This is a genomic window from Variovorax sp. PAMC26660, from assembly GCF_014302995.1.
In the GTDB taxonomy this organism is placed as follows: Bacteria; Pseudomonadota; Gammaproteobacteria; order Burkholderiales; family Burkholderiaceae_C; genus Variovorax.
This window is the reverse complement of the sequence record NZ_CP060295.1, coordinates 6,271,707-6,384,256: the sequence shown is the minus strand read 5'-3', so window position 1 is coordinate 6,384,256 and position 112,550 is coordinate 6,271,707. Positions and strand designations below refer to the sequence as shown.

Annotated in this window: 104 protein-coding genes (2 of these 104 cut by a window edge); 52 read left to right on the top strand and 52 right to left on the bottom strand. The window is 66.3% G+C overall.

The window, feature by feature from the left end:
- Positions 1 to 12,017, top strand: the 3' portion of a protein-coding gene (locus H7F35_RS29975) for a hypothetical protein (protein WP_187110136.1). The gene continues 265 nt to the left of window position 1, outside the view; only the last 12,017 of its 12,282 coding nucleotides appear in the window; the start codon falls outside the window, past its left edge; its stop codon occupies positions 12,015 to 12,017.
- Positions 12,018 to 12,026: 9 nt separating this feature from the next.
- On the opposite strand, the gene H7F35_RS29970 is transcribed toward H7F35_RS29975, so the two are convergent.
- Positions 12,027 to 12,962 carry a LysR substrate-binding domain-containing protein gene (locus H7F35_RS29970; protein ID WP_187110135.1) on the bottom strand — a complete coding sequence of 312 codons (936 nt, stop codon included), beginning with the start codon at positions 12,960 to 12,962 and terminating at the stop codon, positions 12,027 to 12,029.
- Between the two features lie 154 nt (positions 12,963 to 13,116).
- Between H7F35_RS29970 and H7F35_RS29965 the strand changes: the two genes are divergently transcribed.
- Both H7F35_RS29965 and H7F35_RS29960 read left to right on the top strand, forming a co-directional pair.
- Positions 13,117 to 14,091 carry a Bug family tripartite tricarboxylate transporter substrate binding protein gene (locus tag H7F35_RS29965; protein ID WP_187110134.1) on the top strand — a complete coding sequence of 325 codons (975 nt, stop codon included), beginning with the start codon at positions 13,117 to 13,119 and terminating at the stop codon, positions 14,089 to 14,091.
- 20 nt (positions 14,092 to 14,111) lie between these two features.
- Positions 14,112 to 14,984 (top strand): N-formylglutamate amidohydrolase, encoded by an 873-nt coding sequence (locus tag H7F35_RS29960; protein WP_187110133.1) that lies wholly within the window; start codon positions 14,112 to 14,114, stop codon positions 14,982 to 14,984.
- 27 nt (positions 14,985 to 15,011) lie between these two features.
- Here the strand turns inward: H7F35_RS29960 and H7F35_RS29955 are convergent, their stop codons facing one another.
- Entirely contained in the window at positions 15,012 to 15,887 is an 876-nt protein-coding gene (locus tag H7F35_RS29955) for a helix-turn-helix domain-containing protein (protein ID WP_187110132.1), read from the bottom strand.
- A gap of 70 nt (positions 15,888 to 15,957) precedes the next feature.
- Complete coding sequence (locus H7F35_RS29950; RefSeq protein ID WP_187110131.1) at positions 15,958 to 16,125, bottom strand: hypothetical protein; 168 nt, start codon at positions 16,123 to 16,125, stop codon at positions 15,958 to 15,960.
- Between H7F35_RS29950 and H7F35_RS29945 the strand changes: the two genes are divergently transcribed.
- The gene (locus H7F35_RS29945; protein WP_187110130.1) at positions 16,124 to 17,080 is read left to right on the top strand and encodes a helix-turn-helix transcriptional regulator; all 957 of its coding nucleotides are present in this window, start codon (positions 16,124 to 16,126) and stop codon (positions 17,078 to 17,080) included. The genes H7F35_RS29950 and H7F35_RS29945 overlap by 2 nt on opposite strands.
- A 67-nt stretch (positions 17,081 to 17,147) precedes the next feature.
- Here H7F35_RS29945 and H7F35_RS29940 read toward each other — a convergent pair whose 3' ends face one another.
- From H7F35_RS29940 to H7F35_RS29930, 3 genes are all read right to left on the bottom strand, one after another.
- The gene (locus H7F35_RS29940; RefSeq protein ID WP_187110129.1) at positions 17,148 to 17,558 is read right to left on the bottom strand and encodes an SRPBCC family protein; all 411 of its coding nucleotides are present in this window, start codon (positions 17,556 to 17,558) and stop codon (positions 17,148 to 17,150) included.
- A 57-nt stretch (positions 17,559 to 17,615) separates the two neighbouring features.
- Positions 17,616 to 18,914 (bottom strand): MFS transporter, encoded by a 1,299-nt coding sequence (locus H7F35_RS29935; protein ID WP_187110128.1) that lies wholly within the window; start codon positions 18,912 to 18,914, stop codon positions 17,616 to 17,618.
- Between the two features lie 80 nt (positions 18,915 to 18,994).
- The gene (locus H7F35_RS29930; RefSeq protein WP_187110127.1) at positions 18,995 to 20,875 is read right to left on the bottom strand and encodes a M48 family metallopeptidase; all 1,881 of its coding nucleotides are present in this window, start codon (positions 20,873 to 20,875) and stop codon (positions 18,995 to 18,997) included.
- A gap of 224 nt (positions 20,876 to 21,099) precedes the next feature.
- On the opposite strand from H7F35_RS29930, the gene H7F35_RS29925 reads away from it, so the two are divergent.
- The 11 genes from H7F35_RS29925 to H7F35_RS29875 all read left to right on the top strand — a co-directional run bounded on the left by H7F35_RS29925 (position 21,100) and on the right by H7F35_RS29875 (position 33,798).
- Positions 21,100 to 21,897, top strand: a complete 798-nt coding sequence (locus tag H7F35_RS29925) for an SDR family NAD(P)-dependent oxidoreductase (RefSeq protein WP_187110126.1) — start codon at positions 21,100 to 21,102, stop codon at positions 21,895 to 21,897.
- 13 nt (positions 21,898 to 21,910) lie between these two features.
- A complete protein-coding gene (locus tag H7F35_RS29920) occupies positions 21,911 to 22,771 on the top strand; it encodes a CmcJ/NvfI family oxidoreductase (protein WP_187110125.1) in 861 nt (286 codons plus the stop codon).
- Positions 22,768 to 24,099, top strand: coding sequence for an LLM class flavin-dependent oxidoreductase (locus H7F35_RS29915; RefSeq protein ID WP_187110124.1), 1,332 nt, complete (start codon positions 22,768 to 22,770; stop codon positions 24,097 to 24,099). Before H7F35_RS29920 ends, H7F35_RS29915 begins: the two co-directional genes overlap by 4 nt.
- 61 nt (positions 24,100 to 24,160) lie before the next feature.
- Positions 24,161 to 25,375, top strand: coding sequence for a multidrug effflux MFS transporter (locus tag H7F35_RS29910; RefSeq protein WP_187110123.1), 1,215 nt, complete (start codon positions 24,161 to 24,163; stop codon positions 25,373 to 25,375).
- Positions 25,372 to 26,823 carry an MFS transporter gene (locus H7F35_RS29905; RefSeq protein ID WP_187110122.1) on the top strand — a complete coding sequence of 484 codons (1,452 nt, stop codon included), beginning with the start codon at positions 25,372 to 25,374 and terminating at the stop codon, positions 26,821 to 26,823. The genes H7F35_RS29910 and H7F35_RS29905 overlap by 4 nt, the downstream gene beginning before the upstream one ends.
- Positions 26,824 to 26,843: 20 nt before the next feature.
- Entirely contained in the window at positions 26,844 to 27,491 is a 648-nt protein-coding gene (locus H7F35_RS29900; protein ID WP_187110121.1) for a paraquat-inducible protein A, read from the top strand.
- Positions 27,488 to 28,246, top strand: a complete 759-nt coding sequence (locus H7F35_RS29895) for a paraquat-inducible protein A (RefSeq protein WP_187110120.1) — start codon at positions 27,488 to 27,490, stop codon at positions 28,244 to 28,246. The genes H7F35_RS29900 and H7F35_RS29895 overlap by 4 nt, the downstream gene beginning before the upstream one ends.
- Positions 28,243 to 29,910, top strand: a complete 1,668-nt coding sequence (locus H7F35_RS29890) for an intermembrane transport protein PqiB (protein ID WP_187110119.1) — start codon at positions 28,243 to 28,245, stop codon at positions 29,908 to 29,910. Before H7F35_RS29895 ends, H7F35_RS29890 begins: the two co-directional genes overlap by 4 nt.
- Positions 29,907 to 30,533, top strand: a complete 627-nt coding sequence (locus H7F35_RS29885) for a membrane integrity-associated transporter subunit PqiC (RefSeq protein ID WP_187110118.1) — start codon at positions 29,907 to 29,909, stop codon at positions 30,531 to 30,533. The genes H7F35_RS29890 and H7F35_RS29885 overlap by 4 nt, the downstream gene beginning before the upstream one ends.
- A gap of 157 nt (positions 30,534 to 30,690) precedes the next feature.
- Entirely contained in the window at positions 30,691 to 32,310 is a 1,620-nt protein-coding gene (locus H7F35_RS29880) for an MFS transporter (RefSeq protein ID WP_187110117.1), read from the top strand.
- Between the two features lie 12 nt (positions 32,311 to 32,322).
- Positions 32,323 to 33,798 (top strand): flavin-containing monooxygenase, encoded by a 1,476-nt coding sequence (locus H7F35_RS29875; RefSeq protein ID WP_187110116.1) that lies wholly within the window; start codon positions 32,323 to 32,325, stop codon positions 33,796 to 33,798.
- 316 nt (positions 33,799 to 34,114) lie between these two features.
- Here the strand turns inward: H7F35_RS29875 and H7F35_RS29870 are convergent, their stop codons facing one another.
- A complete protein-coding gene (locus H7F35_RS29870) occupies positions 34,115 to 34,624 on the bottom strand; it encodes an HD domain-containing protein (RefSeq protein ID WP_187110115.1) in 510 nt (169 codons plus the stop codon).
- Between the two features lie 170 nt (positions 34,625 to 34,794).
- Between H7F35_RS29870 and H7F35_RS29865 the strand changes: the two genes are divergently transcribed.
- The 8 genes from H7F35_RS29865 to H7F35_RS29830 all read left to right on the top strand — a co-directional run bounded on the left by H7F35_RS29865 (position 34,795) and on the right by H7F35_RS29830 (position 45,126).
- A complete protein-coding gene (locus tag H7F35_RS29865) occupies positions 34,795 to 35,829 on the top strand; it encodes a TRAP transporter substrate-binding protein (RefSeq protein ID WP_187110114.1) in 1,035 nt (344 codons plus the stop codon).
- 6 nt (positions 35,830 to 35,835) lie between these two features.
- Positions 35,836 to 37,746, top strand: a complete 1,911-nt coding sequence (locus H7F35_RS29860) for a TRAP transporter large permease subunit (RefSeq protein WP_187110113.1) — start codon at positions 35,836 to 35,838, stop codon at positions 37,744 to 37,746.
- A gap of 37 nt (positions 37,747 to 37,783) precedes the next feature.
- Complete coding sequence (locus H7F35_RS29855; protein WP_187110112.1) at positions 37,784 to 38,824, top strand: LacI family DNA-binding transcriptional regulator; 1,041 nt, start codon at positions 37,784 to 37,786, stop codon at positions 38,822 to 38,824.
- A gap of 42 nt (positions 38,825 to 38,866) precedes the next feature.
- A complete protein-coding gene (locus H7F35_RS29850) occupies positions 38,867 to 39,868 on the top strand; it encodes an NAD(P)-dependent oxidoreductase (RefSeq protein ID WP_187110111.1) in 1,002 nt (333 codons plus the stop codon).
- Positions 39,869 to 39,904: 36 nt separating this feature from the next.
- Positions 39,905 to 40,726 carry an amidohydrolase family protein gene (locus tag H7F35_RS29845; RefSeq protein WP_187110110.1) on the top strand — a complete coding sequence of 274 codons (822 nt, stop codon included), beginning with the start codon at positions 39,905 to 39,907 and terminating at the stop codon, positions 40,724 to 40,726.
- A gap of 189 nt (positions 40,727 to 40,915) precedes the next feature.
- Positions 40,916 to 41,434 carry a sigma-70 family RNA polymerase sigma factor gene (locus H7F35_RS29840; RefSeq protein ID WP_261803414.1) on the top strand — a complete coding sequence of 173 codons (519 nt, stop codon included), beginning with the start codon at positions 40,916 to 40,918 and terminating at the stop codon, positions 41,432 to 41,434.
- Between the two features lie 108 nt (positions 41,435 to 41,542).
- The gene (locus tag H7F35_RS29835; protein ID WP_187110109.1) at positions 41,543 to 42,592 is read left to right on the top strand and encodes a FecR family protein; all 1,050 of its coding nucleotides are present in this window, start codon (positions 41,543 to 41,545) and stop codon (positions 42,590 to 42,592) included.
- Between the two features lie 116 nt (positions 42,593 to 42,708).
- Entirely contained in the window at positions 42,709 to 45,126 is a 2,418-nt protein-coding gene (locus H7F35_RS29830) for a TonB-dependent siderophore receptor (protein WP_187110108.1), read from the top strand.
- Positions 45,127 to 45,142: 16 nt separating this feature from the next.
- Here the strand turns inward: H7F35_RS29830 and H7F35_RS29825 are convergent, their stop codons facing one another.
- Positions 45,143 to 46,453, bottom strand: coding sequence for a serine hydrolase domain-containing protein (locus tag H7F35_RS29825; protein ID WP_222622058.1), 1,311 nt, complete (start codon positions 46,451 to 46,453; stop codon positions 45,143 to 45,145).
- Between the two features lie 186 nt (positions 46,454 to 46,639).
- Here H7F35_RS29825 and H7F35_RS29820 point away from each other — a divergent pair, with 186 nt between their 5' ends.
- Positions 46,640 to 47,116: a VOC family protein gene (locus tag H7F35_RS29820; RefSeq protein WP_187110106.1), complete on the top strand. Its 477-nt coding sequence runs from the start codon at positions 46,640 to 46,642 to the stop codon at positions 47,114 to 47,116.
- A gap of 22 nt (positions 47,117 to 47,138) precedes the next feature.
- Here H7F35_RS29820 and H7F35_RS29815 read toward each other — a convergent pair whose 3' ends face one another.
- The 8 genes from H7F35_RS29815 to H7F35_RS29780 all read right to left on the bottom strand — a co-directional run bounded on the left by H7F35_RS29815 (position 47,139) and on the right by H7F35_RS29780 (position 52,661).
- Positions 47,139 to 48,554: an MATE family efflux transporter gene (locus tag H7F35_RS29815; protein WP_187110105.1), complete on the bottom strand. Its 1,416-nt coding sequence runs from the start codon at positions 48,552 to 48,554 to the stop codon at positions 47,139 to 47,141.
- Positions 48,551 to 49,123: a DUF2239 family protein gene (locus tag H7F35_RS29810; RefSeq protein ID WP_187110104.1), complete on the bottom strand. Its 573-nt coding sequence runs from the start codon at positions 49,121 to 49,123 to the stop codon at positions 48,551 to 48,553. The genes H7F35_RS29815 and H7F35_RS29810 overlap by 4 nt, the downstream gene beginning before the upstream one ends.
- A 62-nt stretch (positions 49,124 to 49,185) precedes the next feature.
- Positions 49,186 to 49,626, bottom strand: coding sequence for a MarR family winged helix-turn-helix transcriptional regulator (locus H7F35_RS29805; RefSeq protein ID WP_187110103.1), 441 nt, complete (start codon positions 49,624 to 49,626; stop codon positions 49,186 to 49,188).
- Positions 49,623 to 49,985 (bottom strand): GIY-YIG nuclease family protein, encoded by a 363-nt coding sequence (locus H7F35_RS29800; protein ID WP_187110102.1) that lies wholly within the window; start codon positions 49,983 to 49,985, stop codon positions 49,623 to 49,625. Before H7F35_RS29800 ends, H7F35_RS29805 begins: the two co-directional genes overlap by 4 nt.
- Before the next feature lie 60 nt (positions 49,986 to 50,045).
- The gene (locus tag H7F35_RS29795) at positions 50,046 to 50,540 is read right to left on the bottom strand and encodes a hypothetical protein (RefSeq protein WP_261803413.1); all 495 of its coding nucleotides are present in this window, start codon (positions 50,538 to 50,540) and stop codon (positions 50,046 to 50,048) included.
- A gap of 79 nt (positions 50,541 to 50,619) precedes the next feature.
- A complete protein-coding gene (locus H7F35_RS29790; RefSeq protein ID WP_187110100.1) occupies positions 50,620 to 50,949 on the bottom strand; it encodes a hypothetical protein in 330 nt (109 codons plus the stop codon).
- 16 nt (positions 50,950 to 50,965) lie between these two features.
- Positions 50,966 to 51,892: a hypothetical protein gene (locus H7F35_RS29785; RefSeq protein WP_187110099.1), complete on the bottom strand. Its 927-nt coding sequence runs from the start codon at positions 51,890 to 51,892 to the stop codon at positions 50,966 to 50,968.
- Between the two features lie 76 nt (positions 51,893 to 51,968).
- Positions 51,969 to 52,661, bottom strand: a complete 693-nt coding sequence (locus H7F35_RS29780) for a hypothetical protein (RefSeq protein WP_187110098.1) — start codon at positions 52,659 to 52,661, stop codon at positions 51,969 to 51,971.
- A 382-nt stretch (positions 52,662 to 53,043) separates the two neighbouring features.
- On the opposite strand from H7F35_RS29780, the gene H7F35_RS29775 reads away from it, so the two are divergent.
- The 5 genes from H7F35_RS29775 (at position 53,044) to H7F35_RS29755 (ending at position 59,478) form a co-directional block, all read left to right on the top strand.
- Complete coding sequence (locus tag H7F35_RS29775; protein WP_093240092.1) at positions 53,044 to 53,838, top strand: LuxR C-terminal-related transcriptional regulator; 795 nt, start codon at positions 53,044 to 53,046, stop codon at positions 53,836 to 53,838.
- Positions 53,839 to 53,846: 8 nt separating this feature from the next.
- Positions 53,847 to 54,824: a sensor histidine kinase gene (locus tag H7F35_RS29770; RefSeq protein WP_187110097.1), complete on the top strand. Its 978-nt coding sequence runs from the start codon at positions 53,847 to 53,849 to the stop codon at positions 54,822 to 54,824.
- 80 nt (positions 54,825 to 54,904) lie between these two features.
- A complete protein-coding gene (locus H7F35_RS29765; RefSeq protein WP_187110096.1) occupies positions 54,905 to 57,283 on the top strand; it encodes a Tex family protein in 2,379 nt (792 codons plus the stop codon).
- A gap of 37 nt (positions 57,284 to 57,320) precedes the next feature.
- A complete protein-coding gene (locus tag H7F35_RS29760) occupies positions 57,321 to 58,394 on the top strand; it encodes a phospholipase (protein WP_187114461.1) in 1,074 nt (357 codons plus the stop codon).
- Between the two features lie 103 nt (positions 58,395 to 58,497).
- Positions 58,498 to 59,478: a tripartite tricarboxylate transporter substrate binding protein gene (locus H7F35_RS29755; RefSeq protein ID WP_187110095.1), complete on the top strand. Its 981-nt coding sequence runs from the start codon at positions 58,498 to 58,500 to the stop codon at positions 59,476 to 59,478.
- Between the two features lie 17 nt (positions 59,479 to 59,495).
- On the opposite strand, the gene H7F35_RS29750 is transcribed toward H7F35_RS29755, so the two are convergent.
- Genes H7F35_RS29750 through H7F35_RS29730 form a run of 5 tightly spaced genes read right to left on the bottom strand, consistent with a single transcriptional unit; the run spans position 59,496 to position 66,023 of the window.
- Positions 59,496 to 59,864, bottom strand: coding sequence for a hypothetical protein (locus H7F35_RS29750; RefSeq protein WP_187110094.1), 369 nt, complete (start codon positions 59,862 to 59,864; stop codon positions 59,496 to 59,498).
- On the bottom strand, positions 59,861 to 60,232 hold the full coding sequence (locus H7F35_RS29745) for a RidA family protein (protein ID WP_187110093.1): 372 nt from the start codon (positions 60,230 to 60,232) through the stop codon (positions 59,861 to 59,863). Before H7F35_RS29745 ends, H7F35_RS29750 begins: the two co-directional genes overlap by 4 nt.
- On the bottom strand, positions 60,229 to 61,767 hold the full coding sequence (locus tag H7F35_RS29740; protein ID WP_187110092.1) for an efflux transporter outer membrane subunit: 1,539 nt from the start codon (positions 61,765 to 61,767) through the stop codon (positions 60,229 to 60,231). Before H7F35_RS29740 ends, H7F35_RS29745 begins: the two co-directional genes overlap by 4 nt.
- A 16-nt stretch (positions 61,768 to 61,783) precedes the next feature.
- Positions 61,784 to 64,879, bottom strand: a complete 3,096-nt coding sequence (locus H7F35_RS29735) for an efflux RND transporter permease subunit (protein WP_187110091.1) — start codon at positions 64,877 to 64,879, stop codon at positions 61,784 to 61,786.
- Entirely contained in the window at positions 64,872 to 66,023 is a 1,152-nt protein-coding gene (locus H7F35_RS29730) for an efflux RND transporter periplasmic adaptor subunit (protein WP_187110090.1), read from the bottom strand. The genes H7F35_RS29735 and H7F35_RS29730 overlap by 8 nt, the downstream gene beginning before the upstream one ends.
- Before the next feature lie 182 nt (positions 66,024 to 66,205).
- Between H7F35_RS29730 and H7F35_RS29725 the strand changes: the two genes are divergently transcribed.
- Genes H7F35_RS29725 through H7F35_RS29715 form a run of 3 tightly spaced genes read left to right on the top strand, consistent with a single transcriptional unit; the run spans position 66,206 to position 68,640 of the window.
- Complete coding sequence (locus H7F35_RS29725; RefSeq protein WP_187110089.1) at positions 66,206 to 66,892, top strand: response regulator transcription factor; 687 nt, start codon at positions 66,206 to 66,208, stop codon at positions 66,890 to 66,892.
- Positions 66,885 to 68,294, top strand: coding sequence for a sensor histidine kinase (locus H7F35_RS29720; RefSeq protein ID WP_187110088.1), 1,410 nt, complete (start codon positions 66,885 to 66,887; stop codon positions 68,292 to 68,294). The genes H7F35_RS29725 and H7F35_RS29720 overlap by 8 nt, the downstream gene beginning before the upstream one ends.
- A gap of 46 nt (positions 68,295 to 68,340) precedes the next feature.
- A complete protein-coding gene (locus H7F35_RS29715; protein WP_187110087.1) occupies positions 68,341 to 68,640 on the top strand; it encodes a YciI family protein in 300 nt (99 codons plus the stop codon).
- Between the two features lie 14 nt (positions 68,641 to 68,654).
- On the opposite strand, the gene H7F35_RS29710 is transcribed toward H7F35_RS29715, so the two are convergent.
- Complete coding sequence (locus H7F35_RS29710) at positions 68,655 to 69,659, bottom strand: S1C family serine protease (RefSeq protein WP_187110086.1); 1,005 nt, start codon at positions 69,657 to 69,659, stop codon at positions 68,655 to 68,657.
- 34 nt (positions 69,660 to 69,693) lie between these two features.
- Positions 69,694 to 70,386 (bottom strand): CC0125/CC1285 family lipoprotein, encoded by a 693-nt coding sequence (locus H7F35_RS29705; RefSeq protein ID WP_410010740.1) that lies wholly within the window; start codon positions 70,384 to 70,386, stop codon positions 69,694 to 69,696.
- A gap of 251 nt (positions 70,387 to 70,637) precedes the next feature.
- Between H7F35_RS29705 and H7F35_RS29700 the strand changes: the two genes are divergently transcribed.
- Positions 70,638 to 72,056 (top strand): lysozyme inhibitor LprI family protein, encoded by a 1,419-nt coding sequence (locus H7F35_RS29700; RefSeq protein ID WP_261803412.1) that lies wholly within the window; start codon positions 70,638 to 70,640, stop codon positions 72,054 to 72,056.
- A gap of 78 nt (positions 72,057 to 72,134) precedes the next feature.
- Here the strand turns inward: H7F35_RS29700 and H7F35_RS29695 are convergent, their stop codons facing one another.
- The 3 genes from H7F35_RS29695 to H7F35_RS29685 form a co-directional block, all read right to left on the bottom strand.
- Positions 72,135 to 72,491, bottom strand: coding sequence for a hypothetical protein (locus H7F35_RS29695; RefSeq protein ID WP_410010805.1), 357 nt, complete (start codon positions 72,489 to 72,491; stop codon positions 72,135 to 72,137).
- Between the two features lie 69 nt (positions 72,492 to 72,560).
- On the bottom strand, positions 72,561 to 74,318 hold the full coding sequence (locus tag H7F35_RS29690; RefSeq protein WP_410010739.1) for a S10 family serine carboxypeptidase-like protein: 1,758 nt from the start codon (positions 74,316 to 74,318) through the stop codon (positions 72,561 to 72,563).
- A gap of 632 nt (positions 74,319 to 74,950) precedes the next feature.
- Positions 74,951 to 76,087, bottom strand: a complete 1,137-nt coding sequence (locus tag H7F35_RS29685) for an iron-containing alcohol dehydrogenase (RefSeq protein ID WP_187110083.1) — start codon at positions 76,085 to 76,087, stop codon at positions 74,951 to 74,953.
- Between the two features lie 143 nt (positions 76,088 to 76,230).
- Here H7F35_RS29685 and H7F35_RS29680 point away from each other — a divergent pair, with 143 nt between their 5' ends.
- Positions 76,231 to 77,196: an alpha/beta hydrolase gene (locus H7F35_RS29680; RefSeq protein ID WP_187110082.1), complete on the top strand. Its 966-nt coding sequence runs from the start codon at positions 76,231 to 76,233 to the stop codon at positions 77,194 to 77,196.
- Positions 77,193 to 78,068, top strand: a complete 876-nt coding sequence (locus tag H7F35_RS29675) for a YbgC/FadM family acyl-CoA thioesterase (protein WP_187110081.1) — start codon at positions 77,193 to 77,195, stop codon at positions 78,066 to 78,068. Before H7F35_RS29680 ends, H7F35_RS29675 begins: the two co-directional genes overlap by 4 nt.
- An 18-nt stretch (positions 78,069 to 78,086) precedes the next feature.
- On the opposite strand, the gene H7F35_RS29670 is transcribed toward H7F35_RS29675, so the two are convergent.
- Both H7F35_RS29670 and H7F35_RS29665 read right to left on the bottom strand, forming a co-directional pair.
- Positions 78,087 to 78,986: a hypothetical protein gene (locus tag H7F35_RS29670; protein WP_187110080.1), complete on the bottom strand. Its 900-nt coding sequence runs from the start codon at positions 78,984 to 78,986 to the stop codon at positions 78,087 to 78,089.
- 430 nt (positions 78,987 to 79,416) lie between these two features.
- Entirely contained in the window at positions 79,417 to 80,343 is a 927-nt protein-coding gene (locus H7F35_RS29665; protein WP_187110079.1) for a YgfZ/GcvT domain-containing protein, read from the bottom strand.
- Between the two features lie 134 nt (positions 80,344 to 80,477).
- Between H7F35_RS29665 and mltG the strand changes: the two genes are divergently transcribed.
- From mltG to H7F35_RS29630, 7 genes are all read left to right on the top strand, one after another.
- Positions 80,478 to 81,500, top strand: a complete 1,023-nt coding sequence (gene mltG / locus H7F35_RS29660) for an endolytic transglycosylase MltG (protein WP_187110078.1) — start codon at positions 80,478 to 80,480, stop codon at positions 81,498 to 81,500.
- Positions 81,497 to 82,168, top strand: coding sequence for a dTMP kinase (gene tmk, locus H7F35_RS29655; RefSeq protein ID WP_187110077.1), 672 nt, complete (start codon positions 81,497 to 81,499; stop codon positions 82,166 to 82,168). Before mltG ends, tmk begins: the two co-directional genes overlap by 4 nt.
- Positions 82,165 to 83,184 (top strand): DNA polymerase III subunit delta', encoded by a 1,020-nt coding sequence (locus tag H7F35_RS29650; RefSeq protein ID WP_187110076.1) that lies wholly within the window; start codon positions 82,165 to 82,167, stop codon positions 83,182 to 83,184. The genes tmk and H7F35_RS29650 overlap by 4 nt, the downstream gene beginning before the upstream one ends.
- Positions 83,181 to 83,567: a PilZ domain-containing protein gene (locus H7F35_RS29645; RefSeq protein ID WP_187110075.1), complete on the top strand. Its 387-nt coding sequence runs from the start codon at positions 83,181 to 83,183 to the stop codon at positions 83,565 to 83,567. The genes H7F35_RS29650 and H7F35_RS29645 overlap by 4 nt, the downstream gene beginning before the upstream one ends.
- Before the next feature lie 84 nt (positions 83,568 to 83,651).
- Positions 83,652 to 84,458: a TatD family hydrolase gene (locus tag H7F35_RS29640; RefSeq protein WP_187110074.1), complete on the top strand. Its 807-nt coding sequence runs from the start codon at positions 83,652 to 83,654 to the stop codon at positions 84,456 to 84,458.
- Positions 84,455 to 85,135: an ankyrin repeat domain-containing protein gene (locus H7F35_RS29635; RefSeq protein WP_187110073.1), complete on the top strand. Its 681-nt coding sequence runs from the start codon at positions 84,455 to 84,457 to the stop codon at positions 85,133 to 85,135. The genes H7F35_RS29640 and H7F35_RS29635 overlap by 4 nt, the downstream gene beginning before the upstream one ends.
- Positions 85,136 to 85,269: 134 nt before the next feature.
- Positions 85,270 to 85,755, top strand: a complete 486-nt coding sequence (locus H7F35_RS29630; RefSeq protein ID WP_187110072.1) for a DUF2726 domain-containing protein — start codon at positions 85,270 to 85,272, stop codon at positions 85,753 to 85,755.
- Between the two features lie 36 nt (positions 85,756 to 85,791).
- Here H7F35_RS29630 and H7F35_RS29625 read toward each other — a convergent pair whose 3' ends face one another.
- From H7F35_RS29625 to H7F35_RS29615, 3 genes are read right to left on the bottom strand one after another with little or no spacing between them, the layout of a single operon-like run.
- Entirely contained in the window at positions 85,792 to 86,235 is a 444-nt protein-coding gene (locus H7F35_RS29625; RefSeq protein ID WP_187110071.1) for a universal stress protein, read from the bottom strand.
- Positions 86,178 to 86,615, bottom strand: a complete 438-nt coding sequence (locus H7F35_RS29620; protein WP_187110070.1) for a hypothetical protein — start codon at positions 86,613 to 86,615, stop codon at positions 86,178 to 86,180. Before H7F35_RS29620 ends, H7F35_RS29625 begins: the two co-directional genes overlap by 58 nt.
- Positions 86,616 to 86,627: 12 nt before the next feature.
- Positions 86,628 to 88,220, bottom strand: coding sequence for an oleate hydratase (locus H7F35_RS29615; protein WP_187110069.1), 1,593 nt, complete (start codon positions 88,218 to 88,220; stop codon positions 86,628 to 86,630).
- 199 nt (positions 88,221 to 88,419) lie between these two features.
- Here H7F35_RS29615 and H7F35_RS29610 point away from each other — a divergent pair, with 199 nt between their 5' ends.
- On the top strand, positions 88,420 to 89,244 hold the full coding sequence (locus H7F35_RS29610; protein ID WP_187110068.1) for a universal stress protein: 825 nt from the start codon (positions 88,420 to 88,422) through the stop codon (positions 89,242 to 89,244).
- Between the two features lie 100 nt (positions 89,245 to 89,344).
- Here H7F35_RS29610 and H7F35_RS29605 read toward each other — a convergent pair whose 3' ends face one another.
- Positions 89,345 to 89,998 (bottom strand): BON domain-containing protein, encoded by a 654-nt coding sequence (locus H7F35_RS29605; protein WP_187110067.1) that lies wholly within the window; start codon positions 89,996 to 89,998, stop codon positions 89,345 to 89,347.
- A gap of 139 nt (positions 89,999 to 90,137) precedes the next feature.
- Positions 90,138 to 90,641, bottom strand: coding sequence for an ornithine carbamoyltransferase (locus H7F35_RS29600; RefSeq protein WP_187110066.1), 504 nt, complete (start codon positions 90,639 to 90,641; stop codon positions 90,138 to 90,140).
- 209 nt (positions 90,642 to 90,850) lie between these two features.
- Between H7F35_RS29600 and H7F35_RS29595 the strand changes: the two genes are divergently transcribed.
- Positions 90,851 to 91,672, top strand: a complete 822-nt coding sequence (locus tag H7F35_RS29595; RefSeq protein WP_261803411.1) for a Crp/Fnr family transcriptional regulator — start codon at positions 90,851 to 90,853, stop codon at positions 91,670 to 91,672.
- A gap of 21 nt (positions 91,673 to 91,693) precedes the next feature.
- Here the strand turns inward: H7F35_RS29595 and H7F35_RS29590 are convergent, their stop codons facing one another.
- Entirely contained in the window at positions 91,694 to 93,808 is a 2,115-nt protein-coding gene (locus tag H7F35_RS29590; RefSeq protein WP_187110065.1) for a PAS domain S-box protein, read from the bottom strand.
- The gene (locus H7F35_RS29585; RefSeq protein WP_187110064.1) at positions 93,801 to 94,541 is read right to left on the bottom strand and encodes a winged helix-turn-helix domain-containing protein; all 741 of its coding nucleotides are present in this window, start codon (positions 94,539 to 94,541) and stop codon (positions 93,801 to 93,803) included. Before H7F35_RS29585 ends, H7F35_RS29590 begins: the two co-directional genes overlap by 8 nt.
- A 224-nt stretch (positions 94,542 to 94,765) precedes the next feature.
- On the opposite strand from H7F35_RS29585, the gene H7F35_RS29580 reads away from it, so the two are divergent.
- Positions 94,766 to 95,116 carry a hypothetical protein gene (locus H7F35_RS29580; protein ID WP_187110063.1) on the top strand — a complete coding sequence of 117 codons (351 nt, stop codon included), beginning with the start codon at positions 94,766 to 94,768 and terminating at the stop codon, positions 95,114 to 95,116.
- 38 nt (positions 95,117 to 95,154) lie between these two features.
- Here H7F35_RS29580 and H7F35_RS29575 read toward each other — a convergent pair whose 3' ends face one another.
- On the bottom strand, positions 95,155 to 95,586 hold the full coding sequence (locus tag H7F35_RS29575; protein WP_187110062.1) for a YeeE/YedE family protein: 432 nt from the start codon (positions 95,584 to 95,586) through the stop codon (positions 95,155 to 95,157).
- Between the two features lie 10 nt (positions 95,587 to 95,596).
- Positions 95,597 to 96,031: a YeeE/YedE family protein gene (locus H7F35_RS29570; protein WP_187110061.1), complete on the bottom strand. Its 435-nt coding sequence runs from the start codon at positions 96,029 to 96,031 to the stop codon at positions 95,597 to 95,599.
- A 255-nt stretch (positions 96,032 to 96,286) separates the two neighbouring features.
- On the opposite strand from H7F35_RS29570, the gene H7F35_RS29565 reads away from it, so the two are divergent.
- Together H7F35_RS29565 and H7F35_RS29560 are read left to right on the top strand one after the other, a co-directional pair.
- Entirely contained in the window at positions 96,287 to 97,324 is a 1,038-nt protein-coding gene (locus H7F35_RS29565) for a zinc-dependent alcohol dehydrogenase family protein (protein ID WP_187110060.1), read from the top strand.
- 59 nt (positions 97,325 to 97,383) lie between these two features.
- On the top strand, positions 97,384 to 97,764 hold the full coding sequence (locus H7F35_RS29560) for a hypothetical protein (RefSeq protein ID WP_187110059.1): 381 nt from the start codon (positions 97,384 to 97,386) through the stop codon (positions 97,762 to 97,764).
- A 145-nt stretch (positions 97,765 to 97,909) separates the two neighbouring features.
- On the opposite strand, the gene H7F35_RS29555 is transcribed toward H7F35_RS29560, so the two are convergent.
- Positions 97,910 to 98,353: a universal stress protein gene (locus H7F35_RS29555; protein WP_261803410.1), complete on the bottom strand. Its 444-nt coding sequence runs from the start codon at positions 98,351 to 98,353 to the stop codon at positions 97,910 to 97,912.
- A gap of 166 nt (positions 98,354 to 98,519) precedes the next feature.
- Between H7F35_RS29555 and H7F35_RS29550 the strand changes: the two genes are divergently transcribed.
- Positions 98,520 to 99,119, top strand: a complete 600-nt coding sequence (locus H7F35_RS29550; protein ID WP_187110058.1) for a hemerythrin domain-containing protein — start codon at positions 98,520 to 98,522, stop codon at positions 99,117 to 99,119.
- Here the strand turns inward: H7F35_RS29550 and H7F35_RS29545 are convergent.
- Complete coding sequence (locus H7F35_RS29545; RefSeq protein WP_261803409.1) at positions 99,099 to 100,649, bottom strand: trypsin-like peptidase domain-containing protein; 1,551 nt, start codon at positions 100,647 to 100,649, stop codon at positions 99,099 to 99,101. The two genes, H7F35_RS29550 and H7F35_RS29545, sit on opposite strands and share 21 nt — an antisense overlap.
- A 188-nt stretch (positions 100,650 to 100,837) precedes the next feature.
- On the opposite strand from H7F35_RS29545, the gene H7F35_RS29540 reads away from it, so the two are divergent.
- Positions 100,838 to 101,119: a PDZ domain-containing protein gene (locus tag H7F35_RS29540; protein WP_222621983.1), complete on the top strand. Its 282-nt coding sequence runs from the start codon at positions 100,838 to 100,840 to the stop codon at positions 101,117 to 101,119.
- On the opposite strand, the gene H7F35_RS29535 is transcribed toward H7F35_RS29540, so the two are convergent.
- The 4 genes from H7F35_RS29535 to H7F35_RS29520 form a co-directional block, all read right to left on the bottom strand.
- Entirely contained in the window at positions 101,068 to 101,880 is an 813-nt protein-coding gene (locus tag H7F35_RS29535) for a hypothetical protein (RefSeq protein WP_187110056.1), read from the bottom strand. The genes H7F35_RS29540 and H7F35_RS29535 overlap by 52 nt on opposite strands.
- Positions 101,867 to 102,730 (bottom strand): hypothetical protein, encoded by an 864-nt coding sequence (locus H7F35_RS29530; protein WP_187110055.1) that lies wholly within the window; start codon positions 102,728 to 102,730, stop codon positions 101,867 to 101,869. Before H7F35_RS29530 ends, H7F35_RS29535 begins: the two co-directional genes overlap by 14 nt.
- 334 nt (positions 102,731 to 103,064) lie before the next feature.
- Complete coding sequence (locus tag H7F35_RS29525) at positions 103,065 to 103,277, bottom strand: antitoxin VbhA family protein (RefSeq protein WP_187110054.1); 213 nt, start codon at positions 103,275 to 103,277, stop codon at positions 103,065 to 103,067.
- A complete protein-coding gene (locus H7F35_RS29520; RefSeq protein WP_261803720.1) occupies positions 103,274 to 103,459 on the bottom strand; it encodes a hypothetical protein in 186 nt (61 codons plus the stop codon). Before H7F35_RS29520 ends, H7F35_RS29525 begins: the two co-directional genes overlap by 4 nt.
- Positions 103,460 to 104,284: 825 nt before the next feature.
- On the opposite strand from H7F35_RS29520, the gene H7F35_RS29515 reads away from it, so the two are divergent.
- Positions 104,285 to 104,539, top strand: coding sequence for a hypothetical protein (locus H7F35_RS29515; RefSeq protein WP_187110052.1), 255 nt, complete (start codon positions 104,285 to 104,287; stop codon positions 104,537 to 104,539).
- A gap of 327 nt (positions 104,540 to 104,866) precedes the next feature.
- Here H7F35_RS29515 and H7F35_RS29510 read toward each other — a convergent pair whose 3' ends face one another.
- Positions 104,867 to 105,238 carry a hypothetical protein gene (locus tag H7F35_RS29510; protein WP_187110051.1) on the bottom strand — a complete coding sequence of 124 codons (372 nt, stop codon included), beginning with the start codon at positions 105,236 to 105,238 and terminating at the stop codon, positions 104,867 to 104,869.
- 76 nt (positions 105,239 to 105,314) lie between these two features.
- Between H7F35_RS29510 and H7F35_RS29505 the strand changes: the two genes are divergently transcribed.
- Positions 105,315 to 105,578 carry a hypothetical protein gene (locus H7F35_RS29505; RefSeq protein ID WP_261803408.1) on the top strand — a complete coding sequence of 88 codons (264 nt, stop codon included), beginning with the start codon at positions 105,315 to 105,317 and terminating at the stop codon, positions 105,576 to 105,578.
- Positions 105,579 to 105,588: 10 nt separating this feature from the next.
- On the opposite strand, the gene H7F35_RS29500 is transcribed toward H7F35_RS29505, so the two are convergent.
- Both H7F35_RS29500 and H7F35_RS29495 read right to left on the bottom strand, forming a co-directional pair.
- Positions 105,589 to 106,392 (bottom strand): hypothetical protein, encoded by an 804-nt coding sequence (locus H7F35_RS29500; protein WP_187110049.1) that lies wholly within the window; start codon positions 106,390 to 106,392, stop codon positions 105,589 to 105,591.
- A 107-nt stretch (positions 106,393 to 106,499) separates the two neighbouring features.
- Positions 106,500 to 107,546, bottom strand: a complete 1,047-nt coding sequence (locus H7F35_RS29495; protein ID WP_187110048.1) for a DNA-binding protein — start codon at positions 107,544 to 107,546, stop codon at positions 106,500 to 106,502.
- A 115-nt stretch (positions 107,547 to 107,661) separates the two neighbouring features.
- On the opposite strand from H7F35_RS29495, the gene H7F35_RS29490 reads away from it, so the two are divergent.
- The gene (locus tag H7F35_RS29490) at positions 107,662 to 108,831 is read left to right on the top strand and encodes a tyrosine-type recombinase/integrase (RefSeq protein ID WP_187110047.1); all 1,170 of its coding nucleotides are present in this window, start codon (positions 107,662 to 107,664) and stop codon (positions 108,829 to 108,831) included.
- An 83-nt stretch (positions 108,832 to 108,914) separates the two neighbouring features.
- Here the strand turns inward: H7F35_RS29490 and H7F35_RS29485 are convergent, their stop codons facing one another.
- The 6 genes from H7F35_RS29485 to H7F35_RS29460 form a co-directional block, all read right to left on the bottom strand.
- Positions 108,915 to 109,130, bottom strand: a complete 216-nt coding sequence (locus H7F35_RS29485; RefSeq protein ID WP_187110046.1) for a DUF6868 family protein — start codon at positions 109,128 to 109,130, stop codon at positions 108,915 to 108,917.
- Between the two features lie 112 nt (positions 109,131 to 109,242).
- Positions 109,243 to 109,614 (bottom strand): STAS/SEC14 domain-containing protein, encoded by a 372-nt coding sequence (locus H7F35_RS29480; protein ID WP_187110045.1) that lies wholly within the window; start codon positions 109,612 to 109,614, stop codon positions 109,243 to 109,245.
- Positions 109,615 to 109,955: 341 nt separating this feature from the next.
- On the bottom strand, positions 109,956 to 110,228 hold the full coding sequence (locus H7F35_RS29475) for a hypothetical protein (protein ID WP_187110044.1): 273 nt from the start codon (positions 110,226 to 110,228) through the stop codon (positions 109,956 to 109,958).
- Positions 110,229 to 110,524: 296 nt separating this feature from the next.
- Positions 110,525 to 110,683, bottom strand: a complete 159-nt coding sequence (locus H7F35_RS29470; RefSeq protein WP_187110043.1) for a DUF3309 family protein — start codon at positions 110,681 to 110,683, stop codon at positions 110,525 to 110,527.
- 76 nt (positions 110,684 to 110,759) lie between these two features.
- On the bottom strand, positions 110,760 to 112,049 hold the full coding sequence (locus tag H7F35_RS29465; RefSeq protein WP_187110042.1) for an NRAMP family divalent metal transporter: 1,290 nt from the start codon (positions 112,047 to 112,049) through the stop codon (positions 110,760 to 110,762).
- Positions 112,050 to 112,092: 43 nt separating this feature from the next.
- Positions 112,093 to 112,550, bottom strand: the 3' portion of a protein-coding gene (locus H7F35_RS29460; protein ID WP_261803407.1) for a Crp/Fnr family transcriptional regulator. 223 nt of this gene lie beyond the right edge of the window; the window shows 458 of its 681 coding nt (coding positions 224-681); its start codon lies off the right edge, out of view; the stop codon is at positions 112,093 to 112,095.

Below are 112,550 nucleotides of genomic sequence, written 5' to 3'. Positions count from 1 at the left end.
CCAAGTCGCAGGCCGATGCCGACGCCGCGAAGAAGGCGCAGCAGGACTACCAGCTCCAGGACGCGCGCGCCAAGCAGGCCAGCGCCGATGCGAACCTCAAGGACAAGGACGTCTCGCTGCTGCGGGCGCAGGTGACCGAGACGCGCGAACAGAAAAAGAGCCCCGACGGCCAGGCCTCGGCCGCCACGCAGCAGAAGGTCAAGGACGCGCAGGGCGATCGCGACAGTGCACAGAAGACCAGCGACCTGTCGAACCTCTATGCCGATTCACAGGAGAAGGAATCCAAAGCCCAGGATGCCCAGGCGGCCGTGCGGCAACTGGCGCCGAACCGGGCCAACCCCATCGGCGATTTCAGCCCCGAAGAAAGCAAGGCGTTGAGCGATGCGCGCAGCAACGCGGCCACCTTGCGAGCCGATGCCGATGCGGGCCACGGCAAGTTCGCCGATGCCGTCGGCGCGCAGGCCGATTCGCAGTTCTATGGTGCGCCTGCGCCCGTCGCGACCCCCGTGGTGGCACCCGGCACGCAGCCGGTGGTCTTTGCCAACGATCCGCTGCATTCGCCGCTGACGCAACTGCTGCAGGTGGCGCCGCAGTTGGCCGCCCCACCGAGCGCCAACACCGGGCTGGTCTGGCCGCCCGCGACCACCTCGGGCACGACCCCGCCGGTCGACAGCAACCCGCTGCTGTATCCGCCCACGACCACGCCCACGACCACGACACCCAACACCTTCACCACGAAATCGCCCTTCGACACCTTCCTGCCGCCGCTGAAGCCGACTGTGGTGACGCCGCAGGTCACGCAGACGCTCAACGGCATTGCCGACGGAAAGAGCGTGGAGCAGATCGCGAGCGAGCGCCACATGCGCCCCGACCAGGTGGTGGCCGAGGCCAACGCGGCCGGCGTCAAACTGACGTCGGGCCTGCCCAGCCAGGACGCGCAGACCACGACCATCCAGCGCGGCAACGCCACGCTCGCCTACACCCACGACGCACAGCACGGCACCACCACGGTGAAGGCGAGCTTCGCCGACCCGAGTGCGCCGGGCGGCCGCAAGACCATGACCGCGACCGAAGACAGCAACGGCCGCTACAGCCAGACCACGACCGACGCCAAGACCGGCGACACCACCACCCACACCATCGACACCCAGGCCGGCACGGCCACCACGAGCGTGGTGGACAAGAACGGCTTGCGTACCGACACCACCACCGACCTTGCGGGCGCGCCGGTGACGCACACGGTGGCCGACGGCGAAAGCTACCTCGACGTTGCCACGGCCGCGGGCCTGACGCCCGAACAGCTGCGCATCCTGAATCCCACCGTCGACTACGGCAAGCCGCTCCAACCCGGCCAGCAAATGGTGGTCACGGGCGTTCAGACCACCGTCAAGACCTTCAACAAGGACGGCACCACGCTCGAACAGACCACGGGCAGCGATGGCTCCCTGCAAGCCGTTGCCACCAGCGCGAGCGGCCACCGCACCGTGCTGGCGGGTATACCCGACGCCAAGGACCCCCAGGGCGAAGCCGCGCGCAAGGGCATCTTCGACGACAAGAAATCCGTCGCCGACGTGGCGGCGAGCATGGGCCTCACGCAAGACCAGGTGCTCGCGCTGTTGCCGTCCGGCACGGTGGACGACGCACCGGCCAGCACCGACACCCATGGCATCGAGCGGCGCACGCTGTACGACCCGACCACCAATCACACGGTGATCGAGACGCTCGATCCGCACCATGACCGCTACACGCGGCAGGACATCACGGACGACACCGTCTTCAAGCGCGACGCCCAGGGAAAGCCGGTGCCCGACGCGCTGACGGGTGGTGTCGCCTATGCACAGCAGCAGGCCGACGACAAGGCCGCGCTCGCGGCGGACTATGGCAAGCAGATCGCCGACCTGAACAGCACCATCCGCCTGGCCCATCGCACGGGCGACTCCGCTTCGGACCTGCTGTCGCAGCGCGACCAACTCATGGCGGCGCAAAAGAAGGCGCAAGCCGACGCCAGCGTCGAGAAGGGCAAGGCCACTGCGACGCTCATCAAATACCAGCAACAGGTGGTTGACCAGCAGGCGCCCGTGGCCTACCAGAACCTCATGTATGCGCGGCCCGGCAGCCCCGAGCAGGCGCAGGCGGGCACGACGCTGAAGTCCGTGCTCGACCTGAGCGACAAGATCGACCGCCTGGTGCCCGCGGCCGACAAGGCCGTGGCCGCACTCAAGGCCGGCGTCAACCTGCAGCAAAAGCAGGACGCCAAGACCGCCGCCGACGACAAGCTGCAAACCGAGTTCGAGAACTGGAAGGACAACGTCTGGATGTGGGCGAACGTTCCGCCGGACACGGCTGCGAAGATGAAGGCCGCCGGCGAGAAGCCCGGGACGCGCATCTTTGCCGACCCCCAGCAGGAACACGACGCGGCGTGGGAGGCGTTCGTCTCGATGCAGAAAGACATCGACCAGTACGGCACCGACGATCTGCCGGCCGACAACCGCGTCGCGCACGACGCCTGGGTACAGCGCAACCAGGCGAGCGACGCCGCGTTGCAAGCCAACGTGGGCTTCGACGACGCCTCCGTCGCCAGCCAGGCGGCCAACACGAACGTGACGCAGGGCGACCTGGACCGGCTCACGCAGGACAGGGATGCGTGGACGAAGGCGAATCCGAACGACCTGCCGCTGAACTTTCCGGGGCAGAAGGTCGACCCGAAGGCGCCCGACCAGCCATCCATCGACGGGCTCACGCAGAGCCTGATCGACGGCCAGGTCGATGCGCTCAAGTACGGCGAGGACAAGAAGCACACCCAATACCTGTTGACCGTTTCGGCGCCCGACCGCGCCGACCCTGACGAGCTCAAGTCGGCCGAGAAGAAGTACGCCGACGACAACGGCGACGCCCTGTCGCAACTGAAAACGAAGATCAGGGACATGCAGGGCGCACCGGCGCGCGAGCAGTCCAAGATGGTCACCGACTACATCAACGCGTCGTACAAGCGCAACCCCGAACTCAAGGCCCAGCTCGACAAGCTGGGCACCACCAGCGATCAAAGCAGCCTGCGCGCGGCCGAATACCGCAGCACGCAGATCGACGCGCTGCTGTCGGCCTCCGAGCAGGGCCGGCAACTGCAGTCGGCATTCGCCATGAGGGACATGCTGCATGGGAAGTTCGACGACCAGGCCGCGCAGGATCAGGCGCAGGTCCAGAGCGGCGTGGACGAGGTCAAGAAGGACATCGACAAGCACAGCTTCGTGCGCGATGCATGGGGCGCGATGTTCGGGGACTCGTCCGACGGCGCCAAGCAATACAGCCAGGACGCACTCGACCACATGAAGCAGCTGCGCAGCGATCTGGCTTCGGGAAAGATTTCGGTGTCCGACTTCGCGCAGCAGGAAAAAGCGCTGATGGACGACTACGACCTGAAGTCCGGCCAGCTCCAACGCAACATGCTCAACAGCGACGGCACCTGGAGCGTGGTCGACGAGGCGGTGCGCTCGACCGTCATGATTGCCGCCGGCATCGGGGGCACGCTGCTCACGGGCGGCAACCTGGCTGCGGGTTTCGGCGCCGCCATGCTCGCGGGCCAGTTGTGGGACACCACGGGCGATGTGGTGGCCAGCGCGCAAGGACACGACATCGCCGGCGACGGCCATGAATCGCTCCTCGGGCTCGGCTGGCGGGCGGCCAGCGGCGACGCGAGCTGGGGCGAGACCGGCAACGTGTTCAAGGGCGTGGCCGTCGATGCCGCAACCAGTGCCGTGAACATGACCGGCCTGGGCATCGGCGGCTCGATCAGTGCCCGGCTGGGTGCCCAGTTTGCCGCGCGGGAGACCCTGCAGGTCGCCGGGCGCGACGTGCTCAGCTTCGGCGCGAAGGGCACGCTGAACTGGACCGGCCGCGCCGTGGTGGGCGCGCGCGCGGGCCTGAGCCTGCAGGCGGTCGACGGCGCCGGCCGCGTGGGCGTGGAGACCCTGCACGTCGGCCTGGACGGCCAGCTCGGCACCGAGGAAGGCGACAAGCGCATCGGCTCGACCATCGTGAGTTCGGCGGTGGGCCTGGTGACGGCGCCGGTGACCGGCGCGGTGTCGGGCGCGATTCCGATGGGCGCCGCGAGCGAGGGCGTGAGGCCGTCGGTCTTCGGCGCCGGCGTGACGGCGCGGGTTGCCAATGACGCTGCGGGCGCCCTGGCCGGCGGCGAGCTGATCTCGCTGGTGAACAACGGGCGCTCGATGAACCAGGGCGAATTCATCGCGGCCTCGTTGCAGACGGTGCCGGGCGTGCTCAACCACGTCGCCACGCATCCGACGATGGCCGCATGGTTGGCGACAAGGGGGCGCAATGCAGCGGGCAGCACCGATACCCCCACGCCGGCCACGACGCCGCGTGTCGAGCCGCCCGCCGCGCCCGTGGCGAAGCCGATCGACATCAACACTGCCTCGCGCAACCTGCCGGGCCTTGCGGACCACGGTGTCGACAACCTGAAGGTGGTCGACGTGAACACGCCCGACCTGACGCAGGGCATCGACGTGCAGACCCACGCGGCTGCCGCGCTCGCACCGGGCGGGGTGGTCGAGTTTCACATTGCGCTGGACAACGAGAGGATCGCCACCGGTGGCAGCGACCCCGCCGGCATCACGACGGCGGCCTACGTGCAGGGCAAGGACGGCACTGCTGCGCCACGCCCCGGCGAGGACGCGCGGCAGGCGCGGCAGCGCCAGGAACAGCAGGACACCGCGATCCGCGTGCGGCTGCGCGGCGTGGGCCTGGACAACGTGAAGATCACGCGCAACCCGAACCCCGGCGCCAGGCACCCCGAGATCGTGGTGCAGGCGACCAAGCCCAGCTTCCCGGGCACGGTGGACCGGCCGCTCGCGCGCCCGGTGTACGACGGCTACGACCAGCGCGCCGACTACCTCACGGGCAGCGAGATGACCGCGCTCTATGGCTCGGGCACGCGCGGCCCGAAACCCACGCCGCCGGCCGATTTCCGGGTGGCGATGACGATGCGCAACCGCCTGGCCACGGGCCAGTACGAGCCCATTGCCTCGCCGACGATGCAGTCGATGTCGATCGGCATCGGTACGCGCTCCAACCTCAAGGCGATTGCCTACGGCCTCTACGACAGCGTGATCGGACGCTCGCTCACGCCGCTGCGCAACGCCTTCGGCACCGAAGCCTCGGTGGCGATCCGGCCCGACGAGTACCGGCGCACGAGCTTCATGCAATGGGGCGTCCTGCCGTTCTCGCGCGACACCATCTTCACGGTGTTCTCGAAGGACCTGATGGGCGCCGCCAGGCAGACGCTGTTCGGCAAGGGCACGCCCGGGTACGGCGTGAACATGCGCTCGGCCCAGCTGAAGGGGCCGGCCGCGAAGGGGCCGGGCCAGGTGGTCGAGGTGGAGCTGAGCGTGAAGCTCGACGGCGAGAAGCTCACGCTGCCCGCCGACGCGACCGACTTCTTCGGTGGCAGCAGCAAGACCTCGCCGGACGGCCATGTGAAAGTGCCGAGCAGCCTGCTGTTCGACCGCGTGATCGAAGACCTGCGCGTGTCGCCGCTGCTGCCGATCCTGAAGAAGGCGCTCGGCTATACCGGCCTGTTCACGCCCTCGGTCGAGCGGCGCTGGCAGATGATGCTCAAGGACGTGGTGCGCGAGGGCGACGTGGTGCCCAAGCGCTTCTTCGAGCAGTTCCAGAAGACCTTCGGCGACGCCAAGTACCGCATGCAGGTGGTGGTGCCCGACACCGACGGCGCGAAGCTCTACAACCCGGTGGAAAGGCAGATTGCCGACTTCGTGAAAACCCCGACGCCGGCCAAGCTGCAGGACATGGTGGCGCAGGGCCTGGTCGACCCCGACAAGGCGATCTTCTTCGTGCCCGAGCGCGGCGGCAACCATCACCGCACGGCGGTGCCCGGCAAGGCGCTCAGCGAGACCTTCGACGACCTGGCCGGCCAGCCGCGCCGCGTGCCGAACCGCGACACCAGCAATGTCTGGGTCATCTTCACCGACCATGCCCTGGAGCGCAATGCGCAGCGCGTGATCTACCGGACCAAGAAGGCGCTCTACGGCATGCTGCCCGAATGGGCGCAGAAGTCGCAGCCCTCGACGCACCATGTGCCGGGGCAGGGCAACCTCATCAATGCGCTGACCGGGTCGGGCCGCGAGCTGGCCAATCCGTCGGCGCGGCGCACGGCGGTGTTCGCGCTCAAGATGCCCACGGCGTTCCAGACCCCCGTGCTGGCGGGCAGCGTCGAGTTCCGCTTTCAGGCGGGCAGCGACGAGCCCGCGCTGGCCAAGGCGGTCGCGAAAGGGCGCACCGACACCTTGCAGGTCGCGCCGGACAGCAGCGACAGCGTCGACGTGCCGCAGTGGTTTCCGCGCGCGCTGGCGTCGTCGCTGAACGGCCCGACACCGGTGATTCCGAAGGGCGGCAGGGCGCAGATCGGCCGCTTCCTCGATGACCTCGAAGGCAAGCTCGGCCCCGCGCAGAAAGACGCCGTGATCGCACTGCGCGAGCGCTACATGGAAGGCCCGAACCCGCTCTTTGCCGACGGCAAGTTCCTGCGCGCACCGATCGCGAACGACATCGTGGAAGTGCTTGCCGGCCTGCAGCCGCAAAGCCTTGCGCAGGGCACGCCTCGCACGCTGATGGGCGACGCGCCCGAGGCCATCAACGCCGCCCGCGCACAGCCGGTGCGGCCCGCGGGCCTGCGCCGCGCCGACCTCAACTACCTCGACGGCCAACCGACGGTCAACGGCCGTCCGGTGTCGGCCGCGGACATCGAACTCGCGGTGCCGCCCGAGGCGGTCCTCGTGATGGCCGACCGCGCGAACCCGCCGAGCGCCGAGCGCATCGCGGCCGATCTGCGTGCGGGTGGCCATCCGGCCGGCAAGGACGTGGTGATCTATCTGTGCGACGCGGGCACCGCCACGGCGCCGCGCGCGCCCGTGCCCGACTCGCTCGCACGCGATCTGAGCAACCGCATCGGCGCACGCGCGCATGCGGTCGACGGCGCGGTCACGCTCGGTGCCCAGACCACGCTGGGCGGTCCCGCGGTGACCGCGCGGCCGAACCTGCCGCTCACCGATGTGTCGGCCACGGGGCGGGCGCATCCCGATGCCGATCACGCGGCGCAGCAGGCCTTCTGGCTCAAGCCGGGCGGGCCCGAGGCGCCCGTGGATGCGCCGTTCGCGCCGCAGGCACTCGCCAAGGGCGCGTGGATCGGGGACGAACCCATCGATCCGCTGCATCTCGGCATCGAAGACCGGGTGGCCGATCTGCGGCCGATGGATGCGGACAACGCGCGCGCCGTGTTCCCGCTGCTGGCCAAGGAGCTGGGTGTCAGCCCGGACTACAACGCGCTCGGTGCGCAGGGAATGATCGACAAGTGGCTCGGCGAGATCGCCAACGGCACGCGCCACGCGCGCGTGATCTATCCGGCGGCCGGCTCGGCACTGGCCTCCGACGTGCCGATCGGTCTGATCTCGGTGCACAAGGAGGCGCTGATCGGCGACAGTTACCGCAACACCTTGCCCGCCGCGCTCTACCGCGGCAACAAGCCGGCGGGCGAGATGAGCCGGCAGGGGCTGCAGGACCTGGGCGAGGTCTGGCAGTTCTCGACCTATCTCGGCAAGGGCAAGGACCTCTATCCGAGCGGCGTGATCAACAAGGCCGCGCGCATGCAGTTCATGAACGACGTGGTGCGGCAAGAGGCTGCCAAGGGCATGCCGGTGGCCGCGTTCTATTCGCGCGTGAACGGCGGCGCGCCCTTCATCACCGGCTCGGACGGCGTCACGACCTTGCTCAAGGGCCATGCATTCAATGTGAAGAGCGCCTTCAGCCAGCAGTCGCAGACCGTCGGCCGTGGGCCGATTGCCGTGGGCTACGAGGACAGCTCGCCGTTCAAGAGCAAGGGCTACGAGGACGGCGAGCCGGCGCGGCACATCTACATCTACGAGACCGATGCCAGCCTCTATGGACCCGAGGGCCGGGGCACGCTCAAGTGGCGCGGCAAGATCGAAGAGGCCTTCGACAGCGCGGACGGCTCGCGCAGCCTGCTCGGTGCCGTGCGGCCGGCCAACCTGAACTACCTGGAGGGCGAGGCAACGGTCAACGGCCAGCCTGTGCCGGCGCGCGACATCCAGGTCGCGGTGCCGCCCGACACCTACCTGGTGATGGCCGATGCGTCGCACCTTCCGGCGACCGCGCGGCTGGCGGCCGGCATGCGCGCCAACGGCTATAGGCCCGGGCAGGACGTGGCGCTTTACGTGTGCCGCGCCGGCGAACGCGCGGACCCGGCTGCGCCGGTGCCGGCGTCGGCCGCGCGAGATCTCGCGAACGCGCTCGGCGCGCGGGTGCAGGCGCACGAGGCCGCGATCACGCTCGGCAACCGCAACACGGTCGGCGAGGGCCAGGCCGTGACCGAGCGGCCCAGCCTGCCGCTGACCGACGTGTCGACGGCCAGCCGCGCGCATCTGGATGCGGACCACGCGGCGCAGCAGGCCTTCTGGCTCGCACCCGGCGGCCGCAGCGAAGCCGCGCCTTCGGCGTTCAGTCCCGAAGTGCTCGGCAAGGGCGCATGGGCCGGCGACAAGACCATCGACCCGCTGCAACTGGGCATCGAGGATCGGGCCGTCGAGCTGGTGCCTTTCGATGTGCAGCACGCGCGCGACGTGCTGCCGTACCTGACGCACGAATTGCGCTTCAGCCCCGAATTCACGAAGCTGGGGGCGCAGGAAATGGCGAAGAAGTGGGCCGCGGAAATCGAGGACGGCAACCGCATGGCCTATGTCATCTACCCCGCGCCGGGCTCGGCCGTGGTGCGCCGGCCGCTGGGCATCATCGCCATTCACAAGGGGCCTCTGGTCAGCGACAGCTTCATCGGCATACGGCCAGCGGACACCTATCCGGGCGCGAAGCCGGCGGGCGAGATGAGCCGGGAGGCCCTGGGCGAACTCGGTCCGGTCTGGCAGTTCTCGACCTACCTCATCAAGGCGCGGACCTCTTCCAAGTCTTCCTTCCCGGGCGGTGTGGTCAACACGGCCGCCAAGAAGCAGATCATGGCGACGGCCGTGCAGGAACTCGCGCGCAGAGGCGAGCCCATCGATGCCTTCTATGCGGCCGTGCACGCCGGCGCACCCGAGGCGGTGCCTGAAATGGGCTGGCCCAAGGACGCCAACGTGCCGAGCCTGAAGAGCCAGGAACGGATGGCCGGCGACGGACCCATCACGGTGGTGCACCAGGCAGGACCGCCCAGGACCGGAGACCAGGCCGCGCAGGCGCCGGCGACCCGGTACATCGCCATCTTCAAGACCCCGGTGAGCCGCTTCGATGAGGGCGGCACCGGCACGGCGGAATACCGCTCGCTGCTGGACAGCCGCATCGCGGGCGACCAACGTCCGCAGCGCTGGCTCGGGCCGCAGGAATGGCAGAACGAGCCGCTGGTGCATCGCCGCGCCGACCTGAACTACCTTGAAGGCAACGTCACGGTCGACGGGCGGCCGGTGCCGGCGAGCGACATCGAAGTCGCGGTGCCGTCGAAGGCCTTCCTGGTCATGGCCGACGAAGCCAACGTGCCGAGCGCCGAGCGGATCGCTGCCGACATGCGCGCGGCGGGCTACCCCGAGGGGCAGGACGTGGCGCTCTACATCTGCCGCGCCGGCAAGCTCGCGGACCCGAAGGCCGTGGTGCCCGAATCGCTGGCGCATCAGCTCGCCGACACGCTGGGCGCACGCGTGCATGCGGTGGAGGGAACGATCGAGCTGGGCGGGAAGACCCAGCTCGGAGACGGTCACTTCGTCACCGGCCTGCCGAAATTGCCGCTGCTGGATGTCTCCACCGGGCGCGCGCATCCGGGTGATAACTTCGACACCGCGCAACGCTTCTGGCTCGCTCCCAACGGCCGTGGCGAGCGGGTCGACGCACCGCTCGGCGCCGCGGTGCGCAACATGGGGGCGAAGGCGGGCGAGAACTTCATCGACCCCTACGTGCTGGGCATCGAAGACCGCGTGGTGCGGCTGGCCCCGTTCGACGCCCATCATGCGGGCCTGGTGTTGCCCACGCTGGCCGAGCAGCTCGCCGTGAGCCCCGATTTCAAGAACGGGCCCGAGGGTCTGGCGCACAAATGGCTGGGTGAAATGGACGCCGGCACGCGCATGGCGTATGTGATCTACCCGGCCGAGGGCTCGCCGCTGCCGCAGACGCCGCTGGGTCTCGTGGCGCTGCACCGCGAACCGCTGGTGGACGAGAAATATGTGAAGACGCTGTCCGCGTCGTACTACACCGCCGGCAAGTTTCCGGCGCGCGAGGTTTCGCGCGAAGACCTGGTGGCCAAGGGCGACGTGTGGCAGTTCTCGACCTACCTCAACTCCGATGGCAAGGGCGTGCCGGGCACCAACAAGGCCGGCAAGATGCTGACCATCGACGAGGTCGCGGCTGAAAGCCAGCGCCGCGGCGACGAGATCCTGGCCTTCTATGCGCGCGTGCACGGCGGCGGCCCGCTGGTGCTGCGCTTGCAGGACCCGGGCGTCAACCCCAACATATCGAGCCTGTTCGGCCAGGAGTCGATGGCGCAGAGCGGACCCATCGCCGTGGGGCTGGAGCAGGGCTCGCCGGTGACGGGCGGTGCCGACCGCTACGTGCTGATCTTCGAGACGCCGCGCTCGCTCTACCTGCCCGACGGCGCGGGCCGCGCGAAGTGGACCGGCGATCTCCAGAAGCTCATCGACAAGCACCCGGACCCGGCGTCGTGGCTCGGTGCGGAGAAGGACACGGGGTCTTCGGGGGTGATGCTGAGCCGCAAGGCCGCGCCGGCCGAAGTCGATTGGGACCGCGCGCAACCCGTCGCGCTGCGCTCCAGCGACGGGGACGATCTGTCGGCGCATCGATTGATGGTGACCGACGCCGACGGCACGCGGCGCCCGATGACCGGCACGGAAGTGCTCGACAGGATGGGCACGAAGGTGCTGGGCAGGGGGGTGTCGGCCGATGTGTACCCGTTCGGCGACGACAAGGCGATCAAGATTTTCCGCACCGAGGCCGAAGACTATTCCCGTGTGCAAGATCGTGCCGATCTGGACCTCGGACAACTGCGCGAGGCGTTGCCCGACGGGGCGACCATCGACCCGGCCATGGGGTGGGCACACCAGGAAAAGCAGACGCTGCAGGAACTGGCCGATCACGTGGGCGAGCACAACGTGGTCGACGTCTCGGGGCCCTACCTCGTCGGCAACCGGCTGGCGCTGGTCATGCCTCGGTATGTCGAGGGCAGCAAGGCGCTCACCACGGACAGTGCATCGCGCACGTTCACCGATGCGAAGGCGGGCTTTCTGAACGAGCGCACGGCGAGCAGTGCGGGAGGCATCACGGATGAAATGAATACCTCCGGCATCTACCCCTCTGATCCGCAGTTCCTGGTTCACGCGGACGGGTCCGTGGTTCTGCACGATCCCGACGGCATTTCGCGCGGCAGCCTTGCGCGAAAGGATCTGGAGCACGAGGCCACCAAGCTGGCGCGCACCGGCCGGTACAACGCGGCCGCACGCCCCGCACCCGACACGCCCGATGCCGGCACGGTCCAATTCGCGGTGGGCCCGGCGCCTGACGACATCGGCAGTGCGGGTGGATTGCGGTTTGCCGATGCCTCCACCGCGTCGCAGGCCGTCGTGCACGACACCGTGGCCGCGGCCAAATGGGCCGCGATCGAACCGTGGCCCGCGCCGCACCGCAGCGAGGCTGAAGTGCCGCAGGCGACGTATGTCTACACCGTCGACGGCGGCAGCATGCAGACCCACGCGGACGGCACGCGCACGATCCCGCTCGACGCCATCATTGCCGGGCGGCAGGTCGACGCCTTCGGCCGCTTCGTGCCCGAGCAGCCCGTGCGTTTTCGCGTCGCAGGCGACGCCGGATCACCGGGCAGGCAGGTGCCCAAGGGTGTGATGAACCTGCTCGACCCCGGCTCGGCGCAGCCGACCAACCTGTGGGGCACGCTCAACGGCGGCGACGGCGCGGCGCAGGCGTAGCGCACGGGTTCAGGAGGCGGGCGCCTGCGCCTGCAATGACCCGGCGGCATCCGTGGCCTGCGTCAGCACCCAGTCCCTGAACACGCGCATGCCGCGGGTCTCGCGCTTGCCCTTGGGCGCGCAGACGTAGTATCCGCGCGGTGTCAGCGCGATCTTGTCGATCGGGATCGCGACGCGGCCGGCGGCCAGTTCGTCCTCGATCAGGCAGCGCTGCACGACCGCCAGGCCCAGGCCCGAGATCACGCCCTGCAGCAGCATGGCGACCTGGTCGAAATCGGCCGCGGGCTTCGGGTGGGCGTCGCGCACGCCCTGCGTGTCGAACCACAGACGCCAGTTGTCGGGGTAGTTGGTGTGGAACAGCAGCGGGCGCTGCAGCAGGTCTTCGGGCGTGCGCAGGGCCAGGCGGCCATGCATGTCGCCGGGCCGGCAGATGGGCACGATCTCGCGGCCCACGAGGTAGTCGGCCTGGATGTGCGGCGGATGCCAGGGCGCATCGCCGCGCCGCACGCGAATCCAGCCGTCGATGTCGGGCGTGTCCAGCGGATCGTCGCGGCGGTAGGGTGCGAACGAAATCGCTACTTCAGGATGCAGCGCACGAAAGTCGGGCAGCCGCGGAATCAGCCATTTGGTGGCCAGCGTGGGCGGCACCGACAGGCGCAGCGTGTGCGCGCCGCTGTGCGCGCCGGCCGACTCGGCCGCGAATTCGAGCTGCTGCAGCGCCGGCGCCACGTTGTCGAGGTAGGCGCGTCCGGCATCGGTGAGCGTGCTGAGACGGCCGTAGCGGTCGAGCAGGCGCACGCTCAAGTGCTCTTCGAGCCGCGCCACCGCGCGGCTCACCGCGCCCTGCGTGACGCACAACTCGTCGGCCGCTTTCGAGAAGCTGCCCAGGCGCGCGGTGCTTGCAAAAGCGTGCAGTTCGTGCAGCGACGGTGATCGGATGCGCATGAAGGTGAAGTGGGCCTTTTTGCTATGAGCAGCGGTCATAGCGAGCGGCGCAATTGTCGTCCCAAACAAGAGGGGCGGTTCACATAATCGCCGCACTTGCGAGTCCCCCATGTGCGTTGGCCCCCACGACATTCACTCCGACGATCTCTCGACAATGAACAAACGCCGCGACCTTTTGCTGGCCATCACCGCCGTTGCCTTCGGGCTGCCGCACGGGGCGCTGGCCGCATCGACTTTTCCCGACAAGCCGATCAAGCTGATCGTGCCGTTTCCGCCCGGGGGATCGACCGACATCGTGGCGCGGCTGCTGGCCGAAAAGATGTCGGGCATCCTCGGCCAGCAGGTGATCGTGGACAACCGCGCAGGCGCAGGCGGCACCATCGGCATTGCGGCGGTGGCGCGCGCCGAGCCCGACGGCTACACCATCGGCATGGCCACGGTGAGCACGCACGGCGCGAACCCGGCCGTGTACACCAAGCTGCCCTACGACCCGGTGAAGGACTTCCAGCCGATCACCAACGTGATGTCGGTGCCCAGCGTGTTCGTGGTGAGCCCCACGCTGCCGGTGAAGACGATGCAGGAGTTCATCGCGCTGGCCAAATCGGAGCCCGGCAAACTCACCTTCGCGTCGCCGGGCAACGGATCGCTCGGGCATGTGAACGTCGAGCAGTTCATGGAGCTCGCGGGTATCCGGCTCACGCACGTGCCGTACAAGGGCTCGGGGCAGGCGGTGACCGATGCGCTGGCCGGCACGGTCGACGCCATGACCGACAACCTGCCGTCGTCGCTGCCGCACATCCGATCGGGCAAGCTGCGCGCGCTGGCGCTGCTGTCGCCCCGGCGCTCGCCGCTGCTGCCCGACGTGCCCACCTACCGCGAACTCGGCTTCGAGGCCATGACCGAAGGCGGCTGGTTCGGCCTGGTGGCGCCGGCCGGAACGCCCGCACCGGTGGTCGGCAAGCTGATGGTCAGCGCGCATCAGGCCATGCAGGACCCGGCGTTCAAGCAGCGCATGGTCGACATCTCGGGCCTGCCGATGGCCAACACGCCCGAGCAGTTCGCGCAGCAGATCCGCGAAATGATGGACAAGTACGCACGCATCGCCAAGGCGGCGAACATCAAGCTGTGAGCGGGCATTACGACATGCGCATGCGCACGGCAGACCCCGCGGTCGTCGTGGCCGAGCCGCCGCCCGGCGTGGCGCGCCTGCCGCTGGTGTGCGACTCGCCGCACAGCGGCACGCGCTACCCGGCGGACTTCGTCACCCGGCTGCCGTTCGCGCGGCTGCGCCAGGCCGAGGACACGCACATCGACACGCTTTGGTCGGCCGCGCCGCGCCACGGCGCGACCTTGCTGGCCGCGCAGTTTCCGCGCGCCTACATCGACCCCAATCGCGCGCTCGACGACCTCGACCCCGAACTGCTCGACGGCCCGTGGCCGTCGCCGCTGAACCCCGGCGAGAAGTCGCGGCTGGGCTATGGGCTGGTGTGGCGCCGCGTGAGCGCCGACGAGCCGCTGTACGACCATCCGCTGCAGGTCGCCGCGGTGCAGTCGCGCGTGGTGCGTTGCTGGAAGCCTTATCACGCAGCGCTGTCCGCCGCGGTGGCGCGCGCAGTGAAGGAGTTCGGCGCGCTGTGGCATCTGAACCTGCATTCGATGCCGGACAACGCCTATGAAAAGCTGGGCATCGCATCGCCGCATCCGCTGGCCGACTTCGTGCTGGGCGACCGCGAAGGCACGACCTGCGAGCCGGCGCTGCTGGACGTGGTCGAGGCCGCGGTGCGCGCGCACGGCTATACGGTGGCGCGCAACGACCCGTACAAGGGCGTGGCATTGATCGCCGAAATCGGCAACCCCGCGCTGGCGCGCCACAGCCTGCAGATAGAGATCCGCCGCCCGGTGTACATGAACGAGGCCACGCGCGAGCCGAACGAGGGCTTCGTTCCCCTGCAGCGCTGCATCGAGGCCACGGTCGGCGCGGTCGCGGCGCACGTGCGCATGCAGTTGCGGCGCACGGAGTAGCCGCCGATGCCGTGCCTCGAATCCCTGCTATCCGACGATGCCGTTCCTTGCCGAGGGCGGCTGCAGGGCATCGAGCACGGACAGCCTGCGGTAGTCGCCGGGCAGCACCGCATAGGTGCTCAGGAAGGTCTTGTGCAGATGACTCTGGTCGACGAAGCCGGCCGCATGGGCGGCGTAGGTGACGCGTGCGCCACCGGCGATGAGGTCGCGCGCGTACTCGATGCGGTGGCCCACCAGCACCTCGTGCGGCGAGAAACCCCAGGCGCCCTTGAAGCTGCGCTGCACATGCACCGGGTGCAGGCCGACGGCGCCGGCCAGGCCGTCGAGGGTCATGCGCTGGTGAAAGCCGCTGGCGATCAGTTCGTAGAGCAGGTTCATGCGGTCGTCGCTGCTGTCCATGGTGGGGGGCAGGGGAGCTTGCGAGGGAATCCATTGCCCCAGGCGCTGGCGCAGCAGGGCGCGGCCGACCGCGATGTCTTCCTGGCTGCCTGTGATGGTGGGTTCGTACAGCAGCCGGTGGCATTCGAGGAATTCGAGAGCAGCCGATGCATCGAGGAAGACGGTGACGCCCGAGTTGTCTTCGATGCGTGCCAGCCGAAGTCCGTCGTCCACGGGGCTGATGCAGCGTGCCACGGCGCAGCTGCAATACATCGCGTCCTCGCGCCACGGCGTGGTGCGCGCCTGTACCGAATGCCAGGCATGGGGGGCGATGCGCAGCAAGGTGCCCGGCGGCACGATGAGGGTGCGCGCGCCGGTGCGCACATGCAGCTCGGTGTCGGACACCGAGAGCGTGAAGCCGACGTGCCGGTGCGGCCTGATCTCGCGCTGCCGGAATCGGTTGGCAGTGAATTGAAGACCCATGAGCTCGGCGTCTCGCCAGTAGCGGGCAGCAAGAAGTTCCATAGAGGGCGCAGCATGCCGGCGCCATCTGTTTCTGTGAAGCAGCAATCTCGCATGGTTCAGGCGAAGGTATTCAGTTGATCCCCGGCACGGCATGCCATGGCCCGCCGTGACCACAACCGACCCCGGCGAATGCGCCGGAAGCTAAGAATTTACAAGGCGCAACCACGGCCCTTTTGGTAATTTGTTCCAAGCCCGCTGCATCGATCGATGCATGCGGCATATCGATCAGGCACTTCATGATTCTTGCTACCTTGTTGGAACGCGCCGCGGCAACTTCGCTGGCGACGGACAAGAACCGCGACGCACTGCCGGCCGTGGACGATGCCACGGACGAGCAAGCCGGCGGGCCGTTTCCGCAGCTCTATTCGGAAGAGCAGCTCTATCTGCCGCCATCGGCGGACCGGCATGCGCACGGGGTGCCGGGCATCGTGGGCGATCTGCTGGACGCGGGCAGCGCCGAGGAGCGCACTTACCTGGTCCAGTGCATGCTGAATGCCATCGGCTTCGATTGGCTCGGCTACGGCACGGTCACCTACCTGCGCGGGCACTGGTGGCCGCTGAGCTTCTTCACCGGTTACGCCAACCCGGAGTGGACTCAGCGCTACTTTTCGCACCGGCTCTACGAGGTGGATCTGCGGCAGCAGGGCGTGCCCGCCTCGGGCCTGCCGCTGGTGTGGGACATCGAGCAGATCGAAGCGACGCCTTTCTCGACGGCCACTTCGGCCACGGAAAACGCGGCGGGGCGGCGGCAACGCTTTCTCGATGACCTGCGCGCCAGCGGCGTGCGCAGCGGCCTGCTGTTCAGGCTGGCATCGCCCACGCAGGTGAACCAGCACACCATCATCAGCCTGCAGTCGAGTGAACCTGGCCGACGCTGGATCACGGACGGCGTCGTTGGCCAGGCCCTGACGCTTGGCCTCAGCCTGCACGAATACCTGTCGCGGCATTCGCGCATGCAAGGCGATGCAGGGGGCGCGCGCATCGAGATATCCACCACGCAGCAGTACATCCTGCAGCACCTGCTGCAGGGTCGCAGCGACAAGGAGATCGCCAACCGCCTGGACCTGTCGGCGCACACCGTGGACTACCACATGCGCCAGTTGCGCCGCCGTTTCGCGGCACGCAATCGCGTGCAGCTGGTGAACGCGGTGCAGCAGGGGGACAGCGACTTCGGAGTGCTCGGGGACAGTTAGGGCCTGTGCGCTTCAAGCTCCCTGGATCACCAGGGGCGTTGTCACTGTCGATGGCATGGGAAAGACGTCAGGCCGGCCCCTCGGCCTGACGCTTGAGCCCGCGCAGAACCTCGGGAAAATCCGCCGTCACCATCGGCCCGAACTGCGCCGCCGAAGGGCCGGTGACTTCGGTGCTGTAGGTGACCCTGGCCCCGCCGGAGGGCAAGGGCACGATGGCGTGGCGCACCAGCACGTGGGTGCCATCGATGACGGTCTCGTCCGTGAAGCTCTCGTTTTCGCTGACTTCCACCAGCGTGCTGATGAAAGCCTCTTCGCCGGGAGGCTTCATCGAAAAGGTGGTGCCCTTGGCGAACGGGCCGTGAAGGTCGATGTGCTCGATGCCCGCGTTCCAGGCCTTCCAGCCCGGAATGTCCTTGAAGAGCTGCCAGACACGTGCGGGCGATGCGCTGGTTTCGATGCTTTCGTCATAGGTCCACATGGATGTCTCCTTGGGTCATGTCGTCAAGGGCGAAGGCGAAATGGGGCCGCTGCGGGTTCAGGCCCGGCCCGGCTCCACGGCCTGTTCGGAGCGCGCGTCGTGCCCGATGATCAGCACCAGCGCAAAGGCCACCACCGACAGCAGCGCAAGAAAGATCACCGCATACAGGTCGTTGCCCATGCGGTCCTTCAGCGCGCCGAAGATGGTCGGGCCGATGTAGCCGCCGAGGTTGCCGATGGAGTTGATCCAGGCAATGCCCGCTGCGGCCGCGGTGCCGCTCAGCATGGCGGTCGGCAGGGTCCAGAAGGTGGGCAGTGCGCTGAAGATGCCGAAGGCAGCCAGCGTCACCGCGGCCATCTTGGGAATCGGCGCACTGATCTGCGCCGCCAGCACGAGGCCGACGAAGATGCAGGCCAGCGGAATCAGCAGGAACCACTTGCGCTCCTTGCGCGCATCCGAGGCGCGCGTCCAGAACAGCATGGCGATGGCGCCCACCAGGTATGGAAAGGCGTTGATGAAGCCGATCTGCACATTGCTCAGCCCGCCGAAGCCCTTGATGATCTGCGGCAGGAAGAAGCTCAGGCCATACAGCGGCACGGTGATGCCCATGTAGACGAAGCCCAGCCCGATCACGCGCGGGTTCAGCAGCGATTGCTTCCACGAAATCTTGTTGATCGACTCGCGGTTGCGGCGCTCGGCGTCCAGCGTCTTCTGCAGCCAGTTGCGCTCTTCATCGGTGAGCCACTTGGCATCCTTCGGGCCGTCGGGCAGGTACATCAGCACGACGAAAGTCAGGATCAGCGAGGGCAGCGCTTCGAGGATGAAGAGCCACTGCCAGCCGTGCATGCCGCCGATGCCGTCCATGTTCAGGATGTAGCCCGAGATCGGCGAGCCGATCACGGTGGAAATCGGGATCGCGAACATGAACCAGCCCACGATGCGCGCGCGGTACGCCGCCGGAAACCAGAGCGTGATGTAGAAGATCACGCCCGGAAAGAAGCCGGCCTCGGCAATGCCCAGCAGAAAGCGCACGACGTTGAAGCTGGTCGAGCCGCCCACCCAGGCCTGCGCCGCGGACAGGATGCCCCAGCTGAACATAATGCGGGCGATCCAGCGGCGCGCGCCGAAGCGCTCCAGCGCCATGTTGCTCGGCACCTCGAAGAGGAAGTAGGCCAGGAAGAAGATGCCCGCCGCGCTGCCGAACACGGCGGCGGAAAAGCCCAGGTCCTTGGACATGGACGCACCGGCAAAGCCGAGGTTCACGCGGTCCAGGTAGGCGATGAAGTAGCTGATCATCAGGAGCGGCAAGAGCCGCCAACTGATCTTCGAGATGGTTCTCTGTTCAATGGGATTCATGGTTGTCTCCGGTGTTGTGTAGATGGTTTTGTGGAGCCTGTCGGATGCGGGAGAGGGCGGCCGTTGCCGCCGCTGCGATGCTAATGGTGTGGTGATTGCTCCTGCTGCTGATGTTGTGGCTGTTGCGCTCTCATGACCTGGTGCCGTTGCCAGTAGTGGCCGACCGCGGCCTTGAAGTGTTCCTTCTGCTTGCCCAGGCCGCCCAGCTTGACCTTGGTGGTGCGCGCACCGCCGAGCTTGCGCTTGTCGGGGTGGGTAACTATCAGGGTGTCGCCGAAACTGCTGTCTTTGTAGGTCAGGCCCTTGACCTCGTCCCACGGAATCGGCGAGGCATCTTCGGCGCTGGGATGCAGGCCGCTGTAGCTGATGTCGACGCGGTTGCCGTTCTTCAGCGTGAAGCTGATCGGCGGAAAGTGGCGCAGCACCACGGCGCGTTCTTCTTCCGTTGCGGGTTCATAGCGGTAGGCGAGGCTGAGTTCATGGTTCTCCACGAAGCGCTGCTCGTACTCGCTCCACATGCGCTGTTCGATGGCGCCGGCGGTCTCGATGAAGTCGGCCCACGAGGCCTGCGGCGCGGTCGCGACGATGGCGCCGTAGTCGGCTTCGGGCACGTGGTGGCCGACGTTGCGCATGCGTTCGAGCAGCGGCGGATGGCTGTCGTAGGGGTGCGGCACGCCGGCGGTCTTCATGGTCTCGATGAAGGCGTCGGAGCCCGCATACGGCGGCAGCCCGGCCGCCACGAAGCCGGCGATGCCCAGCGCGCCATCGTGCTGGCGGTTCTGCTCGAACAGCTTCTGCTCGACGTCGTTGCGGTAGCTGGCGTAGGCGGAAATCTTGATCAGCGATTGCACGATGGCGCTGGGCGCCGTGAGGCCGGCGGCCACGCGGTCGGCCTTGTGTTCGCGCTCGCGGCTGTCGCGCGCCAGGGCGAACGCGAAGATCATGCGGTACAGGCGCAGCAGGTAGTGCGCCACGATGGTCAGGCCGGCGCTGCGCATCTTCCAGGTGTACTGGTCGAACTGCAGCAGCTTGGGGCCGAGCGCCGCGCTGCTGCGGGTGTCGCCGCCGCCCAGGTGGGCCAGCTCGTGCGCCAGCACTGCATCGGCCTCGGTCTGGTCGAGCACGCGCAGCAGCGGAATGCTGACGAACAACGTGCGGCCGTGCAGCGTTTGCCCCCGTACTTCGCAGGGCGCTTCGGTCACGAAGAAGTTGGTGTCGATGCCCGCCACGATCTGGTCGGGCGGCGCGGTCTGCACGCGGCCGGCCAACTCGCGGATGCGTTCCCACAGGCGCGGTGCGTCGGCCTCGCCGATCAGCTCACCTTCGATCTCGTTGCCCGAGGGCAGCGTCTTGAACAACGTGTAGACCGCATAGAACACGGCCGCCGCAGCCGCGATGCCCGCGATGGCGATGAGCTTGATGTAGTAGCTGTGCCAGAAATAGGCGGTGAGCCAGAACGACAGCCACACCAGCATGGCGCCCTGCAGCACGACCTCGACCGCGCTCGACACCGTCATCAGCCGCCAGCCGGCCACGAAACTCGCATAGCGCAAGCCGCGATTGGCAAAGGCCAGCGCGCCCAGCACCAGCGCCGCCGCGAGCAACGCCGCACCGAGCACGATGGTCCAGATGGCGGCGCGGTCGGCCCAGTGGAACTGCCACTGCATCGAATACGGGCTGCAGACCTTGTCGTGAAAGTCCTTGTCCTCGGGGGCGGTGGCGTCGCAGGCCTTGGAAAGCGGATGGCTCCGGTAGAACTGCGCGGTCTCGGCCTTGTCGCTGGCGGACAGCCGGGTGTCGGCGGCGATGCGCTTCTCGACCGACTGCAGGAAGGTGCTGTCCTGCGAGCGGAGCGCGTATTCGGTGAACACCAGCGTCGCCGCCGGAATGGCAAAGAGCGACACGAGTGTCAGGAGAAACACGCGCAACAGATCGGCGCGAATCGTCGGGGCTGGGGCCATGGATCACTTCTCCTGGAGAGCACCTGCTGTGCGTTGTTTGTTATTAGAGCGGTCCGGGAAGGCGATAGGGTAGCGGGCGATGGCGCGATTGCGAAGGGCATCGCGCATGGCGCGAAGCGCGGTGGGCGTCAAGCGGGGTCGCGCACCGACCTGCGGGCAAATAAGGTTATCGCCTTTCAGTCGTTCCACGCCCCGGGGCGCAGGTATAGCCTCCGTGCTCACTTATGACTGTCGCCTCCGTCACTCCCCCGGTTTCTTCTTCGTCTTCTTCCCCATCGCCCGTGGCCTGGATCGCCGGTGTCGGCGCCAGCGCCGGGCTGGGCGCCGCACTGGCACGGCGCTTCGCGGATGAAGGCTTCATCGTTGCGTTGACCGGCCGCACGCAGGCGCAGTTGCAGGCGGTGGCCGGCGAGATCGAAGCGGCCGGCGGCCGGGCCCATGCCTTTGCGGGCGACGTGGCGAGCGAGGCCGAGATCCATGGCATCGCGCAGCGGGTGAGGGCGCTCGGCCCTCTCACGGTGGCGATCTTCAATGCAGCAAGCGCGGTGCGGGCACCGACGCTCGACATCTCGGTCGACCAGTTCACGCAGGCCTGGCGCACCAGCGCGCTGGGCGGCTTCGTCTTCGGGCGCGAGGCGCTGCGCGGCCTGCTGGCCAACACCTTCGAGGCCGATGGCGCCAAGGGGCGGGGCAGCCTGCTGTTCACCGGCGCCACGGCGGCGCTGCGCGGCAAGCCGCCGTTCGCGGCCTTCGCCGCCGCGAAGGCGAGCCTGCGTTCGCTGAGCCAGAGCCTGGCGCGCGAATTCGGCCCGCAGGGCATTCATGTGGCGCACGTGGTGATCGATGGCGGCATCGACGGCGAGCGCCTGCGCAACAACGCACCGCAGCGCGTGGCGCAGGCCGGCGACGACGGCCTGCTGCAGCTCGAAGCCATCGCCGAAAGCTACTGGCAACTGCATGTGCAGCACCGCAGCGCGTGGACGCAGGAACTCGACCTGCGCCCGTTCAAGGAACCGTTTTGAGGAGGCATGCCGCATGAGCGTCGGATCGAATGGCCAGATGCTGGCCGCAACGCTGCCTTCGGTGGAAGCCGAACTCAACTACCTGAAGGCCGGCGAGGGCCGCCCCGTCAGCTACACCTTCGAGCCGCCACCCGGCGTGCCCTGGGTCACCGGCACGCTGGAGCCGCGCCGCGTGAACATTCGCGACGGCCGGCCGCTGGTGGCGCTGAACGAGCTGTCGCTCGACCGCAGCGGCTTCACGCAGATTTCGCACCGCAGCGTGGTGGCCGATTTTTCGCACGACGCGACCATCCGCGACATCTACTACCGCGAGTCCGAGGCCTTGCTGCGCGACATCACCGGCGCCGAGAAGATCGTGGTGTTCGACCACACGCTGCGCGACAGCGCGCAGGGCTCGCGCCGCACGGCCGAGCTGCGCGAGCCGGTGCGGCGCGTGCACAACGACCAGACTTTCGATTCCGCGCCGCGCCGGGTGCGCGATCACCTGCCACCCGATGAAGCCGAGGCGCGCCTGAAGCAGCGCTTTGCCATCATCAACCTGTGGCGCCCGCTGGCCACGGTGGAGCGGCTGCCGCTTGCGCTGTGCGACGCACGCTCCATCGCCTTCGAGGACATGGTGCCGAGCGACCTGGTCTACCCCGACAAGGTCGGAGAAACCTATTCGTTCACCTACAACCCGAACCACAGTTGGTACTGGTTCCCGAGGCTGCGGCCCGACGAGGCGCTGCTGCTGAAGATCTACGACTCGCGCGAAGACGGCGTTGCGCGCTTCACCGCGCACACCGCCTTCGAAGACCCGACGGGTGCGCCCGAAGCGCCTCCGCGCCGGAGCATCGAATTGCGCGCGCTGGTGTTCTGGCCCGCCGGCAAATGAGCGCCGGCAAGCAACTGCGGCTGGGCGCTTTCATGCGCCCGGTCAGCATCCATACCGGCGCGTGGCGCTACCCGGGTGCCTGGCGCGATGCCAACTTCAACTTCGAGCGCCTGAAGCAACTGGCGCAGACGCTGGAGCGTGGCCGCTTCGATGCCTTCTTCATGGCCGACCACCTGGCGGTGCTCAACATGCCGATCGAGGCCTTGCAGCGCAGCCACACGGTCACGTCGTTCGAGCCTTTCACTCTGCTGTCGGCGCTGGCGCAGCACACGAAGCACCTCGGCCTGGTGGCGACGGCATCGACCACCTTCGATGAGCCGTTCCACGTGGCGCGCCGTTTCGCCTCGCTCGACCACCTGAGCGAAGGCCGCGCGGGCTGGAACATCGTGACCACCTCCAACCCCGACGCCGCGCTGAACTTCGGCCGCGAGGACCACATGGAACACGACGAGCGCTATGCCCGCGCCCGCGAGTTCTACGACGTGGTCACCGGCCTGTGGGACAGCTGGGCCGACGATGCCTTCGAGCGCGACGCCGAGAGCGGCCGCTTCTTCGATGCGGCCAAGCTGCATGTGCTGAACCACAAGGGCAAGTACCTGTCGGTGCGCGGTCCGTTGCACATCGCGCGGCCGGTGCAGGGCTGGCCGCTGATCGTGCAGGCCGGCGCCTCGGAAGCAGGGCGGCAGCTCGCGGCCGAAACAGCCGAGGCCGTGTTCGCCGCGCCGGGCACGCTGGCCGCGGCGCGCAGCCTGTATGCCGACATCAAGGGTCGCATGCGCGTGATCGGCCGCGACCCGGACCACCTGAAGATATTGCCGGCCGCCTTCGTCGTGGTCGGCGACACGCTGGAAGAGGCACGCGCCATTCGCGCCAGGCTCGACAGCCTCGTGCACTACGACAGCGCCATCGCCTCGCTGTCCATCGCCCTCGGCCACGACGCCTCGAAGTTCGATCCCGACGGGCCGTTGCCCGAAGTGCCCGAGACCAACGCCAGCCAGAGCGGCCGTGCCCGCGTGGTCGAGCTGGCCCGCAGCGAGAAGCTCACCGTGCGCCAGTTGGCCCAGCGCCTGGGCGGCTATGGCGGGCTGGCCTTTGTCGGCACGCCGCAGAGCATCGCCGACGAGATGCAGGAGTGGCTCGACAGCGAAGGCAGCGACGGCTTCAACATCATGTTCCCGTGGCTGCCCGGCGGGCTCGACGCATTCGTCGACAAGGTGGTGCCCGAACTGCAGCGCCGCGGCATCTTCCGGCGTGAATACGAAGGTCGTACCCTGCGCGAGAACCTCGGCCTGCCACGCCCGGCCAACCGATTCTTTGCCCAGAATTAGCAACGGCTGAGGCCCGACCCCACGCCTGCACCGATTGCCGCGCTTGGCGACAATCGGGTCAATGCGTTCTTCTCCTTTCTTCAAGATGGCCCTGTTGCTGGGCCTGCTTTCGGCCATCGGGCCTTTCGCCATCGACATGTACCTGCCGGCGCTCCCTGCCATCGGGCAGAGCCTGCATGCCGACATCGGCGCGGTGCAGTTGAGCCTCACGGCCTTCTTTCTTTCGCTTGGTGCCGGCCAGTTGCTGTACGGGCCGATCTCCGACATGGTCGGCCGCAAGCCGCCGCTGTATGCGGGCCTCGTGCTGTTCGCGCTGGCCAGCGTGGGCTGTGCGCTGGCAACCGATATCCAGACATTGATCGTGCTGCGCTTCATCCAGGGCCTGGGCGCGGCGGCCGGCATGGCGATTCCGCGCGCGGTGGTGCGCGACCTGCATACCGGCACCGACGCGGCGCGGCTGATGTCGCTGCTGATGCTGGTGTTCAGCGTGTCGCCGATCCTGGCGCCGCTCGCGGGCAGCGTGGTGATCGCGTTTGCCGGATGGCGCGGCGTGTTCTGGGCCGTGACGATCGCGGCGGTGGCAGGCCTGGCGATGATGGTCAAGCTGCTCGACGAAACACGCCCCGCCTCGGAGCGCGTCGAAAGCAGCCTGGGCAGCGCGCTGTCGGCCTACTGGCTGCTGCTGCGCGACACCCATTACCTCGGGCTGGTGTTCATCGGCAGCTTCGCGATGGCGGGCTTCTTCACCTATCTGGCCAATTCGTCGTTCGTGATGATCGACCACTACGGCCTGTCGCCCGCCATGTACAGCGTGGCCTTCGGCGTGAACGCGGCGGCCTTCATCGCGGCATCGCAGTTCACGGGGTCGCTGGGCGAACGCTTCGGGCTGGTCAACCTCGTCAAGTTCGGCGTGGTGTGCTGCGGCGTGGCCATGGTCGCGATGTTCATTTACTTCGCAACGGGCGGCGACAGCATCTGGGTGCTGATCGTTCTGTACTTCATCGCTTCCGGCTTCATGGGCCTCGTGATTCCCACCACCGGCGTGCTGGCGCTCGAAATGCACGGCGCCATTGCCGGCACGGCCTCGGCGCTGCTCGGCACGCTGCAGATGCTGACCGGCGCATTGGCAATGGCGGTGGTCGGCCTCTTCACCGATGGCCGCCCGCTGCCGATGGTGGCGGGCATGGCCGCCGGTGCGCTCATCGCGCTGGTGCTGACCTGGCTCACGCTGGGCGGCGTGCGCTCCGAAGCCACGCGGGAGGCGCAGCGAGCTTGAACACCGCATCCGCAGGCGCCGCACGCCCGGTGGCCGAAGACTCTCACCGCCAGCCCATCGACGGGCTGGCTTCGCCGGAGCGCGGCTGGGCGATGCTGGTCATCATCCTCGGGCTGATCGTGGCGGTGCTCGACGGCACCATCGTCAACCTGGCGCTGCCGGGCATCGCGCGCGAGCTGCAGGCCAGCCCGTCGCAGGCGATCTGGGTGGTCAACGCGTACCAGATCGCCACGCTGGTGATGCTGCTGCCGCTGGCTTCGCTGGGCGATCTGGTGGGTTATCGGCGTGTGTACCTCGTGGGCATGGCGGTGTTCACGGTGTCTTCGCTGGCTGCGACCTTCGCCAATTCGCTGGGCACGCTGATCGCGGCGCGCGCTTTCCAGGGGCTGGGGGCGGCGGGCATCATGAGCGTGAACGCAGCGCTGGTGCGGCTGACTTATCCCTCGTCTCAGTTGGGCAAGGGCATGGCCATCAATTCGTTGGTGGTTGCCACGTCTTCGGTGGCCGGGCCGTCGGTGGCTGCTGCCATCCTGTCGGTGGCTTCGTGGCCCTGGCTCTTTGCCATCAACGTGCCGCTGGGCATCATCACCTTCGTGCTGGGCATGAAGGCGCTGCCGTTCAATCGCGTGGCGCCGGCGGCGGGGCTGCGGTTTTCTCCGATCGACGTCGCGCTGAACGTGCTGATGTTCTCGCTGGTGTTCCTGGGCGTGGACCGTCTCGGCGTGCGCGAAGGTGCGGTGGATGCGGGCGGCTCGCAGGCTTCGGCCTGGGGCATCCTTGTGGCCGGGTTGGTGGTGGGCTTCATCTATCTGCAGCGGCAGCGCAAGCAGGCGGTGCCGCTTTTCCCCATCGACCTGCTGCGCATTCCGGTGTTCGCGCTGTCGATGGGCACGTCGGTTGCCGCGTTCTGCGCGCAGATGCTGGCCTACATCGCGCTGCCTTTCCTGCTGCTCGACGTGTACGGGCGCAGCCACATCGAGGCCGGGCTGTTGATCACGGCGTGGCCGCTGGCCATCGTGGTGATGGCGCCCATCGCCGGACGGCTGATCGGCCGCTACCCCGACGGGCTGCTCGGCGGCATCGGCCTGGCGCTGCTGGCCGCAGGCCTCGCGTTGCTGGCGGCGCTGCCGGCACATCCGGGCAATGCGGACATCGCCTGGCGCATGGCGCTGTGCGGTCTGGGCTTCGGGCTGTTCCAGTCGCCCAACAACCACACCATCGTCACTTCGCCGCCGGCGCACCGCAGTGGTGCGGCCAGCGGCATGCTGGGCACGGCCCGGCTGACCGGCCAGACGCTGGGCGCGGTGGTGCTGGCGGCGGTCTTCAGCCTCTGGAGCCCGCATGGCGGCCATGGGCCGGTGGTGGCGCTGGTGCTGGCGGCAAGTTGTGCGGCGGTGGCGGCAGTCTTCAGCACTCTGCGCCTCAGGACGACAAGCCACACCGCCTGAATGAGTTAGGGTGCTCACCTATGAAGGAAGTACCTGACACAGTGGTCTGCCCGGGTTGCGATGCGGTCTATGCCCGCACGACGCTGCAGCCGCGCGACGTGGCGCATTGCCCGCGCTGCGGCACCGAACTCGAGCGGCACCCCGGATCGCAGCAGCGGCGCATTCTTCCGTTGACGGTGGCGAGCCTGATCATGTTTGCCATTGCAAACCTGTTTCCCATCGTCGAGATCGAGCTGCGGGGCCTGCGCAGCCAGACCACGCTGGCCGGCGCGGTGCTGGTGCTGAGCGCCGAGGGCATGTCGCCGGTGGCCTTGCTGGTGCTGGCCACCACCATCCTGTTTCCGCTGCTGCAGCTGTGCATCCTGGCCTACCTGCTGATTCCGCTGAGCCGCGAGCACCGGCCGCTGGGCTTTGCGATCCTGGTGCGGGCCATGCAGTCGCTGCGGCCCTGGGGAATGATCGAAGTGTTCCTGCTCGGCGTGCTGGTGGCCATCGTCAAGCTGTCGAGCATGGCGACGGTGGTGCCGGGGCCGGCGCTCTGGGCCTTCGTGGCGCTCACGGTCACGCTGACGTCGGTGCTGTCGTTCAACCCCGGTGCGTTCTGGGGAATGGCTTTCCGCCCGCCAGGAGAGACCGGCGGCCGGGACGCGCCGGAGACGCCCGCATGAAGTCGCCGCTGGCCCGCCTGTCTTACAGGGCACAGAAGACATCGAGCGCACCGGTCGAGGAAGAGGCCGACGACGAGGGCGCGCCGGTTGCCACCGCCGCTTCGCTCGGGCTGCTGGCCTGCCCGCATTGCGAAGCCGTGTGGCGCGATGCCGAAGACGGCGATGCCTGCGGGCGTTGCGGCACCCATCTGCACACGCGCAAGCCGCAGAGCCTGAACCGCACCTGGGCCTTCTTGATCGCGGCCTGCGTGATGTACATACCGGCCAACCTGCTGCCGGTGATGATCACGCGCACGCTGTTCGGCGCGCAGTACGACACCATCCTGAGCGGCGTGATCTATTTCTGGGTCTCTGGCGCCTACGGGCTGGCGGCCATCGTCTTCATTGCCAGCTTTCTGGTGCCGCTGTTCAAATTGGCGGTGCTGTTCTTGCTGGTGGTGCTGGCGCAGCGCGGCAGCACCTGGCGCCGACGCGAACGGGCCAAGCTGTATCACATCATCGAGATCATCGGCCGCTGGTCGATGCTCGATGTGTTCGTGGTTTCGCTGCTGACCGGGCTGGTGCAGATCCAGGGCTTTGCCGTCATCACGGCGGGCGTGGGCATCGCGGCTTTCGGCTCGGTCGTGGTGCTGACCATGCTGGCTTCGCTGAGCTTCGATCCGAAGCTCACCTGGGACAGCAAGGAAGCACAGGCGACGCAGGAAGAGCAGGCCATCGCGCAGGGACATGACAACAGGGATGAGAAACCAGCATGAGTGAAGAAGACGAATCGCAACCCCAGGGCAAACCGGCGCCATCTGCGCCGCCTGCTCCCCCCGCGCTGCCCAAGCCTCGCGTGGTGCGACGGCGCGAATGGCTGCCGTCGCTGATCTGGCTCATTCCCATCGTGGCGGCGCTGGTCGGCATCACGCTGGTGGCGCGCATCCTGATGGAGCGCGGCCCCGAGGTCGTGCTGACCTTCAAGACGGCCGAAGGCCTGGAGGCCGGCAAGACCGTCGTCAAGTACAAGGACGTGCAGATCGGTCTTGTCACGCACCTGCGGCTGGCGCGCGACCGCTCGCACGTGCGCGTGCTGGTGCAGTTCAACAAGGACGCCGAGGGCTTCACCGCCGAAGACTCGCGCTTCTGGGTGGTGCGGCCGCGGCTCGACACCTCGGGCATCTCGGGCCTGGGCACCTTGCTGTCGGGCGCGTACATCGGCGCCGACGCGGGTGTGTCAAAGGAAACTTCGGGCGAATTCACCGGGCTCGAAACACCGCCCATCGTCACGCGCGACGACTCGGGCCAGCAGTTTTTGCTGCGCGCCAACGATGTCGGTTCGCTCGACGTGGGCTCGCCGGTCTACTTCCGGCGCGTCAAGGTCGGGCAGGTGGCTGCGTACGAACTGGACGGCGACGGCCGCGGCGTGACGATCCGCGTCTTCATCAATGCGCCGTACGACAAGTTCGTCGGCATGAACACGCGCTTCTGGCAGGCCAGCGGCATCGACGCGCAACTGAGCGCCAGCGGCTTCACGCTGCGCACGCAGTCACTGGCGACCATCCTGCTCGGCGGCATTGCCTTCCAGGCACCCGACGACGCGATGGGGCCGCTCGCCAAGACCAACGCCTCGTTCACGCTGGCGCAGGACGAAGCCACCGCCATGAAGGAGCCCGATGGTCCTTCGCAGACGCTGCTGATGTACTTCAACCAGTCGCTGCGCGGCCTCACGCCGGGTGCACCGGTGGACTTCCGTGGCGTGGTGATCGGCGAGGTCAAATCGATCGGTGTCGAGTTCGACCGCGCCGAGCGCGAGTTCCGCATGCCGGTGCTGGTGCAGGTGTACCCCGACCGCCTGCGCCGCCGCGAGGGCAATGCCACCGGCCCTGAGTCGCGCTCGACGCAGCAGGAGCGATTGCGCTTCCTGGCCGAGAAGGGCTTGCGCGCCCAACTGCGCAACGGCAACCTGCTGACCGGCCAGGTCTATGTGGCGCTCGACTTCTTCCCGAAGGCGCCACCGGCCAAGGTCGACGTGACGAAGAACCCGATCGAGCTGCCCACGGTCGCCAACAGCCTCGACGAGATCCAGTCGCAGGTGCAGGAAATTGCGACCAAGCTCAACAAGGTGCCTTACGAGCAGATCGCGGGCGACCTGCGCACGACACTCGCCACGCTCAACAAGACGTTGACCGCCACCGAGCAGACCGTCAACCACATCAACAGCGACGTGACGCCCGAGCTGGCCGCGGCCATGAAGGACGTGCGCAAGACCGTCAACACGGCCGAACGCACGTTGGCCGACGATTCGCCGCTGCAGCAGGACATGCGCCAGACGCTGCGCGAGCTGACGCGCGCCGCCGGCTCGGTGCGCATCCTGACCGACTACCTCGAGCGCCACCCCGAGTCGCTGCTGCGCGGCAAACCGGACGACAAGAAATGAAAAAGACCTTCGCATGTGGCGCCGTGGCCGCCGCCCTGATCGCGCTCGCAGGCTGTGCGAGCAAGCCCGACAGCTACTACACGCTCGCCAGCCCGGTGGTTGCCGCCGACGCCGCGCCATCGACGCTGGCCAGCGCCACGCCGCTCTACATCGAGCTGGCGCCGGTTGCAGTGCCCGAACGGCTCGCGCGGCCGCAGATGGTGGTGCGCCAGCCCAACGGCAGCGTGCAGGTCGAGGTGCTGGAACAGCACCGCTGGGCCTCGTCTTTCGAGAACGAACTGCGCGATGCGCTTTCGGGTGGCATCGCCGGGCGGCTCGGCGCGCTCGACGTGAGCAAGGGTGGGCGCCAGACATCGCAGCCGGTGTGGCGCATTGCGGTGCAACTGCGCCAGTTCGATGCGGTGGACGGTGGGCGTGTCGATGCCGATTTCAGCTGGACGCTGCGGCGCTCCGATGAGGCGCGCACAGTGGTTTGCCAACTGCGACTTGGTGAGTCCGTGGGTGGCGGCATGGATGCGGTGGCGCAAGGCGCCCAGCGCGTGACGGCGGCGGCTGCAGCGGCCATGGCACGCAGCGTGAGCGCGGCACAGGCCAACCCGGCCGCCACGGCATGCGCGCTCTGACCAGTCTTTCTCCCTCCCCCTCTGGGGGAGGGCAGGGGTGGGGGCACGACGGCGCGCAACGATGCACGGCGCCCCATTGGAAGCAGCCCCCATCCCAACCTTCCCCCAGAGGGGGAAGGGGCCAGACCGAAACCGAATAGATCGGAGCCCGGCAACCATGGCACAGATCGGCAAGGCGCCCTGCGACGACACGCTGATCCTGCATGCTGCCGGGCCGCAAGAGAGCGCCTGCCCCGAGGCCTCGAAGCCGTGGGTTCTTGCAGCGGCCATCGTCGGGTCGAGCATGGCCTTCATCGATGGCACGGTGGTCAACGTCGCGTTGCCCGCCATCCAGTCCGATCTGCATGCCACCGCCTTCCAGGCGCAGTGGGTGGTCGAGTCCTATGCATTGCTGCTCGCCGCATTGCTGCTGGTGGGCGGCGCGCTGGGTGACCACTACGGGCGCCGGCGTATCTTCGCGATCGGCGTCGGCATCTTCGCCTTGTCGTCCGTGGCCTGCGCACTGGCAGGCACCGTGCAGCAACTCATTGCCGCGCGCGCGGTGCAGGGCATCGGCGGCGCGCTGCTGGTGCCCGGCAGCCTGGCGCTCATCAGCGCCGCCTTTCCCGAGAAACAACGGGGCAAGGCCATCGGCACATGGTCGGGCTTCAGCGGCATCACGGCGGCCGTGGGCCCGGTGCTCGGCGGCTTTCTGGTCGATCACTTCTCGTGGACCTGGGCCTTTCTCATCAACGTGCCGATGGCGCTGCTGGTGCTGTGGATCGTCTGGCGCCATGTGCCCGAGAGCCGAGGCGCCTCGGCCAGTGGCGGCCTCGATCCCTGGGGCGCGTTGCTGGCCACGGCCGGGCTGGGTGGCATCGTCTATGCCTTCATCGAGGCGCCCACACAGCATTGGAGTTCACCGGCCGTGCTCGCGGCGCTGGCCATCGGTGTCGTGGGAAGCGCGGGTTTCATCGCGGTCGAGCGCAGGGTGCGCACGCCGATGCTGCCGCTTTCGCTGCTGCGCATCGGCAACTTCGGCGGCGCAAACTTGCTGACCCTGCTGCTCTACGCCGCGCTCGGCGGTGGCCTGTATTTCTTCCCGCTCAACATGATCCAGGTGCAGGGCTACTCGGCCACCGTGGCGGGCGCGGCGCTGCTGCCGTTCATCTTCATCATGTTCGCGCTCTCGGGCTGGGCCGGGCAACTGGTCGACCGCTTCGGGCCGCGCATGCCGCTGGTGATCGGACCGGCCATCGCCGCCGTCGGCTTCGTTCTGTTTGCAGTGCCTGGCGTGGGCGCCAGCTACTGGACTGGTTTCCTGCCCGCCGTGGTGGTGCTGGGCTTCGGCATGACGGTGACCGTGGCACCGCTCACCACCACCGTCATGAATGCGGTCGGGCCGGAGATGGCGGGCGTGGCCTCGGGCGTGAACAACGCGGTGTCACGCGCGGCGGCTGTGCTGGCGATCGCGGTGTTCGGCGCGGTCATGGCGTGGGCCTTCGATGCGGCGCTGGCGCACAACCTGCGCGAGATGGGCGCGTCGGCGCAGGTGTCGGCGTTTCTGGAAGGCGAGCGCAGCAAGCTCGCCGGTGCGGCGATGCCACCGGGTGTGGATGCGGCGACTGCAGCCGCCGTCAAACGCGCTGTGGCCGAATCGTTCGTGGCGGGCTTTCGGTGGGTGATGCTGCTGAGCGCCGGGCTGGCGGTGCTGAGTGCGGTGAGTGCGTGGTGGATGATCCGGGGGCGGCCGGCCGATCCCTCCGCAAGAGAAAGCGCGACAGACAACAACAACTGAGGAGACATATCGGTGCAGGAAGAACAACAACATGTCGACGTATTGATCGTCGGTGCCGGCCTCTCGGGCATCGGCGCCGCCTACCACCTCCAGGTGAATTGCCCCGGCCGCAGCTACGCGATCCTCGAAGGGCGCGAGCGCAGCGGGGGCACCTGGGACCTGTTCCGCTACCCGGGCATCCGTTCGGATTCCGACATGTACACGCTGGGCTATTCGTTCCGGCCGTGGACGCAGGCCAGGGCGATTGCCGATGGTCCGTCGATCCTGAAGTACGTGCGCGAGACGGCGAAGGACCATGGCATCGACGCGAAGATTCGCTTCAACCATCACGTGGTGCGCGCCTCGTGGTCGACGCCCGAGGCTCGATGGTGGGTAGATGTGGAGCGCGGCCCCGAGCGCGAGCCGGTCCGCATGAGCTGCAACTTCCTCTTCATGTGCAGCGGCTACTACAACTACACGGCCGGCTACACGCCGGAGTTCGCGGGCACCGCCGACTACACCGGCCGCATCGTCCATCCGCAACACTGGCCCGAAGACCTCGACTACGCAGGCAAGCGCGTGGTCGTGATCGGCAGCGGTGCCACCGCGATGACGCTGGTGCCCGAGATGGCGAAGACCGCCGCGCATGTGACGCTGTTGCAGCGCTCGCCCACCTACGTGTTGTCGCGGCCGGCCGAAGACCCGATAGCCAACCGGCTGCGGCGCCATCTGCCGGCCAAGGTCGCCTACGGCATCACGCGCTGGAAGAACGTGCTGTTGAGCATGCTGTTCTTTCGCCTCTCGCGGCGTAAGCCGGAGCGCGCTAAGCAGATGATTCTGGGTGGCGTGCGCCAGGCCTTGGGCCCCGACTACGACATCGCCACGCACTTCACGCCGCGCTACAACCCGTGGGACCAGCGGCTGTGCCTCGTGCCCGATGGCGATCTGTTCGCGGCACTCAACGCCGGCCGCGCGTCGATGGTGACGGACCACATCGACACCTTCACGCCGAGCGGCATCCGCTTGAAGTCGGGCCAGGAACTCGATGCCGACCTGATCGTCACCGCCACCGGGCTCGATCTGCAGGTGCTGGGCGGCATCGCGCTCGACGTCGATGGTGTTCCCGTCGATCCGGCCGCGACCTTCAACTACAAGGGAATGATGTACAGCGACGTGCCGAACCTGGCGTCGTCGTTCGGCTACACGAATGCTTCGTGGACCTTGAAGTGCGACCTGACCTGCGAGTACGTCTGCCGGGTGCTGAACCACATGGACAAGCACGGCTGGCGACAGTGCATGCCGCGCAACACCGACCCGGCGCTGGTGGCTGAACCGTGGCTCGACTTTTCTTCGGGCTATGTGCAGCGCTCGATCGGCAAGTTTCCGAAGCAGGGCTCGCGTGCGCCGTGGCGGCTGTACCAGAACTACGCGCGCGACCTCATGAGCCTGCGCTTCGGGACGGTGAACGACGGGGTGATGGCGTTCTCGAATCCTTCGGCTCGATCATGAGTGCGTGAGAGGGCGTTGAGGCGCTGCTGTTGTTCTTTCAGGGCGACACTCACGCCGACACGGTGCTCTTTTTCGCGAATGTCCCCCGCTTCGCTCCTCCTTTATTTAGCTAAAAAGAGCCCCGTATCGGCGCGAGCGCTGAACAGAGCGGTCATTGATCGCCGGATCACCAGCAGCGTGTCCCTGTGCGAATGACGCCAGGTGCTCCCCGCAGCGAAATAAAGGAGGAGCGAAGCGGGGGACATTCGCGGAGGGGAGCACCTGGTGTCATTCGCACGCACCCCGGACAAACGCACAACGAACACAAACAGGCCCCCTACGCCGGCCACGTCAACAGAAGCCCGTCGAGTTCAGCCCACAACGGATCACATTGCCCCGGTCGAAACGCCGCAGCCCGAAAGGTCGCGTGCTCGCCGCGATAGGTGTCCCACAGCGCGCGATGTCCATCCGCCACGCAGGCCCGCACGTTGGCCAGCCGGTCTGCAGCCTTGACCACCAGCGCCAGCTCTTCATCGCCAGTCACCAACGCCAGCGCCGCATAGGTCTTGGCCTTGCGCTCCTTGCGGTTGGCACCGGGCGCATCGGTCAGTAGCGACACGCAACGGGCCACCAGATCGCCGAATCGCTCCTGCACCTGCGACACCGTGGCGCCGGTGTCCTCCACCACGTCGTGCAGATAGCCCACGACCTGCGCCTGCATGCCATACGGCTGCAGCAGGGCGACCACGGCATCCAGGTGATGCACGTACGGATGCACGCCGTACTTCTGGTCCCCATGCATTTCGATGGCGTAGGCGCGGGCGGCTTCAGGTGTCGATGTGGTCATGGGCGTCCATTGGTTTTTTCCATTCTGCCTTTGCACAGGGTGGTCTTTACCTTGTTTACGAAGGAAAACACCTACCGGAAACGCATTGCCCGGATTCTTGTGTATCGATACAGTAAATCGTTCCACCAAACGAGCCACAAATGGGCAATCGACCCACAGGAGACAACACAATGCACCCGATTTCACGCCGCCAATTCGTCCAGTCATCGTCCGCGCTGTCGCTCGCGATGGCGACCGCGGGCCTTTCGCAAAGCGCCGCAGCACAGGGCAAAACCGTGGTGCTGCGCCTGTCGTCGTCCCACGTGGCCGACCTCAATTCCTCGCACTTCGCCTGGTCGCAACTGATGCAGGCCAACCTGAAGAAGGCGGTGGGCGACCAGATCCGCATCGACTACTTTCCGAACAACCAGCTCGGCAAGGAAAGCGACGTGGTGCAGCAGGTGAAGGTGGGTTCCATCGACATGATGCTCACGGGCTCGTCGATCTGGGCCACGGTGACGCCGCAGCTCGGCATGCTCGACCTGGGCTACGTGTTCGACAGCTACGAGCACGCGGCCCGCGCGCTCGACGGCGGCGTGGGCGCCAAGCTCAACGACATGCTGGTCAAGAGCACGGGCTGCCAGGTCATCACCTGGGGCGCACACTACGGCGCGCGCAACGTGTACACCAAGCAGCCGGTGAAGTCGCTCGCCGACATCAAGAACGTCAAGCTGCGCGTGCTGCCCACGCCGGCCTTTATCGAGACCTTCAAGATCATGGGCGCGATCCCCACGCCCATTTCCTTCGGCGAGCTGTACATGGCGGCGCAGACGGGCGTGGTCGACGGCTTCGAGCACGACGCGGCCACGGTGCTGGCGAGCAAGCTCAACGAGGTCGTCAGGTACTGCTGGATGACCGAGCACCTGTTCAGCCCGATGGTGTGCATTGCCGGCAAGCGCGCCATGGACAAGATCCCCGCCACACTGCGCCCGGCCTTCATGAAGGCCGCCAACGATTCGACGCTGCAGCAGCGCGAGATCGGCACGCAGAAGGGCCTGCAGGCCATCGAGGAACTGAAGAAGCTGGGCATCGTGTTCACGCCCATGGCAAAGAACGAGCGCGACCAGGTCCGCAAGGAAATGGAAACGCGCCTGTGGGCCAGCTTTTCCAAGCAGTACCCGGAAACAGGGCCGCTGTTTGCCGCCATCACCGCCGCGCGGGCCTGAGCCACCATGTCGAGCCTTTCGATTTCACCGGGCGCCCCGTCGATGCAGCCGCTTGCACTGCCGCCCGCACTGGGCTTCGATGTGAGCCATGCCTCGGGCCGCTGGCTGGCCTGGCTGATGCGCGTCACCGAATACCTGGCCGGCGTGGTGCTGGCCATCGACGTGGTGGTGGTCTTCATCTCGGTGATCTTTCGCTACTTCCTGCATGACCCCTTCGACTGGGCGGAGGAGGTGGCGCGCGCGCTGATGGTCATCCAGGTGTTCTTCGGCGCGGCCACGGTGCTCGCGCGCAGCCAGCATGTGGGCGTGGACCTGTTCCGCGGCATGCTGCCGGCGAGCTGGCAGCCGGCGCTGATCCAGCTAGGGAGCTGGATCATCGTGGGCGTGTCGGCGAGCCTCTTTGCCTCGTCGTGCGAACTGCTGGTCGACTCGTACAGCATGACGACATCCATCGGCCTGCCGCAGTGGATCTACGTCTATCCCGTGACCATCGGCAGCCTGTTCATGACGCTGTTCGGGCTGGCCAATGCGGTCAACGGCCCGTCGCGCCGGGTGTGGGGCACGCTGGGCGTGGGCATTGCACTGACGGCCTTTGTCGTCGCGTGGAACACGCTCTTGAGCGACCACGCGATCCCGCCATGGGCGCTGCTCACCGCCGGCTTCCTGGGCGGCATGGCATTGGGCATGCCCATCGCCTTCGTGCTGGCGCTGTCGTCGCTGGTGTTCTTCATGGCCGATCCGTCGCTGCCCATGCTGGTCTATTCGCAGCAGGTGATGGCGGGCACCGACCACTACGTGCTGCTGGCCATTCCGTTCTTCGTGCTGGCGGGCCTGCTGATGGAAGCCAACGGCATGTCGTCGCGGCTCATCGAGCTGCTGCTGCGCATGTTCGGACGGCTGCGCGGCGGGTTGGGGCTGATCACCATCACGGCCACCGCCTTCTTCTCGGGCGTGTCGGGCTCCAAGCTGGCCGACATCGCGGCGGTGGGCGGCATCATCATGCCGGCCGTGCGCAGAACGAAGCAGGACCCGAACGAAACAGCCGGCCTGCTGGCCTGCACCGCGGTGATGGCCGAGACCATTCCGCCCTGCATCAACATGATCATCATGGGCTTCGTGGCGAACATCTCGATTGCCGGGCTGTTCATGGCCGGGCTGGTGCCGGCGGTGGTGATGGCCGTGTCGCTGGCAGCGGTGACCATCTACGTGGGCACCAAGATCAACCCCGACGATGCCTTCGAGGTGCGCACGCCGATGTTCCGCCTGCTCGGCGGCGCGCTGGTGGCGCTGGTGATGGTGGCCATGATCGGCAAGGGCGTGACCTCGGGCATTGCGACATCGACCGAGGTGTCGTCCTTCGCGGTGATCTACGCGCTGGTGGTGGGCTGGCTGGCCTTTCGCGAGCTGACGGTGAAGTCTGTGGCGCGGCTGTTCGTGCGCTCGGCGTCGATGGCCGGCGGCATTTTGTTCATCGTGGCAGCGGCGTCGAGCCTGTCTTTCGCGCTCACGATCCAGCAGATTCCGCAGTACCTGTCGGAGTTCATGATCGGCTTTGCGCATTCGTACGGCAGCACGATGTTCGTGATGCTGTCGGTGCTCATCATGATCGTGTTCGGCGCCATCCTGGAAGGCGCGCCCGCGCTCATCATCTTCGGCCCGCTGCTCACGCCCATCGCTTCACAGCTCGGGGTGAACCCTCTGCACTTCGGCACCGTGATGGTCATTGCCATGGGCTTCGGCCTGTTCGCGCCGCCGGTGGGCCTGGGCTTGTTCGCTACCTGTGCCATCACCGGCACGCAGGTGAAGGACGTGGCCCGGCCGATGCTGAAATACCTTGCCGTGTTGTTCGTTACCCTCGTGGTGCTGGTCCTGGTGCCGGCGTTCTCCACGTGGCTGCCGGCGCGCGTGGGGTTGTGATCGACCGATGAGACAAAGATAGAACAGGAAAGATTCCGTGAGCAGAATCAGTGACGTCGCCCAGCGGGCAGGTGTTTCGACCAGCACCGTGTCGAACGTGTTGAACGGGCGCGGCGACCGCATGGCCAAGGAGACGCTGGCCCGCGTGGAAGCCGCGATCCGCGAACTCAAGTACCGGCCCAACACGTCGGCGCGGCAGCTCAAGACCGGGCACACGCCGCTGATCGGCTTGCTGGTGCCGTCGATGGCCAACCCGATGTACGGCTTCATCGCCCGCGAGGTCGAGAGCCTGGCGCAGGAGCGCTACGGCTTTCGCATCATGATCGGCAACACGTATCGCGATGCCGGCAAGGAAGCGCATTTCTTCGAGGACCTGATGGCGCATGGCGTGCGCGGCGTGATCATCATCTCGTCGCTGATCGACGAGCAGCATGTGGAAGCTGCCGCCGAGCGCGGGCTGGTGGTGGTGAGCTACGACCGGCGCGCCACGCCGGGCGTGCCTTCGGTCATCGACCATGTGACGGTCGACAGCTTCGAGTCGTCGCGCATCGCCACTGCGCACCTGATCGAGCAGGGGCACCGCAGGCTGGCCTTCGTCACGCCTTCAGGCCGCACCATGAGCCGGAACGAGAAGATCAACGGTTTTCTTGCGGCGGCGAAGAGCGCGGGCCTCGAAGGCAGCGCGCAGGTCATCGAGGGCCTGCCGGTGGATGAATACGGCGACTCGATGATGAGCGAGCTGGGCCGCATGCAGGCCAGCCAGCTCGCCCGTTCGGCCGAGCGGCCCACGGGCGTGATCGGCGTCAACGACCTGCTGGCCTTCGGCCTGATGGCGGGTTTTCGGGACGCTGGGCTTTCGGTGCCGCAGGACGTGTCGGTCGTCGGTATCGACAACGTGTTTCTCTCGATGCTGATGCACCCGGCCATGACCTCGGTGCGCGTGCCCGTGCCCGAGATGGCGCAGGTGATGGTCGAGCGGGTGATGAGCCGGCTGGCCGACCCGTCGATGCCGACATCGGAGTTCGTTTTTCCGCCGACGCTGGTGGCGCGCGATTCGGTGGCGCCGCCGCGCGCCTGAACATCTTCATTTTTCTTCTCTTGTGAGCAAAGTCGTTTTTTCATGACCACGGTTTTTGTCAGCCATCCGCAGAGCAAGCTCGCTTCCTATTTCGGTGACGGAGCCATCGCCGCCTTGCAGGCCATCGCGCAAGTGCGCTTCAACCCGACGGACACGGACCTTTCGTCGCACGAACTGGCCGAGCTGGCGCGCGATTGCGATGCGATCATTTCCTACCGCCAGACGGTGGGCGACGAGGCGTTGTTCGCCGCGCTGCCGCAGCTCAAGGCCTTCGTGCGCTGCGCCATCGACATCCGCAACATCGACGTGGCTTCCGCGAGCCGGCACGGCGTGCTGGTCACGCAGGCGAGCGCGGGCTTCATCGCGTCGGTGTCCGAATGGATCGTGGGCGCGATGATCGACCTGGGGCGGCACATCAGCGCATCGACTGCGCTGTACCACGCGGGCCAGCCCGTGACGCCGGTGATGGGGCGCGAGCTGCGCGGCAGCACGCTGGGCGTGATCGGCTTCGGCCAGATCAGCCGCTACCTGTGCGACATCGCGCTGGCCCTGGGCATGCGCATCGTGGTGCATGACCCGCACACAGCGACCGGGCGCGCGGAGTTCGCGCAGATCGGGCTCGATGAATTGCTGGCGCAGTCCGATTTCGTGGTGTGCCTCGCGCCCGCCACCGAAGCGACCGAGAACCTGATGGATGTGAAGGCCTTCGCCGCGATGCAGCCGCATGCCTTCTTCATCAATGCCTCGCGTGGCAACCTCGTGGACGAAGGCGCGCTGCTCGCCGCGCTCGACGCCGGCACCATCGCCGGCTGCGCGCTGGACGTGGGCCGTGCGCCCGACCAGATGCCGTCGCCGCGCGTGGCGGCGCATCCGCGCGTGATCGCATCGCCGCACATCGGCGGGCTCACGCCGCCGGCAGTCGAGCACCAGGCAATGGAAACCGTGTCGCAACTGGCCGAGATTTTCCAGGGCAGGGCGCCCAAGGGCGCGGTCAACGCCGCCGAGGCCCGGCGCTGGCAGCAGGCCTTTGGCACCCGCAACTGATCCGATCCACACCACAACAACTCAAAGAATCACGACATGGAACCCACCCGGAATACACGTTATGCAGGCGCCTGCGACTGCCACGTCCACATCTACGAAGACCGCTTCCCGCTGATTCCGAACGTGGCCTGGGTGCCGCCGCATTCACCGGTGTCGGCCTACCGCGCGCAGGTGCAGGAGCCGCTGGGCATCGATCGCGCCGTGGTCGTGCAGCCGACCGGCTACGGCTTCGACAACAGTTGCACGCTCGATGCGCTGGCCCAGTTCGGCAACGCCGCGCGCGGCATCGCGCTGGTGGCACCCGACGTGGCCGATGCCGAGATCGAGCGCCTGCACGCCGGCGGCATGCGTGGCGCGCGCTACATGATGATCGGCGGCGTGCTGGCCTGGGAGTCGCTCGAGCCGATGGCCGCGCGCCTGGCCAACGCCGAATGGATGGTGAACCTGCAGCTCGACGGCCGCACGATGCCCGAGCACGAAGAAGTGCTCAAGCGCCTGCCGTGCCGGCTGGTGCTGGACCACAACGGCAAGTTCCTGGAGCCGGTGGCGCCGTCGCATCCGTCGTTCCAGTCGCTGCTGCGCGTGCTCGATTCGGGGCGCGTGTGGATCAAGCTTTCGGCGCCGTACGAAACCTCGAAGACCGGCGCGCCCGGTTATGACGACGTCAGCCTGCTGGCGCGCACGCTGGCCGAGAAGTTTCCCGAGCGCTGCCTGTGGGCCAGCAACTGGCCGCACCCGGGGCGCAACCCGGTGCCGGCGAACGTGCCGCTGTACGACCTGCTGTTTTCCTGGGCCACGAGCGACGACACGCGCCGCCGCATCCTCGTGGACAACCCGGCCGCGCTGTACGGGTTCTAGGCGGGCTCTGGCACGAAGGGTAGCCAGCCTCGCGCCCATTCAGGCAGGCGAAATGCCTACCCTGCGAGGGCCGGCCACCCGAACGCGGAGATAATCCGTGCCTTCCGTGTTTTGATTCTCATCAGGTAAGCCACGCCGTGTCGAAGCCAACCTGCCCCTGGACTTCGACCAGCCCTTCCCGGCTGTGGTGTGCCTGTGTTCGAACGCTATTACCGCGAACTGCTGAGCTTTCTCTCCCGAAAGGTGTCCGACCGCGCCACTGCGGCCGACCTGGCGCAGGAGAGCTACGTGCGCGTGTACGAGGCGCAGCGCACCGGCAGCGTGGTGCGCGATCCGCGTGCGCTGCTCTATCGCACGGCCCGCAACCTGGTCACGGATCACCATCGCCGCACCGGCGTGCGCGCCGGCTTCGACGGGGCCGGCCCCCAAGAGGACGCGGTTGAACTCGACGACTGCATCGGCCCCTCGACCTTCGAGCCAGACACCATCCTGTCTTCCGGGCAGGGGCTGGCGGCCATGGTTGCGACCATCGACCGGCTGCCGCCGCGATGCCGCGAAGCCTTCGTGCTCTACAAGTTCGACGGGCTTTCCTATGCCGAAGTCGCCGAGCGCATGGGCATTTCGGTCCGCACGGTCGAGATGCAACTGCGGATTGCCATGGATGCATGCTGGGCGTGCCTGGACCAGGTGAACGGCACCGGGCGATGAACGACAACTACAAGAGCGAACGCGCGAGCGACGCGGTGCACCCACGAGACCCGCTACAGGGTTTTGCATTGCTCGCGCGTCTACATCCATAGGAGAGCTCGCCGAGCCATGACCCCATCGTTGCCACCGTCGGAAGAAGCATCGCGCCTGCGTCAGGAGGTGCTGGAATGGTTCGTCCGCCGCCATCGCGAGGAATGGAGCACGCGCGACGAGCGGCTTTTCCAGGACTGGATCGGCGCTGACCCGAAACACGCCGATGCCTACCGCCAATGGGAATCGCGCTGGAAAGCCTTCGACGCAATCTCGCCGGAGACGGTTGCGACCTGGCGCGAGGGCTTCTCGGGGAACCGGAGTTCGCCCACGCGGCGCGGCTTCCTGAAGCCGGCGTTTGCGCTGGCCGCCGCGGGCGTGGTCGCCGGCGGCAGCTACCTGGGGTGGAGCCATCTGCAGGCGCAGCCGGTGTTCATGCAGGCTTTCGGCACCCAGCGCGGGCAGCAGCTCGAAGTGCCGCTGCCCGATGGCACGGTGCTTCGGCTGGACACCGCCACGCGGCTGGAGGTGCGCTATTTCCGCGAGCGCCGCGAGGTCCGGCTGATCGACGGGCAGGCTGTATTTGCGGTGCAGTCTGACGCCCAACGCCCGTTCGACGTGCTGGCCGGGCCGCTGCATGTGCGCGTGGTCGGCACGCGTTTCGCGGTGCGGCATACGCCGGGCATTGCGGGTGCGGAGGGCGCGCGGGTGTCGGTGGAAGAGGGCAAGGTGCGGGTCACTCGGAGGGAGAAGGCGCCGGACGACAGTTGGGTCGAGTCTTCCGCCGCGGCGCTGGAAAACGCTGTCTTCCTCACCGCTGGCCAGCAGGTGGAAAGCGATCCGCAGGGCGTGCTGGCCGCCGTATCGGCCGTTCCGGGCGATGGCATTGCACCCTGGCGCGAGCACCGGCTGAGCTTTGTGGACACGCCGCTGGCGCGCGCATTGGCCGAACTGGAGCGCTACGGCAGCACCGGCCTCGTGGTGTACGACCCGGCCGTCGCGGCGCTGCGCCTGAGCGGCACCTTCGACCCGAGAGACGCACGCACGCTGCGGCGCGCGCTGCCCAGCGCCTTGCCCGTGCGGCTCAAAGGCGACGGGCCGGTTGCCGAGATCGTGCCGGCGCCTTAGCCAGCGCGCCCCGAAAGCGACGGGGCCATATTTTTTTCACCAGGGTTACCGTATTTCCAGCAGTTCGTGCGTCAGCCAGATAAGAACCATTTGTATTCTCTACCTGGAAGACGTTGATGAACCGCTTGAAGATGACGCCGGCGCCGCTGGCCCTGGCCATTGCACTTGCCCTGGCGAATGCACCGCTGCGTGCCCAGACCCAGGGCACGCCGACCGGCGCGCCACTGCAGATCGGCATTGCAGCCCAGCCGCTGGCCGAGGCGCTGAACGACTGGGCACGGCAGACCCGCATCCAGCTCGTCGTGCAGCAAAGCCTGGTGGCGGGCAAGACGGCGCCAGCCATCTCCGGCAGCCTGACGCCGCGCCAGGCGCTCGACCGCCTGCTCGCCGGCAGCGGACTGGCCGCCAGCATGGAAGGCAACGCCGCCGTGATCAAGACGGTGCCTGCGGCGTCAGGCACCTCCACGCTGCCGGCAGTCACTGTGGTGGCCGATGGCGAAGAGAGCGCCACGGGCCGCGTGCAGGGCTACCTCGCCAAGCGCAGCGCCACGGGCACCAAGACCGACACGCCGATCATCGAGACGCCGCAGTCGATCTCGGTGGTCACGGCCGATCGCATCGAGGCCATGGGTGCCACCAACCTCAAGGATGCGCTGGGCTACACGCCGGGCGTCTCGACCACGACCTATGGCGCCGATTCGCGCTACGACTGGATCTCGCTGCGGGGCTTCGACGCCTATTCGCCGGGCTTCTACCTCGACGGCCTGCCTCTGCGCAACAACAGCACCTGGGGCGTCTGGCGCACCGAGAACTACGGCGCCGAGCGCATCGAACTGCTGCGCGGCCCCTCGTCGGTCTTGTACGGCATGAGCGGTCCGGGCGGGGTGGTGAACGTGGTCAGCAAGCGACCGACGGCAGAGCCGGTGCGCGAGCTGCAACTGCAGGTTGGCGATCACGCCGGCCGCCAGGTCGCGGGCGACTTCGCGGGTGCGCTGGATGCGGACGGCAAGGTGCTGTATCGCATCACCGGCTTGCTGCGCGACGCGCAACTGCCAGCCGCCAAGGAGGCGGATGACCGCACTTACATTGCGCCGTCGCTCACCTGGAAGCCATCGAGCGACACGACGCTGACGCTGCTCTCGCAGTTCAGCCGCACCCGCAGCGGGGTCTACACCCGCGCGCGTCCGAAAGTCGGCTCGCTGGAGGCGACCAGGATCGGCACCTATATTCCTTCGTCGCTGTTCACGGGCGAGCCCTGGTTCGACCATTTCAACCAGGACCAGGAAATGATCGGCTACCAGTTCGAGCATCGCATCAACGACACCTGGACCGTGCGGCAGAACGCGCGCTATGCCCACCAGAAAATGGACTACCGGGGCGTGCAGGCGTCCAACTTCCTGACCGTGAACCCCGACAGCGCGACGGACCCGGCCAACTTCCAGTTCCTGTCGAGAAGAACTTTCGGCAGTCGCGAAAACATCGGCGCCGTGGCCCTGGACAACCAGGCGCAGGCCGATTTCCGGCTGGGCGACACGCAGCACAAGGTGCTGGTGGGCCTGGACTACCAGCGCACCCGCATCGACCAGATCACCTTCAGCGGCGGCAGTGCGTCACCGCTCAATATCTACGCGCCGGCATACGGCGGCGGGGTCAAGGTGCCGGCCCCGTACTTCGACGGCATCAGCCGCCTGAGCCAGACCGGCCTGTACCTGCAGGACCAGATCAAGTGGGACGACCGCTGGGCACTGACGCTGGGCGGTCGCTACGACAGCGCCGACAGCAACGTGCACAGCCGGCTGGACGGCTCGGACACGCGCATCAAGGACCACAAGTTCACCAGCCGTGCGGGCCTGGTTTATCTGCATCCGAGCGGCTGGGCACCGTATCTGAGCTACTCGGAGTCGTTCGCGCCGACCGCGACCATCGATCCGGTCTCGGGCAATCCGTTCAAGCCCGAAAGCGGCCGGCAGTACGAGGCGGGCATCCGCTACCAGCCGCCCGGCCGCAAGGAGCTTTACAGCGCGGCCATCTTCGACCTGCGACGCAAGAACTACATCAGCTTCAACCAGGAATCGATGCCCAAGCAGACGGGTGAGATCTCGGTGCGCGGCCTGGAGCTGGAAGCCACGACCGAGCTGGTGTCGCGCATGAACCTCACGGCCTCCTACAGCTACACGCCCCGGGCCATCGTCACGGCCAGCAGCAACCCGAGCGAGATCGGCAAGCAGGCCACGGCCGTGCCTCGCCACCGGCTGTCGGTGTGGGCCGACTACCGCTTCGCCAACGGCCTGAAGGTCGGGCTGGGTGCGCGCTACACCGGCACGAACCGTGGTGATGGTGAATCGGTGGCGCCGAACAAGGTGCCCGCGTCCACGGTGCTCGACGCCATGCTCGGCTACGACATCGACCACTGGAGCCTGGCGCTGAATCTGCGCAACCTCACCAACAAGAACTACATCGCCAACTGCGGCTATGGCAACTGCTACTACGGCTACCCGCGCACCGTGACCGCCACGGCCACGTACCGCTGGTAACCGCCGACGCCGGCCTTCAGCGCGCCGCGCGACGGCCCTGCGCGAGCAGGTGCCGCCCGAGCGCCTCGAAGGCCGGCAGCGTGACCGGATCGTTGGCCGCGTTGCCGGCCACCGGGTGCGAGGCGTAGCGCACGATCACCATCTCGGCCTTCGGGTCGATGTAGATGCGCTGGCCGTGCACGCCGCGCGCCATGTAGGCACCGTGGTCGTTGTGCGTGACCCACCACATGTCGCGGTAGCTCCATCCCTTCAGCAGCGGATAGCCGCCCTTGACGAAGGCCGCCTTGTCACCGCCGCCGCGGATGTCGTCGACCGTCGCCTTGGGCACGATCTGCTGGCCGTTGAAGCGGCCGTCGTTGCGCAGCATTTCGCCGAAGCGCGCGAGGTCGCGCAGGCCGGTGTTCAGGCCGCCGCCGGCAAAGGGCGTGCCGATCGAATCGACGGTGAAGTAGGCGTCCTGCTCGGCACCGAGGCGGCGCCAGATGCGTTCGGACAGCAGTTGCGCCACGTTGCGGCCAGTGGCGCGCGCGATCACCCAACCCAGCACATCGGAATTGACGGTCTTGTAGCCGAAGCCGTCGCCGTGCTTTCCTTCGGGTTGCACGGTCTGCAGGAACTCGTAGTAGCTGCGCGGGCCGGTGTAGTCCTTGGGCTTCGGCAAGGGGCTGCCGGCCTGCGCATGCGCCCAGACCTCCGCGTTCGGATCGGCATAGTCTTCGCTGAACTTCAGGCCAGTGGTCATGTCGAGCACCTGGCGCACCGTGGCGTTGCCGAAGGCGGATTTCGCCAGCTCGGGCACGTACTCGGCCACCTGCTTGCCGGCGTCGAGCTTGCCTTCGGCCACCAGCATCGCGCCGAGCGTGCCGACCACCGACTTGGTGACGGACATGGCGCCGTGCTGGCCGTCGTCCTTCAGCACACCGAAGTAGCGCTCGTAGACGATGCGCCCACGGTGCAGCACCACGATGCCATCGGTGTAGGTGGCGGCGAGCGATTGCTCCCAGCTCATGGGCGCCGTCGCGCCGAGCGGCGTGAAGCTGAGGGCGTCGATGTCCTTGCGCAACGCAGAGGGCAGGGCGACGGGCGCACCCAGGCCGCGCGAGACGTTCACGGTCGGCATCAACTGGCGGAAGTTCGACACGCTCCAGCGCATCGCGGGAAACTGGAAATAGCTGCCATCGTCGAAGCGCAGCGTGCGGTCGGCGGGCGGGGGCGAACCGGTCATCCAGCCGAGCCTGGCGGGGTCGCTGGCATCGGCATCGGGAAAGGTCGCGGTGTCGGCCGCACCGGCCGCATGCACTGCGGATGCGACGAGGCACGCGAGCATGACGGCGTTGCGTTTGAAGCTGCTTTGGAGTGTGGCGAACATGGTGATGGCACAGGAGTGAACGGGCATTGTGGCCCCCATGCCCCATGGGAACTTCTCCCTGACAGCCGCCGCGCGGCTTGACAAGGGCCGGCCCGCGATTTGATACTGAACTCTCAGGTTCATCATTCAAGCGAAGGAGATCCCATGCAAAAGATCGTGCCCTGCCTCTGGTTCGACCGCAACGGCGAAGACGCGCTGAAGTTCTACACCGCCATCTTTCCGAACTCGCGCGTGACCGACAAACTGCTCTGGGGCGACACCAATCCCGCTCTGAAAGGCTTGCTGCTCACCGCGACCTTCGAGCTCGAAGGGCAGGAGTTCATGGTGATCAACGGAGGGCCTCAGTACAAGTTCACCCCGGCCATCTCGATGTACCTGAAGTGCGAGACGCAAGCCGAGGTCGACAACTACTGGAGCAAACTGCTCGAAGGCGGCGGGGAACCGGTGCAATGCGGCTGGCTCACCGACCGCTACGGCGTGTCCTGGCAGATCGTGCCCGACGGCCTGATCCAGATGTTCCAGGACAAGGACCCGGCCAAGGCCGCCCGCGCGATGCAGGCGATGATGACGATGGTCAAGCTCGACATCGCCGCAGTGCGCAAGGCCTACGACGGGGCGTGATCCGCCACCGCCGTCGTGGCGGCTACACCAGCCGGTGAATCGCCTTCTTGCGCCACACCAGCTGGTAATACGCGGTCTGCAGCAGCAGCATCGCGCCGAAAGTCGCGGGGTAGGCGATCCAGATGCCGTCCAGCCCGAGGCGGTGGCTCATGGCATACGCCACCGGCACTTCCACGCCGAGGATGCAGAGGATGGAGATCAGCGTCGGCACCAGCACCGAGCCGCTGGCCCGCATGATCCCCGACAGGGCAGAGGCCATGCCGAACAGCACCAGGCTCCACAGCATGATGTGCAGCAGCGTCTGCGCGATCTCGATCACTGGTGCGCTGGTGATGAAGAAGCCCATCAGGTGACGCGAGAACAGGTAGCCCAGCAACACGAGGCTACCGGTCAGCACCAGGTTCATCAGGAGCGCGGTCTTGGCGATCGCGCCCAGGCGGTTGGCGCGGCCCGCGCCGATGGCCTGCGCGCCAAGGATCGACGCGGTGATGGCAATCGAGATCGCCGGGAACTGCACGTACGCCACCACCTGGTTCACCGCGCCGTAGGCCGCCGTGGCGCTCGAGCCGTAGCTGTTGACCATCGACAGCAGCACCACTTCGGCCAGCGCCACGACGATCATCTGCACGCCCGTGGGCACGCCGATCTTGAGCACCGCCTTCAGCAGGTGCGGCTGGATGCGCAGGTTGCGCAGGAACTCGGCATCGGGCGCCAGCGGGCTCTTGCGATGGCGCAGCCGAAAGCCCAGCCACAACGTGGCCACCACGAAGGCCACCACCGTGGCCCAGGCACCGCTGGCCACGCCAAGTTGCGGCAGGCCACCCCAGCCGCGAATGAGCGCGGGCGTGACCACCAGCCCGACCAGCGTGGAGATGACCAGCGTGAACAGCGGCGTGACGGTGTCGCCCACGCCGCGCAGCATGGCGGTGGACATCAGGAACACGAAGAGGCCGGGCATCGCGATGAGCATGATGCGGGCGTAGCGCGTGGAGTCGGCCAGCACGTCGGGCGGCGTGCCCAGCATGGCCAGCATCGGCGTGGTGAAGACGCCGCCGAACACCGCGATCACCAGGCCCATCAGGATGCCCACCGTGAGCGTGGTGCCAGCCACGGCCTTGACCTTGGCGACATCGCGCGCGCCCCAGGCCTGGCCGATCAGCACCGATGCACCGGCGCCCAGGCCGATGATGAAGGCGATGAAGAAGAACATCACCGGGAAAAAACTCGACACCGCCGCCAGCGCGCCCACGCCGAGCATCTGGCCCACATAGATGTTGTTCAGCGTGCCCGACAGCGATTGCAGGATGTTGCTGAGCAGCATCGGCGCCAGGAAGAAGAGAAAGACCTTCCACAGCGGACGCGCGGCCCCGACGGGCGCCACGGGCACGCCCTGCAGCCCGCTCTTGCCGGTGCTGGGGGTTTCAGGGGTTGCTCTCATGCACGGCTCCAGACGGGGGCAGACAGTTTTTGCAGATGGGCGCGCAGGTCGATGGGCCAGGCCTCGATCAGGTTGCCGAAGCGCTGTTCGTCGCCCGCGAACAGCGCACGGGTCGCTTCCTCGAAGCCGGGCAGGTTGCCTGCGATCGCGGTCATCACGCGGTAGGTGGCTTCTTGCGCCGTGCGCACGGTGTCGCGGTCGGCGTGCACGCGGCGCGCGTCGTCGACCAGCTTGCGCAGTGCGACCGAGGCGCCGCCGGGTTGGCGACCCAGCCAGTCCCAGTGGCGCGGCAGCAGGGTGACTTCGCGCGCGACCACGCCCAGCTTGGGTCTGCCGACGCCGCGCGGTGCTTCATCGCGGTGTTCGTGGCCGGCGTGGGGCGTGTCGGCATCGGGCATCTCGCGCAGGTCGAGGTCGAGCTGCGCACCGGTCTGGTCGTCGAACACGAGGCAGGACGGGACGTCGCCGAGTTCGCGCAGTTGGGCAAGCACTTCGGCTTTGGTGCCGTGCGCGATGCGCCGGAAACCGGCGAAGGCGGTCAGGGTGATGGGCGGGTCGTCTGGTGACATGGCGGATGTTCTGTTTTCAGGGGGCCGGCGAAACGAGGTGCGTAATCTACCCGTTGGCGCGCTCAGGCGTGCGAAGCGTCTTGCCCGCAGAGCGCGAGGAGCGCGGCGTCGATTTCCGGCAGGCGTTTCGGGTCCAGCGGCCGCAGGGCTTTCGCGCAGATGGCCTCGACGGTGACGCGTGCCTCCTGCGCCAGTTGCCTGCCGCCGGAGCGGATGGCCGCGAAGCGGCGGCCGTCTTCGCCGGGTGCTGCGACGCGTTCGGCCAGCCCGATTTTTTCGAGCGTGATCATCTTGCGGATCAGGCCCGACATCGACAGGCCCAGCATGTGCGCGAGATCGGCCATGGCCATGCGGCCGTCCTTGCTTTGCACAAGCAGGTGGAGCAGGGTGAAGTCGCCGTAGTTCAGCCCGTGGAAGGCGCCGAGGTCTTCGTCGAGCTTCAGGGTCAGGCTGGCATGGGCGCGGCTGACGTGGAGGCAAAAGCCCAGTGCGTCGATGCTCATGGCGTGTTGTATCCGTTCTCACTGGTGCACTGGAGTTCTTCACGCCAGAGCAGGAGCAGCTTTTCCAGCTCGTCCTTACGGTCGAAGGCCGGATCGTCACGCTCCTTGACCCGGTCGATCACCTCGAAGCTGAAATGCGCCGCGCCGTGCGTGGTCCAGTCGCGTCCCAGCGACTTGTTGCGATGCGAGCGCTGGTTCAGTTCGAAGCGGGCGCGGTTCATGGCACCCTCGACGTCGAGGCTGCCGGCCACGTAGACGCGGCCATCCAGCGTGTTGCGGATGACGAAGACGCCCGCGGGGCGCACGGTCTCCTTGTATGTCTTGACGAGCGCGCGTCGTGTTTCTTGAGGCAGGTTCATGTCTCTAATATTACCCGGGCTAAATTGACTTGGCAATATACCCGGGTAAAAACAAGAAGCTCAACCGGCCCTCAAACGCTGCCACCCGCGGACGATGCGCCGATTGAGCGCCCGCACCACGCGCCACGGACGGCTCTGGCGAACGAGCGTGAGCACATGGTCTTTCCAGGTTTTCCAGCGCGGATACCAGCGGGCGAACCACGCAATGCGCATCAGCGGGCCTTCGACCAACTGAAAGATCCGCGCCACGATGGCCGTGCCGATCAGCTTGGCCAGCACGAGCACCGTCACGCCACTGGCGGCATGCCCGTGGCCGAAGAGGAAGAGGGCCAGCAGCTTGACCGGCAACAGCAGCAGCATCGGCACGAAGAACGCCAGCAGTGCGCCCCAGGGCGGCAGCTTGCGCAGGCGGTCTTCCAGGCGCGCCCACAAGGGCAGGCGGGACAGTCGCGCCATCAGGGCGGCCAGCGGGCCCCACCCCCATTCCTCGAAAAGCAGAAGGGGCACGAGGATCACAGTGCCGATGGCGCGGATCAGGGCACGCAGGGCACGCATGAAGGGTGTCATGCGCGAAGGGTACGGCACCGCACGGCCGGGGCGGCGTTTTGTCGCCGCCCGGCACGCGGGGACTGCGCTACTTTCCGGACGGCCGGAAGAACAGGTACTCGCCCCGTCCCAGTTCCGGTGTCAGCTCGTAGCCGTCGCAAAGCTCGCCGACGCAATGAAGGATGACGACACGCGGCCAGATGGTCGCTGCCGTCGGAAAGCCCGGCATGTACTGCGGCACGTGCCACACGCCGTAGTCGCCGACCGGCTGGGCGTTCTCGGTGCCGTTGGCGTTCTGCAGGCCGCTGCCCATGTTCACCCGTTCGACGCGCAGGTTGTAGGGGGACGGCGCCGCAGCCGCGCCCGCGGCCGTTGCCACGCAGCAAGCCGCCATCCAGAGGAGTACGGTCCTGGTCATCATGGACTCCTTGCGGTCATTGCGAGACGGCCGTTGCCTGCGGTGCCGTCGCGATGTCGCCGACCGGTTCTGAAAGCAGGCGCGTCACGCGGGCCGCTTCGAGGTCCTTCGCGTCGATGGACGTCACCGTGGCGCTGGCGACGGGCATCGTCACGGCAGCCGGTGCGTCTTCCACTGGCACGCTGGCGGCCACGGGCTGCATCACCGGTTGCGGCGCGGGCGCTGCCTGGGCGATGGGCGCGGGCGGTGGCGGCAGCGGCGCTGGCGTGGGGGCTGCAACAGGCACGGCCACGGGTGGCTGCACCATCGCGACCGGGGCAACCGGAGCGGGCGGCGGCGCAACGGCGGCAACCGGCGGTGCGGGCCGTGCAGCGACCGGCGGCGCGGCACCCGTTGCCGAAGCCTGCGGTCCGTAGGCGCTCATGCGTTCGTCCAAGGTCATCGACTGCGGGCATTTCGTGCCCGTCATCTCCAGGGCCGCCTGGGCCGCCGGATCCATGCAGTCCATCGCGAGCGAGGCCGCCTTCATGCCCTTGTTCCACAGCTCGCGGCTCATCTTCAGGCGCTTGCAGTGCTCGTCCGTCCAGGTGGTGCCGAAACTGAGACCGACACCCGGCCCATTGGCGCTGGCGCTCGTGCTGCCCATGCAGGTGTCGTTGCTGGTGGTCAGGTTGGGCCCGTTGACCGACGGCACGTTCTTGATTGTGTAGCTGCCCTGGTAATCGACGGTGCTCGTCGTGGCGCCTGTGTTGTTGACGTTCTGGTTCAACGTCGCCCGGGTGTCCGCGGGGGTGTTGGTGTTGAAGTTCACGGCCTGGCTGTTGCCTTGGGCTGACGTGGTGGCTGAGCTTTGTGACTGGTTGTTGGCACCGCCCGCCGTGGTTTGCGCCATCACGGCGCCCGCGGACAAGCCCAGCAAGGTCAGGACAATAAGTTTTTTCATGTTCTCAACTCCTTTGGATGCCGGGGAGGGGCGGGCCCCTCCCCATTTCTGAGTACAACAACCGGGGCCGTATCGCTCAGGGAGCCGATGCGGTTGCGCCAGCGCCAGCCAGGCCGCCGGTGCCGCCACCGTTGCTGAAGCCACCGGCATTGCCGAGGTGGATGTTGGTCACGCCGAAGGAGCCGCCGGTCGAGCCCGCCGTCGCCGACGTTGTGGTGCCGTTGATCGGCCCGTTGATGGCGCCGGACGATGCGTTGAAGCCCGACGTCGTCGTCGAGGTCCGCGTCACCACCGCAAGACCGCCGCCAGGACCCGAGGCTGTTGCAGCTGTGTTGTTGGTGTTGGAGCCGGCCACGCCGCCTGCACTGCCACTCACGTGGGTCGCGCCACCAGCGCTGTAGTTTGCATTGGCGGCCGCGCCCGCATTGGCCGAGGCGTTGGCCCCGCCCGCTGCGACGCCGTTGCCCGTCGTTGCGGCCACGCTGGTCACTTTGCCGGTGGTGGTCGCCGAACCGCCTGCCGTTGCACCGCCGATGGCGAAGCCCGGGACGGCGAAGGCGCCGCCTGCCGCATTGGCATTGGCCGACGAGCTGGACGTGGCCGCGTTGTAGCTCAACGCGCTGCCCGTGCCTGAACTGGCGGCCACGGAACCTGCAGAGCTGGAGGAACCGGTCGTGGTGCTGGTAGCGGCAAGGGCCGTGCTGCTGACAGTTGCCGAGGCAACGCCGGCGACCAGAACCACTGCCATCGCGATAAGAGTCTTCTTCATGATGCTTCCTCGAAAGTGTGTGAAACAAACCTGATCGCCGGGGGAGTCCGGCCATCAGCTAACGGTCAGTGAACGCGGAATGAAATGTTTCCGTGACGACCGGGATGAAGTTTCAGCGTCGAGTGGCAAACAAAAAATGCCTCAGGCTGGGTAGTGCGAGGCTATGGCGAAAGGACTGGATGAGGCGCCTCGGCGGGCCTGCAGGAACCCGCTTTTCCATGCGGCAACCGTGACAAAAACTACAACTTTCGTTGGACATAGAAAGTGAGTAGCAACAAAATGCAACCAAAGTAATCAAAAAAGCAGAAACTCGGAATTTGAGTAGAAATGAATTAACTTTTGGTCACGAACAGGGTGATTCTTTTGTCACAAAGGGGCTGAAATGGAAAGCGAACTCGACATTTCATTGACAGATATTGGAAGCGGGGCTAGGAAATTCTCCAATCCCGGGCAGTTCGGCGGGCTGCTCGCCCCCTCTGCCGACACCCTCCCATGGCCTGATTTCCTGACCGGTCAGCAGACCAAGCCAGTGCGTGTTTTGCTGGTGGACGACGACCCCTTCGTGCGTCGCGTCATTGCCCAGGAGTTGCTGAGCGATCTGCGCATCCAGCTCGAAGGGCAGGCCGGTACCCTGCGCGAAGGACGGCGTCTCCTGATGCAACACGAGTTCGACGTGCTCATGGTCGACATCCGGCTGGGCGACGGCAGCGGCTTCGAGCTGATCGAAGAGGCCAAGAAGCACCGCAGCGCGGCCGAAATCATCGTCATCTCCGCACTCGAAGACGAACCCCAGGTGCTGCACGCCTTCGAGCTGGGCGCCTCCGGCTACCTCGTCAAGAACGCGTGGTTCCAGAGCTATGCGCAGGCCGTGCTGCAGGTGGTGAACGGCGGTGCCGCCATCACCCCGCGGCTGGCGCGCCGGCTGCTGGTTCACCTGGACCACAAGCGCTCCAACGTGAACCCCGTGCGCCCGCCGGACAGCAAGGCGACGTTATCGGCACGGGAGCGCGAAGTGTTGCGACTTGTAGCGACCGGGTACGTAACCGAAGAGATCGCGCTGCAGCTCACCATCAGCGCCCAGACGGTTAACGCACACGTCAAGAACATCTACCGCAAGCTGCACGCCCACACCCGGGCACAGGCCGTGAGCTTCGCGTCGCATCGGGGTCTTCTGTAGGCCATGCCATGTTCACGCCGCAAGTCTTTCATCTGCCGCACTTCCTGGAAGACCAGTACGTGTGGTTGTCGATCGCCTCGTGGTGTGTGTTGCTGACATGGCTGTGGCCGCGCGTTTCGCGCCGGCGGGTGTTGACGTGGATCGCTCTGGCCGCCGCGCTGCACCTGACGCCGGTGGCGGCGCAGGTGATCCGGGCCACGTCGGCCATCACGGTGCTGGCGCACGACATGCCGGTGACCTTCTGGGCGCTGCAGGGCGTCAACGTGCTGGTGCTGGGCATGGTCGTGAGCATCTGGTATCTCTCCCAGCGCCGCGTCGCGCGCTACCGGCAGGTGCAGGCCATCCTGAAGGAGCGTCGCCGCATCGCCAGCGACCTGCATGACGGCGTGGGCTCCCGGCTGGTGGCGCTGCTCGCCAGCCAGGACCCGAAGAAATCCGCCGAGCCCGACGGCTTGTCGATGGCGCTGCAGGACTGCCTGCTCGAGTTGCAGATGACGGTGGACGACCTGGACGACCAGACCTCCGCCAGCGTCGTCGAAAGACTGGGCCACCTGCGTTACCGGCTGCAGCCGGCCTTCGACCGACTCGGCATTGCCCTGGAATGGCACATTCCCGGCACCGCCCACACATGCCCCTTGCCGCCCGAAACCGCCGTGCAGATCTGCAGGGTGGCGCAAGAAGCCCTGTCCAACGCGCTGCGCCACTCGCATGCCACCCGCGTCGAGCTGCACTTCGGCCCGCAAGTCCGATCGCACGGGTTGATGCTGGAGGTGCGCGACAACGGTCGGGGCCTGCAGGCCTCGGCCACCGTGCCGACGGAGCATCTGGGCAAGGGGCTGCGCAGCATGCGCGCCCGCGCGGACGCCGTGCACGGCGAGCTGGCCGTCATGGACTGCGCGCCGCACGGCCTGTGCATACGCCTGCTGATACCGTGCGACGAAGCACCGCCAGTCAGCGTGCCGCCCGAGTCCGAAAGCATGCTGTAACACGCCCGCAGGGCCACCCGGCCGGGGCCGGCTCGCGCCTATGGCAAACTCCCGCGCTTTGCCAGGGACGCGCTCAAGACATGCAGAAAATCATTCGCCAGCTTGCCGCCGAAATCAAGGTTGGCGAGCATCAGGTGAAGGCCGCCGTCGAACTGCTCGACGGGGGCGCCACGGTTCCCTTCATCGCCCGCTACCGCAAGGAGGCCACCGACGGCCTGGACGACATCCAGCTGCGCGAGCTGGAAGCCCGCCTTTCCTACCTGCGCGAACTTGAAGACCGCCGCGCCGCGGTCATCAAGAGCATCGACGAGCAGGGCAAGCTCACCGCCGAACTGCGCGCCGCGATCGAATTCGCGCCGACCAAGCAGGAGCTGGAAGACCTGTACCTGCCGTTCAAGCAGAAGCGCCGCACCAAGGGCCAGATCGCCCGCGAATTCGGCATCGAGCCGCTGGCCGACAAGCTGCTGGCCGACCCGATGCTCGACCCGGCCGTGGAAGCCAAGGCCTTCCTGCAGCCCGCCACCACGCTGGACGACGGCAAGCCGGGCCCCGATTTCTCGACCGTTCCCCTGGTGCTCGACGGCGTGCGCGACATCCTGTCCGAACGCTGGGCCGAAGACGCGGCGCTGGTGCAGCGCCTGCGCGAATGGCTCTGGGCCGAAGGCCTGCTCAAGTCCAGCCTGATGGCCGGCAAGGACGAGAACAACGCCGACATCTCCAAGTTTCGCGACTACTTCGAGTACGACGAGCCCATCGGCCGCGTGCCGTCGCACCGCGCGCTGGCCGTGTTCCGTGGCCGCGCGCTCGACATCCTCGACGCCAAGCTGGTGCTGCCGGTCGAGCCCGAACCGGGCAAGCCCAGCGTCGCCGAAGGCCGCATCGCGCTTCACCTGGGCTGGAGCCATGCGGCTCGCCCCGGCGACGACCTGATCCGCAAATGCGTGGCCTGGACCTGGCGCGTGAAGCTCGCGCTGTCGACCGAGCGCGACCTGTTCACCCGCCTGCGTGAAGACGCAGAGAAGGTGGCGATCAAGGTGTTTGCAGACAACCTGCGCGACCTGCTGCTGGCCGCACCCGCCGGCCCGCGCGTGGTGATGGGGCTCGACCCCGGCATCCGCACCGGCGTGAAGGTGGCCGTGGTCGATTCGACCGGCAAGCTGGTCGAAACCGCCACCGTGTTCCCGCACGAACCGCGCAAGGACTGGGAAGGCTCGCTGCACACCCTCGGCAAGCTGTGCGCCAAGCACGGCGTGAACCTGATCGCCATCGGCAACGGCACCGCCAGCCGCGAAACCGACAAGCTGGCCGCCGACCTCATCAAGCTACTCGCCAAGATGGCCGAGCAGGCCGGCGCACCCGCCATGAATGTCGAGAAGGTCGTGGTGAGCGAGGCCGGCGCCTCGGTCTACTCGGCCAGCGAATTCGCCTCGCAGGAAATGCCCGACGTCGACGTGAGCCTGCGCGGCGCCGCCTCCATTGCGCGCCGCCTGCAAGACCCGCTGGCCGAACTCGTGAAGATCGACCCCAAGAGCATCGGCGTGGGCCAGTACCAGCACGACGTGAACCAGAGCGAACTCACGCGCACGCTGCACACGGTGGTCGAAGACTGCGTGAACTCGGTGGGCGTGGACCTGAACACCGCGAGCGTGCCGCTGCTGTCGCGCGTCTCGGGACTGTCGGCCAGCGTGGCCAAGGCGGTGGTGCGCTGGCGCGAGTCGAACGGCGCCTTCGCCACCCGCAAGCAACTGCTCGACGTGACCGGCTTCGGCCCCAAGGCCTTCGAGCAGAGCGCCGGCTTTTTGCGCATCCGCGGCGGCACCGATCCGCTGGACGTGACCGGCGTGCACCCCGAAACCTATCCGCTGGTCGAGCAGATCATCGTCAAGACCGGCAAGCCGATTGCCGAGCTGATGGGGCGCGCGGAAATGCTCAAGACGCTCAAGCCCGAGCTGTTCGCCAACGAGAAGTTCGGCGTCATCACAGTCAAGGACATCCTGGGCGAACTCGAAAAGCCCGGCCGCGACCCGCGCCCCGACTTCAAGGTGGCGCGCTTCAACGACGGCGTGGACGACATCAAGGACCTGGTCGAGGGAATGATCCTCGAAGGCACGGTCAGCAATGTGGCCCAGTTCGGCGCCTTCATCGACCTGGGCGTGCACCAGGACGGCCTGGTGCACGTGAGCCAGCTGAGCCACAAGTTCGTCAACGACGCGCGCGAAGTGGTCAAGACCGGCGATATCGTCAAGGTCAAGGTGATGGAAGTGGACGTGGCGCGCAAGCGCATCGGCCTGTCGATGAAGCTCGACGCAGCGCCCGCGCGCCGCGACGGCCCGCGCGACAACCGTTTCGAGGGCGCAGGGCGCGGCCAGCAGCAACAGCCATCGCGCCGCGACAACTCGCCGCAGCCCGCCGGCCAGATGGCCAGCGCCTTCGCCAAGCTGCAGGGGCTGCGCAAGTAAGCCGTGATGCACGGTTCTTGCTGAGGCCACCGGCATGATGAAAGCACTGCGCATCTACGCCGGGCCCACGGCCCGCAAGCACATCGAGCAGCAGGGGCTGCGCCCGCAGGACATCCGCACCATCCCCGGTGCGGCGGGCGGCCCCAAGGGCCTGATCCTGGGGCCGCTCGACCGCTTCATCTTTGGCCGCTGGCTCACGCAATCGAGCCAGCAGGTGCATCTGGTGGGCGCGTCGATCGGCGCGTGGCGGCTGTCGACGGCCTGCCTGTCGGACCCGGAAACCGCCTTCCAGCGCTTCGAGCACGACTACGTGCGCCAGCAGTTCGAGGTGCCGCCGGGGCAGAAGCGGCTCAGTCCGCGCCAGCTCAGCGAGCGCTTTGCGCAGGGCCTCGAAGACTTCTACGGCGGGCGCATCGACGAGGTCTTGAACCACCCGCGCTACCGCCTGCATGTGGTGACCTCGCGCGGGCGCCACATCCTCGGGCGCGAGGGCAAGGCGCGCACGCCGGTCGGCTACCTGGGCGCCTTTGCCACCAACAGCCTGCACCGCAAGAGCCTGGGCGCATGGCTGGAGCGCTGCGTGTTTTCCACGCCCGGCGCGGCCTTGCCTTTCGGCACGAAGGATTTCCGCACGCGCCAGCATCCCTTGAGCCAGGCCAACTTCAACATGGTGCTGCAGGCCTCGTGTTCCATTCCGTTCCTGCTGGCGGCGGTGCACGACATTCCGGGCGCGCCGCGCGGCGCTTACTGGGACGGCGGCATCACCGACTACCACCTGCATCTTGATTACCAGCCGGCCGACGACGGCATCGTGCTGTATCCGCATTTCCAGCAGGCGGTGGTGCCGGGCTGGCTCGACAAGGGCCTGCGCTGGCGCCACAAGTCCACCGGTTTTCTCGACCGCATGGTGGTGCTGGCGCCCGATCCGGAATGGGTGAAGTCGCTGCCCAACGGCAAGCTGCCCGACCGCAAGGATTTCATCCATTTCGCCAACGATGCGCAGGCGCGCATCACCGCCTGGAGCCGGGCCACGCGCGAGGCGCAGCGGCTGTCGGACGAGTTCGAAGGCTGGCTTGCCAACGGGCGCGCGCCGGACGTTCTTCCGCTCTGAGTCACCAAGAGCGCACGCCGCCGGGGCAAACCCTGACGAGCGGCGCGGGTGGCGCTTCGAGAATGGTCCGATCCATTCAGAAGCAAGGAAGAGACAAGCCACCATGCCGCACGCCACGTTGTCACGCCGCCGATTCACCCTCGCCACCGCCGCGGCCAGCCTTGCCCTTCCGTCCTTCGCGCAAAGCGCGTGGCCCGGCAAGCCGATTCGCATCGTCGTGCCCTACACGCCGGGCGGCTTCACCGACCAGATGGCGCGGCTGGTGCAGATCGGCCTGCAGACGCGGCTGGGCCAGCCGGTGCTTGTCGACAACAAGCCCGGCGCCAACAGCCTGATCGGCGTGGACGCCATCGCCAAGGCGGCGCCCGACGGCAGCACCTTCGGCGTCGTCATCGCCGCGTATGCGGCCAACACCACGCTGTATCCCAAGCTGCCCTACGACCCGAACAAGGACCTGGCGGGCGTTTCGCTGATGGGCATTTCGCCCTTGCTGGCAGCGGTCAGCATCAATGCGCCGTTCAAGACCGCGCGCGAACTCATCGACTACGCGCGCGCGAATCCGGGCAAGGTGAGCTTCGGCTCATCGGGCAACGGCTCGGCCGCGCACCTGACCACCGAGCTGTGGAAGTCGCTGACGCAGACCTACATGATCCACATCCCGTACCGTGGCGCCATGCCCGCGCTGACGGACCTGATGGGCGGGCAGATCCAGTTGTTCTTCGATGCGCCCACCGGCCTCATCAACCAGGCCAAGGCCGGCAAGGTGCGGCTGATCGGCGTGGCGGGCGACAAGCGCCTGCCGGCCGTGCCCGATGTGCCCACCTTCATCGAGCAGGGTTTCGCGGGCTTCACCGGCAGCACCTGGGCCGGCATGCTGGCGCCGGCCGGCACGCCGCGCGACATCGTCAAGCGCATGTCGGAAGAGGTGGCACGCATCATCCGAAGCGATGAAACACGCGCCAGGCTCGATGCCATGGGCACGATTCCGGCCGGCAGCACGCCGGAAGAGTTCGACGCTTTCATCACCGCAGAGACCGCCAAGTGGGGCAAGGTCATCCGCACGGCGGGGGTGAAGGCGGAATAGGGCGCCGGCGGCTCGCGTCAGCGCGGCGGCGTGCCGGAGGCGCTTCGCTTCTGATCCGCAAGCGCCAGCGGCGCGGCGCAATCGAGGATGTTCACGTGCACCGCATCCCCGACCTTCGGCTCGGCACCCGCAGGCCAGCGCCCCGTGCCCAGCGAGCGCGTGTGCACCCCGCCGTTGCGATAGCGCACGACGGCATAAGAGGCAGTGGTGCCGCCGTCCGCGCCGCAATCGCGATCGACCGTGCTGGACAGCTCGCCGGCTGACCCCACGCTCACGACCTGCGCGGCCCGCCAGCCGGCCGAGTGATCGAAGGAGTGCGCGTCCATGGCCGTGCAACCGCCGAGTGCCAGCGCCCAGAGCATGGCAACGCGTCCCGTGGAGGTCATGGCACCGGCCCGATCGCGGCGGTGGCCTGGATCTCGACGCGGTACTCGGAGTCGATCAGCTTGGCGCCCACCGTGGCGCGCGCCGGCGTGTGGCCCACGGGCACCCATTCGTCCCACACCGAGTTCATTGCGGCGTAGTCGCCCACGGTGCGCAGGTAGATGGTCACGCTCACCAGGTCTTTCTTGGTTGCGCCCTGGGTGGCGAGCATGCCGTCGATGTGATGCAGGATCTCGCGCATCTGGCCCGTGATGTCGAGCGAGGGGTTTTCGGCCACCTGTCCTGAAAGGTAGAGCAGGCGTGCCGTGCCGAGGTCGACGACCACCATCTCGCTGAAGCGCGGTCCCATCTCGTGGCGAATGATGTTCATGGCGATGTGGACTTCGATGCAGTTGCGATGGATGAGTGTGAAGCAGAAGCGGCGGCAACGCCGTCCGCCGGCGGATTCCACCAGCCGCCACCCAGCGCCTGGAAGAGGGCGGCCGCATCGGTCAGCCGAAGCGCGCGGGCCTGCACGAGGTTGAGCAGCGCCTGCTGCTGGGCCTGCTGCGCCAGCCGCAACGACAGCGCGCTCGCGTCGCCCAACTGCACCTGCTTGCGGGTGCGCGAGAGGCTTTGCGACGCGGTGCGCTCGGCCTTGATGGCGGCTTGCAGCGCACGGGTGTCGGCGTCGATGGCTTCGAGCGTGTTGGCCACGTCCTGGAACGCGGCCAGCACCGTGGCGCGGTACTGGGCCGCCGCCTGGTCGAACGAGGCGCGGGCGGCCGCTTCGCGGTGCTTGAGCGCGCCACCGTCGAACAGCGGCTGCGTCACGCTGCCGGCAATCGTCCAGAACAGCGACGAAGACTTGAAGAGTTGCGACAGCGTGTAGGCCGACGAGCCATAGGCGTTCACGCCCAGCGTCACGTTGGGCAGGCGCGCCGCGACGGCCACACCGATGGCCGCGCTGGCCGACTGCAGTTGCGCTTCCGCCGCCCGCACATCGGGGCGGTGCTCGACCAGCGTGGACGGCAAAGTCAGCGGCAGTTCGTTTGGCAACTGGAGCGCATCCAGCTCGAAGTGCGCCGCCACGCCTTCGCTCGGATAGCGACCGGCCAGCGTGGCGAGCAGGTTGCGCTGCTGCGCGAGCTGCTTGTCGATCGGCGGCAGCGTGGCTTCGGTGGCGGCCAGCGAGGCTTCTTGCGTATCGACGTCGGCCAGTGCCACCTGCCCGAGCGATTGCTGCTTGCGGAAGGCCCACAGCATTTCTTTCTGCCCGTCGATGATCGCCAGCGTAGCGCGTTGCTGCGCGCGCAGCGAGGCTTCGGTGATGGCGGCGGCCACCACGTTGCTGCTCAGCGTGAGCCGGGCGGCCAGGCTCTGAAAGCGCTGCTGCTCGGTCTGCGCCTGCGCGCCCTCGACCTGCCGGCGCGTGGCGCCGAACACGTCAGGCGTGTACGACACCGTCACCTGCGCCGTGTGCAGCGTGTAGAGGTTCGCGTTCGACGACACCGGGCTCGCCACGGTGCTTGCCACGCGCTGGCGCGTCGGTGCGTAGTTCAGCGCCACGCTCGGCCAGAACGCGGCGTGGTCGGCCGCCTCGTTCTCGCGGGCCACGCGCAGCGCGGCATCGGCCGCCTCGATGGTCGGGTTGCCGGCCAGGCTCTGCGTGACCAGTGCGTTCAGTGGCTCCGAGCGAAAGGCCTGCCACCACTGCGCAGGCACGTCGAGGTCGGGCGAGAGGTGCGCCAGCGGCACGCCCTCGGCTTCCTGCGTGGCGGGTAGTGCGGCGGTGTATTGCGTGGGCAGGTTCAGTGGCGGCCGCACGTAGTCGGGGCCGACCGCGCAGCCGCCCAGCAGCAATGCGAGGCCGGCGGTGGTTGCGGCAGTGGCTGCAGCGCCGGACATAAGGCTTTTTGTTGTCATGGGATGGGCCTTGTCTTTAACGGTCGCGGCGCGGGCGATTGCCCCAGCCCTTGCGCTCGAAGAAACGTTCCAGCGCGAAGTAAAGCGTCGGCAGGATGAACAGCGTCAGCAGCGTCGACACCACCAGCCCGCCGACCACCACGGTCGCCAGCCCGCGCTGCACGTCGGTGCCGACACCGGTGGCCAGCGCCGCCGGCAGCATGCCGATGGAGGCGACAGTCGCCGTCATCAGCACCGGCCGCAGCCGCTCGGCCGCGCCTTCGAGCACCGAGGCCTGCAGCTCCAGCCCTTCGCCGCGCACACGCCGGAAGTTGGCGACCATGATGATGCCGTTCTGTATCGACACCCCGAACAGCGCGATGAAGCCCACCGCCGTGGCCACGTTGAGCGTTTCGCCCGCCACGTGCACCGCGATCAGCCCGCCCAGCATCGCCATCGGCACCACGCCCAGGATCAGCACCACCTGGCGCAGCTTGCCGAACTGGAAGAACAGCAGCACTGCCATGATCGCCACCACGACCGCGAGCGACACCGCCAGGCGCGCCTGCGCCCGCTGCTGGTTCTCGAACTGGCCGGCCCATTGCAGCCGGTACTTGGTGGCGTCGAACTTGATCTCCTTGCCGATGCGCTCCTGCGCTTCGACCAGGTACGAGGCCAGGTCGCGGTCGCGGTTGTCCACGCGCACGGTGATCTGGCGTTCGTTCATCTCGTGCGAGATGGTGCTTTCGCCGGTCTGCAGCCGGATGTCGGCCACCTGCGACAGCGGCACCTTGGCGCCGCTGGAGCTGTTGAGCAGCAGCGCGCCGATGGCCTCGGTGTTGCCCTTGGCGCTCTTGGGCAGCTTCACCGCCACGTTGTAGGTGCGATTGGCCGCATACACGGTGATCACCGGCGCGCCGCCGATGCCGGTCTGGATCAGGTTGGCCACGTCGTTCGCGTTGACGCCGAAACGTGCCGCCGCCTCGCGGTTGAGCTGGATCACCACCTGCGGAATCGGCGGCTCCTGGAACAGCGAGGCCGAGGCCGTGCCGCGCACCGTGCCCAGCAGCTCGACGATCTGGTTGCCGATGCGGCGGCTTTCCTTCAGGTCGTCGCCGTAGATGCGCAGCACCAGCGGGCTGTGCGCACCGCCCACTGCGTCGTTCACGCCGTCGATGATCGGCTGGCTGATGCCCACGTCGAAGCCCGGCATCTTGGCGAAGCGCTCGGTCAGCGTGCGCACGAAGGCGGCCTTGTTCACACCGGCGGGCCATTCGCTGTACGGCTTCAGGCCCACGGGCACTTCCATGTGCGAGGGCGTCCAGGGGTCGGTGCCGTCGTCGTTGCGCCCGAGCTGGGTCACCACGTACGACACCTCGGGGTATTCGAGCAGCACATGGCGCATCTCGGTCGCCATCTCGCTGGCCTTGTCGAGCGACAGGCCAGAAGGCAATTGCACCTGCAGCCACAGCGCACCTTCGTCGATGTCGGGCAAAAACTCACGCCCGGCAGTGGCGCCCAGCAGCACCACGGCCGCCAGTGCCACCGCGCTCAGGCCGTAGGCAATGGCGGGCACGTTCAGCAGATGACCCAGCACGCGCCGGTAGGCGCCCGTGAGCCACACCAGCGGCTTGTTGACGAAGGGCTTGCTCGGCTTGCGCAGCGCGATGTAGGCCAGGCTGGGAATCAGCGTCAGCGCGCACAGCAGCGCGCCCACCAGCGCATAGCCCACGGTGAAGGCCATCGGCTTGAACAGCTTGCCTTCCGCGCGCTCGAAGGCAAACAGCGGAAAGTAGGCCGTGATGATGATCAGCGTGGCAAAGAAGATCGGCCCCGACACATGGCTCACGGTTTCGAGGATGTTGCCCTCGGTGAGCGTGGCGTTGGGCTCTTCCTCGCGCCGCCGGAGGATGGCTTCCATCACCACGATGGCGCCGTCCACGATGATGCCGAAGTCGATCGCGCCCAGCGAGAACAGGTTGGCCGGCATGCGGGTGAAGTGCATCACGATGAACACCGTGACCAGCGACATCGGAATCGCCACCGCCGCCACCACCGCACTGCGCGGGCTGCCCAGGAAAAGAATGAGCACGAAGCACACCAGCGCCATGCCTTCCAGCACCGTGTGTGTGACCTTGTCGACCGTGAGCTTCACCAGGTCGTCGCGATCGATGTAGGGCACGATCTTCACGCCCATGGGCGCGAGCTGCGCCTGCAGTTCGTCGATTTTCTTGTGCACGCCTTCGAGCACGCGCGAGGGGTTTTCGTACTTGAGCATCAAGACGATGCCCTCGATGGTGTCGGGGTTCGTGTCCTTGCCCAGGATGCCGCCGCGCTCCTGGTGGCCGAACTGCAGCCGGCCCAGGTCGCGCACCATCACCGGCGAGCCGCCGCTCTGCGTGACCACCACCGTGCCCAGGTCGTCCAGCGTGTGGATCTGGCCGATGCCGCGCACCACGTAGCTCTGGTCGCCGCGCGCGATGCGCCCGCCGCCCGCGTTGGCGCTGTTGTTGTTGATGGCCGTGACCACGTCGTTCAGCACCAGCCCGTATTTCTGCATACGGGCAGGGTCCAGTTCGAGCTGGAACTCCTTGGTGAAGCCGCCGAAGTTGTTGATGTCCACGACACCCGCGACCTGCTTGAGCGCGGGAATCACCTTCCAGCGCTGGATTTCCGACAGCTCCATCAGATTCTTGGTGTCCGATTCGAGCGTGTACCGGTAGATCTCGCCCGCCGGCCCCGCGACCGGCCCGAGGCCCGGCTGCGCGCCCGAGGGCAGCGTGACCTGCCCGATGCGCTCGGTCACGCGCTGGCGTGCGAAGTAGTCGTCGGTGCCGTCCTTGAAGCTCAGGTTGATGAGCGACAGCCCGAAGGTGCTGCTCGAACGGATCGAGGCCAGCCCGGGCGTGTTGCTCAGCGCGCGCTCCAGCGGCGTGGTGATCTGCTGCTCGATCTCTTCGGCGGCCAGACCGTTGACCTGCGTCGTGACCTGCACCGTCACGTCGCCCAGGTCGGGGTAGGCCTCGACCGTCATCTGCGTCCACGACCAGGCGCCGAACAGCACCAGCGCGATCGACATCGCCCAGGCCAGGTGCCTGCGGCGAAAGAACTGGGTGATGATGAGATTAATCATTCAGCAGCACACCGCCACGCACCACCACGCGCTCGCCAGCGGCCAGGCCACTGCGGATGCGGACCCGGTCGCCGTCTTCGCGGCCCAGCTCGACCATGCGCCGCACGAAGGTCCACGGCGCGGCCTCGACGAACACGCTCACGCTGTCGTTGTTCATCAGCAGTGCCGAGGCCGGCACCTGCGGCTGCTGCGCCTGCGGCACGCCGAGCACCGCCGTCGCATACATGTTGGGCTTGAACAGGCCCTCGGGGTTGGCAAAGACGATGCGCGCGCGGGCGCGGCGGGTGTCCGCATCGAGCACCGCGCTCACGAAGCCGACCTTGCCGGTGAAGCTGCGGCCCGGGTAGGCGGCCAGCGTGACCACCGCGTTCTGCCCCGGCGCAACGGCGCCCACCACGCTCTCGGGCACGTTGACCGTGACCCAGACCGACTCGAGGTTCGACACCGTCATCAGCACCGCGTTGGGGTCGTTCAGGTTCGCGCCCACGGCCCCGTTCAGGGCGGTGATCGTGCCCGAGGTGGGAGCGATGATCTTCAGCGACTGCCCGGCCTGCGCGCCGGCGCCGTCGGCCCCGATGCTGTGCAGCCGCGTTTCGCTGCGGCGCAGTTCGGCGGTCTGTTGCGCGACGCTGCTCTGGGCCGCTTCCACGTCCTTGGCCGCGTTGGAGCCGGCCTCGTTGACGCCGCGTGCCCGCACCAGCGCGCGCTGCGCCAGGTCGAGCGCATCGCGCGCCTTCTGCGCGTCGGCCACGGCCTGCGCCAGATCGGGCGAGGTGATCGTGGCCAGCACCTGGCCGCGCCGCACCGTGTCGCCCAGGCGCACCTTCAACTCGATCAGCTTGCCCGTCAGCGGCGGCAGGATGTTGACGGTGTTGGCCGGGTTGGCCTCCACCGTGGCGGGCAGGCTGACGTCATGCGGCGAGGCTTCCGTGCCGACCGTGGCAACCAGCAGGCGGTCGCGCAGCGGCGAACCGGCGGGAATGGTGAGGCGATTGCCCTGGCGCACCACCATCGGCGCGGGTGTGGCGGCCGCGACCGTGGCCGCATGGGCGCCGTCGCTGAAGGAGTCGACGCACAGCGCCGCGCAGGTCAGCACGCCGAAGACCACGCGGGCCGGTGTCATCTGGTAGAGGGATTTTTTCATCGCGATCGGCGTCCGTTGGAGCCGGACGCGCCGCGCACGGAATGCCTTCCCATGCCCTTGACCCGCCCCGTCGCCCCGGATCGAGAATACGAAGACACGACTGAAGAACGTCCCAAGAAATCCTGAAGATTTCTTCAGGATCGCCGGCCTGCCGTCAGGAAGGCGCGGCATCATCCACCTTCATGAGAATTCTGCTGATCGAAGACGACCGCAAGGCCGCACGCCTGCTGGCCCGGGGCCTGCAGGAAGAAGGCTTTGTCGTCGACGTCGTGCACACGGCGGAGGAGGGCGACGAAGAAGCCTTCGTCATTGCCTACGACCTGATCGTGCTCGACTGGATGCTGCCCGGCAAGGACGGCCTGACGCTGTGCCGCGACCTGCGCCAGCGGGGCTGCAAGACGCCGGTGCTGATGCTCACCGCCCGCGACGCGCTGCACGACCGCGTGACCGGCCTGAACAGCGGCGCCGACGACTACCTGACCAAGCCCTTCGCCTTCGATGAGTTGCTGGCGCGCGTGCGCGCCTTGCTGCGCCGCTCTGAAATCATGCGGCCGGTGGTGCTGGCCGTGGCCGACCTGAGCCTGGACCCGCTCAGCCAGCGCGTGGTGCGCGGCGGCACGGTGCTGGAGCTGACGCACAAGGAATTCGCGATCCTGCAGATCCTGCTGCGCCAAGCCGGCGAGGTAGTGAGCCGTTCGCGGCTGGCCGAGCAGGTGTGGAAAGACGACCTCATCGCCATCGACAACCTGATCGACGTGCACATCGGCAACCTGCGCCGCAAGGTCGATGCGCCGCCGGCCGTGCCACTGATCCAGACCGTGCGCGGGCGCGGCTTCCGGCTGGCACTGGCCGACGACGGCCATGCTTAGTTTTCGCAAGCGGCTGGCGCTGGCGCACGTCAGCGTGATCGTGATCGTGATGGCGATTGCCGCCGTCGGCGCGTACCTCGTGTTCTCGCGCAACGTGCACCGCGAACTCGACGCGGCGCTGCTGGCGCTGGCCGAAACCGAGATGGGCATGCTGCTGTCTGCCGGGGACGGCGACACGGTGATCGTGCACGAGGCGCCACCCGGCCCCGGCGCGCCGTCGTTCGTGCGGCTCGACCGGCTGGTGCAGATCGTCGATGCGGACGGCCGCGTGCTGGCGCGCAGCGCCAACCTCGGCGAGGCGCAATTGCCCATTCCCGAGGTGCTGCGCAATCGGCTCGCGGCCGGTGAAACCGTGTTCGAGACCCTCAATGGCTTCGGCGAGGAGCCGACCCGTATGGTCTCAGTGCCCGTGCCGGGTCGGCCGTCGCTGCTGGCGGTGCAGGTGGCCGGTTCGCTGGACGACGTGAACCGCACCGTCGCCATGGCCAGCGTGCTCTTTCTGATCCTGGGCGGGGCGCTGCTGCTGGCCTTGGGCGCTGCGGGCGCCCTGATCACGCGGCGCGCTTTCGGCGCCATCAACGACGTGGTGCAGCAGGCGCACCGCATCGGCGACGCGAACCTGGGCGAACGCTTGCCGCATCCGGGAACGAACGACGAGATCGGGCGGCTGGTCGACACGCTCAACGACATGCTGGGCCGCATCGAGGACGGCATGGAGGCGCAGCGCCGCTTCACGTCCGATGCCTCGCACGAGCTGCGCTCGCCGTTGTCCCGGCTGCGCACCGAACTCGAACTGGCCTTGCGACGCCCGCGCGATCCGGCCGCCTACGTGGAGACGCTGCATTCCTCGCTCGAAGAGGTCGAGTCGCTCACGTTGCTGGTCGAAGAACTGCTGGTGCTGGCCCGCCTCGATGCGGGGCAGGAGCGCGATGCCGCCGAGACGGTCTCGCTCAACGTGCTGGCCGAAGAGGCGGTGCGCCGGCTGGAGCCGATGGCGCGGGAGCGGCATCTGACGCTTCTGCTGGAGCCCGCACCGCCCGTGGCCGCGCGGGTGGCGCGCGGCGCGGCCAGCCTGGCACTGGCCAACCTGCTCGACAACGCACTCAAGTTTTCACCACCCGACACCACGGTGCGTGTGAGCCTTCGCGCCGATGCGCAGGCGAACGAGGCCGTGATCAGCGTGTCCGACCGCGGGCCCGGCATTCGCGGCGACGATCTGCCGCATCTGTTCGAGCGCTTCTACCGGGGCGCCATTGCGCGCTCGGATGAGAAGACACCGGGACTCGGGTTGGGGCTGGCGCTGTCGCAGGCTGTGGTGCACGCGCACGGCGGGCGCATCGAGGCGGCGAACGAAAGCGGTGGGGGTGCGCGCTTCGACATGAGGTTGCCGTTGGCGCGGTGAACGTGCGGCGGGGGCGTGCTGGCACGGCGGTTGCATCGCAAGGCCCATGAAGCATTTCATCGTCGAAATCAACTACCTCGAGCCGCTGGCGCGCATCCAGGAATCGGTGCCCGCGCACCGCGCTTATCTTCAACTGGGCTATGACGCCGGCCTGCTGCTGTGCTCCGGCCCGAAGGTGCCGGCCACCGGCGGTTTCCTGCTGGCCCGCGCCGCCTCGCTGGAGGCGTTGCAGGCATTTTTTGCAGAAGATCCGTTCAGCACCGAGAAGCTCGCCAGCTTCACATTCAACGAGTTCCAGCCCGTGAAGCGGCAGGACTGGGCGCAAGACTGGTTCAGCGCGCCCTGAGGGATGGCCAGCCTTCAGCGGACAGTCAGTTTCGAACGGATTCCGCTGGAAGCGTTCACCAGTTGCACATCGTCGCCGTCCTTCACCAGATAGAAGCACAGACGCCCCCAGCCCGGCGAGTCCAGGTTCGCGCACAGGGTGTCGTCACGAATTTCCCATGTGCCGTCGGCGCTTGACTTGGCATTCCTCGCATGCACGCCGGCGGTCGAAAACGTCAGTTCGACATTGCCGAAGGTCGCCGCATCGCGCGGGTGCGGATAGCTCCAGGTCTTGCTGACGAGCATCGGCGCATCGAGGTGCTGTTTTCCGGCGACGGCTGTCGATGCACCGGCCGTGCTCGCAGGTTTCTTGTAAGAGGCCAGGGCGAGGCGGCCCCGTTCAGGCAGATCGAAAATCCACTGGGCCGGCCGGGCGAAGTTGAGATTCTGGGCAGGGGCCATGCCAGCGGTGGCAGACAGGCCCGAGGTCGTGATTCCCACCAACCGGCCCTGTTCGTCGAACAACCCGCCCCCGCTCGATCCGGGCGATATGGGCGCCGAGATCTGGATGTTCTCGACAGCCCCGTCGCGGCCTCGACGCAGTGCCGAAACCAGACCATCGCTCATCGTCTGTTCGAGACCGAACGGCGTGCCGATGGTGTAGATTTTTTGCCCGACTCTCACCGTGTCGAGCGGTGCAATCTGCACGGCAGGCGCGCTGAAGTTCGCCACCTTGATCGAGCACAGATCGCGCTCGATGTCGGGAAACTCCAACTCGGCCTGGAAGCTCACGTTCTCGTGTTTCACCAGGATCGCAGCTGCCTTCGCAAGCACGTGGCAGTTGGTGACGAGCCGCCCCGGCTCGATCACCACGCCACTCCCTGTCCCCAGGGACTTGCCCTGGGCGTCGAGCGGGCGTACCACCCAGACAGACGGGGAGATGCGCCGGAACAGTTCTTCGGCCGGCATCGCGCGAACGAGCACCGGCAGGATGGCCAGGACACCCAGGCCGAGCGCGGCCCGATATCGCGAGAAGTTCATGGGGCTGCTTCGCTGCATTTGCATTGCATTCGCTCTATGGATGAATCAGGCCGTCGAGGTCCTTGAGCTGGACCGGTTCTTGTCGGCGCGCTGATGCAGACCCCGCAGCTTCAGGAAGCGGCGTAGCAATGGTGCGCACGATCAACTCTTGCCTGGAGGGGGCGCCGCTGCGGCCCTGGCTGGCGACGTAAGGCTTCAGGATTTCGATGACGGCACCGGCGCGCAGCGCGTAGGTTGCGCCGGCTTCGCTCGCGTCGCGGAACATCCTGATCGTTGCACTCGCATGCCAGCTCGTGATGGTGCCGCCGCCTCCTGCATAGCTCGGGATGTACACAGAGTGGCTGCCTGCGCCGCCGCTGCCTCCCTTGAACATGTCCGCAGGCGTCGGCGAGTCGCCTTGCGCCGCATCGAGCGTCATGAGGGCCAAGCCATCTCCGGTGGGCAGCGCTGCAGTCTTGTCGGGCGCGAGCGTGAACAACTCGTACCCCCGTTGCCGGGTCAGTTCAGCGCAACGGTAGATCCAATAACGCCAGACCATGTCGCCGGACGTTTTGCCATTGCCGTGGAATGCCACGACGTAGGTGTCGTCGGCCACGCGAGTCTCCACGTACCCGCCAGCCAGGCCCCGCGGGCCATAGGGTGTGGTGGAGCAGCCCACCAGAGCGCCCAGCGCCAGGCAAGACAAGATCGCACATTGAAGCGCACGGCGCGTGATGCCTCCCCACATGGCGTGGCCTCCCTTGTTGATTGGATGCGACTCACGCGACCATCGTGACGATGGACGGCAGGCTTCTGCGCAGCCGGGTCGAGGTTTGAAAATATGACGCGCACCCTTACCGGAAGCTGACCCTCATTCCGTCCCTCGGCGTGATCGCGCCCCGAGCAGCTCGGGCAGCTGCAGCTTCTTGCATGGACGCTTCGAGCATCGCCCTGTGGTCGTTCCGCTTGAACACGGGCAAAACGCCCTACATTGCCCGGATGAAAAACTCCGCCTTCGAACACAACATGCGGCCCTGCCTGTCCTTCATTGCGCTCGCGGCCCTGAGTGTCTGCGCCGCGCCGACCTTTGCGGCGGGCCTCGACTGCAGCCGCGCCGCCACCGGCAGCGAGAAGGCCATCTGCACCAACGAGAACCTGCGCAAGCTCGACGTCCAACTGGCCACCGTCTACGGCCGACTGGCTGCCGCCCAGCCGGCGCAACGCGGCGCATTGCGGCGCGCCCAGGTGGACTGGCTCAAGACCCGCGATCGCTGCGGCGCCGATGCAGGCTGCATCGCCACGCGGCATGAAGAACGGCTCGCGGCGCTTCAAGCACAGCTGCGCTACGTCAATGCCTACAAGCCCGACGACGTGGACCGCGAGGCGCTCGAAGAGCTGCACCAGGCCGTGGAGGCGATGCGCAAGACCGATGCGGAATTTCCGCTCGAAAAGGTCATCGACGCGTTGAGCATCAAGACAGGAATGACCTCGTTCTCCAACACGCGCGATGGCAATCCATCGGGCGACGACGCGCATTTCCCCACCCTTCAGCCCAAGGGCGTGACAGCCGACGAATGGCGCGCACTTCGCGCGTCGGGAATCGAAGGGGGCGGCGAAAACGGCGTCGGGTCCTATACCTTGATGGACATCGACGGCGACGGGCAGCGTGACCTCGTGATCGACTCCTATGTGGGCGGCACCGGGTTGTTCAACGAGATCAGCGTGCTGCGCCGCAAGGGCGCGAAGTTCGGAGGCCCCGCTGCGCCTGCCCAGGCCGCGGCGGGCGAAGACAACGGCTCGTCGAGCTTGTACACGACCAACGGCCGCGGCAGCAACCAGTCTGGCCAATGGGTCCGCCTGCGTGGGCGCGTCTATGCGGCCTACAGGAACAGCCACTACGGCGTGGACGACGTCTATCTGCTGAGGCCGCTGACGGTCGTGGGCGACGTTCCCACGCTCACCGTGCGCTACAGCTATCGGCTGTCGATCCCCAAGGTCCAGAAAGACGAGGAGAAGGGGACTTCGACCACGCTGGACAACGCCTTGCATGCGGCGCTGACGCGTGCGCTCGGCCTGATCGACACGCGCCAGGCACGCGATACGGGCTCTTCGGACAAACCGCTGTGCCCGGTCCCCGAAGGCACCAGCGACGACGACCGCAGCAACTACACCAGCTATGGCCCGGGCCACTATAGCTACGAAATCGTGGGAGACGTTCCCGTCCGCATCGGGCCGCAGTGCTCCATCGGGCGGCTGGTGGACTGGTTCGGTGGCTATTCGGCAAAAGACAAGCTGTTCGCCTCGTTCTCGGTACGCAAGCCCACCGACGGCGACCGGGAGCAGGCCTACAACGTCCAGGGCGTGCGAACTGTGCTCGGAACCACGACGTCGATCTCGAAATTCGACATCGGCAATTGAGCCCGAACGGCGCGGACGGCGCGGACGGCCTCCGGTCTTGCATCGAGGCTCCGAGTGTCTCGAAGCCTCGATGTGACCTTACTTGCTGTTGGTCTGGTTGCTCGTCTTGGCCGCAGCCTTCATGCGCATGACCTGCTGGGGCGTGCGTTGCGACTGGAAGCGCAGCACGTCGTCGAGCCGGACATAGCCGCTGCCGGACGGGTCGATCTCGCTGAAATGGTCGCTCACGAAACCCCAGCCTGCCGCCTTGGCCTGCTCCCGGGACAGCATGCCGTTGACGTCGCCCCCCGTGGCAGCGGTGAAGCGCTCGCGGGTCTGGGTCTCGACGTGCTGCGACACGGAATCTTCGGTCGGCTTCGGCGGATGGACCCAGCCCTTGGGTGGTGGCGGCGGCCTGGGCATGTCGTCGTAGGCGTGTGCGGTGCTCATTCCCATCAACGGGACGATGGCGGCGATGGCGCTGGCGGTCAACCAGAAAGATGTGTTTTTCATGGCGAGCCTCATTTACTGGAGTTGAGCGGCCAAAGCGCTGGCGTTGTCCAGCGCGTCCTGGGCCGGCAAGGCGTAGTAGTCGTTGAGCGTCTGCTTGAGCGGTGCCCGCGATGCCTCGGTGTTGTAGATCATGTGGCCGCCTTCGAACCATTTGACCGGGATCCGGCTGCCCAGGTTCACGCTTTCCAGGTCGAGCTCGGTCTGGAAGCCCGGCGTCGCCACGTCTTCATAGCCGTGCAGGATCAGCAGCTTGCTGTCCGGATTGGCGGTCAGCACCGCCTGGATGTCGGTGATGCTCTGCGGGTAGAAGTCGTTGCTGCCGGCGCGCTGCCATTTCCAGTACTGGATCGTCTGGTTGTTCAGCGGCTGGTAGGCCGTCTTGTTCTTGTAATTCACGAAATCGGGGAAATAGGTCTTGAGCTGGTTCAGGAATGCGACGTTGATGTAATCGTCGGCCGCAAAGCTGTTGCCATTGGGAACCTTCATCCGCGCGTCGTAGCGGCCGAGCGTATTGCCAGGAACCAGCGCCGCCCGGAAGCTGCCGGGGCCGTAGTTGAAACTTCCCTTCCAGGTCGCCGCGGAAATTCCGGTGTAGGCCGCCATCTGGTTGAGCACCGTCTGGCCCTCCGTACTGGCGGTGAAGGCGTTCCATTGGCTCTGGCTCTTGGGAACGCTGTAGTCGCTCGGGCCGAAATACGTGGTCAGCGTGTTTCCGTACGTCGTTTTCGCGAGCGTGCGCAATTCGGCAAGGTATTGATCCTGGGTTCTGGTTCCGCGCTTGGTGGATTTCCCGAAATAGTCCGCCGTCATCGCGTACGAGGGGATGTAACCCTCGCAGGAAGACTGCTCGCTCATCATGTCGCAATTGGAGTTGTAGTCGACCAGCGGCGAATTGAGGATGAACCCGGCCAGCACCTTCGCGGGCTTGCCCGAAGGATCGGGCGCATAGCCGCTGGTGCCGGCCTGCTCGAGCAGGTTGGCGACGATGGGGGTGCGGATGCCGCCGTACGACTCGCCATACAGGTACTTGGGCGAACTCTGCCGGTTGAACTTGTTGATGTAGGCGACGATGAAGTCGGCCACCACCTGGGCATCGATGTCGGTGCCCCAGAGGTCCGCGTTCCGCAAGGGCGAGATGGCGGTCGAAAGCCCCGTGCCGGGCGGATCGACGAAGACGATGTCCGACTTGTCGAGCAGCGAGATCGCGTTGTCCTCGAACGGGAAGCTCGCGGGCTGCTTCGTGGGATCGGGCATGTTGGGCGCGTCCGACTTCAGCCGCTTCGGGCCCCATGAGCCCATGTGCAGCCAGATCGAGGCGGAGCCGGGGCCGCCGTTCCACAGGAAGGTCACGGGGCGGTTTTCCTTGGGCAGGTCGTCCCGCGTGTATGAGGTGTAGAAGATCGCCGCCTCGGCCTTCTTCGTGGCGCCGATGCCTTTGTAGGCCACCAGATGCCCCGCGCGCGCCACGTAGTTCAGGGCCTGGGTGTCGATGGTGATCGTGTGCTGCTTGAGGGAGGTGTCCTCGTTGATCGACGACAGCGCGATCGAACCGGTCCGCGTCGTGTTGTAGGTGTTGGGATCGTCCAGAACCTTGTCCACCACGGCCACGTTGGCCAGCGCATTGTTGGCGTCCGGCGCGGCGTCCTTGGACGCGGGTGCGCTTGAAACCGGCGCGAATGACGAGGCGCCGTCGCCCCCGCCGCCGCATGCCGCCAGGGCGGCCGCTGCAAAAGCCGTGACGACGGCTCGACTCAAAGTTCTGCGATGCATGAATGCGATCTCCGAGAGGTCAAAAAAGAACGGCAAGCTGGTGGGCACCGTTCGCCTTCGAGCCAGGTCGCGGGACGCCATCCGACTGTGAATGGACGCGTGACCCGGTTCGTTTCGGCGCTCGTTGTGCAAGCACCGAAATTCGATGATCTTTCAGTCTTCCCTCTGCGCTGCGAATCCAGAAAACGCTCGTCGGATCTGAATTGAATTAAAGGTTCGTTTGATTTAAAAAATCAAAATGAGTGTTTTTGAATCAGTTTCTCGAAAAAATACTATGCAAGTATTAAAAATTAATTTTTGAGAGGAGTGCGCTGCTTTTTGGTGCGGCGCCGAATGATGTGTAATAAATCCACACTACACGCGGCAGAAATGCATTCTTTTCTATATTCAGCCTTTAATTGATGAATTAATTATTTGACAGGCGGAATTTATTTTTTACCGCCTGACCGGAGGCTGACTTGAATTGATTTAAAAGAAATACAGACGCTGCGCGCGACTGCGCGGCGTCGACCGACGGGAGAAAGGGAAATCGTGGGGATTTGTGTCGGGCGATCCGCGCGGGAGCCCGATCGAGACCGAGAAGTCTCAGCTTGCGGACGCCGTTGCAGCGCCCGCCTGGCTTCGTTCAGCGCCTACATCGACGCTTCGAGCATCGCCCTGTAGTCGTCGCGCGAAGCCAGCCGCGGATTGGTCTTGTGGCAGTGGTCGGCCATGGCGCCGTCGATGATCTTCTCGAACAGCTCGGGCGTGACGCCGACTTCGGCCAGGCCCTTGGGCAGGCCCAGGCGCGCATTCATGTCGCGGATCGCGTCGCCAAGATCACCGGCCGAATCGAGGTGCATGGCCTGCGCCATGCGCTGCAGGCGCCGCTCTTTCTGCACCGACTCAGCCCCTGCGTTGAAGTGAATCACTGCAGGCAGGAAGAGGGCGTTGAGCGTGCCGTGGTGCAGGCGCGGATCGACGCCGCCTAGGCTGTGGCTCAGCGAATGCACGCAGCCCAGGCCCTTCTGGAAAGCCATGGCGCCCTGCATCGACGCGCTCATGAGGTTCAGGCGCGCCTCGCGGTCGCTGCCGTCCTTGGTCGCGCGTTCGATGTGGCCCCACGCGCGCTCGAGGCCGTCGAGGCCGATGCCGTCGGCGGGCGGGTTGAAGGCGGCCGACATGAAGGTCTCCATGCAGTGCGCGATGGCGTCCATGCCGGTGGCGGCCGTGAGCCTGGGTGGCAGGCCGAGCGTGAGTTCGGGGTCGCAGATGGCGGCCTTGGGCATCAGGAACCAGCTGTGAAAACCAAGCTTGCGGTGGTCGTCGACGATGACGATGGCGCCGCGCGCCACCTCGCTGCCGGTGCCGCTGGTGGTGGGCACCGCGATCAGCGGCACCGCGCGTTCGGTGATCTTTGGCGAACCGCCTTCGATGGTGGCGTAGGTCTTGAGCGGACCTTCGTGTGTGGCCGCGATGGCCACGCCCTTGGCGCAGTCGATGGCAGAGCCGCCGCCCACGGCGATCAGGCCGTCGCAGCGGCCGCTGCGGTACAGCTCGACGGCCGCGCGCACGGCAGCTTCGGTGGGGTTGGAGGGCGTCTGGTCGAACACCGAGACTTCGAGATCGGCGATGGCATCGAGCGCCTTTTGCAGCACGCCGGCCGCGCGCACGCCTGCGTCGGTCACGATCAGCGGGCGGTTGATGCCGATGCGCGCGCATTCGCTCGACAGGAGCTTGATGGCGCCGAATTCGAACTGGATCTGGGTGAGGTATTGGATGAGGGCCATGAGGTGGGAGTGCCTGGGGCAGTACGATTGCTGACCACCCAAATCTAACAAGCAGGGGCAGTCTTGCACATGAACAAAACCCTTGCCGCTGTCGCGCCCGGCACACCGCGGGCTGCAACGACGCAGATGCTCTTTCAGTTCTCATGACGACGAATCCTCCAACGACACCGGCACAGCCGCCGCTCACCGCGAAGATGGCCAGCGTGATCGAGCGCATGGCGCGCGCCGGCCATCCCACGCTCGACCAGCTCACGCCCGACGAGGCCAAGGCCTCGTACGAGAAAGGCGCGGGTGTGCTCGAGGTGCCCAAGCCCGAGCTGGCGCGCATCGAAGACTTCAGCATCGCGGCGCGCGATGGCTTTGCGATACCTGCGCGGCTCTACGCGCCGTCGTTGGACGTGCTGCCGGTGCTCATCTACTTTCATGGCGGCGGCTTCACGGTCGGCAACATCCGCACGCACGACACGCTGTGCCGCGTGCTGAGCCAGAAGAGCGGTTGCGCGGTGGTGTCGGTCGATTACCGGCTCGCACCCGCGCACAAGTTTCCGACCGCGTCGAACGACGCATGGGATGCCTTCCAGTTCATCGCGAAAGAAGGCGCAAGCCTCGGTCTCGATGCGAGCCGTCTGGCGGTGGGCGGCGACAGCGCCGGAGGCACGCTGGCCGCGGTGTGCGCCATCCTGGCGCGAGACGCAGGCCTGCCGCTGGCGCTGCAGATGCTGATCTACCCCGGCACCACCGCGCACCAGGACACGGCCTCGCACCTTCGCCACGCCAACGGCCCGCTGCTGACGAAGGCCATGATCGATTTCTTCTTCGCCCAGTACGTGCGCACCCCGGCCGACCGCGACGACTGGCGATTCGCGCCGCTGCTGGCCGACGATGTCGATGGCGTGGCGCCCGCCTGGATCGGCCTGGCCGAGTGCGATGCGGTGGAGGACGAAGGCATTGCCTACGCCGACAAGCTGCGCGCTGCGGGCGTGCGGGTCGACCTCGAAATCTACCGTGGCGTGATTCACGAATTCATCAAGATGGGCCGCGCGATCCCCGAAGCGCTGCAGGCGCAGAACGACGCGGCCCTGGCCCTCAAGGAAGCACTGAACCCATGACCGACACCACACCTCAACGCAAGGATTTCCGTTTCTTCCATCGCCTGCGCGTGCGCTGGGCTGAAGTCGACATGCAGAAGATCGTCTTCAACGCGCACTACCTGATGTACTTCGACACGGCCATTTCCGACTACTGGCGCGCGATGGCGCTTCCGTACGAAGAGGCGATGCACTCGCTGGGCGGCGATTTGTATGTGCGCAAGGCGACCATCGACTTTCGCGGGTCGGCGCGCATGGACGATGTGATCGACGTGGGCATGCGGTGCGCGCGCATCGGCAATTCGTCGATGACCTTCGAGGGTGGGCTGTTCCGCCAAGACCAGTTCCTGGTCGGCTGCGAGCTGGTCTATGTGTTTGCCGATCCGGCCACGCAGACTTCCAGGCCCGTGCCGGCCGCCCTGCGCGATGCACTCACGGGCTTCGAGGCCGGCGAGCCGATGCGCACCGTCGAGACGGGCGACTGGGACAGGTTGGGCGAAGGCGCGAGCGCCTTGCGGCGCGCCGTCTTCATCGAGGAGCAGAACATTCCCGAACAGATGGAGTGGGACGCGCACGATGCGGTCGTGCTGCATGCGGTGGCCCGCAACCGGCTCGGGCAGGTCATCGCCACGGGGCGGCTGCTGGCCGCCGAAGAAGGCGTCTCGCACATCGGCCGCATGGCGGTGCATCGCAACCTGCGCAGCGGCGGGCATGGCGCCGCCGTGATGAAGGTGCTGGAAGAAGCTGCCCAGGCGCGCGGCGACCGCGAGGTGGCGCTGAATGCGCAGCGCAGCGCCGAGCACTTCTATGCGCGGCTGGGTTATGCGCCGCACGGCGACGGCTTCGACGAAGCCGGCATCCCGCACGTCGAGATGCGCCGCACGTTGCGCTGAGCCTGCGTCTTCTTTTCTTCAATAGCGACGGGGTGGGTCCGGCACGTAGCCGGGGTCCGAGCCGGGGAAGGGCGACGGGCCGGAAGGGCGTGTCCAGCGCGGCGGGGGCGCGGGCGGAATCACACCGGCCACGATGAGGTTCTCGCGGCTGTCGTAGCGGATGCGAACCACGTCGTCGGGCGTCGACTGAGCGCGCTCGAAGGTGGTCTTGCCGACATACGAGTTCTCGCGGCGGCCGTGGGCCGTGCCCAGGCTTGGGCTGGGCGCCTGCTGGCGCGCCATGCTGCCTGCGGGCGCTTCGGCCGCGACCGCGCTGTCGGCGGACCTGGACTTGGCGCGCGCATCGCCCATCGATGAAGACTCGCGTTGCTCGCGGTCGTTGCCGTATTCGTCGCGGCGCGAGTAAGGCGCGATCTGCGGCGGTGGCGGCTCGGACCTGCGCTCGCGAAACATCGCGACGCCGATCACGCCAACGTCGTCCGGGCGGCCCGTGCGGCTGGCGTAGGAGTTGCCGGCCGAGGCGAACTGGAAGGCTGCAATCTGCGAGTCGCTCTTGCGCCAGCCCGTGATGTCGCTGCGCTCGAGCCCGCTGAAGACATAGCCGTTCTGCCCGATGCCCGCGGTTTCGCCGGTGACGATGTTCACGCCGTCCACCGACATCACGGCCATGACGCGTTCGCCGACTGCGTTGAAAGCCCGGATCGCGTAGCGCGCACCGGGGCGGCCGGCCACCCAGTACTCACCGCGATAAAGGTAGATCGGCAACTCGGCGCCGCTGCTGCGGTCGACCACGCTGATCTTCATCAGCATGCCGATGCTGCTGGCGGGTGTCTGCGGCATGTAGGGCCGGGCCGGGCTGTCCGCAGCCGCCGACAACGCAGTGAGTGCCAGGACGGTGGAAAAGAGTCTGCGCTTCATGGGTTCTTCCTTGCCAGGAGTTGATCGATGCAGGCTTCTACGGAGCAGCAACGTGGGCAGGGTTAAACGAAGCGAAAAAAAAGTGCCATCTTGTTGAATGGCGCCGGGGTTCCGTTTGCAGGGCGTTGTTCTTGGCGCTGTCGTTCAGGGCGACGCTCCCGCCGACACGGTGCTCTTTTTCGCGAATGTCCCCCGCTTCGCTCCTCCTTTATTTCGCGAAAAAGAGCCCCGTATCGACGTGAGCGTTGGACAGGGCGGTTGTTGATCGGCGGTACACCAGCAGCGTGCCCAGTGCGAATGACGCCAGGTGGTCCCCGCAGCGAAATAAAGGAGGAGCGAAGCGGGGGACATTCGCGGAGGGGAGTACCTGGTGTCATTCGCACGCACCCCGAACGCCCCCACCCGGCGACGTGCCGGCGTGGTGAAAACCTCAGATGTCTTCGAGCAGAGGGTAGGGCAGCGGCTCGACCGTGAGCGATGCCCCATCCGCCGCACCGGCACGCAGGCCACCGGTTTCGAGCGCCGAAATCTGCATGGAGATCAGCGCGGCCCAGCCGCCATCGGGGGCGGGCGCTGCTTGCGCGACGGTGCCCACGGGCTGCTCGGCATCATTTCCGGCAAAGACTTCCTGGCCGGCGGACAGGGGCGCATCGGCCTGGACAAGATAGGTGCGGCGCTTGAGCGTGCCGCGAAACTGGCTGCGCGCCACGATTTCCTGGCCGGGGTAGCAGCCCTTCTTGAAGTTGACGCCACCCACCGACTCGTAATTGATCATCTGGGGCACGAAGGCCTCGATGACCGGCGTGGTCAGCGTGACGATGCCGCTGCGCACCTCGCTCCATTGCCACACGGCCAGATCGAGCGCCGGGCCGACAGGCGCCGCATGGCCGGCCGGAGCGATCCAGAGCGCGCGCGGCACACCGTCTGCCGGGTACAGCGATACAGCGCTGATGTCCTCGCCGATGGCAGTGCGCTTGCCCGGTGGCGTGGAGGCTTCGAGGCCGTTGGCCGTCAGTGCGGTGCCCGCCAGGCCATGCAATGCGACCTGTTCGGTGGCGTCGGTCAGCTTGACCTTGGCGCGCAGCACATACATCGACAGGCGCTTGAGCGTCGCGGCCAGGATGTCGCGGCTGCACACCAGCAGGATCAGTTCGGGCTGCGGCCGGATGCCGATGAAGCTCGCGATGACGCGGCCCTTGGCGGTGCACAGCGCGGCCAGCCGCGCCTCGGTGGCGCCGAGCAGGGAGAAGTCCTGTGTGAGCTGGCCGTGCAGGAAACTGGCGGCGTCGGGGCCTTCGGCGCGGATCACGCCGAGGTGCGAGAGGGCGGTCACCCCATTGAGAACGACTGTGGTCATCGCTGAATTATCATGGCCGGGCCTGTTCCTTCGGGGCGGCAGGGGCTCCCTCCTTGTTGCCCGCAGGGCCGCTGTTTTTTCTGTCCCCGGGCGCTCTTTCTTTTCTCCCGTTTCCTCAACTTCCCATCGGACTCGTGCGCAGCTTTTTCCTCACGCTTTTCCTGCTCGCCGCCCTTGTCGCGCTCGCGCTTGGCGGTGGTGGCCTCTGGTGGGTTCACCAGCCCCTGAAGCTGTCGGCGCCCAGCGTCGACCTGTCGGTCGAGCCAGGTACCACGCCGCGCGGCATTGCGCAGGCGGTGGCCGATGCCGGTGTCGACGTGCAGCCGCAACTGCTCTACCTGTGGTTCCGCGTGTCGGGGCAAGACCGCCAGATGCGCGCGGGCAGCTACGAACTGGAACGCGGCGTCACGCCCAAGATGCTGCTCAACATCCTGGTGCGCGGCGAAGAAGCCACGCGCAGCCTGGTGCTGGTCGAGGGCTGGAACATCCGCCAGGTGCGCGCCGCGCTGGCCAAGGCCGACCAGCTCAAGCCCGACAGCGTGGGCCTCACCGATGAGGCGCTGATGGCCAAGCTCGGCAAACCGGGCGTGCACCCCGAAGGCCGCTTCTTCCCCGATACCTACACCTACTCCAAGGGCTCGACCGATATCGTCCTGCTGCAGCGTGCGATGCGGGCCATGGACAAGAAGCTCGAAGCCGCCTGGGCAGCCCGGGCCGCCGATTTACCGATCAAGACGGCCGAAGAGGCGCTTATTCTGGCCAGCATTGTCGAAAAGGAGACAGGCAAGGCCAACGACCGCGCGGAAATCGCTGCCGTGTTCGCCAACCGCCTGCGCATCGGCATGCCGTTGCAGACCGATCCGACGGTGATCTATGGCATGGGAACGGCCTTCGACGGCAACCTGCGCAAGAAAGACCTGCAGACCGACACCCCCTGGAACACCTACACGCGCGGCGGGCTGCCACCCACGCCGATCTCCATGCCCGGCAAGGCCGCGCTGCTGGCGGCGGTGCAGCCGGCGCAGAGCAAGTCGCTGTACTTCGTGTCGCGCGGTGACGGCACGAGCCAGTTCAGCAGCTCGCTCGACGACCACAATCGCGCGGTCAATCGCTACCAGCGCGGTGGCGGCGACCCCAAACCCAAGGCAAACCAATGAGTGACCACGGTCTGTTTCTGACGCTGGAAGGCATCGATGGCGCGGGCAAGTCGAGCCACCTCGATGCACTCGAGGCGCTGTTCAGGGCGCAGGGCCGCGACGTTGTGCGCACGCGCGAACCGGGCGGCACGCCGCTGGCTGAAACGCTGCGCGGTCTGATCCTCGAACAGCCAATGGACCCGCTGACCGAATCGCTGCTGGTGTTCGCGGCGCGGCGCGACCACATCGTGCAGGTCATCGAACCGGCACTCGCGCGTGGCGACGTGGTGCTGTGCGACCGCTTCACCGATGCCACCTTTGCCTACCAGGGCGCAGGGCGCGGCTTCAACGAAGCCGTGCTGTCGACGCTGGAGCAATGGGCCCAGGCGGGCAGGGCGTCGCTGCCCGCATCGGAATTGCTGCAGCCGCAGATCACGCTGTGGTTCGACCTTGCCCCCGAAATCGCGGCGCAGCGGCTGGCCGGCGCACGCGTGCCCGACAAGTTCGAGGCGCAGCCGGTCGAGTTCTTCCGTCGCGTGGCACAGGGCTATGCCGCCCGCGCGGCCGCCGACGCACAGCGCTTTGTGCGCATCGACGCCAGCCAGGCGCGTGACCAGGTCTGGCAGCAGGTCGAAACCGCGCTGGTGGCGCGCGGCATGCTGGCGCCGTTGGGTGGAGCGGCCCGATGAGCATTCCGGCACTTTCTCCCTGGCTGCACCAGCCGCTGGCGGAGCTCCTGCGCCAGCGCGGCCATGCCTGGCTGTTGCAAGGGCCTTCGGGCATTGGCCAATATGAACTCGCGCTGGCACTCGCCGCCGCCTGGCTGTGCGAGCAGCCAACGGAAGAGGGCGGCACCGCTTGCGGCCATTGCCCGAGCTGCCACGCCATCGAGGTCCGCACCCACGCCGACCTTTGCGTGCTGATGCCCGAAGTCGCAATGGGCGAACTCGGCTGGCCGCTCGATGAGAAGGCCCAGGCCGACATCGACGACAAGAAACGCAAGGCCAGCCGCGAGATCCGGGTCGAGGCGATGCGCGATGCGGTCGGCTTTGCCCAGCGCACCAGCGCACGCGGCCGAGGCAAGGTGGTGCTGGTGTATCCGGCCGAGCGCATGAACAACATCACTGCCAACGCACTGCTCAAGACGCTCGAAGAGCCGGTCGGTGACGTGCGCTTCGTGCTGGCCAGCGAGGCCGCGTGGCAACTGCTGCCGACCATTCGCAGCCGCTGCCTGGGCTTCACGCTGCCGTGGCCCGAGACCGCCGAGGCCGAAGCCTGGCTCGTGGCGCAGGACGTGCCTGCGGCGGACGCAACCGCATTGCTGCGCGCCGCCGGCGGCCGCCCCAGCGATGCGCTGCGGCTGGCGCGCTCCGGCCAATCGCCCAAGGCCTGGTCCTTGCTGCCGAAGGCCATGACGCGCGGCGACGTAGGTGCCCTGGCCGATCACGCGCCGGCTCAGGCCGTTGGCGCGTTGCAAAAGCTCTGCCACGACCTGATGGCCGTCGGCAACGGTGCCGACCCCCGATTTTTCGATGCCGCCGATCTGCCTGCCGCGCCGTCGCGGCTTGCGCTGGCGCGCTGGTCGAAGTCGCTCGCGAATGCCGCGAGGACCGCGGAACACCCGTTCAATGCGGGCCTCATGCTCGAAGCGCTTGTGAGCGAAGCGCGAAGCACCCTAAACTCAGCCGCTCGTCGCCCGTCATGAACCAACCTGCCGCCCCCGCTGCTGCACCTGCAGCCATCACACCCGCCCGGCCGAGCGTCATCCAGCTCGCCATCAAGGAGAAGGGCGCGCTGTACGCGGCTTACATCCCGCTGTTTGCCGAGGGCGGCATCTTCATCCCGACCTCGCGCGAGTACCGCCTGGGCGACGACGTGTACGTGCTGCTGACGCTGCCTGAAGACCCGCAGCGCTACCCGGTGGCCGGCAAGGTCGCCTGGATCACGCCGGCACGTGCCGCAGGCAACCGGGCGCCCGGCGTGGGCATCCGTTTTCCATCCGACGAAAAGTCGCGCCAGCTCAAGGCGCGCATCGAGACTGCGCTGGGTGGCTCCATGGCCTCCGACCGCCCGACCCAGACCATTTGAGTTCCCTGCCGTCCTCGTGACGCGGAACTCCGTACACGGCGCGGCCTCCCACTGGCGTGCGCGCCGCGCACCACACCATTTCCGATGTTCACAGACTCTCATTGCCACCTGACCTTTCCCGAGTTCGCGGACCAGATGCCGCAGATTCGCGCCGCCATGGCCGCCGCGCAGGTCGCCCGGGCGCTTTGCATCTGCACCAAGCTCGAAGAATTCGATGACGTGCAGGCGCTGGCTGCCAGCTACGACAACTTCTGGGCCAGCGTGGGCGTGCACCCCGACAACGAAGACATCGCCGAGCCCAGCGTCGAAGACCTGGTGCGGCTGTCGGCCCGGCCCCGCGTGGTCGCCATCGGCGAAACCGGCCTCGACTACTACCAGATGGAAGAGCGCAAGGGTGGTCGCAGCGTCGCCGACATGGAGTGGCAGCGCGACCGCTTCCGCGTTCACATCCGCGCAGCGCAGCAGACCCGCAAGCCGCTCGTGATTCACACGCGCGAGGCGTCGGCCGACACGCTGGCGATCCTCAAGGAGGAGGGCGAGGAGGGCGCAGGCAAGGCAGCAGGCGGCGTGTTCCATTGCTTCACCGAAACCGCCGAGGTCGCACGTGCGGCGCTCGACCTGGGTTTCTACATCTCGTTTTCCGGCATCCTGACCTTCAAGAAGGCTCAGGACCTGCGCGACGTGGCCGCTTTCGTGCCACTCGACCGCATGCTGATCGAAACGGACAGCCCCTACCTGGCACCTGTGCCGTACCGGGGCAAGACCAACAACCCGTCGTACGTGCCCTTCGTGGCGCGACAGATTGCCGAGTTGCGAAAAGTCCCCGTAGAGGACATCGCGAAGGCAACGAGCGACAACTTCGAAACTTTGTTCAGGGACGTCAAATCATGAAGAACTACTTCAAGAAGTCGATTTATCTTGTTGTCATGGCTGCATCTTTTGCAGCGCATGCGGGTTCTTTCGAGGACTTCTTCCGTGCCGTGCGCGGCGACAACGGCAGCGGTGTCCGCAGCCTGCTCAAGCGCGGCTTCGATCCGAATACGCGTGACGAACACGGCCAGACCGGCTTGCTCATCGCGCTGCGCGAGCCGTCGCCCAAGGCCATCCAGGCGTTGCTGGAATCGCCGCAGACCGATGTGGACCTGGCCAATGCCAAGGACGAAACCCCGCTGATGCTGGCCGCCATCAAAGGCCAGCAGGATCTGGTTGCCCAACTGCTCAAGCGCGATGCCGCGGTCAACAAGACGGGCTGGACGCCGCTGCATTACGCGGCCACCAGCGGCCAGTTGGCCATCATGAAGGTGCTGCTCGAAAACTACGCCTTCATTGACGCGCAATCGCCCAACGGCACCACGCCGCTGATGATGGCCGCGATGTACGGTTCGGGCGATGCCGTGAAGCTGCTGCTGGACGAAGGTGCGGACACCACGATGAAGAACCAGCTCGGCATGACCGCCGTCGACTTCGCGAACAAGGCGAACCGCTCGGATGCCGCGGCAATGATCACTGCAGCGGCCGCTGCAAGAGCCAATGCGCCCAAGGCCGTGCCCAAGGACGGCAAGTGGTGAGTCGGGTTGATTCGCTCGCCGCGAATTTGCCTGCGCGTTGAGCGCTGAATTCATCGCGCCAACAGGCATGGCGCGATGCAAAAAGAGGGCGCCTTCGCACTCGTGCGAGACTCTGCGCAGAAGAAGGAGCAGAGATGAATACGTTTCTATTCATGGTCTTTTTGCTGGTTGCCGGACTGCTTGTGTTCGCAGTGGTCGCCAGGAAAAGATCCGCACAAAACAGCAGCGGTGGCTTTGTCGACAGGCCCAAGGCGCGATCGCCGCTCACGACACGCGAGCAAGCCATGTACAACCGGCTCGTGCAAACGCTGCCTGATCTGGTGGTGCTGCCGCAGGTCAGCTTCGGCGCGTTGCTCACGGCCCGCACACGTGCAGCACGCAGCACGTTCAGCCGCAAGATCGCCGACTTCGTCGTGTGCGATCGGGCATTCAAGGTCGTGGCTGTGATCGAGCTTGGCGACAAGAAGAACCGGACAGGCACGTCGCAGCGGGATGCTGAACGCGATGCGATGCTGACGGAAGCTGGCTACCGCGTGCTGCGATATCAACGGGTTCCCGACATTGGCCGTGTCGAGGCCGATTTCGATCCTTCGTTGGCGTCAGTGAGCCCTCTGGGGTGACGGCGTACAAAAAGCCGGCGGCATCCTCCCGGTTGCTCACCGAATAACGAGCACAGGCAACGCCGAATTCGCCAGCACATGCTGCGTCTCGCTGCCCAGCAGCAGGCGCTTGATGCCCTTGCGGCCGTGCGATGCCATCACGATCAGGTCGCTCTTGTATTTCTTCGCCGCGGCAATGATCGATTCCGCCACCAGATCGGAGTTGGCCGTCGCCGTTCGGACTCGCACGCCACTTTGCTTGGCACGCGCGCTCACGGTGTCGAGCATCGCCTGGGCCTTGTCGGCCCATTGCTTCTCGATGCGACCGATGTCTTCGGCTGAAAACGTCACGGCGCCCTCGAAATAGCTCTTGGGATAGCGCGGAATCACATGAAGCGCCACGAGGTCGGCGTCGGTCTGGGCTGCAAGGGCGATCGCGTTCGTCACGGCCTTCTTCGAGAGCGTGGAACCGTCGGTGGCAACGAGGATGCGTTTGAACATGAAGGGTCTCCGGTGATGTGTGCAACGAGCCTGGGCAGGCCCCGGTCACGTTTGGTGCCGCTGAACCAGGCCACCAGGTGCCTGAGGTCCAGCACCATGCCCGCAGCCTTCGATCGGGAGGTCCGCGCAGGCCGGGGCATGGCGGGCAATGGCGCCTGTTCTTCTGCCGCCTTCGTACTCAGGGCGTTGCGACCACAGGGCGTGATCTCGAGCACGATGGCCGGGGGCTGGCGCAGGCAGTGATCGAAGTCCGCATGGACTGGCGGAATCAGCACCTTGATGTGGCCGGCTGCGTCGAGCACGCGCAACCTGTCGATCACCGCGGAATCGCCCTCGGTGCAGGGAAGCCGCGCGGTGGCGAGTTTTTTCAGGAGGTTCATGCACATGGCGTGTCAGCTCAGCAATGTGCGCAGGCTGGCCAGCGCGACCTTGGGGTCGGCAATCCCGTGGTAGATGGGCGGCACTTCGGTGTCCAGGCCCATGAGTCCGTAGACACCGTGCATCGCGCCGCGCACCGAGTACTCGACCGTGAAGACCACGTCTTCGGGGATCTCCACGTACTGTCCCAGCAGGGCGAAGTTCTTCGCGCCGGCCGGTATGACGGGCGGGCGGTCCGACGCGCTTCTGCATTCGAACTCGCTGGTGATGTAGGGCATCATCACCGGCACCACGGTCGTGGTTCGCCGCACTTCGTCGAGGATGTCCTCGAAGCCCAGGTGGTGCATGAGCTCCGTCAATATGTCCTGGCCGCTGGCCTGGGACATCGTCTTCTCGATGCAGTTGCCCTGGGTGTCGAGCAGCAGGCCGTAGCCCCACAACGTGAAGACGCCATCGGGCTGGTCCTCGAAATGCGGCGCATGCGGCACCACGATCGACATCAGCCAGCTTGAATCCTTGAAGGTCATGAGCCCGCCGGTGCCGGGCGCATTGCCCGAGAAGGCCTGGATGCGCTGGATCAGCAGCGGGCTGCGCATGGTGAGCGTGAACGACTCCCACTTGCTCTCGTCGACGTTGCCGCAGAAGGCCTCTGGCCGGCCGAAGCAGGGGGCCTTGCGCGCCATGTTGCGCCACAGGGTCCAGGCGCCGTCGCGCTGGTCGCGCACCAGTTCCGGTGCCTGGTGGTCGTTGCCGTTGCGCGAGTCGGCCGTCATGGAGCCGATGGTGATGAAGGCGCATTCCTGCGCGCCCAAGCGATAGCTGAGCGATCGACCCTCCTGCACGCAATGCAGGGTGTCGAGCCGCAGGCCGTCCGCGCCGGAGGTGAAGTCCACATCGACCACGCGCATGCCGTAGTCGAAGCGCACGCCGCGCTCCAGCAGCCACTTCACCATCGGACGCACGATAGTGTCGTACTGGTTGAACTCGGTGCGCCGCACGCCGCCCAGCGTGTGGATGCGCGGCAACTCCTGCAGAAAGCGCAGCATGTAGCGCTTGAGCTCGACCGCGCTGTGCCAGTTCTGGAACGCGAAGGTGGTGCGCCACATGGCCCAGAAATGCGTGTCCAGGAAGTGCGTGGAGAAGCATTCCTCGATGCGCTGGGTGCCCAGGGCGCGCTCGGGTGTGGCCAGCAGGCGCATCAGTTCGAGCCGGTCCTGGAAATTGAAGCCCAGGTCGCTGGCGTCGAGCACCCGGTGGTTCCGGTCGATCAGCCGGGCGTGCGCGTCGGAATGCCACAGCGCGTTGAAGGCGCGGATCTCGTCGCGCACCGTGCGGTTCGGCGTGCCGGGCGAGGGAATGCTCTCCAGCACATTCCACAGGCAGGTGTAGGTCTCGTCGGTGAACATGCGGCCGCCGCGCGTCACGTAGCCCTGAAGTGCGTTGCCGCCGCCGTCGAGCGCACCGCCCGGCAGCGGGGACTCTTCGATGATACGGATGCTGTCGCCGGGCATGCCGGCGTCGCGGATCAGCAGCACGGCTGCAGACAGTGCGCCGATGCCGCTGCCCACGATGCAGGCTTGTTGGAAGGGGGGCGTGGTGTGGTTCATGGGGTGATCGGGCGATTGAGCGGTCGGAGCCGGAAGAAGATGCCCAAGACTAGGCATGCATGTCCGCTGCGGCCTTGCGCCCGATCAAGCCACGGCGCTGTCGCGTGGAAGCGCGCGGACGGTTGATGCAGCGCAAGGCCGCATGGCAAGCCTGGGCCTAAGGTCTGTACATCGCCCACAGCCCGTCGAAGGAGCTTTCATGCAGACCCCCAAATCCATCCTGCTTCACCTTGACGGCTCAGCCCGCACGGTGGAGCGCATCAAGTTGGCACGCCAACTGGCCGAGACCTTCGACGCCGAGGTCACGGGCCGGCCCAGCACCCTGTCCGCGCTCATGCGCTACCCGTTCGCCATCGAGGCTGCGGCGGAAGCCGTCGCGATCATGCAGGAGATCGATAAGGCGGCGCGCGACAAGATGCACGCCACCTTCATGGCGCACAGCGCGGGCTCGCAGCGCCTGCATTGGGCCGAGCCGGAAAGCGACGGCCCCTGGGGCTTCGCCCGGCGCGCGCTCTATGCCGACCTGATGATCCTGGGCCAGCGCGACCGCCACGACCCGATGGACGGCGAGCTTCCCGGCGATTTCCTGCCCAGCGTGCTGGTGCAGAGCGGCCGGCCGGCGCTGGTGTTGCCCTATGCGGGGCCGATCGGCCCGATCGGCCGCAACGTGCTGGTGGCATGGAAGGAGACCCGCGAGGCCGCGCGTGCGGTGACGGCGGCGTTGCCATGGCTGCGCACGGCGTCGCGCGTGCATGTCGTCGCCTACGGCGAAAACGCCGAAGACTCCTTGCTGTGCCTGCAGGACTATCTGCGGACCCAGGGCGTCGTGAACGCCACCCTGCATCCTGGCGGCAACAAGGACGACGACGCGGGCAACAAGCTGCTGTCCTTCGCGGCCGACCTGAGCGCGGACCTGCTGGTCATGGGCTGCTACGGCCACAGCCGGGCGCGCGAATGGGTGCTGGGCGGGGCGACGCTGTCGATCCTTCAGTGGATGACGCTGCCGGTACTGATGTCGCATTGAGCCGGACGGCATGCACAGAGCAGTAGCCTGTGCATGTGCATGTGCATGTGCATGCACAGGCCAACACGCGCGGACGAGGTTCGCCCGCGCGCGGCCTCGATCAGGCGTCCACAAGCAGATCGTTCACCACGACCGAGACGCCGGGCGTGGCCCATGCAGCACCTTGCACCGCATCGCGTTCAGTCCAGGAATGCACCGTGCCGCGCAGCGTGACCTGCGAGCCGTTGACGGCAATGGAAAGCTGGCTGGCTTCGCGGTCGGCCTGGCGCGAGAGCGCGTCGTGGATTTTCTTTTCCACATCGGCGGGGCTCACCTTCGGCGTGATCTTCACGAGGTTGGACACGCCGGTCACGCCCATCAGCTCGCGCACCGCGCCTTCGGCAGCGCCGCGCTGGTAGCTCCACTCGACTTCGCCGTCGAGCGTGAGCCAGCCCTTTTCCACCATGGGGCGGATCTTGCCGTTCGGCACCAGCACGTTCCACTCGAGTGCGCGCTCGGCGGCCATGGCGATGTCGGCGTCGGTGCGCTCATTGCCGAAGGCCAGCTTCACCGTCATTTCGACAGCCATTGCCTTCACGCCGTGCACACGCTGCACGGCGCGTTCCACGGCGTATTTCTCTGCATGACTGGCCAGGTGGCCGGTGAGCGTCACCACACCGTCCTTGACGATCACGCCGATGTCGGCGGACTTGAATGCCGGGTCCCAGCCCAGTTCGGCCTGAACATCGTCGCGCAATTGGGTATCGGTCTTCATGGGGATTCCTTGCAATGAGCGGTTAGGGGAGATCGGCCATCGCGAAGAAATTGCAATGACCGTGCAATCCACTGTAGGAAGCAGGCGGCTTGCCCGCATTGCGCTGGATCAAGGGCGGGCGCGGAATGCGCCCGACGGCTCAACCGATGCTTTCCAGCAGCATCGCCTGCACCATGAAGCGCCGGTTGTCGGCCGGCAAGGTCTTGTCGCCGAGCAGTTCGGCAAGCTGGACGGCAGGGTGGCCCTCCATCGCGACGCCATCGAAGACCGGAATGCCCGCGTGCTGGCCGATCTGCCGTACCAGGGCGGAGTCCAGGCCCTGGCATTCCACCGCCTCATAGAGGCGCCCGAGCATGCGGGCCGTGTGCTGCACCTCCTGCGGCGCGCTTTCGAGCGACAGGCTCGATGGCATCGTGGCGACATGTGCGCCCAGCTCTTCGGCGGCGCTGCGAAACAGCGCCTGCGCCTCGTCGGACCGGGTTTCGCACAGCAGCCCCAGGTTCTTGCCGCGAAGCAGCCTGGGCATCGCGCCCGCCAGCGCGGCGCGCTGAAGGATGCGCGCCCGGCACAGCAGGCTCGCCACATCCAGTGGCGAGAGCTGGGGAGCGTCCTCGGGCTCGCGGATTTGATTCGGAAGGCGCATGGCAATGGTCGATGTATGACCGGTCGAGGCTAGCCAGGCTGGTTGCGCCGGGTTTGATGCAGATCAAGCCGCAAGGCGATGCCTTGTGACTTGGTGCACGGCACACGGCGTTGATACACGCCGGACACATGCCATTCACCGAGCGTTACGCACCGACTTCGGCCGTTGTCACTGCATTGCCGGCAGCTTCCTAGCATCGGTCCATCGACATGCGACAGACAAACCAGGAGTTCCAGATGCTCACGATTGCCACTTCCAAGAAGACGCCAGCGGCCATGCCCGGCCTGATGGCCGCCGACGCCGCCGCATTCGCGAAGAAGGGCACGGACGCTCAGGAACGCGCAGGCCAGCACACGTGCGACACCCTCAGGCTGCTGGCCGAGCAGTTGAAGCCGCTGCGCCGTGTCGTGCACACGGGCGATGTGATCTACCAGGCCGGCGAACGCTTCGGCAACCTCTACATCCTGAATTCGGGATTCTTCAAGATCGTGAACCTCACGGCGGACGGCCGCGAGCAGGTGGTCGGCCTGAAGTTCCGCGGCGACTGGCTCGGCTTCGACGGCATCGCCGGCAGCCGCTACTCCTGCGATGCAGTGGCAATGGACACCGGCGAAATCTGGGTGGTTTCCTATGAAGCGCTGATGAGCGCCTGCATCCCGCACCCCAGCTTGCTGCAGGTGTTGCACACCGCAATGAGCCGCGAGATCGCGCACGACCGCGATTCGCTGATGTCCGTCTGCACGCTGCCGGCCGACGCGCGCGTGGCCGACTTCCTGCGCTACTGGGCCGAGTCGCTGGCCGAGCGCGGCATGCGCACCGACCAGATCACCTTGCGCATGACCCGCGCCGAGATCGGCAACTACCTGGGCATGACGCTGGAGACCGTGAGCCGGGCGCTGTCGCGGCTGGCGCGGGACAAGGTCATCGGCTTCGCAGAGAAGGGCCGCCGCGATGTGCGGATTCCCGACGTGGGCGCCTTGTCGGCTTTCGTGCAGCGCTGCCTGGCGCCGGCACCCGCAATGCTGCAGTGACAGGGCCGCAGGCCGCCGCGTTCAGGCGGGGCCGGCCAGCACCCTGGCCATTGCCCTTGCAAGTTCGGCGCGCGTGCAGGGCTTGCGCAGCAGCTCCCAGCTCTGCGGAACCTCGCGGTCCGCATCCAGCAGTTCGGACGAGAAGCCGGACATCAGCAGCACCGCCAGCCGGGGAAAGCGCTGCTGCGCCTCGGCGGCCAGCCGGGTGCCGCGGATGCCCGGCCCGAGCGCGATGTCGCTCAGCAGCAGATCGAAATCCGCAGCGCTGGCGTCCATGACCGAAAGCGCCTGTTCGGCTGTGGCGGCCGTTGCGATCTCGCAGCCCAGCGTGGCCAGGAAGGTGTGAATCACCTTGCGCACTTCGGCATCGTCCTCCACCAGCATCACGCGCAGGCCGGGCGGGATCGTCGCATCGGCATGCTTGTCCTCGATGGCCGGCGAGCCGGTCTCTTCCAGGCGCGGCAGATAGAGGCTGACCGTGGTGCCCTTGCCCGGCTTGCTGTCGATGGCGATCGCGCCTTTGGACTGCTTGACGAAACCATAGACCGTGCTCAGGCCCAGGCCAGTGCCACGGCCGGCCTCCTTGGTGGTGAAGAAGGGCTCGAAGGCGCGCTCCTTGACGTCCTCGCCCATGCCTGAGCCGCTGTCGGTGATGGAGATCGCGACGAAGCGGCCGACGGCATGGCTTTGCGGGTCGTTGCGTTCGCTGTGCAAGGCTGTCGGCAGCGACTCGCACATCTCGGTGCGAAAGCGCAGCAGCCCCCCTTCGGGCATGGCGTCGCGCGCGTTGATCGCGATGTTCAGCAGCGCGGACTCCAGTTGACCTGGGTCCGCGAGCACCGGCGGGCAGCCGGGCGCGGTGTCGATCTCGATGTTGATGCGCTGGTCGAGCGTGCGGCGCAGCATGTCGGCCAGCGAATGCAGCAGCGTGCGGGTGTCGACGGCCATCGGCTGGAGCACCTGCCGCCGCGAAAACGCCAGCAGCTTGCCCGTGAGTTCGGCGCCGCGCCGCGAGGCCCGCGTGGCGGCGTTCACCAACTGTTGTGCATGGGCGTCCTGCGCCAGCGCGGGCAGTTCCTCGAGCACCTGCAGGTTGCCCTGGATCACGGTCAGCAGGTTGTTGAAGTCGTGCGCGATGCCGCCCGTGAGCTGGCCGACGCTTTCGAGCCGCTGCGCATGGTTGAGCGCCTCCTCGGTCTGCACGCGCTGCAGGCTGGTGGCCAGCAGGCTGGACAGCGATTCCAGAAATCGCAGCTCCTCATCGCCGAAGCGCTTGGCTTCCTTCGAGCGCACCGACAGCATGCCGATCACGCGTCCCCGATCGGACAGCGGCACCGCGATGGCGCTGGTCAGCCCGGCATCGAGGTAGGCCTGGGGCACATCGAAACGGTGTTCGTCGCGGTAGTCCGGCACCACGACCGGCCGGCCTTGGGAGAGCACGAAGCCGGGCGGCGTGTCGGGCCGGTTGGCGACGCGCACGCCAATCTCTTCGCCGGTGAGCAACCCCTCGCCGCTGGCCACATGAAATTCAAGGCGGTTGCTGTCGAGCAGCCACACCACCGCCACTTCGACCTGCAAAGCCGTGGTGATGATCTGCGGCACATGCTTGAGCACCACCTGCAGGTCGCGTGTGTCGACGGCCAGTCGGCCCAGTTGGGCCAGGTGCTCGCTGTAGCGGGCGCGCTGCAGCGCCTGCTTCACGCGGGGATAGGCGCCGATGTCGCGAATGGCCGCCACCACGAAGGGCAGCCCGTGGTTCTGCAGCGGGCTCAGCGCGATCTCGACCATGACTTCGCTGCCGTCCTTGCGCTTGGCCACCAGCTCCATGTGCGTGCCCATGGGGCGCGGACGCGGCGCGCGGCCATAGGCTTCGCGGTAGGACGCATGGCGCGGACGGATGCTGTCGGGCACCAGCACGTCCACGTTCAGGCCGACCAGTTCGTCGACGGCGTAGCCCAGCAGCGTGGCCGCCGAGGGGTTGGCAAGCATGATGTGGCCCGACTGATCCACCAGCAACAGCGAGTCGGGGTAGGCGATGAAGAGGGAGCGGAAAACGCTGCTTTCCTCGATGCCCGAAGGCAGGCCCGACATGGGCAGGTCCGGCACGAAGGGCGGGTTGCCCGCAGGGTCAGTCATGGGAGACGGGCGGCACGAGGATGTAGCCCGCTCCGCGCACCGACTTGATGAGCTGCGGGTCGTCGGCATCCGTCTCGATCTTCTTGCGCAGGCGCCCGACCTGCACGTCGATCGTGCGATCGAAGGGGGCGGCCTCGCGGCCGCGCGTCTCTTCGAGCAGGAAGTCGCGCGAGAGCACGCGCCCGGGGTGCCGGGCGAAAGCGCACAGCAGGTCGAATTCGCCGCCCGTGAGCAGCACCTCTTCGCCCTGCGGGTTTCGCAGGCTGCGCGCGGCGGTGTCCAACTGCCAGCCCGCAAAGCGCAGACGGTCGGGGGAGGGGGGCGCTGCTACCGCAACCGCCGCCGCAGCGATAGGTGCCTCGGGCGTCAGCCGTCGCAGCACGGCCTTGACCCGGGCGACCAGTTCGCGCAGGTCGAAGGGCTTGGTCACGTAATCGTCGGCACCGACTTCCAGTCCCACGATCTTGTCCACCGCGTCGCCACGGCCGCTCACGATGACGAGGCCGCAGCGCCAGTTTTCACGCATGCGGCGGGCAATGGAGAAGCCGTCTTCGCCGGGCAAGCCCAGGTCGAGCAGCACCAGGTCCGCCGGGTCTGTGCCCATGAGCGCCATCAGCGAGCGGCCGTTGTGAACTTGGGTGACCCGGAAGCCGTGGCCCTGAAGGTAGTTGGCCAGCAGCAGCGTGATGTCGACTTCATCGTCGAGCACCGCGATGTGAGGGGCAGGTTTCATGCAATGGCAAGGAAATGGAGCACGAATGTTGGCTGAAACATTCTGGATCGCCGCCAGCGTAGCACGCATGCCACATCGGCAACGCGCCCTCTTCGTGCTTCGTGAATGCGGTAACAACCGATACACGAGGCGTGGTTGCGCGTTGCCTTGATCCCGCGCAAGCCCGGCGCGACGGCGTGGCTTCAGCATTCGTTCCCGCGGACACCGTCCGAGAGGACAACATCATGGGCACCGAATTCACTTTCCCGCTGGCGCTTTGCAAGGCGCAGTGGCGCATCTGGCTGCATGCGCGCGAGCTGTGCGAGACGCTCGGGTCGAACGCGCTGCAGCGAGGCATCGAGGAAACCCGCGCCGAGGCGGATGCGGTCATGCGCGCCGAGGACTGGCAGGCGCTGGCCATGACGCCGATGCGGGCGTTCTGGCCCTGGGCTGTTGAACCAGGGCGGGGCCGTGCTTCATGCGAACCGCCGGCAAGCTCGGCCGCGCCGGTTCATGTGGCCGACCGCCGGGACGTGGTGCATGACGCCCTGTGCACGCTGCACTCGGCGCTGGACGCGCCGCGAAGAAAGACCTGACGCGCCTGTTCATCCCGAACGGCGCGAGACGCAGCCTTTCAGGATGCGCGTCGGTTGTGCCCGCGACGCTCCAACAGCTCGAAGATGCCCATGCCGACCAGCATCGCGGCCACGAAGACAAGGGCCTTGACTTCGCCCATTCCCAGCGCGACGAGGCCCGGTCCGGGACAGAAGCCCGCGACACCCCACCCGACGCCGAAGAGCAGGCTGCCGGCAACCAGGCGGCGGTCGATGTGGCGCGAGGAGGGCAGGCGCATCTCGGCGCCGAGGAAGGACACCTTGCGGCGTGCAGCCACCGTGAACGCGACCACGCCGACGGCGATGGCGCCCGCCATCACGAAGGCCAGAGAGGGGTCCCAGGGACCGGCAAGGTCGAGAAAGCCAAGCACCTTGGCGGGATTGGCCATGCCGGAAACGATGAGGCCGAGCCCGAAGACCAGGCCGGCGAGCAATGAAGCAAGGGCGATCATGGTGTTGTCCTCAGGCGCCGAGCAGGTGACGCGTCACGAACACCGTGGCAAAGCCGGCGCCCATGAACGCCACCGTGGCCACGAGCGAGCGCGGCGACAGGCGGGAGAGCCCGCAAACCCCGTGACCGCTGGTGCAGCCGGCCCCGTAGCGAGTGCCGATGCCGACCAGCAGCCCCGCCAGAATCAGGGCGCCGTAGCCCGCGTCGATCTGCAGCCTGGGCAACGCCGCAAAGAGCAGATAGACCAGCGGCGCGCCCACAAGCCCAAGAATGAAGGCGACACGCCAGACAGCGTCGCCCCTGGATGCGCCGAGCAGACCTCCGAGCACACCGCTGATGCCTGCGATGCGCCCGTTGAGCAGCACGAACATCGCCGCGGCAATGCCGATGAGCACGCCACCGGCGAGCGCGGTGAACGGCGTGAAGTGGTTCCAGTCGATGGACATCATCATTCTTCCTTTGGACAGCAGGGGCGACAGAGAATCGCGAGCATTTCCAGCATGGCCGGGTTGGCCACACTGTAGAAGATGCGCTTGCCCTTGCGCCTGCGACAACGGCAGCGCGGGCGGCGTGTTGACCTGCATCAAGGTCCGCGACAGGTGCGATCCGCAAAATTGTGCGCACTGTCCATGAGGTACGAACGCACTCATTCCTTGCGCTATCTCAAAGAGAGAACCGGCCGGTGCGCATAACGTGGGGACATGAAAGCACTCGTCTACCAAGGCCCCGGCCTCAAATCGCTCGAAGACCGTCCCAAGCCCGAGGTCCAGGCGTCGGGCGACGCCATCGTCCGGATCCTGAAGACGACCATCTGCGGCACCGATCTGCACATCCTCAAGGGTGACGTGCCGACGTGTACGCCGGGCCGCATCCTCGGACACGAAGGTGTGGGCGTCGTCGAAACCATCGGTGCCGGCGTGACCGCCTTCCACCCCGGCGACCATGTGCTGATCTCGTGCATTTCGTCGTGCGGCAAATGCGAGTACTGCCGACGCGGCATGTATTCGCACTGCACCACCGGTGGCTGGATTCTGGGCAACACCATCGACGGCACGCAGGCCGAATACGTGCGCATTCCGCACGCGGACACCAGCCTCTATCCGATCCCGCCAGGCGCGGACGAAGAGGCGCTGGTGATGCTGAGCGACATCCTGCCGACCGGCTTCGAGTGCGGCGTGCTCAACGGCAAGGTTGCGCCCGGCAGCACGGTGGCCATCGTGGGCGCCGGGCCGATCGGCCTGGCCACGCTGCTCACGGCCCAGTTCTATTCGCCGGCGCAGATCATCCTGATCGACCTGGACGACGGCCGGCTCGAAGTCGCACGCCGCTTCGGCGCGACGCACACGGTCAACAGCACCGACGGCAGGGCGGCCGAGGCAGTGCTCGCGCTGACCGGTGGCCGTGGCGTCGACGTGTCGATCGAGGCGGTTGGCATACCGGCCACCTTCCTGCTGTGCCAGGACATCGTGGCGCCCGGCGGCACCATCGCGAACATCGGCGTGCATGGGCATCCGGCCGAACTCCACCTGGAGCGGCTGTGGTCGCAGAACATCGCGATCACCACGCGGCTGGTCGATACGGTGTCGACGCCGATGCTGCTGAAGACGGTGCAGTCCCACAAGGTGGACCCGGCCCGGCTGATCACGCACCGGTTCAAGCTGGACCAGGTGCTGGACGCCTACGACACCTTCGGACGTGCGGCCGAGACGCATGCGCTGAAAGTGATCATCGAAGCGTAGGGCGCGAGCGCGTCGGGTTGGTCTCTCTCTTTTTTCTTGTTTTCCCAACGGGTTCTTCCATGTCGCTTTTCCACGCCGTCGCCTGGGTCGATCACCACTCCGCGCAAATCCTTCAGTTCGATGCTGCGCAGGTTCTCGCGCAGCAGATCAGGGCGCATGTCCACTGCACCCGCCAGCACGGCAGCACCGTTCGCAGCGAGCACGAGTTCTTCGGCGAGGTGTGCGATGCGATGGAGGGAATCACCGATGTGCTTGTTGCCGGCTCCCACACCGCGCAGGCCGACTTGCGCCACTACGTGGAGAAACACCGTCCCGAGATGGCGCATCGCATCGTCGGCTGGGAGACGGTGGGGCAGATCAGCACCAACGAACTCGTTGCCCTGGCCCGGCGCTATTTCTCGGTGCACGAGGGCATGGCAACGCCCATGAAGGCCGGATAGGCCCGGTCAGGCCCAACAGAACACGCAGCGGCTTGAGACTGGCGCGCAAATCGCCGCTCTTGGCGGCGATTTGCGCAGCTCACTTCACTGGCTGGCGAGCATCCCACCCGGCAGCGTGAAACGCTCGTGCTCGGTCCTGGCGCTTTCAGGCACGTACCAGCAACACCGGCACGGGCGACATGCGCAGGATGTGTTCCGCGCTGCTGCCCATGACCCAGCGGCCGAGTCCGCGGCGGCCGTGGGTGCCGATCACGATCAGCTCGGCCTTCGATGCCACTGCTTCGGCGATGACCTGGTCGTGCACGGCGCCCTTGAAGCTGTCGAGCAGCACGATGTCGGCTGCGACGCCTTCCTTGGCTGCCTTGGCCCGCGCGGCGTCGAGCAGCTTCCTGGCATCGCTGCGCAGCTCTTCTAGCCAGTTGCCGGCGTAGCCCGCATAGGCGTCAGCGGCCAGTGCGAACGACAGTTCGTCGATGACATGCGCCAGGCGCAGGCGGCCGCCCGTGAGCTTCGCAACTTGGATTGCTTCGGCCAGGCCATGGCCGGACGTGGAACTGCCGTCGATGGGAACAAGAATTCGCTGGTACATGGCACGACTCCAGGTTGTTGGATGGATCGGACCAGTATCCGGATGGGCGTGCCGCATGGATTGACATGGATCAAGCGCCAGCTCTGCCGTCGGCCCGGGCTTGATCTGGAACAACCCCGCGTGCTGCCGAACCCGCGAACCTTCGGGCATGCACAGGAAGCCCCTCATGACCCACGCCACCGTTCGCATCATTCGCCAGGAACATGCCGCGCTTGCGGCCATGCTTCGCTCCATCGTCATGCTGCTGGAGCAGCACCGCAAGAAGGGCACCTTGCCCGATTTCGCGGTGCTGCGCGCCATGCTTTTCTACGTGGACGAGTTTCCCGAGAAGCGCCACCACCGCAAGGAAACCGAGCTGCTGTTTCCCAAGCTGCGCGCCAGGACTCCGATCTCGCGGGACCTGCTGGACAAGCTCGACAGCGACCACGCCCGGGGCGAGCGCAGGATCCGCGACGTCGAGCATGCGTTGCTGGCGTTCGAGATGCTCGGCGAGTCGCGGCGTGCAGCCTTCGAGAGCACGGTCGGTGAGTATGTCGATTTCTACCTGGGCCATATGGCACTGGAGGAGCGCGAGATCCTGCCGTTGGCCGAGCGCGTGCTGACCGAGAACGACTGGCGCGACCTGGACGAGGCTTTCGCGCAGAACCGGGACCCGTTGACCGGGCACGTGGCAGACCTCGAATACGCCGCGCTCTTCACGCGCATCGTGAACATCGTGCCCGCGCCCATCGGCTTGGGGCGGGAGTCAGGGCCGGCTGCGGCGTGAGGCCGGAAGGCGGACTGCCACGTAGGCGAGCCGCCGGTCGCGCATCACCAGCAGCGCGACCATTTCCCCGGCAGGCACCTGCGCCAGGCCTTGCCTGAAATCCTCCAGGCGATAGAGCTTCTCCGTGTTCAAGGCCACGACCACGTCGCCCGCACGGATGCCTTCACTGCGTGCAAGGCCGGAGGCCTCCCGCACGATCAAGCCGCTGTCGATGCGCAACTGCAGCCGTTGCGTGGGCGAAAGATCGCCCAGGCTCAGGCCCAGCCCGTCGTTCCATTCAGGCGCTACCGCCGCGAAGGCTGTTCCCGGTGCGGCAGGCGCCGCCGCCAGCACCACCTGGAGCATGCGGTTCGTGCCGTGCCGCCACACTTCGAGTCGCACGCGGCTGCCGGGTGGGTGTTGCGCGATTTGCTGCGGGAGATCGAGAAAGTGCGCGAGCGGCTTGCCGTCGAAAACCAGCACCGCATCACCTTGCGCGAGGCCGGAAGCCTCCGCGGGGCTGCCTTTTTCGACGCGGACCACCAAGGCGCCGGTTGTCGACGGCAGGCCGAAGGACTGGGCCAGTGCCAGCGTCACTTCCTGGAATTCCGCGCCAAGGTAGGCGCGGCGCACGGCGCCATGTTCGCGCAGCTGTCCGGCGACCTGCATCGCCAGGTTGATCGGCACCGCGAAGGACAAGCCCATGTAGCCGCCGCTGCCGCTGTAGATCAGCGAGTTGATGCCGACGACTTCGCCCCGGCTGTTGAGCAGCGGGCTGCCCGAGCTGCCCGGGTTGATGGCAACGTCGGTCTGGATGAAAGGAATCTCGCCCGCGCCGCCCATGACACGTCCGACCGCACTGACGACGCCTGCCGTGACGGTGCCATGGAACCCGAAGGGCGAGCTGATGGCCACGACCCAGTCGCCGGGGTTGAGTGTCGAAGAGTCGCCGATGACGGCCACGGGCAGGGCGCTGGCATCGATTTTCAGAAGCCCGACGTCCGTGCGCTTGTCGACACCGACCACACGCGCGGTGAAACGGCGTCCGTCATCGAGCTGGACCTGTGCCTCGTCGATGTTCGCGACCACGTGGGCGCTCGTGAGGATCAGGCCGTTGCTGTCGATGATCACGCCCGAGGCAAGGTCGCGGATCTGGCTGATCCGGGCGTTCGCAGGCAAGGGCCAGGCCAGGCGATCGGCGAAGTCACGCTCCGGGGCGATCTCCAGTTCGATGTCTTCCAGGTTCTCGTCGCGTCCGATGCGCAGCGTGCTGATATCGACCACCGATGCGCTGCGGCTGGCGACGAGCGAAGAGAAGCCCGGCGCGGCTGGCGGGTGGGTCGAGGTTGCGGCAGGCGTCGCGGCATGGGAAGTCGCTGCCGTCGGTCCGATGGCGCAGCCGCCGAGCAAGCCGCTGCACACGAGCAGGCCCGCCAGGCGTGCGGCGCGATGCGGCAAGCACCACGTGGCGCGGGGGAGCCTGCAAAGGAGCTGGGCAAGGCGGCGGCAGGTGCCGGTGCAGGAGTAGACGGTCACGAGGACGTTGTTCATGCGGACCTCTGGTGCCGCCAATTCTGGCGCTGCGCGCCACGGTCTGCTTGATGTGGCGCAAGTCAGACCACAGACGACGCGGCCACTATTCGGCCATCGGGAATGTCCCGTCGAAAGAACAGCCATGAAAATCCCGCTCGCCATCGATGGCAGCGACTGCAAGGTGCTGGCCAGCTGCACCATGCCCGTTGTTCACGGAGCGCAAGAGCCTGTTGGGCACTGGCTTGCTCGACCCCGGGCTTTACGTTAAATCCGTCTCGGGCTCGGCGCAACTGGCGGGGCTGCGCTTCGGGGACATGCTGCTGGCAGTCGACGACGTGAGTGTTTCGGGCCAGGCCGACTTCGATGCTGCGATCAAGTCCATCGGCGACGACGAGACTGTTGCGCTGCTCATCATGCGCGGGTCACCGTCAGGAGCTTATTGCGGGCGCTTGCAAGGCGGCGGCACGCGGCGCCGCTCGGCGCGCTGAGGAATCAGCAGAACAGAACCGAGTATGAAGGCGCCCAGCGCGGCCGAAGCCGTGTAGCGGCTCCACGCAAGCCCGCCACTGCCGAGCGGCTTGTCGAGCAGATCGCCCACGGTGGCGCCCAGCGGGCGCGTGAGAATGAACGCGAGCCAGAACAGCACCGTGTGCGACATCTTCGTCCACCGGTACGCGGCCACCACCAGTGCAAGTCCCGCGGCAAAGAGGAGGGCGCCGCCTTCGTAGCCCAGACCCAGGCCACCCTTGCTGTCGGCGATCCAGTCGCCGAGTGCGGTGCCCAGGGTTTGTGAAAAGAGGATCGTCGTCCAATAGAAAATCTCGGCCTTGGGCGACGAGATGTCCGACACGGAGACCGACCCCATCGTGCGGTGCCACAGGGCCAGGGTTCCCAGCAGCAACGTCAGCAGGATCGCCGTACCTCCCAGATAGCCGATGCCCAGCGACCGATCGAGCAGATCGGCCAAGGTCGTGCCCACGGTGGTGGTCGCGATGATGACCGTCCAGAAGAGGAGGGGATGGAACTTCCTCACCAAGATCTGCGCCGCCACCGCCAGAACAAACAGCGTGGCGAAGATGGCGGTGCCGGTGAGGTAGCCCAGATTCATCGACATGGTCACTGCGTCGCCACCGGTTTCGCCGAGCGTCGTCGCCGCGATCTTGATGACCCAGAACCAGAAGGTGACTTCGGCGATCTTGCCCACGCCGATGTGCGTGGGCGCTGCGGCGTTCTTCTCAGTGATGCTCATCGGCTGCCTTGAGTGCGAGGTAGGTTCCTCGGTCGATTTCATGCAGTTGCCGTGGATATTCTTCCGTCTCCGTGTACCAGGCGTTCCTGCGCGATATGGCATCTTTGGCGCCGATGTAGGCGTCCACCGCAAGAAAGTAGCGCATCGCGTTGCGCTCGACCAGTCCATGCGTTCCACCGATGTACTCCGGCTGACCCTCTGCCTTTTGCCCGACCTCCGTGAAGCCGACCTTCGAGCGCCCGAAGGTGGCCAGGTAAGCCTCCATGGCGGCGCGGGTCAGGATGTTCTCGTCGTACGCGTACGAGAAATGCAGAAAGCTGTGCGTCGCATCGGCAGGCACGGCCTCGAAGGCGATCAGGTAGTTGCCGGTGCCCAGGGGGCCGGCCTGTGCGCGGAGCCGCACTTCCAGGTGCTGCGGCGTCGCCTCGACCGCATGAAAGTCGAAGGCCAGGCGGAAGGCACTGTCGACAGGCCGGTCGTACTTGCGCACCACGCTCAGCGCAATCACAGGGCTCGCGGCGCCCTTTGAAACCGCGCAGTCGCGATTGTTGATGTGCAGCAGCATGGCCTGGCACCAGGCTTCGGGCGTGCTCAAGGCCGAACTGATCGCCGAGACGGGGTGATCGACGATGGCATACACGTCGCCCTTGAGTCCGTTCGCCGTGTCGCTCGCGTTCAGTATCAGGGGCCGTTTGAACGTCGACCGGTCCAGCAAGCCGTGCAACAGGACGAGCTTGCCGCTCAACTCGTCGGCGCCCGATGCCTGCACGGCGGAGGCGCAGAACGCCATCAAGACGGCAAGGGTGGCGCCGACCACGCGGCGTTGGAGTGATGAATGCAGCAGGAACATGTTGCGGGTCAGTGTGGGATGCAGCGACTTAAGAAACACTTAATGGCCCGTCCACCGCGCGGCCTGGCCCCTTAAGCAAGGGTTAAGTCGCCTTCGAGGGTCGGCCGTGATTCCTGAAAAATTTGCAGGATCGTACTTAAGTCTTTGATTTCAAAGAGATTTTCATTTCCATTTGGCACCTTTTGGATGGGCCCTGGGAGTGGAATGCTGTGGCTAAAAGCCAAGCCGGGATATGGCCAGTTTTAGCTCATACGCGTCAAAGTCATTAAAGACGGCTTACTTATGCCGGCTTTGGCCGACCACGCGGAATCGGCCCCCCCGATCACTCACGTGATCAGTTCTCTATGTCCTTAAAAGGCCCGGGCAGCCCCGATCCATTGCGGGTGGCCCTGGCCGCGCTGGCACGAATGGCCTGGTCATACGTCATCTTGCCCGCCACCACCGCCGCGACGTCCGCCAAAAATCGTGGCGTGGGTTCATGGCCCGCAAGCCGCGTGTTCGCAAGAGCCTGGGCCATTGCATCGCGTCGCTTCTCCTGCGTGGTCACGGCAAGACCTCAACGCCCAGAAGTGGCCAAGCCATCACTTCTCCACCGTGCAGCTTTGGATCGAACCGTTTAAGCAGGTTCTCCAACGCATGCTCCTCGATCCGTCGCCGAGATGAAACGCCGCGAGCGAGCGGCCGCGAAGCGGGGCGAGGCACCTTCTTCCGACTTGTTTTCTGGGTCATGTTCAAGATTTTCCTCCTGGAACGCCCCAGGTCGTCAAACAATCGGCCACGTCGCCGCTTGATCGGCCGTGATGAGTTCCGGAGGTGCGCCTCCTGATCAGAGTGGCGGAGTGCGAACTATTGGGCAATTGACTTGCGAAGCGGCGGCGTGCACTCTGCCGTAAAGGGTGCCACAAGTAGAAGGAGGACTGTGCAATGCAAGATAGCTTTCGATTGTTCCGCGCTCGAACGGTTCTTCTCCGCTCGAATGCACTCGCACTGACGGCTGTGCTGATCTCCGTATGCTCCTGGCTCACATTCTGGTTCGGTGAGTGAGTCTGCTGCCCCAGTGTCTATGGTCAGTAGCTGGTCGGATGGCGCTCAAAGATGATCCAGACAAAGCTGTTGGTGGATCCACTCGCTGGACGTGTAGGCTGAGAACGCTGTCATCGATGGCTGGGGCCCAAACTACGGCTTCGCATGTCGATTTCCTGACGTGCTGCGACGCAAGCCAGGCGCAACTCTTCGCTGATTGAGTTTGAGCCACTCGCTGCCCGAAGCGTCGACCCATCACTCATTTCGCAACGCCAGCGACAAGCATCACCCTGCTTCTGGATCGATATGTCGACCCGAATGCCGCGATAGAGGAAGGAATGGTGCATGAGCTTCAAGTCTGCAGAGCACGTGCCCAGCAATTGGGTCGATGCTAGACTTTGACCCGACCAGCGAACTTCGGCTTGCCTCGCTTGGAGATTGAGAAGGTCTACTTACAAGGGCATCGAGTAGATCAGCACTGCGTTTCGAGGCTGTGACAGCCGCCCCATACCTGTTCTTCGAAGGAATAGCATGAACGCGATCAAAGAAGCCCGCCGCATCATTACGACCGATCCGAACAGTGAAGAGTCTCGGACTCTGGCCGGCCTGGTCCTGGCTCTGGAATCCGAAGCCGATTTTCCTCTCGCAAATCTGTATGCGCTGGACCTTGAGACGTTCTCCCTGGCGATGGAAATCCTCAAGGAATGGCGCCTCGATCGCTACTACGCGCGAAAAGGTAAGTTGCTCGACGTGTCCTATCAAGTCAACGTTCTGGCCTCGCACTGACGTTGCTTACCGCTGGCGCGCCGTGATCCCGACACGTCAGTTCCGTGTGGTCGTCGAGGAGGTCGGCACCAACGCATTCACATGGGCCTTGGTTGAGCATAGGAACACCGGCGCCGTCGGCAGCCGAATCGCTCAATCCGAGAAGTCTTTTTCGGAATTTGATCTCGCTTTGGAAGAGGGTTTTGCAGCCCTGAAAGCGCTACCTCCGAGTTCGGCTCATCAGCCTCACTGCCCAGATCCATTGCGACGGTGATCCGTTCGATTCGCCGTGATGACGACTGGGAGCAGAGGAGACCCTGCCAGGACTTCTCAGCGAACGGGGATCCATCAGGATTGATCCCAGGCGTCGATGGTCAATAGTTGATCGGGTGGACAGGCGGCAATCTTCTCTGCATGAAAGATCAAATTGCCCTTCCAATTCGGGGGCATCACATAGTCATCGCCAATGATGGCAGGACCGCTGTGCGCCGGCGGTCCGTCGGCAAGCAGCGGTAGCACATCGCAGGCTTTGGCGGTGTAGCGGTTCGGGTAGCCGCTGAAGGAGAGTTGGGTAGCTGCCCCCGCCTTCACAATTTGATGCAGCCATTCGATGCCGCCTGGTCCGACCTCCCAGTTCGCGAGAACGGCAGCCCTGCGGTCCACCGCCTGGTCACGCTCCTCGGGCGTCTGAGCTGCGACAACAATCCACCAGCCGATCATCTTGTGTTCCTTTGTTGCCGGCCGACCAATGCACCATGAGCCTGATCGACCTGGTCGATTTGTCGGATGGTGTTCTGTGTCGGATGATCGCAGCATCGCACTTCATCTTCAGGGAGAAATTCTCTTCACCATTCAAAAACCATTGCCACCGCCCGTCGGGTACGCCAGTTGGCTCGACTACGCGGTCGAAGCGTTCAGCACCAGGCAGGCCTGGCTCGAAAGCCTCTGGGAAACCTGGATCGATGGCACCGCAGTCGAACTGGACCGCGAAGAGATCCGCGAGTCTGCGCGTCTGGAATTGCGTGCCCTGCGCAAGGCGGCCGGAGTTGCCGACTCATAGGGCGCGCAAATCACACTGGTTGCCTCACCCGGCTCCAAAGCGTCTTGTTGCGGAAGTCGAGATTCGACGCCAGAAAACCGAATTCCGCAGCCGCAGCCACGAACTCTGGTCTGAACTTGGCGCGTGCTCCGTCATCGAGCAATGGGGCGCCGTCAAACATTTCCAGCACCCGAGCTTCATACTCGTGCAGATCCCACTCGGGCAAACGGGCGGCGTACACACCGGGATATGCCCCCGCTTCTTGCGCCCTCTTTGCGAAGTCCATTTGCTCAGGCGAGGACAGGTTCACCTTTTCCGCGTCAAGCGCGGACACCCGCGCGCTGATGAGTTCGTGCAGTCGTTGAAGCTGGGCCTGGAAAAGATCCATGGCGGCAGCCTTGGCCCAAGGCAGTAGCGCCGCACGAATGACGTCCTGCGAACTTCCCAAGCTTTGAAGAATTCGAAGCACCTGTCGCGACAGCTTGTGGGCCTCAGCGACGCTTGGTGCTGCATCCCACCGCCCTACAGCGCTGGTCAATGACAACAGGGTTCCTCCGGTGACCTCGGCAAGATCCCTCAGTTGATCGATTGCAACCTGCGCTTGATTGATCGTCTCCTTCAACGTGCGCGTTTTGGCCTCCATCCCCAGGCCCTTCAGGGATTCAAAGCGGTCAATGGTTCCAGCCAAGAGGAGAACTAGCCCTGCTCCAAGCGCCGTCACAGCAAGGGGGAGTTCCTTATTGGCCATGAAGTAGAGACCAAAGCCCAGCGACGCGAGCCCGGCCAGGGAGAACGTGGCATCAACGAGGGCCGTCTGCAAAGTGCGGATTTTCATGGAGTCTCTTTGTATTGATCAGCCAGTGCTGTGGTGGCTGGTGGATGATCGCTGGATGTGCTGCGGTCTCCCAGCGCTCAGGGAGATAGCGGTCGATGCGGGACGGCCTATCGTGCCTTTCGCGCGCCGGGCTTTGTGACCTTTGATGTCGGGACCTCTTGCTGCGGCACCGGTTCCGGCGGCGAGAGCCGCTCCAGCAGGACACGGAGCGTCTGTGCTTCGGCTCTGAACTGCGTCGCTTCTTGTTGAGCCACTGCAAGCCGTTCCCGTGTCACCTGCAGATCATCAGCAAGGCTGCGATTGCTGGCCGTCAGTTCTCGTTGCGAATCCTCGGCCGCATCGGCCTTGACCTGCAGCCGCGTGACGGCGTCGGCCTGCGCCAGCAAGCTCTCGCGATGGCGGCCTTCGGCCTGCGCCAATTGGCCACGCAGCGCCTCGAGCTGCTTGTCGGCCTTGATTCGGGCCTGACGCTCCTGGTCGATCTCAAGCAGCGCGCGTCGCTCGGCGGCGTCCGAACGAGCGTTCGCCACGTCCACGGCCTCCCGTGCCTTGGCCAACTCGGCGCTGAAATCCGCCCGTACCCGCTCCTGCTGGTTGCGCGCTTCCTCCAGATGGCGCTGCAGCTCCTGCAGCCTGGCCACGGCGCCGGCATGGGCGCGCCGCTCGACCTCCAGATCCGTTTGCCGCTGCTGCAGCGACTCCTGGGCCGCGCCCAACTGTTGACGCAGGGTATCGGCGCTGGCCAGCGCCTCTGCTGTCGCCTGGAGGGCCCGGGTTTCCTCACCCTGAGCTTGCTCGACCGCGGCCTGATCCTCCACGCGCAGCGCCGCGAGTTCGTGGCGTGCGGCCGCCGTGGCCTGCCGCCATAAATCGGCAATGACTTCCGCTGCACTCGTCTTGAGTTCGGGCGGCAGATCCGGATGGTCGATTTCGACGCGCGCTTTGCTGCGCAGGTCCTCCCAGAACTTGGCCAGGGCCTCCGCCGGCGCACTCATCGAGCCCTTGCGAACGAACTGGTAGAGCTTGCTCGCCGTGGGAGTGATGCCATAGCGGAAGAACAGCAACGCGCAAACCTCGCGATAGAGGTCTTTTGTTTCCGTAAATCGCCCCCTGAGGGCTTCGATGTCGCTCTGGAGTTCGGTTTCTGTGATCATGAATAAATAATACAACGTAATACATTGAATTTATTGAGATAACTCCTAGTCTGTGGACATAAGTAATCTAATGTCCATAGACTTGGGTGTGTCCCTCCTGTGCGCGTAACTTCATATGAATGCCCTCGTCAGCCTCGATCAGATGATGGTGCCGGTCCACTTGGACGGTAGCCGTGGCCACAATCGCGCCGCCGGGCGCTCACAGCTGGCAGCGGCGGACGATCGCGGCGCCGTTTTGGCCTGGTTGGCCCGGTACTCCGACTCGCCGGCCACGCTGGCCAGCTACCGTAAGGAGGCCGAGCGCCTCATGCTGTGGTGCATCCTGCAGCGCGGCGCAGCCCTGTCGGACCTTGCGCATGAGGATTTATTGCTCTATCAGCGGTTCCTGAGCGATCCCCAGCCAATTGAACGCTGGGTCACGCAAGCAGTGCAAAGGCCCGGACGCAATTCATCCCTTTGGCGCCCGTTCGCTGGTCCACTGGGGGCCTCGAGCCAGCGGCAGGCACTGTCGATCCTCAATGGGATGTTTTCCTGGTTGGTGGAAGCCGGCTACTTGGCCGGCAATCCGTTGGCGCTGAGCCGGCGCAAGCGCCGGCAGGCTGCACCCCGCGTGAGTCGCTTTCTGCCAGAGGAACACTGGAATGTGGTGAAAGCCGCAATCGAAGCGATGCCCGTGAGCAGCGAGCGTGAAAGGCTGCACGCATCGCGCTGCCGATGGCTGTTCTCGCTGCTCTATATCGGCGGCCTGCGCGTGTCGGAGATCTGCAGCGCAGGCATGGATGGCTTCTTCAGTCGGCGAGGTGCCGATGGTCGTGAGCGCTGGTGGCTCGAAATCACTGGCAAAGGCGAAAAAACTCGCCTGATTCCGGCAACGGCCGAACTGATGTCCGAATTGATGCGCTATCGCAAAGCACATGGATTGAGTCCACTACCGCTTGCAGGTGAAGTTGTGCCGCTGCTGATGACGCTGATCTCGCCGATAAAACCAATGGCCCGTAGCGCGATCCATGAAGTAGTCAAAGGCGTCATGCGTCACGCCGCAACACAGTTGCGACAAGGAGGCGCTGAATTCGAAGCGGCCGCCACACATCTAGAACGGGCTTCTACGCATTGGATCAGGCACACGGCTGGCAGTCATCTCAGCGAAAAAGCCGATTTGAAAGTGGTTCGCGACAACCTCGGACACGCCAACATCAGCACGACCAGTATTTACCTGCACACCGAAGACGACGCCCGACACGATGCCACGGCGGCAGTGCATCAGGTCGGTTGGCGCGTGCCATAACCAGCATGAGCTGAGGTCGCATAAGCACACGAACAGGGCGAAGGTCCTTTTGCGCCTCAAATCGGCAAAGGGAGTGCACTGAGTTAGCTGATGTGACCTCCCAGGATGCGGAGGGCAACGTATGGCACCACGTTGAAAAGAAGAATGCCAACTTTGTAAATCGCCATGCATCCGTAGTGAATGCTGTCGAAGCGTTCGTCCGAAATATGAAACCAACGCCCGTGGAGCTTTCGCATCCAGGCATGCGCAAACCAGAAAGCAATAAACCATGCAAGCAGCACGGCGTAGTTGAGCACCATGCACCAAAGCTAGAAATCGCTCGCAAACTGAAGCCTCATTGCCCATTCTCCTTGGTGGCCACTTGCGGTCCATCGCCGCTACCTGAAGGGGCGGTTCAGCCCGCCCCCACAACTACTTCGCGGCGGGCTCCAGCCATTCCTGCGCCTTCACGTCATCGGAAAAGGGGAAATGTCGCACTTCGGCCGACGTGAAGTGCGCGCCGAGCAACTGCGCTATGCCAGCAAAGTGGCTATCCGTCACGATTGCGATTCGGTCAACCTCCTTGTGGTGGTCGCGGACAAAGTGCATGTGTGCGGTGAATCCGCCGAAGCTCTCCCATCCAGGGAAGCCCTTTGAGCGAATCAATACGCCTCTAAGCTTGGCGTGGTCGGAGAGATAACCATCGACAACAGCGCTGAGACCACCGAAGTCCTCCTTGCTCAGCGGCGCGCTAGGCTTGAGCACCAAGATGCCTTCGGGCTGCTGTATTGAGTATTCGAGCATGTGATTCTCCGTTTGGGTACTTCCACAGTACGCCGTCTGAGCGGACCACGCCGCTTCCTGGGATACACAAGTAGGCTGATGATGGTGCGGGCTTGCAGGCGGGGCAGTCCACTCCGCCAATCCTTCATCCATTCGCCCTAAACTTGAACCAGCGCGCTAAGCTGCCAGTTCAGACGCGCCGGGCTTCACTGAGGGCTCTGTCGCAGAGGTCGTACGGATCGTAGGTAGCGCGTGTATGCCACCTCCATCTGATCCGCGTAACCCGGCGACCAGCCGTAGCAGTCCTCCCTGCGACCCTACTGCTGGGAAACAAAACAGGTGGCGTCTTCAATGTTCTCGGATCAGCCCCGCTCATAGTGACCGGGCATGCGACGACCATTTTCGCCGCGGTGGGCTGGTACCCAGACCCTGTGCCCACGGTGGTGCTCTGCCATTGCATTTCGTTCGACTTGTCGGCGCTCCATCTCATTGCCGCCCCTGTCGCGCTGTTCGATGGCGCGTTGCATCATGGCGTCGTGATCCATTTCGCGCTCTTGACGTCGCTGCTCGATAGGCTGGCTCATGGCGACTGCGGATAAAGCGAGAGCCGCAACGGCAATCAGTACTTTTTTCATGATGGGTTCCTTTGTTGCACCGCGAAGCGGTACATGCGTCAAGCTATGCGCGCCCGTTCTGGCTGCCTGTAGGTAATTGGCTTCACTGCTGGCCCGTTGCAGAGCCGAGTGATCGTTGGTACTCGGACGGCGTCCGCGACGAACCAGCATTACCGGCCAGCAACATCACGCCTTCGTCGCAGCGCCGTTTGCCAATTGACTGTTCCGGGTTCATGAGCGGGAGCCCGCAGCTTTGCGCGCCGCGTTCATCGACACTCAGCATCAATTCTGCGAAAGACAGTGCTGTGGGCGCAGTGCTAAATGCGTCCCGTCAGCAGCAGAACGATCACGACCAGCAGGACGACGCCGAGAATTCCGCTCGGACCGTAACCCCAACTACGACTGTGCGGCCATGACGGAAACGCCCCGATCAGAACCAGAATCAGGATGACTAAAAGAATGGTGCCTATGCTCATGAATAGCTCCTTGGTTTTTGCTCTGCACCAAGTTACCAAGGCGGCACATCCCGGTCTGTTCTATATCGCACATACGTCATCGAAGCCGTAGCAACGTAACCAGCATCGCCACCACGGCAATCCCCATCATGGCCGTGGCCAGCCAGCCCAGGAGCGCCAGTTTTTTCGAGATGGTGAACTGCCCCATGACTTCGGGCCGCACAGCCATCAGCATGATCACGACCATGATCGGCACTGAGATGACGCCGTTGATGACGGCGCTCCAGTACAGCGCCTTGATGGGGTCGATCGCCGTGAAGCCCAGAGCCACCCCGAGCAGTGTCGAGATGGCGATGATTCCGTAGAACCGCTTGGCCCTCATGGGCGCGCGCTCGAGGCTGTTCTTCCATTTGAATGCGCCCGCCATGGCATAGGCGGACGACCCGGCCAGGACCGGAATCGCGAGCAGCCCGGTGCCGATGATGCCGGCGCTGAACAGCATGAACGCAAACTCGCCCGCAATGGGGCGCAGCGCCTGGGCCGCCTGCGCCGAGGTTTCGATTTCGGTGATGCCGTGCAGATGGAGCGTGACAGCCGTGGTCAGGATGATGAAGAACGCCACCAGGTTCGAGAACCCCATGCCGATGCACGTATCGATTCGGATGCGCCGAAGGTGCGGTTGCGCCTGCTCGGGTGCCTCGATCAGCGGCTTGGTCAGCGGGTCCCCAAGCTGGTCCTCGACCTCCTGGGACGCCTGCCAGAAGAACAGATAGGGACTGATGGTGGTGCCGAATATGGCCACCACGGTCGTGACGTAACCCGTGCTCCAAGACCCGCCGGGCACCAGCGTGCTGACGATGACCTGCCGCCAGGGGATGTGCACGACGAATGCCGTTGCCACGTACGCCAGCAGTCCCAGGGTGAGCCATTTGAGAATGCGAACATAGCGGCGGTAGGGAATGAAGACCTGCAGCAGGAGCGAGACGACCCCGAAGGCCACGGCATACAGCTGTGCCGGACCGCCAACGATCAGCTTCAGCGCCTCCCCCATGGCGGAAATGTCGGCGGCGATGTTGATCGTGTTCGCGATCAGCAAGAGGCCGACCACCGCATACAGGAGCCACGCCGGGTAGTGACGGCGGATGTTGGTGGCCAGCCCATGGCCACTTACCCGACCGATCCTTGCGCTCACCATCTGGATGCCGACCATCAGAGGGTATGTCAGCAGCACCGTCCACAGCGTGCCGAAGCCGAACTGCGCGCCCGCCTGGGAGTAGGTGGCAATGCCGCTCGGATCGTCGTCGGCCGCGCCCGTGATGAGTCCCGGGCCCAGCTTCCTGAGCCAGGACTTCTCAACGCTGTGGACGCTGGTTGGAGAGTCGGGCATGGCGTCGAACTTTCAGCGTGGCCTGGTCGTCTGGTGACCGATGTCAGCACAGAGCGTCGGTGTAGGCCTTCCGATCGGCCGCATAGCAGCCGCAAGCGGCAGCTTCCAGGCCGCGGCGGTCGAGCACCTGGAGGTCGCCGCGCTGGTACGCAATCAGCCCACCCTGCTGCAGGGCGTTGGCAGCCAGGGTGATACCCACGCGTCGCACGCCGAGCATGTAGGCCAGGAATTCATGCGTCACGCGAAAGCTGTCGGATTGGGCGCGGTCCTGGCTCATCAGCAGCCACCGGGCCAGACGTGGACCGATCTGGTGGAAGCGAAGGCATGCGGCCGAGGTGGTCAATTGAGCCATCAGCACGTAGAGATAGCGGTTCAGCACGCGCTGCAAGGCCGCGCTGCGTTCGAGCTCCTTTCGGAAGGCCCCGGCTTCAACGCGCCATGCCGTCCCAGTGCCTTGCACAATCGCTCGCAAGGGCGTCGTGGCCACCCCCAGCACCATCT

Bases quoted from the DNA above. Each gene is read 5' to 3' on its own strand.
- H7F35_RS29970 (WP_187110135.1), bottom strand. From the start codon at position 12,962: ATGCGCATCCGATCACCGTCGCTGCACGAACTGCACGCTTTTGCAAGC.
- H7F35_RS29965 (WP_187110134.1), top strand. From the start codon at position 13,117: ATGAACAAACGCCGCGACCTTTTGCTGGCCATCACCGCCGTTGCCTTC.
- H7F35_RS29960 (WP_187110133.1), top strand. From the start codon at position 14,112: ATGCGCACGGCAGACCCCGCGGTCGTCGTGGCCGAGCCGCCGCCCGGC.
- H7F35_RS29955 (WP_187110132.1), bottom strand. From the start codon at position 15,887: ATGGAACTTCTTGCTGCCCGCTACTGGCGAGACGCCGAGCTCATGGGT.
- H7F35_RS29945 (WP_187110130.1), top strand. From the start codon at position 16,124: ATGATTCTTGCTACCTTGTTGGAACGCGCCGCGGCAACTTCGCTGGCG.
- H7F35_RS29950 (WP_187110131.1), bottom strand. From the start codon at position 16,125: ATGAAGTGCCTGATCGATATGCCGCATGCATCGATCGATGCAGCGGGC.
- H7F35_RS29940 (WP_187110129.1), bottom strand. From the start codon at position 17,558: ATGTGGACCTATGACGAAAGCATCGAAACCAGCGCATCGCCCGCACGT.
- H7F35_RS29935 (WP_187110128.1), bottom strand. From the start codon at position 18,914: ATGAATCCCATTGAACAGAGAACCATCTCGAAGATCAGTTGGCGGCTC.
- H7F35_RS29930 (WP_187110127.1), bottom strand. From the start codon at position 20,875: ATGGCCCCAGCCCCGACGATTCGCGCCGATCTGTTGCGCGTGTTTCTC.
- H7F35_RS29925 (WP_187110126.1), top strand. From the start codon at position 21,100: ATGACTGTCGCCTCCGTCACTCCCCCGGTTTCTTCTTCGTCTTCTTCC.
- H7F35_RS29920 (WP_187110125.1), top strand. From the start codon at position 21,911: ATGAGCGTCGGATCGAATGGCCAGATGCTGGCCGCAACGCTGCCTTCG.
- H7F35_RS29915 (WP_187110124.1), top strand. From the start codon at position 22,768: ATGAGCGCCGGCAAGCAACTGCGGCTGGGCGCTTTCATGCGCCCGGTC.
- H7F35_RS29910 (WP_187110123.1), top strand. From the start codon at position 24,161: ATGCGTTCTTCTCCTTTCTTCAAGATGGCCCTGTTGCTGGGCCTGCTT.
- H7F35_RS29900 (WP_187110121.1), top strand. From the start codon at position 26,844: ATGAAGGAAGTACCTGACACAGTGGTCTGCCCGGGTTGCGATGCGGTC.
- H7F35_RS29895 (WP_187110120.1), top strand. From the start codon at position 27,488: ATGAAGTCGCCGCTGGCCCGCCTGTCTTACAGGGCACAGAAGACATCG.
- H7F35_RS29890 (WP_187110119.1), top strand. From the start codon at position 28,243: ATGAGTGAAGAAGACGAATCGCAACCCCAGGGCAAACCGGCGCCATCT.
- H7F35_RS29885 (WP_187110118.1), top strand. From the start codon at position 29,907: ATGAAAAAGACCTTCGCATGTGGCGCCGTGGCCGCCGCCCTGATCGCG.
- H7F35_RS29880 (WP_187110117.1), top strand. From the start codon at position 30,691: ATGGCACAGATCGGCAAGGCGCCCTGCGACGACACGCTGATCCTGCAT.
- H7F35_RS29870 (WP_187110115.1), bottom strand. From the start codon at position 34,624: ATGACCACATCGACACCTGAAGCCGCCCGCGCCTACGCCATCGAAATG.
- H7F35_RS29865 (WP_187110114.1), top strand. From the start codon at position 34,795: ATGCACCCGATTTCACGCCGCCAATTCGTCCAGTCATCGTCCGCGCTG.
- H7F35_RS29860 (WP_187110113.1), top strand. From the start codon at position 35,836: ATGTCGAGCCTTTCGATTTCACCGGGCGCCCCGTCGATGCAGCCGCTT.
- H7F35_RS29850 (WP_187110111.1), top strand. From the start codon at position 38,867: ATGACCACGGTTTTTGTCAGCCATCCGCAGAGCAAGCTCGCTTCCTAT.
- H7F35_RS29845 (WP_187110110.1), top strand. From the start codon at position 39,905: ATGGAACCCACCCGGAATACACGTTATGCAGGCGCCTGCGACTGCCAC.
- H7F35_RS29835 (WP_187110109.1), top strand. From the start codon at position 41,543: ATGACCCCATCGTTGCCACCGTCGGAAGAAGCATCGCGCCTGCGTCAG.
- H7F35_RS29830 (WP_187110108.1), top strand. From the start codon at position 42,709: ATGAACCGCTTGAAGATGACGCCGGCGCCGCTGGCCCTGGCCATTGCA.
- H7F35_RS29825 (WP_222622058.1), bottom strand. From the start codon at position 46,453: ATGCTCGCGTGCCTCGTCGCATCCGCAGTGCATGCGGCCGGTGCGGCC.
- H7F35_RS29820 (WP_187110106.1), top strand. From the start codon at position 46,640: ATGCAAAAGATCGTGCCCTGCCTCTGGTTCGACCGCAACGGCGAAGAC.
- H7F35_RS29815 (WP_187110105.1), bottom strand. From the start codon at position 48,554: ATGAGAGCAACCCCTGAAACCCCCAGCACCGGCAAGAGCGGGCTGCAG.
- H7F35_RS29810 (WP_187110104.1), bottom strand. From the start codon at position 49,123: ATGTCACCAGACGACCCGCCCATCACCCTGACCGCCTTCGCCGGTTTC.
- H7F35_RS29805 (WP_187110103.1), bottom strand. From the start codon at position 49,626: ATGAGCATCGACGCACTGGGCTTTTGCCTCCACGTCAGCCGCGCCCAT.
- H7F35_RS29800 (WP_187110102.1), bottom strand. From the start codon at position 49,985: ATGAACCTGCCTCAAGAAACACGACGCGCGCTCGTCAAGACATACAAG.
- H7F35_RS29795 (WP_261803413.1), bottom strand. From the start codon at position 50,540: ATGCGTGCCCTGCGTGCCCTGATCCGCGCCATCGGCACTGTGATCCTC.
- H7F35_RS29790 (WP_187110100.1), bottom strand. From the start codon at position 50,949: ATGACCAGGACCGTACTCCTCTGGATGGCGGCTTGCTGCGTGGCAACG.
- H7F35_RS29785 (WP_187110099.1), bottom strand. From the start codon at position 51,892: ATGAAAAAACTTATTGTCCTGACCTTGCTGGGCTTGTCCGCGGGCGCC.
- H7F35_RS29780 (WP_187110098.1), bottom strand. From the start codon at position 52,661: ATGAAGAAGACTCTTATCGCGATGGCAGTGGTTCTGGTCGCCGGCGTT.
- H7F35_RS29775 (WP_093240092.1), top strand. From the start codon at position 53,044: ATGGAAAGCGAACTCGACATTTCATTGACAGATATTGGAAGCGGGGCT.
- H7F35_RS29770 (WP_187110097.1), top strand. From the start codon at position 53,847: ATGTTCACGCCGCAAGTCTTTCATCTGCCGCACTTCCTGGAAGACCAG.
- H7F35_RS29765 (WP_187110096.1), top strand. From the start codon at position 54,905: ATGCAGAAAATCATTCGCCAGCTTGCCGCCGAAATCAAGGTTGGCGAG.
- H7F35_RS29760 (WP_187114461.1), top strand. From the start codon at position 57,321: ATGAAAGCACTGCGCATCTACGCCGGGCCCACGGCCCGCAAGCACATC.
- H7F35_RS29755 (WP_187110095.1), top strand. From the start codon at position 58,498: ATGCCGCACGCCACGTTGTCACGCCGCCGATTCACCCTCGCCACCGCC.
- H7F35_RS29750 (WP_187110094.1), bottom strand. From the start codon at position 59,864: ATGACCTCCACGGGACGCGTTGCCATGCTCTGGGCGCTGGCACTCGGC.
- H7F35_RS29745 (WP_187110093.1), bottom strand. From the start codon at position 60,232: ATGAACATCATTCGCCACGAGATGGGACCGCGCTTCAGCGAGATGGTG.
- H7F35_RS29740 (WP_187110092.1), bottom strand. From the start codon at position 61,767: ATGACAACAAAAAGCCTTATGTCCGGCGCTGCAGCCACTGCCGCAACC.
- H7F35_RS29735 (WP_187110091.1), bottom strand. From the start codon at position 64,879: ATGATTAATCTCATCATCACCCAGTTCTTTCGCCGCAGGCACCTGGCC.
- H7F35_RS29730 (WP_187110090.1), bottom strand. From the start codon at position 66,023: ATGAAAAAATCCCTCTACCAGATGACACCGGCCCGCGTGGTCTTCGGC.
- H7F35_RS29725 (WP_187110089.1), top strand. From the start codon at position 66,206: ATGAGAATTCTGCTGATCGAAGACGACCGCAAGGCCGCACGCCTGCTG.
- H7F35_RS29720 (WP_187110088.1), top strand. From the start codon at position 66,885: ATGCTTAGTTTTCGCAAGCGGCTGGCGCTGGCGCACGTCAGCGTGATC.
- H7F35_RS29715 (WP_187110087.1), top strand. From the start codon at position 68,341: ATGAAGCATTTCATCGTCGAAATCAACTACCTCGAGCCGCTGGCGCGC.
- H7F35_RS29710 (WP_187110086.1), bottom strand. From the start codon at position 69,659: ATGAACTTCTCGCGATATCGGGCCGCGCTCGGCCTGGGTGTCCTGGCC.
- H7F35_RS29705 (WP_410010740.1), bottom strand. From the start codon at position 70,386: ATGTGGGGAGGCATCACGCGCCGTGCGCTTCAATGTGCGATCTTGTCT.
- H7F35_RS29700 (WP_261803412.1), top strand. From the start codon at position 70,638: ATGAAAAACTCCGCCTTCGAACACAACATGCGGCCCTGCCTGTCCTTC.
- H7F35_RS29695 (WP_410010805.1), bottom strand. From the start codon at position 72,491: ATGGGAATGAGCACCGCACACGCCTACGACGACATGCCCAGGCCGCCG.
- H7F35_RS29690 (WP_410010739.1), bottom strand. From the start codon at position 74,318: ATGCATCGCAGAACTTTGAGTCGAGCCGTCGTCACGGCTTTTGCAGCG.
- H7F35_RS29685 (WP_187110083.1), bottom strand. From the start codon at position 76,087: ATGGCCCTCATCCAATACCTCACCCAGATCCAGTTCGAATTCGGCGCC.
- H7F35_RS29680 (WP_187110082.1), top strand. From the start codon at position 76,231: ATGACGACGAATCCTCCAACGACACCGGCACAGCCGCCGCTCACCGCG.
- H7F35_RS29675 (WP_187110081.1), top strand. From the start codon at position 77,193: ATGACCGACACCACACCTCAACGCAAGGATTTCCGTTTCTTCCATCGC.
- H7F35_RS29670 (WP_187110080.1), bottom strand. From the start codon at position 78,986: ATGAAGCGCAGACTCTTTTCCACCGTCCTGGCACTCACTGCGTTGTCG.
- H7F35_RS29665 (WP_187110079.1), bottom strand. From the start codon at position 80,343: ATGACCACAGTCGTTCTCAATGGGGTGACCGCCCTCTCGCACCTCGGC.
- tmk (WP_187110077.1), top strand. From the start codon at position 81,497: ATGAGTGACCACGGTCTGTTTCTGACGCTGGAAGGCATCGATGGCGCG.
- H7F35_RS29650 (WP_187110076.1), top strand. From the start codon at position 82,165: ATGAGCATTCCGGCACTTTCTCCCTGGCTGCACCAGCCGCTGGCGGAG.
- H7F35_RS29645 (WP_187110075.1), top strand. From the start codon at position 83,181: ATGAACCAACCTGCCGCCCCCGCTGCTGCACCTGCAGCCATCACACCC.
- H7F35_RS29640 (WP_187110074.1), top strand. From the start codon at position 83,652: ATGTTCACAGACTCTCATTGCCACCTGACCTTTCCCGAGTTCGCGGAC.
- H7F35_RS29635 (WP_187110073.1), top strand. From the start codon at position 84,455: ATGAAGAACTACTTCAAGAAGTCGATTTATCTTGTTGTCATGGCTGCA.
- H7F35_RS29630 (WP_187110072.1), top strand. From the start codon at position 85,270: ATGAATACGTTTCTATTCATGGTCTTTTTGCTGGTTGCCGGACTGCTT.
- H7F35_RS29625 (WP_187110071.1), bottom strand. From the start codon at position 86,235: ATGTTCAAACGCATCCTCGTTGCCACCGACGGTTCCACGCTCTCGAAG.
- H7F35_RS29620 (WP_187110070.1), bottom strand. From the start codon at position 86,615: ATGAACCTCCTGAAAAAACTCGCCACCGCGCGGCTTCCCTGCACCGAG.
- H7F35_RS29615 (WP_187110069.1), bottom strand. From the start codon at position 88,220: ATGAACCACACCACGCCCCCCTTCCAACAAGCCTGCATCGTGGGCAGC.
- H7F35_RS29610 (WP_187110068.1), top strand. From the start codon at position 88,420: ATGCAGACCCCCAAATCCATCCTGCTTCACCTTGACGGCTCAGCCCGC.
- H7F35_RS29605 (WP_187110067.1), bottom strand. From the start codon at position 89,998: ATGAAGACCGATACCCAATTGCGCGACGATGTTCAGGCCGAACTGGGC.
- H7F35_RS29600 (WP_187110066.1), bottom strand. From the start codon at position 90,641: ATGCGCCTTCCGAATCAAATCCGCGAGCCCGAGGACGCTCCCCAGCTC.
- H7F35_RS29595 (WP_261803411.1), top strand. From the start codon at position 90,851: ATGCGACAGACAAACCAGGAGTTCCAGATGCTCACGATTGCCACTTCC.
- H7F35_RS29590 (WP_187110065.1), bottom strand. From the start codon at position 93,808: ATGACTGACCCTGCGGGCAACCCGCCCTTCGTGCCGGACCTGCCCATG.
- H7F35_RS29585 (WP_187110064.1), bottom strand. From the start codon at position 94,541: ATGAAACCTGCCCCTCACATCGCGGTGCTCGACGATGAAGTCGACATC.
- H7F35_RS29580 (WP_187110063.1), top strand. From the start codon at position 94,766: ATGGGCACCGAATTCACTTTCCCGCTGGCGCTTTGCAAGGCGCAGTGG.
- H7F35_RS29575 (WP_187110062.1), bottom strand. From the start codon at position 95,586: ATGATCGCCCTTGCTTCATTGCTCGCCGGCCTGGTCTTCGGGCTCGGC.
- H7F35_RS29570 (WP_187110061.1), bottom strand. From the start codon at position 96,031: ATGTCCATCGACTGGAACCACTTCACGCCGTTCACCGCGCTCGCCGGT.
- H7F35_RS29565 (WP_187110060.1), top strand. From the start codon at position 96,287: ATGAAAGCACTCGTCTACCAAGGCCCCGGCCTCAAATCGCTCGAAGAC.
- H7F35_RS29560 (WP_187110059.1), top strand. From the start codon at position 97,384: ATGTCGCTTTTCCACGCCGTCGCCTGGGTCGATCACCACTCCGCGCAA.
- H7F35_RS29555 (WP_261803410.1), bottom strand. From the start codon at position 98,353: ATGTACCAGCGAATTCTTGTTCCCATCGACGGCAGTTCCACGTCCGGC.
- H7F35_RS29550 (WP_187110058.1), top strand. From the start codon at position 98,520: ATGACCCACGCCACCGTTCGCATCATTCGCCAGGAACATGCCGCGCTT.
- H7F35_RS29545 (WP_261803409.1), bottom strand. From the start codon at position 100,649: ATGAACAACGTCCTCGTGACCGTCTACTCCTGCACCGGCACCTGCCGC.
- H7F35_RS29535 (WP_187110056.1), bottom strand. From the start codon at position 101,880: ATGAGCATCACTGAGAAGAACGCCGCAGCGCCCACGCACATCGGCGTG.
- H7F35_RS29530 (WP_187110055.1), bottom strand. From the start codon at position 102,730: ATGTTCCTGCTGCATTCATCACTCCAACGCCGCGTGGTCGGCGCCACC.
- H7F35_RS29520 (WP_261803720.1), bottom strand. From the start codon at position 103,459: ATGACCCAGAAAACAAGTCGGAAGAAGGTGCCTCGCCCCGCTTCGCGG.
- H7F35_RS29515 (WP_187110052.1), top strand. From the start codon at position 104,285: ATGAACGCGATCAAAGAAGCCCGCCGCATCATTACGACCGATCCGAAC.
- H7F35_RS29510 (WP_187110051.1), bottom strand. From the start codon at position 105,238: ATGATCGGCTGGTGGATTGTTGTCGCAGCTCAGACGCCCGAGGAGCGT.
- H7F35_RS29500 (WP_187110049.1), bottom strand. From the start codon at position 106,392: ATGAAAATCCGCACTTTGCAGACGGCCCTCGTTGATGCCACGTTCTCC.
- H7F35_RS29495 (WP_187110048.1), bottom strand. From the start codon at position 107,546: ATGATCACAGAAACCGAACTCCAGAGCGACATCGAAGCCCTCAGGGGG.
- H7F35_RS29490 (WP_187110047.1), top strand. From the start codon at position 107,662: ATGAATGCCCTCGTCAGCCTCGATCAGATGATGGTGCCGGTCCACTTG.
- H7F35_RS29485 (WP_187110046.1), bottom strand. From the start codon at position 109,130: ATGGTGCTCAACTACGCCGTGCTGCTTGCATGGTTTATTGCTTTCTGG.
- H7F35_RS29480 (WP_187110045.1), bottom strand. From the start codon at position 109,614: ATGCTCGAATACTCAATACAGCAGCCCGAAGGCATCTTGGTGCTCAAG.
- H7F35_RS29475 (WP_187110044.1), bottom strand. From the start codon at position 110,228: ATGAAAAAAGTACTGATTGCCGTTGCGGCTCTCGCTTTATCCGCAGTC.
- H7F35_RS29470 (WP_187110043.1), bottom strand. From the start codon at position 110,683: ATGAGCATAGGCACCATTCTTTTAGTCATCCTGATTCTGGTTCTGATC.
- H7F35_RS29465 (WP_187110042.1), bottom strand. From the start codon at position 112,049: ATGCCCGACTCTCCAACCAGCGTCCACAGCGTTGAGAAGTCCTGGCTC.